Annotated in this window: 89 protein-coding genes and 2 pseudogenes (1 of these 91 running past the window's edge); 40 read left to right on the forward strand and 51 right to left on the reverse strand. The window is 71.8% G+C overall.

All coding sequences use genetic code 11. From position 1 onward, the window contains the following. Positions 1-315: 315 nt before the first annotated feature. From AB0G20_RS33390 to thyX, 3 genes are all read right to left on the reverse strand, one after another. Positions 316-2001: a ribonuclease J gene (locus tag AB0G20_RS33390; protein ID WP_361308924.1), complete on the reverse strand. Its 1686-nt coding sequence runs from the start codon at positions 1999-2001 to the stop codon at positions 316-318. A 154-nt stretch (positions 2002-2155) separates the two neighbouring features. Beyond that, on the reverse strand, positions 2156-3055 hold the full coding sequence (gene dapA / locus AB0G20_RS33395) for a 4-hydroxy-tetrahydrodipicolinate synthase (RefSeq protein ID WP_361308926.1): 900 nt from the start codon (positions 3053-3055) through the stop codon (positions 2156-2158). Between the two features lie 212 nt (positions 3056-3267). Beyond that, a complete protein-coding gene (gene thyX / locus AB0G20_RS33400) occupies positions 3268-4008 on the reverse strand; it encodes an FAD-dependent thymidylate synthase (protein WP_361308929.1) in 741 nt (246 codons plus the stop codon). A 176-nt stretch (positions 4009-4184) separates the two neighbouring features. Between thyX and AB0G20_RS33405 the strand changes: the two genes are divergently transcribed. Together AB0G20_RS33405 and AB0G20_RS33410 are read left to right on the forward strand one after the other, a co-directional pair. Further along, the gene (locus AB0G20_RS33405; RefSeq protein WP_361308932.1) at positions 4185-4424 is read left to right on the forward strand and encodes a hypothetical protein; all 240 of its coding nucleotides are present in this window, start codon (positions 4185-4187) and stop codon (positions 4422-4424) included. A gap of 112 nt (positions 4425-4536) precedes the next feature. Beyond that, positions 4537-5091, forward strand: coding sequence for a hypothetical protein (locus AB0G20_RS33410; protein WP_361308935.1), 555 nt, complete (start codon positions 4537-4539; stop codon positions 5089-5091). A gap of 72 nt (positions 5092-5163) precedes the next feature. Here AB0G20_RS33410 and AB0G20_RS33415 read toward each other — a convergent pair whose 3' ends face one another. The 5 genes from AB0G20_RS33415 to rpsO form a co-directional block, all read right to left on the reverse strand. Then, positions 5164-5619, reverse strand: coding sequence for a hypothetical protein (locus tag AB0G20_RS33415; RefSeq protein ID WP_361308937.1), 456 nt, complete (start codon positions 5617-5619; stop codon positions 5164-5166). 13 nt (positions 5620-5632) lie between these two features. After that, positions 5633-6385 (reverse strand): 4-hydroxy-tetrahydrodipicolinate reductase, encoded by a 753-nt coding sequence (gene dapB / locus AB0G20_RS33420; RefSeq protein WP_248511795.1) that lies wholly within the window; start codon positions 6383-6385, stop codon positions 5633-5635. Between the two features lie 28 nt (positions 6386-6413). After that, a complete protein-coding gene (locus AB0G20_RS33425; protein ID WP_361308940.1) occupies positions 6414-7793 on the reverse strand; it encodes a pitrilysin family protein in 1380 nt (459 codons plus the stop codon). Further along, a complete protein-coding gene (locus tag AB0G20_RS33430; protein WP_361308943.1) occupies positions 7790-10009 on the reverse strand; it encodes a polyribonucleotide nucleotidyltransferase in 2220 nt (739 codons plus the stop codon). The genes AB0G20_RS33425 and AB0G20_RS33430 overlap by 4 nt, the downstream gene beginning before the upstream one ends. 290 nt (positions 10010-10299) lie before the next feature. Then, complete coding sequence (gene rpsO / locus AB0G20_RS33435) at positions 10300-10587, reverse strand: 30S ribosomal protein S15 (RefSeq protein ID WP_003993372.1); 288 nt, start codon at positions 10585-10587, stop codon at positions 10300-10302. Between the two features lie 282 nt (positions 10588-10869). Between rpsO and AB0G20_RS33440 the strand changes: the two genes are divergently transcribed. The 7 genes from AB0G20_RS33440 to AB0G20_RS33470 all read left to right on the forward strand — a co-directional run bounded on the left by AB0G20_RS33440 (position 10870) and on the right by AB0G20_RS33470 (position 21621). After that, positions 10870-11166 (forward strand): DUF397 domain-containing protein, encoded by a 297-nt coding sequence (locus AB0G20_RS33440; protein WP_361308946.1) that lies wholly within the window; start codon positions 10870-10872, stop codon positions 11164-11166. 457 nt (positions 11167-11623) lie between these two features. Continuing rightward, complete coding sequence (locus AB0G20_RS33445) at positions 11624-15463, forward strand: SCO5717 family growth-regulating ATPase (RefSeq protein ID WP_361308949.1); 3840 nt, start codon at positions 11624-11626, stop codon at positions 15461-15463. A 296-nt stretch (positions 15464-15759) separates the two neighbouring features. Beyond that, entirely contained in the window at positions 15760-17613 is a 1854-nt protein-coding gene (locus tag AB0G20_RS33450; protein WP_361308951.1) for an ABC transporter substrate-binding protein, read from the forward strand. Between the two features lie 18 nt (positions 17614-17631). After that, on the forward strand, positions 17632-18678 hold the full coding sequence (locus AB0G20_RS33455; protein WP_361308954.1) for an ABC transporter permease: 1047 nt from the start codon (positions 17632-17634) through the stop codon (positions 18676-18678). Further along, positions 18675-19586: an ABC transporter permease gene (locus AB0G20_RS33460; RefSeq protein WP_184850580.1), complete on the forward strand. Its 912-nt coding sequence runs from the start codon at positions 18675-18677 to the stop codon at positions 19584-19586. Before AB0G20_RS33455 ends, AB0G20_RS33460 begins: the two co-directional genes overlap by 4 nt. Next, on the forward strand, positions 19583-20614 hold the full coding sequence (locus tag AB0G20_RS33465) for an ABC transporter ATP-binding protein (protein WP_361308957.1): 1032 nt from the start codon (positions 19583-19585) through the stop codon (positions 20612-20614). Before AB0G20_RS33460 ends, AB0G20_RS33465 begins: the two co-directional genes overlap by 4 nt. Beyond that, a complete protein-coding gene (locus AB0G20_RS33470; RefSeq protein ID WP_361308960.1) occupies positions 20611-21621 on the forward strand; it encodes an ABC transporter ATP-binding protein in 1011 nt (336 codons plus the stop codon). Before AB0G20_RS33465 ends, AB0G20_RS33470 begins: the two co-directional genes overlap by 4 nt. 57 nt (positions 21622-21678) lie before the next feature. Here AB0G20_RS33470 and AB0G20_RS33475 read toward each other — a convergent pair whose 3' ends face one another. From AB0G20_RS33475 to rimP, 9 genes are all read right to left on the reverse strand, one after another. Beyond that, positions 21679-22632, reverse strand: a complete 954-nt coding sequence (locus AB0G20_RS33475; RefSeq protein WP_361308962.1) for a bifunctional riboflavin kinase/FAD synthetase — start codon at positions 22630-22632, stop codon at positions 21679-21681. A gap of 170 nt (positions 22633-22802) precedes the next feature. Further along, a complete protein-coding gene (locus AB0G20_RS33480; RefSeq protein WP_361308964.1) occupies positions 22803-26207 on the reverse strand; it encodes a trypsin-like peptidase domain-containing protein in 3405 nt (1134 codons plus the stop codon). Positions 26208-26468: 261 nt separating this feature from the next. Beyond that, entirely contained in the window at positions 26469-27374 is a 906-nt protein-coding gene (gene truB, locus AB0G20_RS33485) for a tRNA pseudouridine(55) synthase TruB (protein WP_361308966.1), read from the reverse strand. Then, complete coding sequence (rbfA, locus tag AB0G20_RS33490) at positions 27371-27823, reverse strand: 30S ribosome-binding factor RbfA (protein ID WP_361308968.1); 453 nt, start codon at positions 27821-27823, stop codon at positions 27371-27373. Before rbfA ends, truB begins: the two co-directional genes overlap by 4 nt. Positions 27824-27867: 44 nt before the next feature. Further along, positions 27868-28161 carry a DUF503 domain-containing protein gene (locus AB0G20_RS33495; RefSeq protein WP_361308971.1) on the reverse strand — a complete coding sequence of 98 codons (294 nt, stop codon included), beginning with the start codon at positions 28159-28161 and terminating at the stop codon, positions 27868-27870. 153 nt (positions 28162-28314) lie between these two features. Next, positions 28315-31422: a translation initiation factor IF-2 gene (infB, locus tag AB0G20_RS33500; RefSeq protein ID WP_361308974.1), complete on the reverse strand. Its 3108-nt coding sequence runs from the start codon at positions 31420-31422 to the stop codon at positions 28315-28317. Positions 31423-31567: 145 nt separating this feature from the next. Then, positions 31568-31864, reverse strand: a complete 297-nt coding sequence (locus tag AB0G20_RS33505; RefSeq protein ID WP_248507041.1) for a YlxR family protein — start codon at positions 31862-31864, stop codon at positions 31568-31570. 102 nt (positions 31865-31966) lie between these two features. Continuing rightward, positions 31967-32965, reverse strand: coding sequence for a transcription termination factor NusA (nusA, locus tag AB0G20_RS33510; protein ID WP_142158923.1), 999 nt, complete (start codon positions 32963-32965; stop codon positions 31967-31969). Positions 32966-32967: 2 nt separating this feature from the next. Then, positions 32968-33465, reverse strand: coding sequence for a ribosome maturation factor RimP (gene rimP / locus AB0G20_RS33515; protein ID WP_361308977.1), 498 nt, complete (start codon positions 33463-33465; stop codon positions 32968-32970). 206 nt (positions 33466-33671) lie between these two features. Here rimP and AB0G20_RS33520 point away from each other — a divergent pair, with 206 nt between their 5' ends. From AB0G20_RS33520 to AB0G20_RS33530, 3 genes are read left to right on the forward strand one after another with little or no spacing between them, the layout of a single operon-like run. Then, positions 33672-34211: a hypothetical protein gene (locus AB0G20_RS33520; RefSeq protein ID WP_361308979.1), complete on the forward strand. Its 540-nt coding sequence runs from the start codon at positions 33672-33674 to the stop codon at positions 34209-34211. Further along, positions 34208-34672, forward strand: coding sequence for a ferritin-like domain-containing protein (locus AB0G20_RS33525; protein WP_361308981.1), 465 nt, complete (start codon positions 34208-34210; stop codon positions 34670-34672). Before AB0G20_RS33520 ends, AB0G20_RS33525 begins: the two co-directional genes overlap by 4 nt. A 48-nt stretch (positions 34673-34720) precedes the next feature. Then, the gene (locus AB0G20_RS33530) at positions 34721-35620 is read left to right on the forward strand and encodes an aminoglycoside phosphotransferase family protein (RefSeq protein WP_361308984.1); all 900 of its coding nucleotides are present in this window, start codon (positions 34721-34723) and stop codon (positions 35618-35620) included. Positions 35621-35737: 117 nt separating this feature from the next. Here the strand turns inward: AB0G20_RS33530 and AB0G20_RS33535 are convergent, their stop codons facing one another. From AB0G20_RS33535 to AB0G20_RS33565, 7 genes are all read right to left on the reverse strand, one after another. Beyond that, positions 35738-37438: a proline--tRNA ligase gene (locus tag AB0G20_RS33535; protein ID WP_361308987.1), complete on the reverse strand. Its 1701-nt coding sequence runs from the start codon at positions 37436-37438 to the stop codon at positions 35738-35740. A gap of 107 nt (positions 37439-37545) precedes the next feature. Then, positions 37546-38076 (reverse strand): GNAT family N-acetyltransferase, encoded by a 531-nt coding sequence (locus AB0G20_RS33540; RefSeq protein WP_361308989.1) that lies wholly within the window; start codon positions 38074-38076, stop codon positions 37546-37548. A gap of 118 nt (positions 38077-38194) precedes the next feature. Then, positions 38195-39043, reverse strand: coding sequence for a GNAT family N-acetyltransferase (locus tag AB0G20_RS33545; protein ID WP_361308992.1), 849 nt, complete (start codon positions 39041-39043; stop codon positions 38195-38197). Between the two features lie 182 nt (positions 39044-39225). Continuing rightward, positions 39226-40383, reverse strand: a complete 1158-nt coding sequence (gene ispG / locus AB0G20_RS33550) for a flavodoxin-dependent (E)-4-hydroxy-3-methylbut-2-enyl-diphosphate synthase (protein WP_030853172.1) — start codon at positions 40381-40383, stop codon at positions 39226-39228. Positions 40384-40551: 168 nt separating this feature from the next. Next, on the reverse strand, positions 40552-41844 hold the full coding sequence (locus tag AB0G20_RS33555; RefSeq protein ID WP_361309292.1) for a site-2 protease family protein: 1293 nt from the start codon (positions 41842-41844) through the stop codon (positions 40552-40554). A gap of 8 nt (positions 41845-41852) precedes the next feature. Then, on the reverse strand, positions 41853-43109 hold the full coding sequence (gene dxr / locus AB0G20_RS33560) for a 1-deoxy-D-xylulose-5-phosphate reductoisomerase (protein ID WP_361308996.1): 1257 nt from the start codon (positions 43107-43109) through the stop codon (positions 41853-41855). Positions 43110-43204: 95 nt separating this feature from the next. Continuing rightward, positions 43205-45145 carry an acyl-CoA dehydrogenase family protein gene (locus AB0G20_RS33565; RefSeq protein ID WP_361308999.1) on the reverse strand — a complete coding sequence of 647 codons (1941 nt, stop codon included), beginning with the start codon at positions 45143-45145 and terminating at the stop codon, positions 43205-43207. Positions 45146-45493: 348 nt separating this feature from the next. Here AB0G20_RS33565 and AB0G20_RS33570 point away from each other — a divergent pair, with 348 nt between their 5' ends. The 3 genes from AB0G20_RS33570 to AB0G20_RS33580 all read left to right on the forward strand — a co-directional run bounded on the left by AB0G20_RS33570 (position 45494) and on the right by AB0G20_RS33580 (position 49988). After that, complete coding sequence (locus AB0G20_RS33570; protein ID WP_361309002.1) at positions 45494-46507, forward strand: LacI family DNA-binding transcriptional regulator; 1014 nt, start codon at positions 45494-45496, stop codon at positions 46505-46507. Between the two features lie 140 nt (positions 46508-46647). Continuing rightward, positions 46648-48690 (forward strand): glycoside hydrolase family 31 protein, encoded by a 2043-nt coding sequence (locus AB0G20_RS33575; protein ID WP_361309004.1) that lies wholly within the window; start codon positions 46648-46650, stop codon positions 48688-48690. Positions 48691-48800: 110 nt separating this feature from the next. Beyond that, positions 48801-49988, forward strand: coding sequence for a sulfotransferase (locus AB0G20_RS33580; RefSeq protein WP_361309006.1), 1188 nt, complete (start codon positions 48801-48803; stop codon positions 49986-49988). Positions 49989-50019: 31 nt separating this feature from the next. Here AB0G20_RS33580 and AB0G20_RS33585 read toward each other — a convergent pair whose 3' ends face one another. From AB0G20_RS33585 to AB0G20_RS33615, 7 genes are all read right to left on the reverse strand, one after another. After that, positions 50020-50733, reverse strand: a complete 714-nt coding sequence (locus AB0G20_RS33585; RefSeq protein WP_361309009.1) for a hypothetical protein — start codon at positions 50731-50733, stop codon at positions 50020-50022. A gap of 34 nt (positions 50734-50767) precedes the next feature. Next, positions 50768-52957, reverse strand: a complete 2190-nt coding sequence (locus tag AB0G20_RS33590; RefSeq protein ID WP_361309012.1) for a glycoside hydrolase N-terminal domain-containing protein — start codon at positions 52955-52957, stop codon at positions 50768-50770. Continuing rightward, entirely contained in the window at positions 52954-54936 is a 1983-nt protein-coding gene (locus tag AB0G20_RS33595) for a beta-galactosidase (protein WP_361309015.1), read from the reverse strand. Before AB0G20_RS33595 ends, AB0G20_RS33590 begins: the two co-directional genes overlap by 4 nt. Then, complete coding sequence (locus tag AB0G20_RS33600; RefSeq protein ID WP_361309017.1) at positions 54936-57134, reverse strand: 1,4-beta-glucanase; 2199 nt, start codon at positions 57132-57134, stop codon at positions 54936-54938. The genes AB0G20_RS33595 and AB0G20_RS33600 overlap by 1 nt, the downstream gene beginning before the upstream one ends. A 127-nt stretch (positions 57135-57261) precedes the next feature. After that, positions 57262-58200: a carbohydrate ABC transporter permease gene (locus AB0G20_RS33605; protein WP_361309019.1), complete on the reverse strand. Its 939-nt coding sequence runs from the start codon at positions 58198-58200 to the stop codon at positions 57262-57264. A gap of 8 nt (positions 58201-58208) precedes the next feature. Beyond that, a complete protein-coding gene (locus tag AB0G20_RS33610; protein WP_361309021.1) occupies positions 58209-59246 on the reverse strand; it encodes an ABC transporter permease subunit in 1038 nt (345 codons plus the stop codon). Between the two features lie 26 nt (positions 59247-59272). Next, positions 59273-60955, reverse strand: coding sequence for an extracellular solute-binding protein (locus tag AB0G20_RS33615; protein ID WP_361309023.1), 1683 nt, complete (start codon positions 60953-60955; stop codon positions 59273-59275). Positions 60956-61277: 322 nt separating this feature from the next. On the opposite strand from AB0G20_RS33615, the gene AB0G20_RS33620 reads away from it, so the two are divergent. Continuing rightward, positions 61278-64115 (forward strand): glycoside hydrolase family 3 C-terminal domain-containing protein, encoded by a 2838-nt coding sequence (locus tag AB0G20_RS33620; RefSeq protein ID WP_361309025.1) that lies wholly within the window; start codon positions 61278-61280, stop codon positions 64113-64115. A 97-nt stretch (positions 64116-64212) separates the two neighbouring features. Here AB0G20_RS33620 and AB0G20_RS33625 read toward each other — a convergent pair whose 3' ends face one another. From AB0G20_RS33625 to AB0G20_RS33635, 3 genes are all read right to left on the reverse strand, one after another. Continuing rightward, the gene (locus AB0G20_RS33625; RefSeq protein ID WP_361309027.1) at positions 64213-65658 is read right to left on the reverse strand and encodes an aldehyde dehydrogenase family protein; all 1446 of its coding nucleotides are present in this window, start codon (positions 65656-65658) and stop codon (positions 64213-64215) included. 122 nt (positions 65659-65780) lie between these two features. Then, positions 65781-67454, reverse strand: a complete 1674-nt coding sequence (locus AB0G20_RS33630) for a PucR family transcriptional regulator (RefSeq protein ID WP_361309029.1) — start codon at positions 67452-67454, stop codon at positions 65781-65783. A 123-nt stretch (positions 67455-67577) separates the two neighbouring features. Then, complete coding sequence (locus AB0G20_RS33635; protein ID WP_361309031.1) at positions 67578-69710, reverse strand: ATP-binding protein; 2133 nt, start codon at positions 69708-69710, stop codon at positions 67578-67580. A 251-nt stretch (positions 69711-69961) separates the two neighbouring features. On the opposite strand from AB0G20_RS33635, the gene gabT reads away from it, so the two are divergent. Continuing rightward, positions 69962-71296 (forward strand): 4-aminobutyrate--2-oxoglutarate transaminase, encoded by a 1335-nt coding sequence (gabT, locus tag AB0G20_RS33640; protein WP_361309034.1) that lies wholly within the window; start codon positions 69962-69964, stop codon positions 71294-71296. 70 nt (positions 71297-71366) lie between these two features. On the opposite strand, the pseudogene AB0G20_RS33645 reads toward gabT, so the two are convergent. Further along, positions 71367-72642: pseudogene (locus AB0G20_RS33645) on the reverse strand (transposase). A 433-nt stretch (positions 72643-73075) separates the two neighbouring features. Between AB0G20_RS33645 and AB0G20_RS33650 the strand changes: the two are divergent. After that, a pseudogene (locus AB0G20_RS33650) lies at positions 73076-73291 on the forward strand (phosphoesterase); the annotation flags it as partial. 24 nt (positions 73292-73315) lie between these two features. Here the strand turns inward: AB0G20_RS33650 and AB0G20_RS33655 are convergent. Further along, positions 73316-74206 (reverse strand): NAD(P)-binding domain-containing protein, encoded by an 891-nt coding sequence (locus AB0G20_RS33655; RefSeq protein WP_361309036.1) that lies wholly within the window; start codon positions 74204-74206, stop codon positions 73316-73318. Positions 74207-74339: 133 nt separating this feature from the next. Here AB0G20_RS33655 and AB0G20_RS33660 point away from each other — a divergent pair, with 133 nt between their 5' ends. Further along, positions 74340-74669 carry a helix-turn-helix domain-containing protein gene (locus tag AB0G20_RS33660; protein WP_361309039.1) on the forward strand — a complete coding sequence of 110 codons (330 nt, stop codon included), beginning with the start codon at positions 74340-74342 and terminating at the stop codon, positions 74667-74669. A 241-nt stretch (positions 74670-74910) separates the two neighbouring features. On the opposite strand, the gene AB0G20_RS33665 is transcribed toward AB0G20_RS33660, so the two are convergent. Then, positions 74911-75051: a hypothetical protein gene (locus AB0G20_RS33665; RefSeq protein ID WP_361309041.1), complete on the reverse strand. Its 141-nt coding sequence runs from the start codon at positions 75049-75051 to the stop codon at positions 74911-74913. Between the two features lie 56 nt (positions 75052-75107). On the opposite strand from AB0G20_RS33665, the gene AB0G20_RS33670 reads away from it, so the two are divergent. Further along, positions 75108-75770, forward strand: a complete 663-nt coding sequence (locus AB0G20_RS33670) for a phosphatase PAP2 family protein (protein WP_361309044.1) — start codon at positions 75108-75110, stop codon at positions 75768-75770. 227 nt (positions 75771-75997) lie between these two features. Here the strand turns inward: AB0G20_RS33670 and AB0G20_RS33675 are convergent, their stop codons facing one another. The 7 genes from AB0G20_RS33675 to AB0G20_RS33705 form a co-directional block, all read right to left on the reverse strand. Further along, entirely contained in the window at positions 75998-76453 is a 456-nt protein-coding gene (locus tag AB0G20_RS33675; RefSeq protein WP_361309046.1) for a hypothetical protein, read from the reverse strand. Positions 76454-76594: 141 nt separating this feature from the next. Continuing rightward, positions 76595-78013 carry an FAD-dependent oxidoreductase gene (locus AB0G20_RS33680; RefSeq protein WP_361309049.1) on the reverse strand — a complete coding sequence of 473 codons (1419 nt, stop codon included), beginning with the start codon at positions 78011-78013 and terminating at the stop codon, positions 76595-76597. Between the two features lie 18 nt (positions 78014-78031). After that, a complete protein-coding gene (locus AB0G20_RS33685; protein WP_361309051.1) occupies positions 78032-78832 on the reverse strand; it encodes an ABC transporter permease in 801 nt (266 codons plus the stop codon). Then, complete coding sequence (locus AB0G20_RS33690; RefSeq protein ID WP_361309053.1) at positions 78833-79762, reverse strand: ABC transporter permease; 930 nt, start codon at positions 79760-79762, stop codon at positions 78833-78835. Then, positions 79762-80907 (reverse strand): ABC transporter ATP-binding protein, encoded by a 1146-nt coding sequence (locus AB0G20_RS33695; protein WP_361309055.1) that lies wholly within the window; start codon positions 80905-80907, stop codon positions 79762-79764. Before AB0G20_RS33695 ends, AB0G20_RS33690 begins: the two co-directional genes overlap by 1 nt. A 5-nt stretch (positions 80908-80912) precedes the next feature. Further along, positions 80913-82160, reverse strand: coding sequence for a spermidine/putrescine ABC transporter substrate-binding protein (locus AB0G20_RS33700; protein WP_361309058.1), 1248 nt, complete (start codon positions 82158-82160; stop codon positions 80913-80915). A 56-nt stretch (positions 82161-82216) separates the two neighbouring features. After that, positions 82217-83752, reverse strand: a complete 1536-nt coding sequence (locus tag AB0G20_RS33705; RefSeq protein WP_361309060.1) for a gamma-aminobutyraldehyde dehydrogenase — start codon at positions 83750-83752, stop codon at positions 82217-82219. A gap of 199 nt (positions 83753-83951) precedes the next feature. Here AB0G20_RS33705 and AB0G20_RS33710 point away from each other — a divergent pair, with 199 nt between their 5' ends. After that, entirely contained in the window at positions 83952-84527 is a 576-nt protein-coding gene (locus AB0G20_RS33710) for an NADAR family protein (RefSeq protein ID WP_361309062.1), read from the forward strand. Positions 84528-84578: 51 nt separating this feature from the next. Here AB0G20_RS33710 and AB0G20_RS33715 read toward each other — a convergent pair whose 3' ends face one another. Together AB0G20_RS33715 and AB0G20_RS33720 are read right to left on the reverse strand one after the other, a co-directional pair. Next, complete coding sequence (locus tag AB0G20_RS33715) at positions 84579-85043, reverse strand: DUF4190 domain-containing protein (protein ID WP_361309065.1); 465 nt, start codon at positions 85041-85043, stop codon at positions 84579-84581. 69 nt (positions 85044-85112) lie between these two features. Continuing rightward, a complete protein-coding gene (locus tag AB0G20_RS33720) occupies positions 85113-85742 on the reverse strand; it encodes a DUF4190 domain-containing protein (protein WP_361309068.1) in 630 nt (209 codons plus the stop codon). Positions 85743-85902: 160 nt separating this feature from the next. On the opposite strand from AB0G20_RS33720, the gene AB0G20_RS33725 reads away from it, so the two are divergent. Continuing rightward, complete coding sequence (locus tag AB0G20_RS33725) at positions 85903-87021, forward strand: adenosine deaminase (protein ID WP_361309294.1); 1119 nt, start codon at positions 85903-85905, stop codon at positions 87019-87021. After that, positions 87018-87743: a glycerophosphodiester phosphodiesterase gene (locus tag AB0G20_RS33730; protein ID WP_361309071.1), complete on the forward strand. Its 726-nt coding sequence runs from the start codon at positions 87018-87020 to the stop codon at positions 87741-87743. Before AB0G20_RS33725 ends, AB0G20_RS33730 begins: the two co-directional genes overlap by 4 nt. Here the strand turns inward: AB0G20_RS33730 and AB0G20_RS33735 are convergent. Next, positions 87688-89331, reverse strand: a complete 1644-nt coding sequence (locus AB0G20_RS33735) for a sigma-70 family RNA polymerase sigma factor (protein ID WP_361309074.1) — start codon at positions 89329-89331, stop codon at positions 87688-87690. The genes AB0G20_RS33730 and AB0G20_RS33735 overlap by 56 nt on opposite strands. Positions 89332-89492: 161 nt before the next feature. Further along, positions 89493-92417, reverse strand: a complete 2925-nt coding sequence (locus AB0G20_RS33740; protein ID WP_361309077.1) for an AAA family ATPase — start codon at positions 92415-92417, stop codon at positions 89493-89495. A gap of 291 nt (positions 92418-92708) precedes the next feature. Between AB0G20_RS33740 and AB0G20_RS33745 the strand changes: the two genes are divergently transcribed. The 3 genes from AB0G20_RS33745 to AB0G20_RS33755 all read left to right on the forward strand — a co-directional run bounded on the left by AB0G20_RS33745 (position 92709) and on the right by AB0G20_RS33755 (position 96198). Further along, positions 92709-93377 carry a response regulator transcription factor gene (locus tag AB0G20_RS33745; RefSeq protein ID WP_361309079.1) on the forward strand — a complete coding sequence of 223 codons (669 nt, stop codon included), beginning with the start codon at positions 92709-92711 and terminating at the stop codon, positions 93375-93377. A gap of 152 nt (positions 93378-93529) precedes the next feature. Then, positions 93530-94216 (forward strand): DUF4255 domain-containing protein, encoded by a 687-nt coding sequence (locus tag AB0G20_RS33750; RefSeq protein WP_361309082.1) that lies wholly within the window; start codon positions 93530-93532, stop codon positions 94214-94216. Beyond that, positions 94213-96198 carry an AAA family ATPase gene (locus tag AB0G20_RS33755; RefSeq protein WP_361309085.1) on the forward strand — a complete coding sequence of 662 codons (1986 nt, stop codon included), beginning with the start codon at positions 94213-94215 and terminating at the stop codon, positions 96196-96198. Before AB0G20_RS33750 ends, AB0G20_RS33755 begins: the two co-directional genes overlap by 4 nt. Before the next feature lie 13 nt (positions 96199-96211). Here AB0G20_RS33755 and AB0G20_RS33760 read toward each other — a convergent pair whose 3' ends face one another. Next, on the reverse strand, positions 96212-97633 hold the full coding sequence (locus AB0G20_RS33760; RefSeq protein WP_361309088.1) for an RICIN domain-containing protein: 1422 nt from the start codon (positions 97631-97633) through the stop codon (positions 96212-96214). A 153-nt stretch (positions 97634-97786) separates the two neighbouring features. Then, positions 97787-98398 carry a DUF4157 domain-containing protein gene (locus AB0G20_RS33765; RefSeq protein WP_361309090.1) on the reverse strand — a complete coding sequence of 204 codons (612 nt, stop codon included), beginning with the start codon at positions 98396-98398 and terminating at the stop codon, positions 97787-97789. A gap of 241 nt (positions 98399-98639) precedes the next feature. Between AB0G20_RS33765 and AB0G20_RS33770 the strand changes: the two genes are divergently transcribed. The 12 genes from AB0G20_RS33770 to AB0G20_RS33825 all read left to right on the forward strand — a co-directional run bounded on the left by AB0G20_RS33770 (position 98640) and on the right by AB0G20_RS33825 (position 112686). Beyond that, the gene (locus tag AB0G20_RS33770) at positions 98640-100229 is read left to right on the forward strand and encodes a phage tail sheath subtilisin-like domain-containing protein (RefSeq protein ID WP_361309092.1); all 1590 of its coding nucleotides are present in this window, start codon (positions 98640-98642) and stop codon (positions 100227-100229) included. Between the two features lie 61 nt (positions 100230-100290). Then, positions 100291-100734, forward strand: a complete 444-nt coding sequence (locus AB0G20_RS33775; protein ID WP_142159014.1) for a phage tail protein — start codon at positions 100291-100293, stop codon at positions 100732-100734. Beyond that, the gene (locus AB0G20_RS33780) at positions 100734-101228 is read left to right on the forward strand and encodes a hypothetical protein (RefSeq protein ID WP_361309096.1); all 495 of its coding nucleotides are present in this window, start codon (positions 100734-100736) and stop codon (positions 101226-101228) included. Before AB0G20_RS33775 ends, AB0G20_RS33780 begins: the two co-directional genes overlap by 1 nt. After that, positions 101225-101383 (forward strand): DUF6760 family protein, encoded by a 159-nt coding sequence (locus AB0G20_RS33785; protein WP_361309098.1) that lies wholly within the window; start codon positions 101225-101227, stop codon positions 101381-101383. Before AB0G20_RS33780 ends, AB0G20_RS33785 begins: the two co-directional genes overlap by 4 nt. 2838 nt (positions 101384-104221) lie before the next feature. Continuing rightward, positions 104222-104971 carry a hypothetical protein gene (locus AB0G20_RS33790; protein ID WP_361309100.1) on the forward strand — a complete coding sequence of 250 codons (750 nt, stop codon included), beginning with the start codon at positions 104222-104224 and terminating at the stop codon, positions 104969-104971. A gap of 56 nt (positions 104972-105027) precedes the next feature. Next, positions 105028-105450, forward strand: a complete 423-nt coding sequence (locus tag AB0G20_RS33795; protein WP_097221094.1) for a phage tail protein — start codon at positions 105028-105030, stop codon at positions 105448-105450. 28 nt (positions 105451-105478) lie between these two features. Further along, entirely contained in the window at positions 105479-106204 is a 726-nt protein-coding gene (locus tag AB0G20_RS33800) for a peptidase M23 (protein WP_361309102.1), read from the forward strand. Then, complete coding sequence (locus AB0G20_RS33805) at positions 106204-108111, forward strand: VgrG-related protein (protein WP_361309105.1); 1908 nt, start codon at positions 106204-106206, stop codon at positions 108109-108111. The genes AB0G20_RS33800 and AB0G20_RS33805 overlap by 1 nt, the downstream gene beginning before the upstream one ends. A gap of 49 nt (positions 108112-108160) precedes the next feature. Further along, on the forward strand, positions 108161-108601 hold the full coding sequence (locus tag AB0G20_RS33810) for a GPW/gp25 family protein (protein WP_361309107.1): 441 nt from the start codon (positions 108161-108163) through the stop codon (positions 108599-108601). Further along, positions 108601-110562: a putative baseplate assembly protein gene (locus AB0G20_RS33815; RefSeq protein WP_361309109.1), complete on the forward strand. Its 1962-nt coding sequence runs from the start codon at positions 108601-108603 to the stop codon at positions 110560-110562. Before AB0G20_RS33810 ends, AB0G20_RS33815 begins: the two co-directional genes overlap by 1 nt. 58 nt (positions 110563-110620) lie before the next feature. Then, a complete protein-coding gene (locus AB0G20_RS33820) occupies positions 110621-111181 on the forward strand; it encodes a phage tail protein (RefSeq protein WP_361309112.1) in 561 nt (186 codons plus the stop codon). Then, positions 111178-112686 (forward strand): zinc ribbon domain-containing protein, encoded by a 1509-nt coding sequence (locus tag AB0G20_RS33825; RefSeq protein ID WP_361309114.1) that lies wholly within the window; start codon positions 111178-111180, stop codon positions 112684-112686. Before AB0G20_RS33820 ends, AB0G20_RS33825 begins: the two co-directional genes overlap by 4 nt. Positions 112687-112746: 60 nt before the next feature. On the opposite strand, the gene AB0G20_RS33830 is transcribed toward AB0G20_RS33825, so the two are convergent. After that, positions 112747-114186, reverse strand: a complete 1440-nt coding sequence (locus AB0G20_RS33830; protein ID WP_361309115.1) for a gamma-aminobutyraldehyde dehydrogenase — start codon at positions 114184-114186, stop codon at positions 112747-112749. A 164-nt stretch (positions 114187-114350) separates the two neighbouring features. Here AB0G20_RS33830 and AB0G20_RS33835 point away from each other — a divergent pair, with 164 nt between their 5' ends. Next, positions 114351-114890, forward strand: coding sequence for an Lrp/AsnC family transcriptional regulator (locus AB0G20_RS33835; protein ID WP_361309118.1), 540 nt, complete (start codon positions 114351-114353; stop codon positions 114888-114890). A 61-nt stretch (positions 114891-114951) separates the two neighbouring features. Continuing rightward, positions 114952-115343: the 5' portion of an aspartate aminotransferase family protein gene (locus AB0G20_RS33840; protein ID WP_361309297.1), read on the forward strand. Its footprint extends 928 nt past the window's final position; 392 of the gene's 1320 nt are visible here — the first part of the coding sequence; its start codon is at positions 114952-114954; its stop codon lies off the right edge, out of view.

Genomic DNA, 115343 nt, shown 5'->3' on the forward strand with positions numbered 1-115343 from the left:
TCCTTTGTACTCACCCTCTCGGGCTTTCCTCCGGGCGCTTCCCTTCGGTCTTGCGTTTCCGACTCTATCAGATCTTTCCGATCCGATTTCCTCGGCGCTTTCCAGGTTCCCGCTTCCGCGTTTCCCTTTCCGGCGGTTCCGACTTTATCAGAAGTTTCTGAGTCGGATTTCCCTCCCCGGCCGGGCATGCTCCCCGTGCCTGAGTTGGCGCGGGTGCCCCGTCGGGAGGAGTTGTAAACCTACTGGAGCGGGGCGCCTCGATGCAAATCGAGGCGCCCCGCTCCCAGTTGGCGTGAGCTCAGGCCCGACGGACCGTCAGACCTCCACCACCACAGGCAGGATCATCGGGCGGCGCCGGTAGTTGTCCGAGACCCACTTGCCCAGCGTGCGGCGCACGAGCTGCTGGAGCTGGTGGGGTTCGACCACGCCGTCCTGGGCGGAGCGTTCGAGTACCTCCGTGATCCTGGGGGCCACGTCAGCGAACGCGGAGTCGTCGATGCCGGAGCCCCTGGCCTGGATGTGCGGGCCGCCGGTGATCTTCCCGGTGGAGGAGTCGATGACCAGGAAGACCGAGATGATGCCCTCGTCGCCGAGGATCCTGCGGTCCTTGAGGGCCGGCTCGCCCACATCGCCGACCGAGAGGCCGTCGACGTACACGTAACCCGCCTGGACCTTGCCGGAGATCTTCGCCTTGCCCTCGACGAGGTCGACCGCGACGCCGTCCTCGGCGATGACGATGCGGTCGTGCGGGACGCCGGTCAGGGCGCCCAGCTCGGCGTTGGCCCGCAGGTGGCGCCATTCACCGTGCACCGGCATCAGGTTCTTCGGGCGGCAGATGTTGTAGAAGTACAGCAGCTCGCCCGCGGAGGCGTGGCCGGAGACGTGGACCTTGGCGTTGCCCTTGTGGACCACGTTGGCGCCCCAGCGGGTGAGGCCGTTGATCACGCGGTAGACCGCGTTCTCGTTGCCGGGGATCAGGGACGACGCCAGGATCACCGTGTCGCCCTGGACGATGCGGATCTGGTGGTCGCGGTTGGCCATGCGGGACAGGGCCGCCATCGGCTCGCCCTGGGAACCCGTGCAGACCAGGACCACCTCGCTGTCCGGGAGGTCGTCGAGCGTCTTGACGTCCACGACCAGGCCCGGCGGGACCTTCAGATAGCCCAGGTCCCGCGCGATGCCCATGTTGCGGACCATGGAGCGGCCGACGAAGGCGACGCGGCGGCCGTACTCGTGCGCCGCGTCCAGGATCTGCTGGATGCGGTGCACGTGGCTGGCGAAGCTCGCGACGATGATGCGCTTGCGGGCGCCGGCGAAGACCTGACGCAGGACGTTGGAGATCTCCCGCTCGGGCGGGACGAACCCCGGCACCTCGGCGTTCGTCGAGTCCGAGAGGAGGAGGTCGATGCCCTCCTCGCTCAGGCGGGCGAATGCGTGGAGGTCCGTGAGACGGCTGTCCAGCGGGAGCTGGTCCATCTTGAAGTCGCCGGTGTGGACCACCATGCCCGCGGGGGTGCGGATGGCCACGGCCAGCGCGTCCGGGATGGAGTGGTTGACCGCGATGAACTCGCAGTCGAAGGGGCCGATGCGCTCGCGGTGCCCCTCCGCCACCTCGAGGGTGTAGGGGCGGATGCGGTGCTCCTGGAGCTTGGCCTCGATGAGGGCGAGGGTCAGCTTGGAGCCGATCAGCGGGATGTCCGGCTTCTCGCGCAGGAGGAAGGGGACGCCGCCGATGTGGTCCTCGTGCCCGTGCGTGAGCACGATGCCCTCGATGTCGTCGAGGCGGTCCCTGATGGACGAGAAGTCCGGCAGGATCAGGTCGATTCCGGGCTGCTCCTCCTCGGGGAAGAGCACGCCGCAGTCGACGATCAGCAGGCGGCCGCCGAACTCGAAGACCGTCATGTTTCGGCCGATTTCGCCGAGGCCGCCGAGCGGGGTGACGCGCAGGCCGCCCTCGGGGAGCGGCGGGGGCGTGCGGAGTTCAGGATGCGGATGGCTCAAAAGACTCTCCTCAACCACGCACGCCACGTACCGGTGGGGCACGTGGCGCGCATGACGTTCGTGCAGAAGCAGTTGTCTGTGTGGGGTGCGGGCACCGGTGGCCCGCTTATTCAGTTGTGAAGCAGTTGCGCGGGGGTCCGCGCGAAGTCTGATGTCAGAGCTGTACCCCGCCGGCGGCAAGATCGATCTTGAGTTGCTCGATCTCGTCGGGCGCGCACTCGACCATGGGGGCACGCAGGGGCCCGCCGGGCAGTCCCTGCAGGGCGAGCGCCGCCTTGGTCGTCATCACGCCCTGGGTGCGGAACATACCCGTGTAGACGGCGAGCAGCTTCTGGTGGATCTCGGTGGCCTTCTGGACATCGCCCGAGGTGTACGCCTCGACCAGGGCACGCAGCTCGGGGGTGACGACGTGGCCGACGACCGAGACGAAGCCGACCGCGCCGACCGAGAGCAGGGGCAGGTTCAGCATGTCGTCGCCGGAGTACCAGGCGAGGCCGGAGCGGGCGATGGCCCAGCTGGCGCGGCCGAGGTCGCCCTTGGCGTCCTTGTTGGCGACGATCCGCGGGTGCTCGGCGAGGCGGACGAGCGTCTCGGTGTTGATGGGGACGCCGCTGCGGCCGGGGATGTCGTAGAGCATCACCGGAAGGCCGGTGGTGTCGGCGACGGCCGTGAAGTGCCGGTAGAGGCCCTCCTGCGGGGGCTTGTTGTAGTACGGGGTCACGACGAGCAGGCCGTGTGCGCCGACGCGCTCCGCCGCCCTGGCGAGTTCCATGCTGTGGTGGGTGTCGTTCGTGCCGACTCCGGCCACCACGTGGGCGCGGTCTCCGACCGCCTCCAGGACCGCCCGTACGAGATCCGCTTTCTCCGCGTCGCTGGTGGTCGGGGACTCGCCGGTGGTGCCGTTGATGACCAGGCCGTCGTTGCCTGCGTCCACCAGGTGGGCGGCGAGCCGCTGCGCGCCGTCGAGGTCGAGTGCGCCGTCCGCCGTGAAGGGCGTGACCATGGCGGTGAGGACCCGCCCGAAGGGGGTCTGCGGAGTCGAGGTCGGAGCCATGGGTTACACGCTACTCGTTGCTCAGGACCGGGTCTGCCCACGGGGCAGGCGACAAGTCGTGACAAAGGTGGAGCCCGGCACTGCCTGCTCGGGGGTTCAAGCAGTGCCGGACCCGTTTGATCAGGCTAGATGAACTTCTCTAAATGCCGCAATACGGACACTTCGCACGGCTGAACCGTACATCTGTACCTGACCGGGGGGCTGGAGGCGCGTTACGGCGCCACGCGACCGTTCGCATTGAAGGCGGCGTAGGTGAGCGGCATGAGCCGGGACCACTCGGCCTCCATCTTCTCGCCGACCATCTCGATCTCGCGCTGCGGGAAGGACGGGACCTTCGCCAGCTCGTGCTGGGTGCGCAGGCCGAGGAAGTGCATCAGCGAGCGGGCGTTGCAGGTGGCGTACATCGAGGAATACAGGCCGACCGGGAGGACCGAACGGGCTACCTCGCGGGCGACGCCGGCGGCGAGCATCTCCTGGTAGGCGTCGTACGCCTGCTGGTACGAGTCCTCCATGACGCGGCCGACCAGCTCCTGCTGGGCCTGGGTGCCCTCGACGAAGACGTACTTGCCCGGGCGGCCCTCCTGGACCAGCTTGCGGGACTCGTCGGGGACGTAGAAGACGGGCTGGAGCTCGCGGTAGCGGCCGCTCTCCTCGTTGTACGACCAGCCGACGCGGTGCCGCATGAACTCGCGGAAGACGAAGATCGGGGCGCTGATGAGGAAGGTCATCGAGTTGTGCTCGAAGGGGCTGCCGTGCCGGTCCCGCATCAGGTAGTTGATCAGGCCCTTGGAACGCTCGGGGTCCTTCTTCAACTCGTCGAGGGACTGCTCGCCGAGGGTCGAGACGCGGGCGGCGAAGAGGACGTCCGCGTCGGACGCGGTGTGCTTGACCAGCTCGACAGTGACGTCGCTGCGGTAGCTGGGCTTGAGGTCGTCGGCGGGGGTGTCGGTCACGGTTGGCAGGGCCTTCCCATCTCGTCGTGTGGCGACGCCACTCTACGGCCCGGTGAAATCAGTCCGATCGGTGGCGTGCCGCAATGAAGTCGGTGAAACAGGGCACCTCTGAGGGAGTTCGTTCGTCTCTACTGACGACAGTGATCCGTTCCACCCCCGAAGGAGAAGCACCCCTGATGTTCGGTCGGCGTGAACCCGTACCGTTTGCCTTCGTCGCCGAGGCCGACAGGTTCCGCAGCAATGTCACTCCCCCACCGCGCGAGCGGTCGTCCGTCGGTCAGATGGCCGGCCGTTGGCTGCTGGGGCTCACCCTCGTGGCGGGGCTCGTGGGGTCCCTGGTCATCGGGACGCCCGCGCTGTCGCCCGACAAGACGGCTGATCAGCCTCAGCAGTCGCAGGCGTCCGAGAGGCGCTGAATCGCACCGCACCGGCGGTGACTCCATCCGGCCCCCCGCCAGTGGTGACCGGGGACACAGATCGGTAGCCTCACCGGGCACAGCCCACGCATGGATCGAGTGAGGACCAGCCGTGCCCCTGCCCTTCCTGACGGCCGACCGCGTTTTCGAGGCGGCGGACGACGTTCCGTTGCCCTACGACGACCGTGACCGCTGGCGGCGGCCGTACCGGCCCGGACCGTGGCGTGTCGGGGTCGCGGCGCTCGCGCTGCTGCTCGCCTCGTTCGTGTTGTTCGCGGCCGTCATCATCGCCGCGACGGCCGAACCGGCCTCGGCCGCGGTGGTGTTCGGTCTCGCGCTGCTCGTCATCGCCGCGGCGCTGCGACTGCTGCGCATGGGCGTGTGGGTCAGCGCGCGCGGACTGCGGCACGTGGATTTCCTCACGACGCGTACGGCGTCCTGGGAGCAGGTCGTCTCCGTGCGTACGGTGCAGCAGCCGGTGCGCTGGCTGGGACTGCCCCGGACCGTGCAGGGCCAGGCGCTGCTGCTGGGAAGCCAGGGCCGGGAGGCTACCGGTCCGACGCCGCTGATGACGACGCACGACACGGACTTCCTGGGCCGCGCGGAGGCCTTCGACCGGGCGGCGGACTCGGTCGAGGCGTGGGCGGAGGAGTACGGCCCGCGCTGACGTCCTCGATCTCATGCCGGCGGGGCCGGACCGTTCGCACGGTCCGGCCCCGCCGGCATGAGTGGGGGTGATTCAGGCGGCTTCGGGCTGCTTGCCGTCGTGCAGGGCGATCGCGTGCTGCATCGCCTTGCGGGCGCGTGGGGTGTCGCGGGCGTCGTGGTAGGCGACGGCCAGACGGAACCAGGTGCGCCAGTCGTCGGGGGCGTCCTCCGTCTCGGCCTTGCGCTTGGCGAAGACCTCGTCGGCGGAGTCGCGGTCGATGCGCCCGCTGGGGGTACGCCGCAGTTCGTCGACGGGCAGGCCGCCCTCGGCGTCGAGTTCGGCGGCGAGTTGGCCGGCCTTGCGGGCGAACTGGGTGTTCTTCCACAGGAACCACAGGCCGATGACCGGCAGGATCAGCACGGCGACACCGAAGGTGACGGTGAGGGGCGTGCCGGTCTCGATGAGCAGGACGCCGCGGCTGCCGACCAGGACGAAGTAGACGACCAGGACGGCGGCCGTGAGGGCGTAGGTGAGCTTCGCGCGCATGACGGTCAGAGACTCAGTTCAGGTCCAGGAAGTGTTCCAGGCCGAACGTCAGGCCCGGGGTGCTCACCACGCGGCGGGCGCCGAGCAGGATGCCCGGCATGAAGCTGCTGTGGTGGAGCGAGTCGTGCCGCACGGTCAGGGTCTCGCCCTCGGCGCCGAGCAGGACCTCCTGGTGGGCGAGCAGGCCGCGCAGCCGGACCGCGTGGACCGGGACACCGTCGACGTCGGCGCCGCGGGCACCGTCGAGGGCGGTGGCCGTGGCGTCGGGGGCCGGGGCGGTGCCGGCGGCGCGGCGGGCCTCGGCGATGAGCTGGGCGGTGCGCGTGGCGGTGCCGGAGGGGGCGTCCACCTTGTTCGGGTGGTGCAGCTCGACGACCTCGACGGACTCGAAGTAGGGGGCGGCGAGCTGCGCGAACTTCATCGTGAGGACGGCCCCGATGGAGAAGTTCGGCGCGATGAGCACGCCCGTCCCGGGGGAGGCGGACAGCCAGCCGTTCAGCTGCGCGAGGCGCTCGTCGGTCCAGCCGGTGGTGCCGACGACGGCGTGGATGCCGTGGCCGACCAGGAACTCGAGGTTGGCCATGACCGAGTCGGGCGTGGTCAGTTCGACCGCGACCTGGGCGCCGGATTCGGTGAGTGTCTCCAGCTTGTCGCCCCGGCCGAGGGCGGCGACCAGTTCCATGTCTTCGGCGGCTTCGACGGCTCGTACGGCTTCCGAGCCGATCCGGCCCTTGGCGCCGAGGACCGCCACGCGCAGCTTGCTCATCTCTTGTGCTTCCTTCACCAGGGGTTTGTCAGGCGACGGCGTCGTGCAGGCGGGCCGCCTGTTTGTCCTTCAGCGGGCCGATGGCCGACAGGGAGGGCCGCCGTCCCAGGATCTCGCGGGCGACCTCGCGGACGTCGTCCGGGGTGACCGACGCTATCCGGGACAGCATGTCGTCGACGGACATCTGCTCGCCCCAGCACAGCTCGCTCTTGCCGATACGGTTCATCAGCGCGCCGGTGTCCTCCAGGCCGAGGACCGTGGACCCCTGGAGCTGGCCGATCGCACGTCCTATCTCGTCGTCCGAGAGGCCGTGCTCGGCGACCTGGTCGAGCTCGTCGCGGCAGATCTTCAGCACGTCGTGCACCTGCGACGGGCGGCAGCCCGCGTAGACGCCGAACAGACCGCAGTCGGCGAAGCCGGAGGTGTACGAGTACACGCTGTAGGCCAGGCCGCGCTTCTCGCGGACCTCCTGGAAGAGGCGGGAGGACATGCCGCCGCCGAGGGCGGTGTTCAGCACGCCCAGGGCCCAGCGCCGCTCGTCCGTGCGGGACAGGCCCGGCATGCCGAGCACGATGTGCGCCTGCTCGGTCTTGCGGTCGGTCAGCTCGACGCGGCCCGCGGTGCGCAGGGCGCGCGTGCCGCTGCGCGGGGCGACCGGGTCGGCCGCGAGGTCCTTGAAGGCACCGGCCTTCTCGAAGGCGGCGCGGACCTGCCGGACGACCTTGGCGTGGTCGACGTTGCCGGCGCAGGCGACGACCAGGTGGGTCGGGTCGTAGTGCTTCTTGTAGAAGCGGCGGATGCGGTCGGCGGTGAGGGCGTTGACCGTGTCGACCGTGCCGAGGACCGGGCGGCCGAGGGGGTTGTCGCCGAACATCGTGTGCGCGAACAGGTCGTGCACGCAGTCGCCCGGGTCGTCCTCGGTCATGGCGATCTCTTCGAGGATGGCGCCCCGCTCGACGTTGACGTCCTCTTCGAGGATGAGGGAGCCCGTCAGCATGTCGCAGACGACGTCGATGGCCAGCGGCAGGTCGGTGTCGAGCACACGTGCGTAGTAGCACGTGTACTCCTTCGCCGTGAACGCGTTCATCTCGCCGCCGACCGCGTCGAGGGCGGAGGAGATGTCCAGGGCGGACCTGCGGCTGGTGCCCTTGAAGAGCAGGTGCTCCAGGTAGTGGGTGGCGCCGTTCAGCGCGGGGGTCTCGTCGCGGGAGCCGACGTGCGCCCAGATGCCGAAGGTGGCGGAGCGGACCGAGGGCAGGGTCTCGGTGACGATGCGCAAGCCACCGGGGAGGGTGGTCTTGCGGACCGTGCCGATGCCGTTCCGGCCCTCGATGAGGGTTTGGGTACGGGCGACGGCCCGCGCCTCCGAAGAGGTGCGGGCCGTCGCCTTGGAGCCGTGGGACGTCACTGCTCGGCGTCGTCCTTCTTGTCGTCGGAGCCTTCCTCGCCCTCGATCACGGGGATCAGGGAGAGCTTGCCGCGGGAGTCGATCTCGGCGATCTCGACCTGGACCTTGGCGCCCACACCGAGGACGTCCTCGACGTTCTCCACGCGCTTGCCGCCGGCCAGCTTGCGGATCTGCGAGATGTGCAGCAGACCGTCCTTGCCCGGGAGCAGCGACACGAACGCGCCGAAGGTGGTGGTCTTCACGACCGTACCCAGGTAGCGCTCGCCGACCTCCGGCATGGTCGGGTTGGCGATGCCGTTGATCGTGGTGCGGGCGGCCTCGGCGGACGGTCCGTCGACCGCGCCGATGTAGATCGTGCCGTCGTCCTCGATCGTGATGTCGGCGCCGGTGTCCTCCTGGATCTGGTTGATCATCTTGCCCTTGGGGCCGATGACCTCGCCGATCTTGTCCACGGGGATCTTAACGGTGATGATCCGCGGGGCGTTCGGGGACATCTCGTCCGGCGTGTCGATCGCTTCCATCATCACGTCGAGGATGTGGAGGCGGGCGTCACGGGCCTGCTTGAGGGCCGCGGCCAGGACGGAGGCCGGGATGCCGTCCAGCTTGGTGTCGAGCTGGAGGGCGGTCACGAACTCCTTCGTGCCGGCGACCTTGAAGTCCATGTCACCGAACGCGTCCTCCGCACCGAGGATGTCGGTGAGGGTGACGTAGTGCGTCTCGCCCTCGATCTCCTGGGAGATGAGGCCCATGGCGATACCGGCGACGGGGGCCTTCAGCGGCACACCGGCGTTCAGCAGCGACATGGTAGAGGCGCAGACCGAGCCCATGGACGTCGAGCCGTTGGAGCTCAGCGCCTCGGAGACCTGGCGGATCGCGTAGGGGAACTCCTCGCGCGTCGGCAGGACCGGCACGAGGGCGCGCTCGGCGAGGGCGCCGTGGCCGATCTCGCGGCGCTTCGGGGAGCCGACGCGGCCGGTCTCGCCGGTGGAGTACGGCGGGAAGTTGTAGTTGTGCATGTAGCGCTTGCGGGTCACCGGGGAGAGGGTGTCCAGCTGCTGCTCCATGCGGAGCATGTTCAGGGTGGTGACGCCCAGGATCTGGGTCTCGCCACGCTCGAACACGGCGGAGCCGTGGACCCGCGGGATGGCCTCGACCTCGGCGGCCAGGGTGCGGATGTCGGTGACACCGCGGCCGTCGATGCGCTTCTTCTCCTTGATGACGCGCTCACGGACCAGGGTCTTGGTCAGCGAGCGGTACGCGGCGGAGATCTCCTTCTCGCGGCCCTCGAACTCCGGGAGGAGCTTCTCGGCGGCGAGCGCCTTGACGCGGTCCAGCTCGGACTCGCGCTCCTGCTTGCCGGCGATGGTCAGCGCGGAGGCGAGCTCCGGCTTGACGGCGGCGGTGAGGGCCTCGAGAACGTCGTCCTGGTAGTCCAGGAAGATCGGGAACTCGCCGGTCGGCTTGGCGGCCTTGGAGGCGAGGTCCGACTGGGCCTTGCAGAGCACCTTGATGAAGGGCTTCGCGGCGTCCAGACCGGCCGCGACGACCTCCTCGGTCGGCGCCTCGGAGCCGCCCTCGACCAGCTTGATGGTCTTCTCGGTGGCCTCGGCCTCGACCATCATGATCGCGACGTCGCCGTCCTCCAGGACGCGGCCCGCGACGACCATGTCGAAGACGGCGTCCTCGAGCTCGGTGTGCGTCGGGAAGGCCACCCACTGGCCGCGGATCAGCGCGACGCGGACGCCGCCGATCGGGCCGGAGAAGGGCAGGCCGGCCAGCTGCGTGGACGCGGACGCGGCGTTGATCGCGACGACGTCGTACAGGTGGTCGGGGTTGAGCGCCATGATCGTGGCGACGACCTGGATCTCGTTGCGCAGGCCCTTCTTGAAGGACGGGCGCAGCGGGCGGTCGATCAGGCGGCAGGTGAGGATGGCGTCCTCGGAGGGACGGCCCTCACGGCGGAAGAAGCTGCCGGGGATCTTGCCGGCGGCGTACATCCGCTCCTCGACGTCCACCGTGAGGGGGAAGAAGTCGAGCTGGTCCTTGGGGTTCTTGGAGGCGGTGGTGGCCGACAGCACCATGGTGTCGTCGTCCAGGTACGCCACGGCGGAGCCGGCGGCCTGCTTGGCCAGGCGGCCCGTCTCGAAGCGGATGGTGCGGGTACCGAAGGCGCCATTGTCGATGACGGCCTCGGCGTAGTGGGTCTCGTTCTCCACTAGCGTTTTCTCCTCGTCCTCGTCTCCCACTGCCCGTGTGGCAGGGAGACGGTTGCGGAGAAGCGCGCCGTGCTGTGCGGGCCGGTCTTCGATCGAAGCACCCGGGGTTCGCTTCTCCCGGGGGCCACTACCGAGGACCGGCGGCGGCTAGGTGCGCCTCTCCTCGTCTTGTCGTGCTGTGTCGTCCATATTGCGTTGTGCTACCACACTACAAAGCAGTGGTGACACTCCGCACGTACAGCAAAGGGAGCGGTCCCCTTTCCTTCGGGAACCGCTCCCCTCACGGCGTCTTACTTGGCGCCCGCCGCACCGCGGCGGATGCCGAGGCGGTCGACCAGCGCGCGGAAGCGCTGGATGTCCTTCTTCGCCAGGTACTGGAGAAGGCGGCGACGCTGACCCACGAGGATCAGCAGACCACGGCGGGAGTGGTGGTCGTGCTTGTGGGTCTTGAGGTGCTCGGTCAGGTCCGAGATGCGGCGCGAGAGCATGGCGACCTGGACCTCGGGGGAGCCGGTGTCGCCCTCCTTCTGGCCGAACTCGGTGATGATCTGCTTCTTCGTAGCGGCGTCGAGCGGCACGCGTACTCCTCGTAGTCTGTGATGGCCACCGAGTGCCCCCGGTCTGTGTCTCGGGGGAGCTTCCATGACTCGGAAGGCGGGGATCCGCTGGGCGCGGCCTCCAGAGCGGTGAGCTCCGGGGGTGCGTACACAAACGGCCGTCGACCAGGGTACCAGGCGGCCGGGGGCCTCTTTGCCCTGGTCCCCGAACCTCCCGGCCGGAGCGGAGGGGGCCACTAGGGTGAGCAGATTCGGATCGTTGGTACGTCGGGAATTCGTACGTCGGGAAGGGGTCGCTGCGGCATGGCGGAGACGGCTGAGGAGATCAAGGCACGCAAGGAGCGGGAGCGGGACGAGCTCTACGCCCTCGACATCTCCGGTGTCGAGTGGCACAGCGCGCCGGGCACCGAGGGGCACGAGGAGCGGGTCGAGATCGCCTACCTGCCCGAGGGGGCCGTGGCGATGCGGTCGTCGCTCGACCCGGACACGGTGCTGCGCTACACGGAGGCGGAGTGGCGGGCGTTCGTGCTGGGGGCGCGGGACGGGGAGTTCGATCTTGAGCCGGGGGCGCACAGCGGGGGGCTCGAAGCCGGCCGGTAGGTGTCGTGGGTGGACGACGAGGGGTGAGCCGGTGAACGGCCGCCCCTCTTCGTATGTCTCCTGCGCCTCAAGGCGACTGCTTCCTCATGGCCCCAAGACGGCTGCGAGACAAGGTGGTTCACGGTTCTTCACGCTTATCGCCCTGTTTGTTCACCAAAGTGCGTGCCGTATACGTCACTTCCGAGCACCTTCTGGGCAGGTTGTGACGCGACGGACAGTTGCTCGGGGGTGGACGGGCCTGCCGGGGCGGGGCTTGTGGTGATTAGGCTGGGACGGGGCGCGCCGTCAGAACCCGTGGTAGGCGTCGGCGTCCCAGGGGGAAGGGCGGGGGAGCCTGTGGAGCGGACGACCTCGGACGACCTCGATACGCCTCAAACGACTTCGCACGACGTCGGACGACAAGCAAGGGTCGCCCCAGCACGGCATGAGGGTGCTCGACCACACCAGGAGGAACACTGTGAGCAGCGATCGGGACGGGATCCGCGGGGGCTGGGCGACACCCGGCGATGACCAGCCCGACGCGGAGTCCGCAGCGGAGATGACGGGCGAGTTCACCATCGACTACGCGCCGCCCGCCTGGTACACGCAGAACGCCTCGGGGAGCTCGGGGCAGGGGGCGGGGGCGTCCGAGGACTCCAGTGCTTCGGGGGCTCCTGGGAGTTCCGGGCCGGGGGCTTCTGGCACGCCCGCGAGGCCCGGAGCCAATGGGGCTACCGGGATGCCCGGTGGTTCCGGAGCTCCTGGGGCTAACGGGGCGCCCGGGATGCCGAAGGGGCCGGTGCCGCCGCTGCCCGGACTCACTCCGCCGCCGCATGCCAATCCTTCCGGTGGGCCTTCGTCCCTTCCGACGTCCCTGCCGGGGCAGGGCTCCGCACCGGCTCCGGCGCCCGGGGCGCCTTTCACTCCTCCCGCGCCTGCGCCCGCTCCGGGCGCTCCGTTCACGCCCCCCGCGCCCGCGCCGGGTACGCCCTTCACGCCGCCGGCGCCGCCCGCGCCTTCGTCGGGGGGCCCCTCGGCTGTGCCCAGGCTTCCGATGGGGAGTGGGTTCGAGCCGCAGGGGTCGCAGCCGGAGGGCCGGCCTCAGGGGCAGACCGAGGCGCCCGAGGGTGGCGCGGCCTCTCCTACGGCTGTGCCGAACATCCCCGTCGGCGGGTATCAGTCGCCGTGGACGCCGCCGGCTCCGCCGGAGGCACCGGCCGCTCACGAGGCTCCGGCGACTCCGGCCGCTGCTCCGGAGGCTCCGGCCACTCCCGAGGCTCCGGCCGCCGTCGCTTCCGGCGATGCCGCGGAGCCGGAGAGCGGCGATCTGGAGAGCGGCGCCACCATGCGTTTCTCCGCCGTCGCCCTGAAGCGGGAGATCGAGGAGCGTGCCGCTGCGGAGGCGGCTTCCGCGCCCGAGGCACCCGAAGCCACCGAGACGGAGGACGCCGACGGGGCCGGTGGCGGTGCTCGTGCCGATGACGCGGAGGACGACGGCCCCGGTGTCGAGGCTGACGACTCCGCTGCGGTTTCGGAGTACGCGCTGGACGCGGACGCCTTCACCGACGTGCCGCCGGTCGAGGAGGCCGAGCCGGAGGCCACCCGGCCGGAAGCCGAGGACGTGGCACCCGAGGTCCTAGACCCGCAGGTCGCAGCGCCCGAGGACACCGAGACCGAGGACACCAAGACCCAGGACGCCGGGCCGGAGGACGCCGCGCCCGAGGACGCCGAGTCCAAGGACACCGAGGCCGACGACGCCGAGGCTGGGCATCAACAGCCCGAGGACGCACAGCCCGAGGACGTCCGGCCTGACTCTGACGAGCCTGAAGACGCGGTGCCGGCCAGGGCCGAGCACGAGCGCGAGGAGTCGGTGGCGCCTGCCGCCGAGCCGGCCGACGCGCCTCCCGCCGACGGCGTGCCCGCGCAGAACGAGCCGGAGGGCGCCGTACCGGCCGTACCGGCCTCGCCCGATGCCCCGCAGAGCACACCGTCCGACTCCACTCCCCCGCCCCCGCAGGGCGTGCCGCCGCTGCCGCCGTCGTACCAGCCGGCCGCTCCGGCCCCGGCGAGCGAGTGGCCCGCCCCGCCGCAGCAGCCGCAGGCGCAGCCCTCGGACGCAACCGCGCCCGCTCAGCCGCAGCCGACGGCCGCCCACGGGCAGCCTCCGGTGCCGCCGCAGCCCTACGTGCCGGCACAGCAGCCGCCGTTCCAGCCGCAGGCGCCGCAGCCCGCGCCTGCAGCGTGGAACCAGCAGCCCGCACCGACGCCGCCCAACCAGCCGCCCGCCCAGCCCGTACCGCAGCCCGGCGGCTACGGCTTCCCGCACCCTGGAGCTCAGCCCCCGGCCGCGCCCACCCCCCAGGGCGGCTACGGCTTCCCCCACCCCGGCGCCCCGGCACCGGCCGCGCAGCCCCCGGCCCAGCAGCCGGACAGCCCGGCCGCGCCGCACGCGCAGGGCGGCTACGGCTTCCCGCAGCAGGGCGCCCCCGCCCCGGCGGCCCAGCAGCCTCCGGCCCAGCACCCCGGCACGCCGCCCGCCCCCGCGCCGACCCCGCAGGACGGCTACGGCTTCCCCCAGCCGGGCGCGCCCGCCCCCCAGGGCGGCTACGGCTTCCCGAACCCCGGCGTTCCCCACGCCCAAGGCGGCTACGGCTTCCCCCAGCCGCCCGCTCAGCAGCCCCAGCCCCAGCCCCAGCCCGGCGTACCCCCGCAGGCACAGCCGCAGCCCGGGGCCCAGCCTCCGCACGCCGGGCAGCACGAGCAGCAGCCGGGTCAGCCCGGGCAGCCGCACCCCGGTCAGCCCCAGCAGCCCGTGGACCCCCGTACCGGTGCCGCCTGGCCGCAGCCCATGCAGCACGACCAGCGGCAGCCGACCAACCCCGGGGCCGCGCCGCTCGGTTACACCGCCGCCGTGGAGCTGTCGTCCGACCGGCTGCTCAACAGCAAGAAGCAGAAGGCGAAGAGCAGCCGTCCGGCGGCCGGTGGCGGTCGGTTCAAGATCGGCGGCAAGAAGGAGGAGGCCGAGCGGCAGCGCAAGCTCGACCTGATCCGCACGCCCGTGCTGTCCTGCTACCGGATCGCGGTGATCAGCCTCAAGGGCGGTGTCGGCAAGACGACCACGACCACCGCGCTCGGCTCGACGCTCGCCACCGAGCGGCAGGACAAGATCCTCGCGATCGACGCCAACCCGGACGCGGGCACCCTCGGGCGCCGCGTGCGGCGGGAGACCGGGGCCACCATCCGTGACCTGGTCCAGGCGATCCCGTACCTCAACTCGTACATGGACATCCGGCGGTTCACGTCCCAGGCGCCCTCCGGCCTGGAGATCATCGCCAACGACGTCGACCCGGCCGTGTCCACGACCTTCAACGACGAGGACTACCGGCGCGCGATCGACGTGCTGGGCAAGCAGTACCCGGTGATCCTCACCGACTCCGGTACCGGTCTGCTCTACAGCGCCATGCGCGGTGTGCTGGACCTCGCCGACCAGCTCATCATCATCTCGACGCCGTCCGTGGACGGTGCGAGCAGTGCGAGCACGACGCTGGACTGGCTGTCCGCGCACGGGTACGCCGACCTCGTCTCGCGGTCCATCACCGTCATCTCCGGGGTCCGCGAGACCGGCAAGATGATCAAGGTCGAGGACATCGTGACGCACTTCGAGACGCGCTGCCGTGGCGTCGTCGTCGTGCCCTTCGACGAGCACCTCGCCGCCGGTGCCGAGGTCGACCTCGACATGATGCGGCCGAAGGTGCGGGAGGCGTACTTCAACCTCACGGCGATGGTCGCCGAGGACTTCATCCGCCACCAGCAGGCGCACGGCCTGTGGACGTCCGACGGCAACCCGCCGCCGGTCGCGGCCCCGCCGATGCCCGGCCAGGCCATGCCGGGTCAGCCCTACGCCCAGCCGGGCCAGCCTCCGTACCCCGGGCAGCAGCAGCCGGCACCCGGTCAGCAGGTCCCCGGCCAGCCGGGCCCGTACCCGCAGCAGCCGCAGCCGCAGCCCGACCAGCCGTACGCCCAGCCCGGACAGCCGTATCCGCAGCCCGGCCAGCCCTATGCCCAGCCGGGCCAGCCGCCGGCCCAGCCCGGTCAGCCGTACCCGCAGGCGGCCGGCCAGCCGTCCTACCTGCAGCCGGGACAGCCGGGGCAGCAGCCCGGCCAGCCGCCGGCCCAGCCCGGGCAGCCGTACCCCCAGCCGGGCCAGCCCCCGGCCGCTCCCCCGCAGCCGGGCTACGGCTACCCCCAGCCGGGGCAGCCCGGCTACCCGGCCCAGCCCGACGGGCAGACCCCGCCGCCCCCGCCTCCGACGCAGTAATCGCCTCACCCGATCGGCCCCTTTCGAGGGGCCGATCCCCGCCCGGCCCGCGCCGTTCCGACTCGGCGCGGGCCTCGGCGCGTTCAGGGGCGAATTCCGTTGCCAGGCCCTGGCCAGGAGCGCGTCAGTGGTCTCGACCAATGGGTGCGAAAAGCTCGCCAATTCGTTATTTCCGCAGGCCACAAGGGGTGAACGCGCCGTTGACGGGTGGAGACGGCCGCTGGTACACACACATCACGCATCTGACAGCTGATCAACCCGTCCTTCCCGTCCGAGTGATGACGCGAGGTCCGACCATGGGCACGAACGATCAGAAACGCAGCCTCCCGCGCGGCCTCAGGCTCATCGCCCTGGCCGGGGCGGCCGCGCTCACCCTCACCGCCGGTCTCGCGACGCCGCTCGATCCGGCGCCCCAGCAGGCCCGGGCGGCCGACGACGGCAAGAAGGTGCTGACCGTCGCGGTGGCGCAGAGCGTGGACTCGCTCAGCCCGTTCCTGGCGGTCCGGCTGCTCAGCACGAGCATCCACCGGCTCATGTACGAGTACCTGACCAACTACGACCCCAAGGACAACCACGCCATCGCGGGCCTGGCCACCAAGTGGGAGCCGTCGCCGGACAAGCTCACCTGGACCTACACGATCCGCGACAACTCCAAGTGGTCGGACGGGCAGCAGGCCACCGCCGAGGACGCGGCCTGGACGTTCAACAAGATGATGACCGACACCGGCGCAGCCACGGCGAACGGCAGCTACGTCGGGAACTTCCGGAAGGTGACGGCCCCGAGCCCCACCAAGCTGGTCATCGAGCTGAAGAAGCCGCAGGCCACGATGGCCGCGCTGGACGTGCCGATCGTGCCGAAGCACGTGTGGGAGAAGGTCTCGGACTTCTCCGAGTTCAACAACGACAAGAGCTTCCCCGTCGTGGGGAACGGACCGTTCGTACTGAGCGGCTACAAGGCCGACAGCTACGTCCGGCTCAAGGCCAACAAGAGCTTCTGGCGCGGGTCGCCGAAGTTCGACGAGCTGGTCTTCCGCTACTACAAGGACCAGGACGCGGCCGTCTCGGCGCTGCGCAAGGGCGAGGTGTCCTTCGTCGCCGGGTCCCCGTCCCTGACGCCCGCTCAGGCGGAGTCCCTGAAGGGCGCGGACGACATCCAGGTCAACGACGCCCCCGGCCGCCGCTTCTACGCCCTCGCCACCAACCCGGGCGCCAAGGCCAAGAACGGCAAGAAGTTCGGCGACGGCCACCCCTCCCTGCTGGACCAGCGAGTGCGCAACGCGCTGTTCCGGGCCGTCGACCGCGAGGCCATCATCGACAAGGTGTTCCGGGGCCACGCCGTCGAGGGCGAGGGCTACATCCCGCCGCGCTTCCAGGACTACTTCTGGAAGCCCTCAGCGAGTCAGAAGCTGGCGTACGACCCGGCCGAGGCGGCCCGGCTGCTCGACCGGGCGGGGTACAAGAAGAACGGCGACGGCAAACGGGTCGGCAAGGACGGCAAGCCGATCACCTACCGCGTGCTGTGCCACGCCACCGACCCGAACGACAAGGCGGTCGGCAAGTACCTCCAGGAGTGGTGGGGCAAGCTCGGCATCGGCGTCCAGCTCAACTGCCTGGACAACGTGACCGACCCGTGGCTGGCCGGCAAGTACGACCTGGCGTTCGACGGCTGGTCGGTCAACCCCGACCCGGACTTCGTGCTCTCCATCCACACCTGCGGGGCCCTTCCGGCGACCCCCGAGGAGACGGGCGCGACGGACAACTTCATCTGCGACAAGAAGTACGACGAGCTCTACGCCAAGCAGCTCACCGAGTACGACCCCGCCAAACGGGCGGACATCGTCAAGCAGATGGAGTCGCGGCTGTACGACCTCGGGTACATGAACGTCATGGCGTATCCGAACGCGGTCGAGGCCTTCCGGACGGACCAGATCAAGTCGATCACGACCATGCCGGCGAAGGCGGGCAACATCTACGGCCAGGACGGCTACTGGAGCTGGTGGTCGGCGGTCCCGGCGGACTCCGGCGGGTCGTCGGACAACGCGTCGTCGACAGGGGTCGTGGTCGCGATCGTCGCCGGTGTCGTCGTCCTCGCCGGGCTCGGCGGTTTCGCTGCCATGCGGCGGCGGGCCACCGCCGAGGAACGCGAATAGGGCGGCGAGCGGGTACTCATGACCGCTGACGCGACCCCCGCGCTGGTCGAGGACAGGCAACGGGCGGCCGGGCCGCGGGTACGCAAGAGCTCCGCGTACCCGCGGTACCTGGCGGGCAAGGTGGCCGGTGCCGCCGTATCGCTGCTGGCCGTGCTCGTGACCAGTTTCTTCCTCTTCCGGCTGATCCCCGGCGACCCGGTGAAGACCATGACGGGCGGCCGTCAGGTGTCGGCGGAGCAGTTGGCTGCCTACCGCGAGGAGTTCGGGCTGGACCTGCCGCTGTGGCGGCAGTTCACGGACTACTGCGGCAAGGCGCTCACGGGCGACTTCGGGACGTCGTACCAGTTCCGCGCCCCCGTCGTCGACAAGATCACCGAGGCGCTGCCGAACACCCTGCTGCTCACCGGGACCGCCTTCGTCCTCTACACGGCGCTGGGCGTCCTCCTCGGCACCCGGTCGGCGTGGCGGCACGGCAAGCTCGGCGACCGTCTCAACACGGGCCTCGCGCTGACGCTGTACTCCATCCCGTCCTTCTGGCTGGGGCTGCTGCTGATCATCGTGCTGTCGGTCGGCATCGGCCCGCTGCCCGGCATGTTCCCGACCGGCGGCATGGAGTCGGGCGGCGAGGAGGGCTTCGCGTACGTCCTCGACGTGGCGCACCATCTGGTGCTGCCGGTGGTGACGCTGGTGGCCGTGGAGTACGGGCAGACGCTGCTGGTCACACGGTCGGCGCTGCTGGACGAGATGGGCAGCGACTATCTGACGACCGCGCGGGCCAAGGGGCTGCGCGACGACCTCGTACGCCGCCGGCACGCCGTGCCGAACGCGCTGCTGCCGACCGTGACGCTGATCTTCATCAACCTCGGCCGGACGGTGGCGGGCGTGATCCTGGTGGAGACGGTGTTCTCCTGGCCGGGGCTCGGCGGGCTGTTCTACCAGGCGCTGAGCGTGCCCGATCTGCCGCTCGTGCAGGGGCTGTTCTTCGTGTTCGCCGCCGCGGTGATCCTGATGAACACCCTCGCCGACCTGGTCTATCCGCTGCTGGACCCCCGGGTGGCCCGATGACGACGACCGAGACCGCCCCTGGCCCGCGCGCCCTCGCCCGGCAGCGGCGCCGGGCCTCCGTCGCCCGCTTCTGGCGGCAGTACCGCTCCGAACGGGCCGGGTTGTACGGCCTGACCGCGCTCTCGCTGTGCGCGCTGCTGGCGCTGTTCGCACCGCTGTTCGTCGGCTCCGACGTGAGCAGTGTGACTCAGGCGCCGGGGCGTCCGATGCAGAGCCCGAGCGCCGAGTTCCCGCTCGGCACCGACCAGTTCGGGCGGGACCTGCTGGGCCTGGTGATCTGGGGCTCGCGGGTGTCGCTGCTGGTCGGGCTGCTGGCCGCCGTGCTGTCGGTCGCGATCGGCACTCTGATCGGGGTGACGGCGGGGCACTTCAAGGGCTGGTACGCGACGGTGATGATGCGGATCACCGACTGGTTCCTGGTCATGCCGACGCTGGTGCTGGCGATCGCCCTGGCGACCGTGATGTCCCGCTCGCTGACCACGACCGTCGTCGCGATCGGCGTGACCACCTGGCCGACCACGGCCCGGCTGGTGCGTGCGCAGACCCTCGCCGTGGAGACGCGGCCGTACATCGAGCGGGCGCAGGCGCTCGGCGGCGGCCACTGGCACATCATGTCCCGGCACGTCCTGCCCAATGTGATGCCGCTGGTGCTGGCCCAGACGACCCTGATCATCTCCTCGGCCATCCTCGCGGAGGCGACGCTCGCCTTCCTGGGCCTCGGCGACCCCACGGTGGTGTCGTGGGGCGGGCTGCTCCAGGACGCGCGCGAGGCGGGCGCGGTCAGTGCCGGGGACTGGTGGTACCTGGTGCCGCCGGGCATCGCCATCGCCGTGGTGGCGCTGGCGTTCACGTTGTGCGGGCGGGCCGTGGAGTCCGTCCTCAACCCCAGGCTGGGGGTGTCGCGTTGAGTCTGCTCGACGTCAGGAACCTGACCGTGACGTACGCGGGCGGGGCGGCCGCCGTGCGCGGGGTGGATCTGCGTCTGGAGGCGGGGCAGAAGCTCGGCGTCGCCGGGGAGTCCGGCTGCGGCAAGTCCACGCTGGCCCTGGCCCTGCTGCGGCTGCTGCCGGCGGGCGCGCGGACCACCGGGGAGGTGCTCCTCGACGGCGAGGACGTGCTGACCATGAAGTGGGGCCGCGTCCGCGCGGTCCGCTGGGCCGGGGCCTCCATCGTCTTCCAGGGCGCGATGCACTCCCTCAACGCCGTGCACCGCATCGGCGACCAGATCGCCGAGCCGATCCTGCTGCACAGGAAGGCGACCGCGGCCGGGGCGAAGAGGAAGACGGGCGAGCTGCTGGAGCAGGTCGGCCTGCCGGCGGCCCGCGCGGACGCCTACCCGCACGAACTGTCCGGCGGCCAGCGCCAGCGCGTCATGATCGCCATGGCCCTGGCCTGCGACCCGCGACTGATCATCGCTGACGAGCCGACGACCGCGCTCGACGTGATGATCCAGGCCCAGATCCTCCGGCTCATCGAGCAGCTCGTCGCGGACCAGGACCTCGGTCTGATCATGATCAGCCACGACCTGGCGGTCCTCGCCGACACCTGTGACCGGCTCGCGGTGATGTACGCGGGCCGGGTGGTCGAGGAGGGCCCCGCCCAGCAGGTGTACGAGGACGCCCGGCACCCGTACGCCCGGGCCCTGTCGGCCGCGTTCCCGCGCATCGGCGACCCGGCGTCCCGGTTCGCCCCGCAGGGGCTGGCGGGCGACCCCCCGGACCCGGCCGCGTTGCCGTCCGGGTGCACGTTCCATCCGCGCTGCCCGGTGGCGCTGCCGTCATGCGCCGAGGACGACCCGGTGCTGCGGGCGGCGGGGCCGGAGCGACGGGCTGCGTGTGTGCTGGTCGGGCCCCCGGAAGCGGGAGCGGAAGCCGGTGAAGAGCGGCCGGCCGGGGAACCGGGGGCCCTGGAGGAAGCGAGGCCCAGCACGCCATGACCACGTCCCCCACGGCCCCCGAGGTCACCACGGCCCCTCTGCTGAGCGCCCAGGGCCTCCACGTCACGTTCCCCGGCCGGCACGGCGGCCCCCGGGCCCGCGCGGTGGACGGCGTCGACCTCGACATCCGCCCCGGCGAGATCGTCGCGCTGGTCGGCGAGTCCGGCTGCGGCAAGACGACCCTGGCCCGCAGCCTGCTCGGTCTGGTCGAGCCGACGGCGGGCCGGGTCACCTTCGACGGCCGCCCGCTGGACTACTCCGGCCGGTCCCTCAAGGCCTACCGCAAACGCGTCCAGCTGGTCCTCCAGGACCCCAGCGGCTCGCTCAACCCCCGGCACACGGTGTACGACGCGGTCGCCGAGGGCCTGCGCATCCACGGCTACGGCGGCGACGAGCGCACGGCGGTCGCCGAGGCCCTGTCCCGGGCCGGCCTGCGCCCTCCGGAGCGCTTCTTCCTGCGCTACCCGCACGAACTGTCCGGTGGGCAGCGCCAGCGGGTCGTCATCGCCGGCGCGCTCGTCCTGGAACCCGAACTCCTCGTCGCCGACGAGCCGGTGGCGTCCCTCGACGCCTCGGTACGCGGCGAGATCCTCGCCCTGTTGCTACGGCTGCGCACCGAACTGGGCCTGTCCGCGCTGGTGGTCACGCACGACCTGGGCCTGGCGTGGAACATCGCGGACCGGGTCGCCGTGATGTACCTGGGCCGGATCGTGGAGACGGGCGCGGTGGAGCAGGTGCTGACGGCACCGCGGCATCCCTACACGCAGGCGCTGCTGTCCGTGCTCCCGGAGGCTCCCGGCGCCCCGGTGATCCTCACAGGCGAGCCCCCCGACCCGTCACGCGTCCCGCCCGGCTGCCGCTTCCACGCCCGTTGTCAGATCCTGGCCGGTGGTGAGGCGGAGGCAGCGGGGGTGGCGGACGCGTGCAGGGGCCAGGACTTGGCGGTGCTGAGCGGGGGCGGGGAATCGCAGGTCGCTTGTCACTGGGCGGTTTCGCAGCTCCCCTAGGGGCGCGGGGAACTGCGCGACAAGCCACCGCACACCCGCAGACGGCCCACGAGCGAACTACGCAGCCCCCTCGGCCGCCACCAACTCCCTGCACTTCTCGACGTCCTGCCCCATCTGAACCAACAGCGCATCCAACGTGTCGAACTTCGCCTGCCCCCGCACGAACGCCAGGAAGTCGACCCCGACATGCAGCCCGTACAGATCGAGCCCCACCCGGTCGATGGCGTACGCCTCCACCGTGCGCTCGGTCCCCTCGAACTGCGGGTTCGTCCCCACGGAGATCGCGGCCGGCATCACCTCACCCTGGGCGTGCAGCCAGCCGGCGTACACACCGTCGGCCGGGATGGCCGTGTGCGGCAGCGTCTCGACGTTGGCGGTCGGGAAGCCCAGTTCGCGCCCGCGCTGGGCACCCCGGACGACGACGCCCTCCACCCGGTGCGGACGCCCCAGGATCTCCGCCGCGCCCTCGACATCGCCCTCGGCGACCAGACGCCGGGTCAGCGTGGAGGAGAACGGCTCGCCGCCGCCCGCCTCACCGGTCACGTACAGGTCGACGACCTCGACCTCGAAGTCGTAGGTCTTGCCCTGCGTGGACAGGAACTCCACGTTGCCGGCGGCCTTGTGGCCGAAGCGGAAGTTGGGGCCCTCGACGACCGCCTTGGCGTGCAGCTTGTCGACCAGGACCTTGGCGACGAAGTCGGCCGGGGACAGCTTCGAGAACTCGGTCGTGAAGGGCAGGATGAGCACCGCGTCCACGCCCAGGCCGGCCATGAGTTCGGCGCGGCGGTGGTGCGGGGCGAGCAGCGGCGGGTGGCTGCCGGGGCGGACGACCTCACTGGGGTGCGGGTCGAAGGTGACGACGACGGCGGGCACGCCCAGCTCCCGGGCGCGGTCCACGGCATGCCGGATGATCAGCTGGTGTCCGCGGTGCACTCCGTCGTAGGAGCCGATGGTGACGACGCTGCGCCCCCAGTCCTGGGGGATGTCCTCCAAGCCACGCCAGCGCTGCACTGTGCCTGCTCCTTGTCGAAAGCTCGTCGAACCCGTGTCCGGTCGGTTGTTCGTAGTTGCCTCGTGCGCAGGTCTAAGGGTGCCATGCCGGGTGCCTCCTGCCCGCATCGGCATGGGGGCTGTGACAGGGCGCACGGCACCGCACTGCGGCCCGGCGCCCGGGGGGCCGGTCACGCGGGGACGCCCGCGTCCGCCAGGTTCTCGATCATCCGGTGGGAACTGGGCCCGACGAGCGCCGCCCACTCCTCGGGCGCGTCGGTCAGCCAGGCGGCCACGCGAGCGGCGAAGCCGGGCACGTGCCGGCCCAGGTCGACCAGGGCTCGGTCGAAGCGGGTGGCGCCCTCGGGGGTGCGGGCGAGGAGCAGTCCGATGCGGTGGACGAGGTCGCGCAGGTCGTCGCCGCCGTTGCGCGCGGCGGCGTGCAGCAGCGCGTCCAGGACGTCGGTGTCGTGCTCGCGGGCGAGGAGCGCGTCGCGCAGTTCACGGCGCAGCGGGCGTGAGGCGGGGATGCCGGGCGGGGTGAGGACGGCGGCGAGGGCGCAGCGCAGCCGCACCGGTCCGTCCTCCAGCAGGCCGGTGACCAGCGGCAGGAGCACGGGCCGGGCGGAGGGGCCCCGGTCGAGCCGCTGGTCCGCGTATGCGGCCACCTGCCCGGCGAGTTCCGGCCGCAGCCGGGCCGCCCGGCACACCAGCGCGGCGATCCGCCGGGCCAGGCCGGGCGGGGTGGCGTCGGCGAGTGCCCGCAGCGCCTCTTCCGCGTCCGGCCGCTCCAGCCGGGCCGCGAAGGCCCCGAGGACCGGCTCGGGGTCGGTCAGGAGGGCCCCGGCCAGTGCGTCCGGCGAGAACTGCGGGTCGCCCGCCGCGAAGTACTCCAGTGCCCGCGGGAGGTAGCGGGCCCGGGTGTGGGGGTCCTGGACGAGGAGGGCGAGTGCGCCGCCGTGCAGGGCGCGGTCGGCCGGGCGGGCGAGCAGGGTGAGGGCCGCGTAGCGCAGGAGGGCGCGGTCGCCTCCGGTGCTCACGTGCGGTGCGACGCGCAGTCCCTGCGCCACCGCGGCGCCGCGCCGCGGTGGCCGCTCGTCGCGTGCCCACCGGTCGACGGCCCGGCACACCGCCGACGGCTCCTCCTCGGCCAGCACGGCGAGCAGTTCGTCGGCCCGCCGGTGCGCGCGGTCGACGAGCACGTCCGTCAGCTCGTCCAGGGCACCGTGGCGGTGGGTGTGCAGCAGCGCCTGCGCGGCCGTGGCCACGGTCGCGTGCGGGGTGGCGGGCAGCGGCTGCTCGTCGTCGAACCAGCGGGCGAGCTGCGGTTGCACGGCGGTGGGGTCGGCGGCGAGGAGTCCGGCTACGGCGTCCAGGAAGCGGGGCCCGGCCTCGCACGGCGGACCGTCGGCGTGGACCAGCCGCCGCAGCAGTGCGCAACGCGCCTCCTCGGGCAGTCGTAGGCCGGTCCAGAAGGCGGGCCCGACCTCCTCCGGCACGGGCCGCTCCAGCCGCCGCCAGGCCACGATCCGGTCGGCGAGCAGGCGCAGCACCTCCACGTACGGCGCCGCGTCGGGTACGGACGACAAGGTCCCGGCGAGCAGCCGGGCGGCCCACCAGGACCGTGGATCGGTGTCCAGGGCGTTCACGAGGTCCGCCAGGCGGGAGGCCAGTCGGCCGGCGCCGTGCTGGCGGGCGAGGCACAGCAGGGCCTGGACGACCGGCCCGATGCGGTGGTGCGGCACGGGGTCGGGCTGCGCGTCCGCACCGCGGTGGACGAGGGCGTGCAGGGCCTCGTCGAGGTCGAGATGCGTGCCCTGGAGCCAGTCGGCGAGCCCCTCGTGCGCGAAGCGGTAGCCGGGTCCGGCGGGCACGAGCAGGCCCTCGGCGAGCACGGCCGACGCCCATCCCGAGCAGCCGCCGAGCCGTGCCGGGGCGGGCCCCGACGGGAACACCGTCTCGAACGCCTCCCGGTCCAGGTCCCCCGGCCCCGGGCCGAGGCTGCGCCGGGCGGCCTCGTGCACCTGCCCGGCGACTGTGGCGGCGAGCCGGCGTACGGCCGTGCCGTGCAGGCCGTTGCCGGCGGCCAGCCGGGTGGCGATGCGCAGGGACATCAGGTCCAGGTAGGCGGAGAAGACGTCGTTCCGGTCGACCGGGGCCCCTTCCGGGGGCGCGGAGACGGCCGCCCGGACCTCGGCGAGCAGACCGAGGACGAGGGGGTGCCGGGCGTCGGCCGGGAGGAGGGCGCGATCGGGGATGCCGTGGCTCCGGCGCGCCTTTCGGGCCTCGTCCTCGGTGAGGTCGCCGAGACGCACGCACGGCTCGGCGGCGAAGGAGGCGGTCTCCCAGTACTCCGCCCGGCACGCCACCACCAGCCGGGTTCCCGCTTCCCGCAGCCACCGCGTGGTTCCGTCCGCCCAGTCGGCCATCCGGCGGGCCAGGGCCGGTGGCATCTCCTCGGGGCCGTCGACCAGGAGCAGCAGGGGGCGGCCCAGGGAGCGGGCGAGGTGGGCGAGGCGCTCGGGCGTGATGTCGCCGAGGCCGGCGCGAGCGGAGGCGGCCGGCACGGCGGGGGCGGCACGATCGAGCGCCCGGCGTGCCGCGTCCGCCACCGACGCGTCGTCGTCCCGCAGTTCGCAGCCGCGCAGCCACAGCGTGGGCAGCCCGGCTCGCCGCCGCCGCGCGGCGAGCGCCGCGAGTTCCGTCGTACGACCGCTGCCCGGTGGCCCGACGAGGCCGAGCACGGTCGCCGGGCCTCCCGTGAACGCGGTGAACTCGGCTGCCACGGCCGTCCGTTCGACCGGGGGCGGGGCACCCGGGGCGTCGGGCGGGCCCTCCAGCGCCATCGAGGCGCCGGTCAGCTCCAGCACCCCGGCCAGATTGAGGTCCGCGCCGTACGCGGGGACGGTCGCCGCGTTCTCGGCGAGCAGCGCGGCCAGCGGCCCCGCCGCCCCGGGGGTCCGGGCTCGCAGCGGTACGGCGAACCCGACGTCGCGGTGGTCGGAGCTGAGCGCGGTGCCGAGGACTCCGACGACGGCGCCGGTCCCGGCGTCGAGCACGGGCCCGCCGGCCGCTCCGCCGCCCAGCCGCAGCGCGTCGCGCCCTGCCGTGCCGACCGCCAGCTCCAGCGCGTCGTCGAGGCGGTGGAAGCGGTCCGTGGCCGCGTACGTCACCGAGGCCGAGCCCAGCACTCGCGCCTCGCGCCAGCCGCCGGCGGCGATCCGCACATAGGCGCCGGTCCCGGCCCCGTCCCGCACGGTGACGGGCAGCGGCGGCACACCGAGTCCCTCGGTCCGTACGAGGGCCAGGTCCAGGGCGGGCAGCGGGGTGACCGCGTCGGCGGATACGACCCGGCGGCGGTCCCCGGCGCCGTGCAGGACGAGCCGGGGCAGGCCGTCGACGGCCTCGTGGCTGGTGATCAGCGTGCCGTGGTGGTCGGCCAGGAAGCCGGTGCCGCGCGGGCGGCCGGCCGGATCGTGGATACGGACGAGGGCGTCGTCCGGGATCGCCCCGTCCTCGTGCCCTGCTGTTCCGGGGAGGTCCGGAGAGCCTTGTGGGCTGTCGTCCGTCTCCCGGGACCGGTTCCGCGACGCCATCGTCGAGCCTCCCCGCCGTACACCCGTGCCCTTGTGTTCGACAGTAGGGGCGGGATGATCAGCGGGACAGATCGCTCTGCGAAAGCGCCCCCTTCCGCTCCCCCGGTTCACTCCGAGCGCCCGCACGGACGGGTGAAGGAACGGGGGTGGCTGGATAACCCTAGGGGTGGGGGAACCGAGGGGGGACCGTGGAGCGGCGGCAGTGGAGGTACCCCGTGGCCGCCGCTCCACGGGCGGACACCCGGTCCCCCGGTTCCTCCGTCAGGCGAAGACGGCCAGGCTCTTGGCCTTGCCCCGCTGCTCCTCGACGAGCGCGAGGAAGCGGCCCTCCGGGTCGAAGACGGCCACCGGGCCGGAGCCCGCGTACGTCTCGGGCATCTCCAGCCGTACGCCGTTGGTGAGCAGCTTGGCCCGCCGGGCGTCGACGTCCCAGCGGGGGAACGCGGCCGTGGCGGCCTCGGCGATCGGCATCACGGTCAGCTCCTTCTGGAGCTCATCCAGAGTGCGGGCCGCGTCCAGCTTGTAGGGGCCGACGCGGGTGCGGCGCAGGGCGGTGAGGTGGCCGCCGACGCCCAGACCGGCGCCCAGGTCGCGGGCCAGGGCCCGGATGTAGGTGCCGGAGGAGCAGACGACCGAGACGACCAGGTCGAGTACGGCCGTGCCGTCGTCGGCGACGGCGTCCCGGACGTCGTACACGCCGAAGGAGGAGACCGTGACGGGCCGGGCCGGGATCTCGAACTCCTCGCCCTCGCGGGCCCGCTTGTAGGACCGCACGCCGTTGATCTTGATGGCGCTGACCTTGGACGGCACCTGCATGATGTCGCCGGTCAGCTCGGCGATGCCGGCGTCTATGGCGTCGCGGGTGACCTTGGAGGCGTCCGTGGAGGAGGTGATCTCCCCCTCGGCGTCGTCCGTGAGGGTGTTCTGCCCGAGCCGGATGGTGCCCAGGTACTCCTTCTCGGTCAGCGCGAGGTGGCCGAGGAGCTTGGTGGCCTTCTCGACGCCGAGGACGAGGACGCCCGTCGCCATCGGGTCGAGGGTGCCGGCGTGCCCGACGCGTCGCGTTCTGGCGATACCGCGCATCTTGGCGACGACGTCGTGCGAAGTGAAGCCCGACGGCTTGTCGACGATGACAAGGCCGTCGGGCGTGGTGTGCTTCTGGGTCATTCGGCGCTGTCGTCCGTCTCGTCGTCCTCGTCGGGCTTACGGTACGGGTCCGCCTCGCCGGCGTACTTGGCGCCCGCGGACGCCTCGCGCACCTTCTCGTCGGACTGGCGCGCCTTGTCGAGGAGGTCCTCGATGGCACGGGCGTTGTCCGGGAGGGCGTCCATGACGAAGGCCAGGGTCGGCGTGAACTTCACACCGGCGGCCCGGCCCACCTCGGAGCGCAGGATGCCCTTGGCGCTCTCCAGGCCGGCGGCGGCCGCCGCGCGCTCCTCGTCGTCCCCGTACACCGTGTAGAAGACGGTCGCCTCCCTGAGGTCACCCGTGACCCGGGTGTCCGTGATGGTGACGTGCGAGCCGAGCCGCGGGTCCTTGATCCCGCGCTGCAGCTTCTGGGCCACCACCTCTCGGATGAGGTCCGCCAGCCTTTTAGCCCGCGCGTTGTCGGCCACTGGTCCGTCTCCCGTTCTTTCCTGTCCGGTTCGTTCTCGGTTCGTCAGTCGTCTTCGCCGTGGAAGCGCCGCCTGACGGACAGCAACTCCACCTCGGGGCGGCCGGCGACCAGCCGTTCGCACCGGTCGAGCACCTCGCTCAGGTGCCCCGCATCGCCGGACACCAACGCGAGGCCGATGGCAGCCCTGCGATGGAGGTCCATGTGGTCCACCTCGGCCGCACTCACCGCGTACTTGCGCTGGAGCTCGGCGACGATGGGGCGGACGACGGAGCGCTTCTCCTTCAGCGACCGTACGTCGCCGAGGAGCAGGTCGAAGGACAGAGTCCCCACGTACATGTGTGTCCGGATGACCCGCCGGTACGGGATCGATGGCCCTGCCATCCGCGTGGCAGGGACATCAGAACCGTACAACGAACGGCCGGGGCCGATCGACGGAAATTACTCTCCGTCGACCGGCCCCGGACCGGACCGTCTCGGAAACCCGAGGGCTCAGACGCGCGGCTTCTCGCGCATCTCGTACGTCGCGATGACGTCGTCGACCTTGATGTCGTTGAAGTTGCCGAGGTTGATACCGCCCTCGAACCCTTCGCGAATCTCGGTGACGTCGTCCTTGAAGCGACGCAGACCCTCGATGTTGAGGCTCTCCGCGACCACCTTGCCGTCGCGGATGAGGCGCGCCTTGGTGTTGCGCTTGACCTCGCCGGAGCGGATGAGAACACCCGCGATGTTGCCCAGCTTGGACGACTTGAAGACCTCGCGGATCTCCGCCGTACCGAGCTCGACCTCTTCGTACTCCGGCTTGAGCATGCCCTTGAGGGCCGCCTCGATCTCCTCGATCGCCTGGTAGATGACCGAGTAGTACCGGACGTCGACACCCTCGCGCTCGGCCATCTGCTGCGCACGCCCGGCGGCGCGCACGTTGAAGCCGATGACGATGGCGTCGGAGCCCATGGCCAGGTCGATGTCGGACTCCGTGACCGCACCGACACCGCGGTGCAGGACGCGAATGTCGACCTCTTCGCCGACGTCCAGCTGGAGCAGCGAGGACTCGAGGGCCTCGACGGATCCGGAAGCGTCACCCTTGATGATCAGGTTCAGCTGCTGGACCTCGCCGGCCTTGAGCACCTTGTCCAGGTCCTCGAGCGAGACACGACGCGTGCGCTTGGCGAACGCGGCGTTGCGCTCACGGGCGGCGCGCTTCTCGGCGATCTGACGGGCCGTACGGTCCTCGTCGACCACCAGGAAGTTGTCGCCCGCGCCCGGGACGTTGGTCAGGCCCAGGACCTGAACCGGCGTCGACGGACCGGCCTCGGCAACGCTGTTGCCGTTGTCGTCGTGCATCGCCCGGACTCGGCCGTACGCGTCGCCGACCACCATGGTGTCGCCGACCCGCAGCGTGCCGCGCTGGACGAGGACCGTCGACACGGCACCACGGCCGCGGTCGAGGCGGGACTCGATCGAGATGCCCTGCGCGTCCTGGTGCGGGTTGGCCCGCAGGTCGAGCGAGGCGTCGGCCGTGAGGACCACGGCCTCCAGCAGGGAGTCGATGTGCAGACCCTGCTTGGCGGAGATGTCGACGAACATGGTGTCGCCGCCGTACTCCTCGGCCACGAGGCCGTACTCGGTCAGCTGACCTCGCACCTTGGTCGGGTCCGCACCCTCGACGTCGATCTTGTTGACCGCGACGACGATCGGGACCTCGGCGGCCTTGGCGTGGTTGAGCGCCTCGACCGTCTGCGGCATGACGCCGTCGTTGGCCGCGACGACGAGGATCGCGATGTCCGTCGACCGCGCACCACGGGCACGCATGGCGGTGAACGCCTCGTGACCCGGGGTGTCGATGAAGGTGATCTTGCGCTCTTCGTCGTTGACCTCGGTCGCGACCTGGTAGGCACCGATGTGCTGGGTGATGCCGCCGGCCTCGCCCGCGATGACGTTCGTCTTGCGGATGGCGTCGAGGAGCCGGGTCTTACCGTGGTCGACGTGACCCATGACGGTGACGACCGGCGGGCGGACCATCAGGTCCTCCTCGTCGCCCTCGTCCTCGCCGAACTCGATGTCGAAGGACTCGAGCAGCTCACGGTCCTCCTCCTCGGGGCTGACGATCTGAACCGTGTAGTTCATCTCGTCGGCGAGGAGCTGCAGCGTCTCGTCGGAGACGGACTGCGTGGCCGTGACCATCTCGCCGAGGTTCATCATGACCGCGACGAGCGACGCCGGGTTGGCGTTGATCTTCTCCGCGAAGTCGGTGAGCGAGGCACCGCGCGACAGGCGAACGGTCTCGCCGTTGCCGCGAGGCAGCATCACACCGCCGACCGACGGGGCCTGCATGGCCTCGTACTCCTGGCGCCTCTGCCGCTTCGACTTGCGACCACGACGCGCCGGACCACCGGGACGACCGAAGGCACCCTGCGTGCCACCACGGCCACCGGGACCGCCGGGACGACCACCGAAGCCGGGACGGCCACCGCCGCCGGGACCACCGGGACGACCGGCGAAACCGCCGCCACCGCCACCGGGACCACCGGGACGACCGGCGAAACCGCCACCGCCGCCACCGGGACGACCGGCGAAGCCGCCGCCACCCGGGCGACCGCCGCCGCCACCGGGACGACCGCCGCCACCGGGACCGCGGCCGCCGGGGCCACCGCCGCCGGGACGCGGGCCGGCAGCAGGACGCTGCGGCATCATGCCGGGGTTGGGACGCGGGCCGCCGGGACCGCCGCCGGGACGGGGGCCGCCACCCTGCGGGCGGGGCATGCCGCCCGGGGTCGGACGCGCGCCGCCCGGAGCCTGCGGACGAGGACCGCCGCCGGCACCCTGCGGGCGGGGACCGCCCTGGCCCTGGCCCTGCGGACGCGGGGCGCCGCCGGGCGCACCGGGGCCGCCCGGACGCGGGGCACCGCCCGGACGGGGCGCCTGCGGGCGCGCCATGCCGGTGGAGCCACCAGAGGTGAACGGGTTGTTGCCCGGACGGGGACCCGCCGGACGGGCACCGGGACGCGGGGCGCCACCCTGGCGCGGAGCGCCGGGACGGTCGCCACGGTCACCGCGGCCCTGGCCGCCCTGGCCGGAACCACCCGGACGCGGAGCACCCGGACGCGGCGACTGGCCGGCCGGACGCGGGGCGCCCGGACGCGGTCCGGAGCCCTGGGACGAGGACGGCTGGGACGGCGCGGCGGGAGCCGACGGGGGTGCCGTGAACTCGGGCGTGGTCGGAGCCAGGGACGCCGGGGCGGGCCGCGGCGCGGGCTTCGGGCCCGGGGTGGGACGGGGGCCGGAAGAGGCCGGCGCGGCGGGAGCCGCGGGCTTCTCGGCGGCGGCCGGCTTGGGGGCCGGCGGGCGCGGGGCGGCCGGACGGGCAGCCTGCGCCGGAGAGGGGGCGCCCGGCTTTGCCGGGGCAGCCTTGCGGGCAGGGGCGGGCTTGCCGCCTCCGCTGCCCTGCTGGAGGGCGTCCGTCAGCTTGCGTACAACAGGCGCTTCGATCGTCGAAGACGCCGAACGGACGAATTCACCGAGTTCCTGGAGCTTGGCCATGACGACCTTGCTCTCGACACCGAACTCCTTGGCGAGTTCGTAGACCCGGACCTTAGCCACTTCGCTCCTTTGAGGTCCGGGTTGCGTCCGGACCGTCGCTAGTTCATGGGCGTACTCATCGCGTACTCATCGAGTGCTCATCGCAATCTCGACCTGCTTTCGACTCGCGAGGTACCTAGCCGCACGGGGTTCCGTACGGCACGTCTTACCGTGTTGCCTGCTCGGCAACTGTTGTCTGCTCGACGTATCGGCGCAACGCCTTTGTGTCGAGCGGTCCCGGGACGCGCAGTGCCCTCGGGAACGCCCGGCGGCGTACCGCCTGGTCGAGACAGACCGGTGCGGGGTGAACGTACGCACCCCGGCCGGGCAGCGTACCGCGTGGATCAGGAACACATGCGTCCTTGATCGCTACGATCCGCAACAGTTCGGCCTTGGCCGCTCGCTCCCGACACCCCACACAGGTGCGTTCAGGGCATGCGCGGGCGCGCGTCCGGCCAGACACCGTTAAGTCTACCTCCCCGTGCGCGCCTCACCCCTTTGGGGCAGGATTCGAACAGTTGGCGCGCATGAACCTGTCGTGATCTGAACGGCCCGCGGCTTGGATCTATTCCTCGGAGCTGTTCCCGGCCGGTTCCGTGTCCGGGCGGATGTCGATCCGCCAGCCGGTCAGCCGGGCCGCGAGGCGGGCGTTCTGCCCTTCCTTGCCGATGGCCAGGGACAGCTGGTAGTCGGGCACGGTCACCCGGGCCGACCGGGTCGCCATGTCCACGATCTCCACCTTGGAGACCCGAGCCGGCGAGAGGGCGTTCGCCACCATGTCGGCCGGGTCGTCCGACCAGTCCACGATGTCGATCTTCTCACCGTTCAGCTCGGCCATGACGTTGCGCACGCGCCCGCCCATGGGGCCGATGCAGGCGCCCTTGGCGTTCAGGCCGGAGCGGGTGGACCGTACGGCGATCTTCGTGCGGTGACCGGCCTCACGGGCGATCGCGGAGATCTCCACCGAACCGTCGGCGATCTCCGGCACCTCGAGGGCGAAGAGCTTCTTCACCAGATTGGGGTGCGTGCGCGACAGCGTCACCGACGGGCCGCGGACGCCCTTGGCGACCCGGACCACGTAGCTGCGCAGCCGCATGCCGTGCTGGTAGGTCTCCCCCGGCACCTGCTCCTGCACCGGCAGGATGGCCTCGAGCTTGCCGATGTCGACGAGCACGTTCTTCGGGTCGCGGCCCTGCTGGACCACGCCGGTGACGATGTCGCCCTCGCGGCCGGCGTACTCGCCGAGCGTCGCGTCGTCCTCGGCGTCGCGCAGCCGCTGCAGGATGACCTGCTTGGCCGTGGTGGCCGCGATACGGCCGAAACCGGACGGGGTGTCGTCGAACTCGCGGGCCTCCTGGCCCTCCTCGAGGTCGTCGGGGTCCTCCTTCGCCCACACGGTCACATGGCCGGTCTCCCGGTTGAGCTCCACGCGCGCGTGGCGGCGGCTTCCCTCGGTGCGGTGGTAGGCGATGAGGAGGGCCGACTCGATCGCCTCGACCAGCAGGGGGAAGGAGATCTCCTTCTCCCGAACCAAGCCCCGCAGGGCACTCATGTCGATGTCCACGGCTACGCCTCCTCTTCCTTCTTGTCCTTGCGGCTGAACTCGACCTGGACACGCGCCCGGACGATGTCGTCGAAGGCGAGTCTGCGAGCGGTGGCCTTGCGGCCCTTCACCCCGGGCACCTCGGTGTCGACACCCTCGTCGTCGACCTTCAGGATCCTGGCGACCAGCTCGCCGCCCTCGGCCAGCTGGAACTTCACCAGCCGGTCCGTGGCGCGGACGTAGTGCCGGTGTTCCGTGAGGGGGCGCTCCGCGCCCGGGGTGCCGACCTCGAGGGTGTACTCGCCCTCGCCCATCGCGTCCGTCTCGTCGAGCTTCGCCGAGAGCGCGCGGCTCACATCGGCGATCTGGTCCAGGTCGGCGCCCGTGTCCGAGTCGACGACGACGCGCAGCACACGCTTGCGTCCGACGGAGTCCAGTTCGATCTCTTCGAGATCGAGGCCCTGGGAGGTGACGAGCGGCTCCAGCAGTTCTCGCAGCCTCTCGCTCTGGGTGGTGCTCATCCGGGTGACTCCTCGGCCGCGTGTGCTGTTGTGGGTTGGGTCGCGTGTCTGGTCAAAGGGTATCCGGTCGCGGGGAGTGTTGCCGTCCACCCGGTCACGAACGGTGCCGCTGAGTGATGCCGGGCGGGGGCCCGGGTACCGTGATCACGGGCGTGCAGCCCTTGCAGTCGCTTCTTTCTGGAAACGAGCCCCCGAGGACGTCCGACGTGCCCTTCCCCTCTTCGCCGCGTGCCCGCTCGGGGCCGCGCAGAAGGAGTCTGCTCGCCGTCGCCCCGGCGGCCCTCGCCCTGACGGGCTGCACCGGGGACTCCGGCGGCCCGGCCGGTGACGGCCCGTCGGCCGCCGACCGGGCCGCACGCGCGCGTGCGGCCCGGGACAGTGAGGGGCTGGTGGAGCGGTACGACGCGGTGATCGCCGCCCGGCCGGGGCTCGCGGGGCGGCTTCGGCCCCTGCGCGAGGAGGTCGTACGGCACGCCCAGGCGTTCGGCGGTGGCCGGAAGGCATCCCCCTCGGCGTCCCCTTCCGTATCTCCTTCGGCGACCTCTTCGGCCTCGCCCTCCCCGTCCGTGGGCGTACCGGCGAACGACAGGGACGCCCTCGCCGGGCTCGCCGCGGCGGAGCGGGAGCTCGCCGACCGGCGGACCAAGGCGCTGAGCGGGATGCCGGGCGAGCTGGCGCGGCTGCTGGCGTCGGTCGCGGCGGCCGGGGCGGCGCACGTGTATCTGCTGACGGAGGGTGACGCGTGAGCGAGGAGAAGGACCGCGAGCTGCGGGCCCTGCAGGCGGCGCTGGCGGCCGAGCACGCGGCGGTGTACGGCTACGGCGTCGTCGGCGGAAGGATCGGCGACGGGCGGCGCACCGAGGCGATCACGGCGTACGACGCGCACCGGGTACGCAGGGATGCGCTGGTGCGCGAGGTGAAGGACCTGGGGGGCCGGCCGGTGGCCGCGTCCGCCGGTTACGCCCTGCCCTTCCAGGTGCCGGACGCGGCGGCGGCCGTGCGGCTCGCCGCCGAGCTGGAGGACCGGGTGGCCGGGGTGTACGCCGACCTGGTGCGCGCGGCGGGCGGTGGGCGGCGGGCCCTGGCCGCCGAGGCGCTGCGGGAGGCGGCGGTGCGGGCGGTGCGCTGGCGCGGCAAGAGCGTAGCCTTCCCTGGGCTCGCCGAGCGGGCCGGCACGGCCCCGCCCTCGGCGGCGCCGACGGCGTGACCCGCGCAGGGCACGCACCGCGGACAGCACGAAGGGAACGACTCGCGCATGGTTTTCGAACCGCCGAAGCGTCTGGTCAGGGCGCTCGGTGAGACGGCGCCGGACGGTGACGACTGGCTGGAGAAGCTGCCCGAGGCGGCGCAGCGGGCCGTCGCGCTACGCGAGTTGACCGTGGAGCGGGTGCAGGTGCCCGGCGGGCGCAGCAGCCTGGTCGTGCTGGTGCGGGCGGCCGACGGGACGCCCGCCGTGCTCAAGCTGGCGCCGGGCCGGGCCCGCCCGGAGGCGGAGCGGGCCGCGCTCGCGCACTGGGACGGGCGGGGTGCCGTGCAGCTGCTCGAACCCTTCTCGACGGAGGGGGTGCTGCTGTTGGAGCGGTTGCACCCGGACGTGTCGGTGCGGTCACTGCCGGAGGCGAAGGCGCTGCTGGAGGCGGCGGGGACGCTGCGGAGGCTGTGGGGTGAGCCGCCCGCCGACTTCCCCTTCGAGACCGTGGCCGAGCGGACCGGGCGGCAGGCCGAGGCGATGCGGGCACGGGCGCAGGCCGATCCCGACGTGGCCCCGCTGGTCGACCTGGCGCTCGCGGCGCGCGAGGAGCTGCTGGCCGCGCCGCCCGAACACCGGCTGCTGCACGGCACGTTCCGGCAGAGCAAGGTGCTCGGCGGGGAGCGGATGCCGTGGCTGGCCGTGGGGCCCGACCCGGTGGTCGGCGAGTGCGCCTTCGATCTGGCCCGGCTGGTCCGGGACCGGGTGGAGGACCTGATCGCCCAGCCGTCCGGCGCGGCCACGACCCGGCGCCGGGTGAAGCGGCTCGCGGAGTCCCTGGACGTGGACCAGGAGCGGCTGCGGGGCTGGACGCTGTTCCGGGCCGTGGAGTCGGGCGTGCGGGCGGGACGGGTCGGACGGCCGCGGGATGCGGAGCTGTTGCTGGAGTTCGCCGGGTGGCTGTAGGGCGCCGGGTCCGAGGGGCCGGGGGCCGCGACCCCAGACCGCCGGGCGGGCTCCTGCCTGCGGGCGCCGGGCGGGCCGGATCGGCCGGCCCGCCCGGCGCCCGGGGGCTTCCGTCTCTCAGGCGGTGAGGCGGGCGACGGCCTCCTCGACCGTCAGTTCCTCGCGCTCGCCGGTGCGGCGGTCCTTCAGTTCCACCACGCCGTCGGCCGCGCGCCGGCCGGCCACCAGGATCTGCGGTACGCCGATCAGCTCGGAGTCCGTGAACTTCACGCCCGGGGAGACGCCGGGGCGGTCGTCGACCAGGACGCGGACACCGGCCGCGGCCAGCTTCCCGGAGATGTCGAGGGCCAGTTCGGTCTGGAGAGCCTTGCCGGCGGCGACCACGTGGACGTCGGCCGGGGCGACCTCGGCGGGCCAGCACAGGCCCTTGTCGTCGGCGCTCTGCTCGGCGAGGGCGGCCACCGCGCGGGAGACGCCGATGCCGTAGGAGCCCATGGTGACGCGGACCGGCTTGCCGTTCTGGCCGAGGACGTCGAGCTTGAGGGCGTCGGCGTACTTGCGGCCCAGCTGGAAGATGTGGCCGATCTCGATGGCGCGGTCGAGGACGAGGCCCGTGCCGCACTTCGGGCAGGGGTCGCCCTCCTGCACGACCACGACGTCGACGTACTCGCCGACCTCGAAGTCACGGCCCACGACCACGTTCTTCGTGTGCGTGCCGGCCTTGTTGGCGCCGGTGATCCAGGACGTGCCCGGGGCCACGCGCGGGTCGGCGATGTACGTGACCTTCTCCAGGCCCCGCGGTCCGACGTAGCCGCGGACCAGGTCGGGACGGGCCGCGAAGTCCGTCTCGGTGACCAGCTCGACGGTGGCCGGGGCGAAGTGCGCCTCGACCTTGTCCATGTCGACCTCGCGGTCCCCGGGGACGCCGACGGCGACGATCTCGCCGTCGACCTTCACGAGGAGGTTCTTCAGCGTGGCCGAGGCGGGGACGCCGAGGGAGGCGGCGAGGGTCTCGATGGTCGGGGTGTCGGGGGTCGGGATGTCCTCGGCGGCCGGCACGTCCGAGCCGTCGACGGGCTTCAACTCGTACGTGATCGCCTCGGTGTTGGCGGCGAAGTCGCAGTTGGGGCAGTCGGCGAAGGTGTCCTCGCCGGCCTCGGCCGGGGCGAGGAACTCCTCGGACTTCGAGCCGCCCATCGCACCGGCCGTCGCGGCGCAGATGCGGTAGTCGAGGCCGAGACGCGCGAAGATCTTCTGGTAGGCCTCGCGGTGCAGGGCGTAGGACTTCGCGAGGCCCTCGTCCTCGGTGTCGAAGGAGTAGGAGTCCTTCATCAGGAACTCGCGGCCGCGCAGGATGCCGGCGCGGGGGCGGGCCTCGTCGCGGTACTTGTTCTGGATCTGGTAGAGGATGACCGGCAGGTCCTTGTAGGAGGACGCCTGGTCCTTCACCAGGAGGGTGAAGATCTCCTCGTGGGTGGGGCCGAGGAGGTAGTCGCCGCCCTTGCGGTCCTGCAGGCGGAACAGCTCGGGGCCGTACTCCTCCCAGCGGCCGGTGGCCTCGTAGGGCTCGCGCGGCAGGATCGCGGGGAGCAGGACCTCCTGGGCGCCGACGGCGTCCATCTCCTCACGGACGATCCGCTCGACGTTGGCCAGCACCTTCTTGCCGAGGGGCAGCCAGCTCCAGATGCCGGCGGCGGTGCGGCGGACGTAGCCGGCGCGGACGAGGAGCTTGTGGCTGAGGACCTCGGCGTCCGCCGGGTCGTCGCGCAACGTCTTCGCCAACAACTGGGACATGCGCTGGACCGGTACGTTCGCCATGGTTCCTCTGCTCCTGCTGCTGGGGGTCCCCCCGCTCGAGCGGAGCCGAGAGTGGGGGAAGGTGATGGCAGGAGGTTATCCGGGGGGTGCGCGGCGGTGGAAATCGGTTATCCGCGGCGCAGGGGCAGGGGGGCGCCCATCACGGCGTACGGCTTCGGCGCGCTGGGGAAGAGGACCTGCCGGGCGAGGTCCTGGTAGCCGAGGGAGCGGTAGAGGGCGCGGGCCGGGCTGTCGGTGTCGATCGCGGAGAGGATCGAGCGGGGTTCGGCGGCGGCGTCGGTGATCGTGGTGATCAGGGAGCGTCCGAGGCCGCGGTTCTGGTACGCGGGGTGGACGTGCAGTTCGGTGATCACGAAGGAGTCGTCGAGCCAGTGGTCGTGGCGCTGGGCGCGGAGGTAGGGCTCCACGACGGTGGACCACCAGTGGGTGCGGTCGTTGGGCATGCCGTAGACGAACCCGACGAGGGTGCCGTCGGCTGTCGCGCCGAGCGCGCGGGCCCCGGGGTACGTCATGTGACGCAGGACGATCTGGCGGCGTACGGCGACTTCGTCGGGGCCGAGGCCGAAGGCAACGGCTTGGATGGCCAGGGCCTCGTCCACGTGGGCGGAGAGGTCGAGTGGGCCGATCACCAGGTCCATGGCGGGGAGCCTACAGGGGGGTTCCCGTTCATGGCCGGGTGCGGGACGGATGTGGCTGAGCGCGCCCACGCGGCGGAGCCGCACATCGAATACAGCCCCGCGCCCCTTTGGGGCGCTTTCAGAACAGCACGCTCATGAAGGCGCCGACTTCCTGGAAGCCCACGCGTCGATAGGCCCTGCGGGCCGCTGTGTTGAAGTCGTTGACGTACAGGCTGACCACGGGGGCGACGTCGGCCAGGGCGTAGCGCAGTACGGCGGCCATGCCGGGGGCCGCCAGGCCGGTGCCCCGGTATTCGGGGGCCACCCACACGCCCTGGATCTGGCAGGCGCGGTCCGTCGCGGCGCCGATCTCGGCCTTGAAGACGACCTTGCCGTCCGCGTCGAAGCGGGCGAAGGCGCGGCCGGAGCCGACGAGTTCGGCGACGCGGGCCTGGTAGAGCAGGCCGCCGTCGCCGGCCAGCGGGGAGATGCCGACCTCCTCGGTGAACATCGCCACACACGCCGGCATGATCGTCTCCATCTCGTCCTTGCGGACGCGGCGGACGTAAGGGTCCGGGGTGATGTCGGCCGGGAGGCGGTCGGCGACCATGAGCGGCTGGTGGCGGCGGACCTCGCGGGCCGGGCCCCACTGGGGTTCCAGCAGCCGCCACAGGTCGGAGGTGGCGCCGGAGGGACCGACGATGGAGGAGCAACGGCGGCCGGCCCGGCGCGCACGGTCGGCGAAGGCGCGCACAGCGCGCGGACCGGCGCAGATCGGGACCAGGTTGGCACCGGCGTAGCAGAGGGACGTGAGTATCCCGTCCTCGTACCATCCCCACATCTCGCCGCCGAGCCGCCACGGGTCGAGTCCGGCGATCTGCACGCGGGACGTCACGAAGGCGTTCGCGACCGGCTCGCGGTCGAGGACGGCGAGCGCGGCGTCCAGGTCGCTCGGTTCGAGAACCCGTGAGGTCGTCTGGGTCAACACGTGCGGGGGCCTCACACACTGGGGGCGGCTGGTCCCCGCACTATAGCCGCGCTGCTTGGGCGGGGCGCCTCGGAGCTCGGGGTTCCTGTGGTCGGGCGGCTGCGGGGAGTCCCGTGGCTCGTCGCGCGGTTCCCCGCGCCCCCGAGAAGAGGGGCGCGGGCCCACTGGCGAGTCCGGAAGGCTCAGCCCGCGACCGCAACCGACGGCTCGCCCGAGGTCACGCCGTCCTTCTCCATCTGCTCGGCCAGCTTCATGGCCTCTTCGATGAGGGTCTCCACGATCTTGGACTCGGGGACGGTCTTGATGACCTCGCCCTTGACGAAGATCTGGCCCTTGCCGTTGCCGGAGGCGACGCCGAGGTCGGCCTCGCGGGCCTCGCCGGGGCCGTTCACCACGCAGCCCATGACGGCGACGCGGAGCGGGACCTCCATGCCGGTGAGGCCGGCGGTGACCTCTTCGGCCAGCTTGTAGACGTCGACCTGGGCGCGGCCGCAGGACGGGCAGGAGACGATCTCCAGGCCGCGCTCCTTGAGGTTCAGGGACTCCAGGATCTGGATGCCGACCTTGACCTCCTCGGCGGGGGGCGCCGAGAGCGAGACGCGGATCGTGTCGCCGATGCCCTGGGAGAGCAGGGCGCCGAAGGCGACGGCCGACTTGATCGTGCCCTGGAAGGCCGGGCCGGCCTCCGTGACGCCGAGGTGCAGCGGGTAGTCGCACTGGGCGGCGAGCTGCTTGTAGGCCTCGATCATGACGACCGGGTCGTTGTGCTTGACGGAGATCTTGATGTCGCGGAAGTCGTGCTCCTCGAAGAGGGACGCCTCCCACAGGGCCGACTCCACGAGGGCCTCGGGGGTCGCCTTGCCGTACTTCTGGAGGAGGCGCCGGTCGAGGGAGCCGGCGTTGACACCGATGCGGATCGGGGTGCCGTGGTCCCGGGCCGCCTTGGCGATCTCCTTGACCTTGTCGTCGAACTGCTTGATGTTGCCGGGGTTGACCCGGACCGCCGCACAGCCGGCCTCGATGGCCGCGAACACGTACTTCGGCTGGAAGTGGATGTCCGCGATGACCGGGATCTGCGACTTGCGGGCGATGGTCGCGAGGGCGTCGGCGTCGTCCTGCGTGGGGCAGGCGACACGGACGATCTGGCAGCCGGAGGCGGTGAGTTCGGCGATCTGCTGGAGGGTCGCGCCGATGTCCGACGTGCGCGTCGTGGTCATCGACTGCACCGAGACAGGGGCGTCTCCGCCGACGGCCACGGATCCGACCTGGATCTGGCGGCTCTTCCGGCGCTCGGCGAGCTTGGTCGGAACGGACGGCATGCCGAGAGAAATCGCAGTCATCTGCTGTGCAACCCCAAGTCGTGGATCAAGGTCCGGTCCCGTGAGCAGCGGGCTCCGAGCTTCGAGATTACGGCACATGCCTCGGCGCGAGCACATCCCACCCGCCGAGCCACTCAACGGGAGGCGGCCCGGCGGAAAGCATGCCGGGCCGCCACGAACGCCGTATGACTAGGAGATTCTCACCGGGTTAACCACGTCCGCGATCAGGACCAGGATGGTGAAGCAGATGAAGATCCCGGCGACGACGTAGGCGACCGGCATGAGCTTCGCCACGTCGAAGGGGCCCGGGTCCGGCCGACGCAGCAGTTTGGCCGTGTTGCGGCGCAGCGACTCCCACAGGGCGCCCGCGATGTGGCCGCCGTCGAGCGGCAGCAGCGGGAGCATGTTGAACAGGAACAGGGAGAGGTTGAAGCCCGCGACCAGCATGAGGGCCATGGCCAGCTGCTGGGTGGGCGGGATGTCGAGCGTGAAGATCTCACCGCCGACCCGGGCCGCGCCGACCACGCCCATCGGGGAGTCGGCCTCGCGCTCGGCGCCGTCGAAGGCCGCGTTCCACAGGGCCGGGACCTTGCCGGGGAGGGCGGCGAGGGAGTCGACGGCCTCGCCGATCCGGTCGCCCATCCAGGTCACGGAGTCCCCGAAGTCCTGCTTGACCACGCCCGTGGCGGCGCTGAAGCCGAGGAAGCCCGCCTGGACGTACTGGCCCTCGACGATCTGGCCGCCCGCGTCCTTCTTGGCGACCTGGTTGGTGGCGATCTTCGCGTGCAGGGTGACGTCCTGGCCCTTGCGCTCGACGACGATCGGCACCTCCTTGCCGGGGGTGGCGCGGATCAGGTCGGACAGCTTGTTCCAGTCTTCGGTCTTCACCCCGTCGAAGGAGACGATCTTGTCGCCCGCCTTGAGGCCCGCCGCGGCGGCGGGGGCGGCCGGGTCGCCCTTCTGGCACTTGTCGCGGTTCTCGTTCTGCGCGATGACGCACTGGGAGACCGAGCTGACCGTGGTGGTCTGCTGGGTGATGCCGAAGCCCATCAGGACGGTCAGGAACAGCGCCACCGCGAGGACCAGGTTCATGAAGGGGCCCGCGAACATCACGATCACGCGCTTCCAGGGGGCGCGCGTGTAGAACATGCGGTTCTCGTCGCCCGGCTTGAGCTCCTCGTAGGCGGCGGTGCGGGCGTCCTCGATCATGCCGCGCCACGGGGAGGTGGAGCGGGCTTCCATCCGGCCGTCGGGGCCGGGCGGGAACATGCCGATCATGCGGATGTAGCCGCCGAACGGGATGGCCTTGATGCCGTACTCCGTCTCGCCCCTGTTGCGCGAGAAGAGCGTGGGGCCGAAGCCGACCATGTACTGCGGCACGCGGATGCCGAAGAGCTTGGCGGTGGACAGGTGCCCCAGCTCGTGCCACGCGATCGAGAACAGCAGGCCGACCCCGAAGAGGACTATGCCGAGGATGAACATCAGGGTCGTCATGCACGGGCCTCCGCCGTCTGTGCCGCCAGTTGCCGGGCCCGGGTCCGCGCCCAGGTCTCCGCTTCGAGGACGTCCGACACGGTGAGTGAGGTTCCCGTACGCGGGGTGCCGTGCTCCTCGACGACCCGGGTGACGGTGTCCATGATCCCGTTGAAGGGCAGTGCGCCCTGGCGGAACGCCTCCACGCACTCCTCGTTGGCCGCATTGAACACCGCCGGGGCGGTGCCCGCGAGCTCGCCCACGTGCCGGGCGAGGTTCACCGACGGGAAGGCCTCGTTGTCGAGCGGGAAGAACTCCCAGGTCGAGGCCTTGCTCCAGTCGAAGGTGGGCGCCGCGTCGGGGACGCGCTCGGGCCAGCCGAGGCCGATGGCGATGGGCCCGCGCATGTCGGGCGGGGTCGCCTGGGCCAGTGTCGATCCATCCGTGAACTCAACCATCGAGTGGACATACGACTGGGGATGCACGACGACCTCAATGCGGTCGAAGGGAATGTCGTAGAGAAGGTGTGCCTCGATGACCTCCAGGCCCTTGTTGACGAGGGTCGCGGAGTTGATCGTGATGACCGGGCCCATGGCCCAGGTGGGGTGGGCGAGGGCATCCTCGACGGTGACGCTCGCGAGCTCGGCCTTCGTACGGCCGCGGAAGGGGCCGCCGGAGGCGGTGACGACCAGCTTGCGGACGTCGGCCCGGGTGCCCGCGGCCAGGGCCTGGAAGAGGGCGGCGTGCTCGGAGTCGACCGGGATGATCTGCCCGGGCTTGGCGAGGGCCTTGACCAGCGGGCCGCCCACGATGAGCGACTCCTTGTTGGCGAGCGCGAGGGTGCGGCCCGCCTCCAGGGCGGCCAGGGTCGGGGCGAGTCCGATGGAGCCGGTGATGCCGTTCAGGACGGTGTGGCAGTCGGACGCCGCCAGCTGTGTGGCCGCGTCCGGGCCGGTGAGGAGCTCGGGGAGCGGCTCGCTCGTGCCGTACTGCGCGGTGAGCGCCTCGCGCAGGGCCGGTACGACGTCCTCGCGGGCCACGGCGACCGTCCGCACCCGCAGCCGGTACGCCTGCTCGGCGAGGAGGGCGACCCGGCCGCCGTTGGCCGAGAGGCCGGTGACCCGGAAGCGGTCGGGGTTGCGCAGCACGAGGTCGATGGCCTGGGTGCCGATGGAGCCGGTGGAGCCGAGGATCACCACGTCCTTCGGGCCGTCGCCCGCTACGGGGTCGTAGACGAGGTGCGGGTCGGCGAGGGGGGCTGGACTGTCGCTCATTCCTCCATTGTTGCCGTAAGGCCGGTGTGTGAGGACAGCGCATCCCCTCCACAGGGGCGCGCGCCGCATCGGCTCGCGCCCCCGAGGGGGCCGGGTCAGCGGATCGGCCGGTGGACGTTCTCCTTCTGACTCGGTCCCGGTGTCGCGTCCGCGATCCAGGGGCCGTCGTCCGACGGGTCGACGATGCCCTGCTCCAGCCACTCGTACGTGCCGGACAGGACGCCCTTGACGACCTTGCGGTCGAGGTCGTCGGTGTTGGCCCACAGCCGGTTGAAGAGCTCTTCGATCCGGATACGGGCCTGGCGGCAGAAGACGTCGGCGAGCTGGTAGGCCTCGCGGCCGTGGTCGCCCTGGCTCCGCAGCAGTTCGGCCCGGACGCAGGACGCGCTCATGGCGAACAGTTCGGCGCCGATGTCGACGATCCGGCCGAGGAAGCCCTGCTTGGACTCCATGCGGCCCTGCCAGCGGGACATGGCGTAGAACGTGGAGCGGGCGAGCTTGCGCGCGGTGCGCTCGACGTAGCGCAGGTGGCCGGAGAGGTCCACCTCGCGTTTGAACTCGCCGTAGGACGTGGGGAGCTGGCCCGGCCCCGCGACCAGCTTGGGGAGCCACTTGGCGTAGAAGGCGCCCGCGTTCGCGCCCGCCTTCGCCTTGTCGCCGAGGGACTTCTCGGGATCGATGAGGTCGCCGGCGACCGAGAGGTGGGCGTCGACGGCCTCGCGCGCGATGAGCAGGTGCATGATCTCGGTGGAGCCCTCGAAGATGCGGTTGATGCGCAGGTCGCGCAGGAGCTGCTCGGCCGGCACGGCGCGCTCGCCGCGGGCCCGGAGGGACTCGGCGGTCTCGAAGCCGCGTCCGCCGCGGATCTGGACGAGTTCGTCGGCCATCGTCCAGGCCATCTCGGAGGCGTAGAGCTTGGCGAGGGCGCCTTCGATGCGGATGTCGTTGCGGTCCTCGTCGGCCATCTGCGACGCGAGGTCCGTCACGGCCTCCAGGGCGAAGGTCGTGGCCGCGATGAAGGAGATCTTGGAGCCGACCGCCTCGTGGTGCGCGACGGGCTTGCCCCACTGCTCACGGGCCGCGGACCACTCCCGGGCGATCTTCAGGCACCACTTGCCGGCCGCGACACAGGAGGCCGGCAGGGAGAGCCGCCCGGTGTTGAGGGTGGTCAGGGCGATCTTCAGGCCCTGTCCCTCCGCGCCGACGCGGTTGGCGGCGGGGACGCGGACCTGGTGGAAGCGGGTGACGCCGTTCTCGATGCCGCGCAGGCCCATGAAGGCGTTGCGGTTCTCGACGGTGACGCCCGGCGAGTTCGTCTCCACGACGAACGCGGTGATGCCGCCGCGGTGGCCCTCGCTCCTGGGGACCCGGGCCATGACGACCAGCAGGTCGGCGACGACGCCGTTGGTGGTCCACAGCTTCACGCCGTCGAGAACGTAGTCGTCGCCGTCCGGGATCGCGGTGGTGGCGAGGCGGGCCGGGTCGGAGCCGACGTCGGGTTCGGTGAGCAGGAAGGCGCTGATGTCCGTGCGGGCGCAGCGCGGCAGGAAGCGCTCGCGCTGCTCCTGGGTGCCGAACAGCTTCAGGGGCTGCGGCACACCGATCGACTGGTGCGCGGAGAGCAGCACGCCGATCGCGGGGCTGGCGGAGCCGGCCAGGGAGAGCGCTTTGTTGTAGTACACCTGCCCGAGGCCGAGTCCGCCGTACTTGGTGTCGATCTTCATGCCGAAGGCGCCGAGCTCCTTCAGCCCGTCGATCACCTCGTCGGGGATCCGGGCCTCGCGCTCGATGAGGGCCCCGTCGATCTTCGTCTCGACGAAGTCGCGGAGCTTGGCGAGGAACTCCTCGCCGCGCTGGGCCACCTCGTCGTCCGGGAGGGGGTGGGGGTGGATGAGGTCGAGCCGGAAGCGGCCGAGGAACAGCTCCTTGGCGAAGCTGGGCTTGCGCCAGTGCTGTTCCCGGGCGGCCTCCGCCACCTCACGGGCCTCCCGCTCGGTGACGGCGGGACGGGATGAAGGGGTGGTGGAAGCGGACATGAGGGGCACCTCGCCGCAACTAGGGAGATTGAGGACTGTTTCGTTACCGACCAGTGCTACTGGATCGTTGGTACCCGAATCCGGACGCTCCCACCAGTCCTCGCGCGTCCGTTCAGCCGAAGGGGGCGGAGCGGGCCCGGCACTTGTCGCGCGTCTGACGACGGTGTTGCATCGAGGTGTCGTCCCGTGGACGGCTCCCGCACTGAGAGCGCTCCGGGAAATCGGTATCGAAGCGCTTCGACAACCTATGGACACCCACTCCTGCTGGGGCTACTGTCGAACCACCCTCACCCACCCGTATCAGCAACGCGCATCGTCGAAGCGCTTCACAAGAGCTTGGAGAGCTGGATGGTCACCCTCGCCGAGGTCGCCCAGCACGCCGGAGTCTCGGCGAGCACGGTGAGCTATGTCCTCAGCGGCAAGCGGTCCATCTCCGCGAACACCCGGCAGCGGGTCGAACGGAGCATCCGCGAGCTCGGGTACCACCCGAACGCCGGGGCCCGCGCCCTGGCCAGCAGCAAGTCGAACATCATCGCGCTGATGGTGCCGCTGCGCACGGACATGTACGTGCCCGTGATGATGGAGATCGCCATCGCCGTGGCGACCTCCGCGCGCGCGTACGGGTACGACGTGCTGCTGCTCACCGGCGAGGAGGGCCCCGACGCGGTGCGCCGCGTGGCGGGCAGCGGGCTCGCCGACGGGATGATCCTGATGGACGTCGAACTCGACGACGAGCGCCTGCCGCTGCTGCGGGCGACGGACCAGCCGTCCGTGCTGATCGGGCTGCCCGCCGACACGTCGGGGCTGACCTGCGTCGATCTGGACTTCCGGGCGACGGGCGCGCTCTGCGTGGAGCACTTGGCCAAGCAGGGGCACCAGGACATCGCTGTCATCGGGGAGGCCCCGGCCGTCTACGAGCGGCACACGGGCTTCGCCGAACGCACCCTGGACGGACTCCGGTCCCGTTCCCGGGAGCTGGGCGTGCGGCTGCTGCACCGGCCGTGCGAGGGCGGGTACGACGCGATGGCGGTGACGCTCGCCCGGATCCTGGACGAACGTCCGGACACCTCGGGCCTCATCGTGCAGAACGAGTCGGCGATCGAGCCGCTGCTCGCGCTGCTGCGGCAGCAGGGCCGTGCCGTGCCGGAGGACGTGTCGGTGGTCGCGATCTGCCCCGACCAGGTCGCGATGCAGGCCTCGGTGCGCCTCACGTCGGTCGCCATCCCCGCCCAGGAGATGGGCCGGCACGCCGTGGACCACCTGGTCGCCAAGCTCGAGGGGCGCGGCAGCGACGAGGTCGTGCTGATCGCGCCCGAGCTGACCGTACGGGGCAGCACGGGACCGGCGCCGAGCCGGTCGTAGGCCTCCGCATTCCTCGCCCTTCACCCCGACCTCCGAACTCCCCCGCACTCCGCCCTCGCCGGAGGGCTGCGCCCTCCTCCCAGGGCACCCCCATGTCTGCACACCTCTGTCCGCACTCCTCCAGGAGCACAGGAGCACGCGTGAATCAGCCTGCTGAAACCCAGCCCCAGGTGAGCCTGGCGCAGTCCTCCCCGACCGTCGGCACGTTCCGCGAGCGGGACGGTGCGCTGGAGTGGAGCGGCCGCCAGGAGACCCTCCGGATCGAGCCGTGGGGCCCGGACGCGGTCCGGGTGCGTGCCCGGCTCGGCGGCCCGGTCCTCGAGGGACTCCCGGGCGCCCTGCTCGACGAGGCTCCCGCGACAACGGCCTCGGTGAAGATCGAGGACGGCGCAGGACTGCTGACCGTCGGTGCGCTCACCGTCGAGGTGAGCGCCGAGGGTCTGATCCGCTTCCTGCGGACGGAGGACTCCGCCGAGATCCTCGCCGAGGACCGCGCCCACTTCTGGTGGCCGGGCTCCCGCCTCTACACGGCCGTCGGCAACGGCCACCACCGCCTGGAGCAGCGCTTCGCAGCCTACGACGGCGAGAAGCTGTACGGCCTCGGCCAGCACCAGCACGGGCGCCTGGACCAGAAGGGCTTGGTGCTGGACCTGATCCAGCGCAACGCCGAGGTCGGGATCCCCGTGCTCACCTCCAGCCGCGGCTACACCCTGCTGTGGAACAACCCGGCGATCGGGCGCGTGGAGCTGGCGCACAACGGAACGCGGTGGGTCGCCGACTCGGCCCGGCAGATCGACTACTGGATCACCGCGGGCGACCCGGCCGGCGGCCAGCGCCGCTACAGCGCGGTGACCGGCCGCAGCCCGATGCTGCCGGAGTGGGCGGCGGGCTTCTGGCAGTGCAAGCTGCGCTATCGCACCCAGGACGAACTGATGGAGGTGGCCCGGGAGTACAAGCGGCGGGGGCTGCCCATCTCGGCGATCGTCTGCGACTTCTTCCACTGGACGCACCTCGGCGAGTGGAAGTTCGACCCGAAGGAGTGGCCGGACCCGGGGGCCATGGTGCGCGAGCTGGAGGAGCTCGGCATCAAGCTGGTGGTGAGCGTCTGGCCGTCGGTCTCGCCGCTGAGCGAGAACCACCCGGTCATGGAGCAGCGCGGCTATTTCATCGGCACCCAGTACGGCCCGATGGCACACGCCGACTGGCCCGACAAGGAGGTCGCCTCCACGGTCCAGGTGGCCTTCTACGACGCCACCAACCCGGATGCCCGCGAGTTCGTGTGGTCGAAGGTGAAGGAGAACTACCTCGACCCGTACGGCATCACGGCGTTCTGGCTGGACGCCTGCGAGCCGGAGCTGAAGCCGGGCTTCCAGGAGAACCTGCGCTACTGGGCGGGCCCGGGCCTGGAGGTCGGCAACGCCTACCCGGCGGAGAACGCCCGCACGTTCTACGAGGGTCTGGCGGCCACCGGCGAGGAGGAGATCGTCACCCTCAACCGCTCGGCGTGGGCGGGCAGTCAGCGCTACGGAGCCGCGCTGTGGTCCGGTGACATCGGCACGGACTTCCCGACCCTGCGCCGCCAGATCGCGGCCGGCCTCAACACGGCCCTGTCGGGCATCCCGTGGTGGAACACCGACATCGGCGGCTTCCACGGCGGCGACCCGGACGACCCGGCGTACCAGGAGGTGATGGTCCGCTGGTTCCAGTTCGGCGCGCTGTCCCCGCTGATGCGGCTGCACGGCTTCCGCGACCCGGGCATGCCGCTGGGCCCGGAGATGACCGGCGGCCCGAACGAGGTGTGGTCGTACGGCGAGGAGGCCGGGGCGATCCTGGAGCGGTACCTGCGGCTGCGCGAGCGGCTGAAGCCGTATGTGCTGGACGTGATGCGGGCGGCCCACGAGGAGGGCCTGCCGGTGATGCGGCCGCTGTTCCTGGAGTTCCCGGACGACCAGGCGGCCTGGTCGGTCGACGACTCCTACCTGTTCGGCCCGGACCTGCTGGTCGCGCCGGTGCTGACGGCCGGCGCCACCGCCCGTACGGCGTACCTGCCGGCGGGGGCGTCCTGGACGGACGCGTGGACGGGTGAGACCTACGAGGGCGGCCGGACCGTGACGGTCGACGCCCCGCTGGACCGCATCCCGCTGTTCCTGCGGGACGGGGCACGGCTGCCTGTAGCGGAGTAGCCGTGCCGAAGGGGATGGCCGGATCGATGGAGGTCTTCCGGCCATCCCCTTTCACTTGTTCGGCCAACTTCCGTCCAGCGCAGGCAAGTTCCAGGAGGTAGGTTTCCCGCGTGTCCTCGACTCCGCTCGCCCTCACCCTGGCCAACCTGGCGCTGCGGCCCGCCTTCGGCTCCCGCAGGGACCCGGGCCGGATCTTCGACCGCATCGTGGTGGAGGCCGGGGAGGCGCCGGGAGACCGGCAGTTCGTCGACGACTTCCGCGCCCTGCTGGGCTGGTGGGCCAAGGCCGAGCACCTCACCCCGGTCGGCTGGCAGGCCGCGCAGAGCCACGTGCGGCGGCACCTCGCCAACCGCGCGCGGGTGCGGCGGCTGATCGCCGAGCACCCGGAGATCGAGCAGGAGCCCATCGAGAAGCCGGTGTTCGTCGTGGGGCTGCCCCGCACCGCGACCACCGTCACGCACTCCGTGCTGGCCGTCTCCGACGAGCACCGATGCCCGCTGCTGTGGGAACTGCTCGCGCCCGACCTGGAGTTGCCGCCCCGGCAGCGCCGCAAGGCCGTCACGGCCGGACGCCGGATGGTGCAGGGCACGGACCTGTTCGCGCCGCGCTTCCGCGACATCCACGCGATGGCCGCCGAGGGCCCGGAGGAGTGCACGTTCGCGCTGCCGCACGCCCTGATGCCGTTCTCCCAGGCCCGTATCCCCGAGTACCGGGAGTGGCACTGCGCGCGGGACTTCACGGCCGACTACCGGCATCTCAAGCAGGTCTACCAGGTGCTCCAGTACGGCCGTCCGCGGCGGCGCTGGATGCTGAAGTCCCCTATGCACCTGGAGAACCTGGACGCGCTGCGCACGGTCTTCCCGGACGCGACGATCGTGTGGTGCCACCGCGACCCGGTCACCGTCGTGGCGTCCTTCTGCTCCCTGATCGAGCACGGCATGGCCGTCAGCACCCGCCCCGTCGACCTCACCGGCATCGGTGCCACTTGGCTCGACCTGCTGAGCCGGGCCATGAACCGCGGTCTCGCGGCCCGGGCCGCCATCCCCGCGCAGCAGCTGGTGGACGTCCCGTACTCCTGGCTCGGCTCCGAGCCCGCGACCGGCGCCCCGAAGCTCTACGCCGCCGTCGGCGCCCGGTGGACCGAGGCCGACGCGGCCCGGCTCCCCGCGGCCGTCGCCCGCCCCAAGGGCGCCCGCAGGCACACCTACGACCTGTCCCGCTACGGCCTGACCCGCGACGCGGTCGATTCGGCCTTCGCCGGATACAACGCGCTGCGGGCCGAGGTCGACCGCGCCTGACGGCACGCCCGGCCCCGGCCCCCGCGACGGATCAGCTGCTGCTGACCGTCAGGTTGTTGGTGGTGAAGTTGAGCCCGCCGGACGACGAGGTGACCTCGTAGCCGAACTGGACGTCACCGATGGTCTCGTTGCCCATCCAGCGCTTCGTGTCCTTGATCCACTTCAGGATCGGCAGGATGTTCACGGTGCCGGAGCTGGAGTTGGAGGTGCGGATGAACGAGAACACCTCGTTGGCGCCGTTGGTGCCCTTGAAGACGTTCCAGGAGTGGCCGCCGAGGCTGACGCTGCCCTGCGAGGACCCGATCGGGCCGACGGGCCCGGTCTTGTTGACCCAGAGCATGATCTCGTAGTCGTGGTCCGTGTCCCAGATGTCGTACGACGTGTTGTACGCGCCGGACGACGGGACGCTGACGTTGTAGCTGCTGGAGAGCGAGCCCAGCGAGGTGATCGACTTGTTGATCGCCTTCGTCTGGTTCGGGTAGGACTTGATGCCGCCGGTGTTGGGGTGGTTGGCCCAGACGCCCCAGTTGGTACCGGAGTTGGCCCAGATGCACTGGCTGCCGGCGCCGCCGCCCCAGATGTTGTTGTAGAGCGTGTAGCCGTTCAGGTTGGTCTGGCCCCACTGGTCGCAGGAGTTCCAGACGGCGGCGGAGGCGGGGGCGGAGGCGAGTCCGACGGTGGCGCCGAGCGCCAGGGCGGGAGCCAGCAGGGCCTTGGTGACCCTGCTCAGCGTGCGTGATGCCATGGTGTCCCTTCCATGGGTGGGGGGGTGGGGGGAACTACCACGCCCTCAAGGTGAGGACGTGGTCTTCTCCGGCGACCAGGTGGAGGGATTCCGGGCCGGAGGAAGTCCGCAGTTCGACGCGGTGGGTGCGACCGGGCCTGATGACGACGGTGGCGCCGTCCCGCGTCCAGGTGAGGTCGAGCTCGGCCCCGAACCGGGTGCGCACCCCGCGCAGGGCGCCCTCGGGGTACGTCGCCGGCAGCGCGGGCAGCAGGACCAGCCGGTCGGGGGTCGACTGGACGAGCATCTCGATCAGCACGGCGGGCAGGGTGTGCGCGGCGTCGGCGTTGTAGACGTCGCGGGCGGGGTAGTGGGCGCTCATCAGGGAGGCGTGGAAGAAGTCGCCGTCCAGGACCTGGCCGAGGGCGTGGGCGACGCGGTCTGCGTCCCGGAGCCGGGCCGCGACGAGGGCGTGGTGCAGATGGCCGTGCGCGGAGTCGTTCTCGGCGCCGCGCAGTTCGAGGGCGTGGTGCGCGGCTGCCGCGAGCTCGGGGGTGTCGTAGGGGGTGATCTCGTCGAGCGGCCAGACGCCGTAGAGGTGGCTGAGGTGGCGGTGGTCGTAGGAGTCCGTGAGGCCGGGCCAGGCCCATTCGGCCAGGGCTCCGTCCTCGTTGACGCGGTGCGGCGGGAGCCGGTCGGCGAGGGCGTTCCAGCGGTCGGCGTCGGGGCCGGGGTGGTAGGCGGCGGCCGTGCGCAGGGCGTGGCGGGCCGCGGAGAGGTCCATGGCGGCGTTGATCGTGCCCCAGCTCGCGTTGGAGGGGCGGTTCTCGGGTGAGTAGGACGGGACGACGACCAGGTGTCCGTTCTCGTCCGTCCTGGTGAGGAAGTCCTCGTAGAACAGGGCGGCTTCGGCGAGTGCGGCGGCGGTGCGCGGGTCGCGGGTGCCGTGGGTCTCGTCGTGGTCGACGAGCGGCTTGAGCAGCCAGTCGGCGCCGGCGGTCCACAGGTGCAGCGGGTACTCGCGGTTGTAGTGGTACGAGTGGCCGGACTCGCCGTCGGTGTGGGCCGGGGCGACGACACCCCGGGTGCCGAAGATCGCGCGGGCGTTGTCGCGCCAGTCGGGGAGCTGGCGGTGGACCAGGTTCGCGTGGGCCTCGGTGACCTCGGGGAGGGCGGCGGCAGCGGCCGAGGCGGTCTGGAGGTTGAGGTTGGCGTCGTTGGTGAACGCGCCCGACCAGGCGGTGTTCCAGTCGCCGGTCCACAGTCCGGTCAGGCGGGGCGGGAAGAGGCCGGCGGCGGACAGCAGGTGGTAGCGGCCGGCTGCGAAGAGGCGCTCCGGCAGGGCGGCGCTGCGCGGCTGCTTGAGCAGCTCCGAGCCCGGCAGGGCCCGTTCGGCGGGGTCGGCGGCGAGATCGAGGGTGACGCGCTCGTAGGCGGTGCGGTGCAGGGCGGCATGGCGGTCGAGGAGCTCGTCGTAGTCGGCGGGCAGGTCGCGCAGGGCACGGCCCTCGGCGAGCACGTCGACCTCGCCGGTGTGCCGCCGCACCCGGGTGAGGAGCAGCACGGACCGGGCGCCCTCGACGTGCACGCCCGGCGGCACGAGGGTGGTCGTGCCCCCGGTGACGGTGATCTGGGTGACGCCGGTGCAGGCCCGGTCACTGTCCGGGTAGCGGGCGCGCAGGCTGAGCAGGGCGCCCTCGGGGGTGAGGACGGCCCCGTGGCCGATGCCCAGTCCGGCGGGGGCGCCGGGCAGCCGGGGGTCGAGGTCGATGTCCAGGGTGAGGCCGGGTCCGCCGACGTGCTGGACGATCACGTCGTCGGCTCGGGAGACGAAGACGCGGCTGGTCCAGCCGGCGCAGGCGGCCCGCACGACGCCGGTCGTGAAGTCGACGTCCCGGCGGTAGTCGTGGCCGCTGTCCTCGGGCCGGCCCAGCCGGACCTGGAAGGCGGGGTGGAAGGGCTGTACCCACTGGAGCGGGCGGCCGTCCGTGAAGTCCTCGGCGGCGGTGGTGTCGCCCGCCAGGAGACGGTCCTGGAGACCCGGCAGGTCGCCGGCGAGCTGCGGGGGGCGCGGGTCCCGGCCGCCCGGCCGCACCAGGGTGTGATGCGTGACGACGACCCGATCGGCGTGCGGGTCGCCGAACACCAGGGCGCCGTGCCGGCCGTTGCCGCTGAGGAAGGCGTCCTCCCAGCGGGCGGCCGGCTGCGGCTCCCAGGTGCCGTGGACGGGGGCGGAGCCGGTCATGGCCGCAGCACCGCCGCCTCGTAGCGGCCGAGGGTGACGCGGTCGGTGACGTCCGTCCCGGTCAGCAGGTCGCGGTGGGTGCCGGGCACCTCGACGGTCACCGGCTCGCGGCCGTGGTTGAGCACGAACAGCACCTCGCCCCGGCGTACGGCCTCGACCTGCTCGGGAAGGCCGTCGAGCACCGGCCGGACCCCCACGCCGGTGGCGATGGAGGCCAGCAGGCCGCGCAGCGCCTCGGGCTCCGGGAGCGTGGAGACGTACCAGGCCCGGCCCTTGCGCAGGACGGCGGGCAGTCCGTCGAGTTCACCGCCCTTGTACGGGACGGTCTCCTCGGCGGTGCCGTCTGCCTCCAGTTCCTCGGACCACAGCGTGCCGCGGAAGCCCTCGCAGGCGACGGTCTCCCCCTCGTCCAGCGGCCACCACTCGTGCAGCGTGCGGATGCCGAACAGCGCGCGCAGCCGGGCGTCCATGCCGCCGGGGCGGACCCGGTCGTCCTCGTCGGCGACGCCGGTCTGGAAGCCGCAGACGAGGGTGCCGCCCTGCCGCACGTAGGCGAGGAGGTTGTCGATCGCCGCGTCGGTGAGGGCGTACAGCTGCGGCACGACGACCAGCGAGTACGGCGTGAGGTCGTGCTCGGGGTGGGCGAAGTCGGTGGTGAGGTGCGCCTGCCACAGGGCCCGGTGCCAGGCGCGCAGGACGTCCGGGTACTCCACCCGGCTGGACAGGCGGCCGTCCTGGGCGCCGGCCCACCAGGCGTGCCAGTCGTGCAGGACGGCGACGTTCGCGCTGAGGTGCCGGCCGGTCACCTCGGGCGCGATCCGCTCCAGGTCGGCGCCGAGCCGCTTGACCTCCTGGTACGTGCGGCCCTCCGCTCCGGCGTGGCTGACCATGCCGGAGTGGAACTTCTCCGCGCCCTGCCGGGACTGCCGCCACTGGAAGTAGCACACGGCGTCGGCTCCGCGGGCCACGGCCTGGAGGGACCACAGCCGGTTGAGGCCGCGCGGCTTGGGGTGGTTCACGCCCCGCCAGTTGACCGGCCCGGCAGCCTGCTCCATCAGCATCCACGGCCCGCGCGCCTGGGAGCGGGTCATGTCCTGGACCAGGGCGCCGTTCTGGGCGCCGAGGGGGTCGCGCGGGTCGGGGTAGAGGTCGACGGAGACGACGTCCTCCTCCTCGGCCCAGCGCCAGGCGTCCTGCCCGACCCACAGCGGCATGAAGTTGCTGGTGACCGGCAGGTGCGGGGTGTGCCGACGGACGATGTCCCGTTCGGCGGCGTAACACTCCAGGAGCATGTCGGAGGTGAAGCGGCGGAAGTCCAGGACCTGGCCGGGGTTGCGCATGTAGTGCGGCAGGCGGGGCGGCAGGATGCCGTCCCAGGTGTCGTAGCCCTGGCTCCAGAAGGCGGTGCCCCAGGCATCGTTGAGGGCCCCGAGGGTGCCGTACTTCTGCCGCAGCCAGCGGCGGAAGGCGGCCGCGGCCTGGTCGCCGTAGTCGAAGGTGCAGTACTCGTTGTTGATGTGCCACATGGTGAGGGCCGGGTGGCCGCCGTAGCGGGCGGCGAGGTCCTCGGTGATGGCGGCGGCGTAGCGCCGGTAGGTGGCGCTGGAGTGCGAGAAGTGCTGCCGGCCGCCCCACCACTCGGTGCGGCCGTCCTCGGTGACCGGCAGGGTGTCGGGGTGCAGCCGGCCCATCCAGGGCGGGGGCGAGGAGGTCGGGGTGGCGAGGACGACGCCGATGCCGTTCTCGTGCATCAGGTCCATCAGCCCGTCCAGCCAGCCGAACTCCCGCGCGCCCGGCTCCGGTTCGAGCTTCGACCAGGAGAAGACGCCGAGGGTGACCGAGTTGACGCCGGCGTCCTTCATCAGCCGGACGTCCTCGTGCCAGGTCTCCTCGGGCCACTGCTCCGGGTTGTAGTCCCCGCCGAAGAGGAGACGGCCCCGGGTGGCATCGCTCAGGTCGGGCTGTTTCCTCCCGGTCATCAGGCGGGCTCCCCGTACTGCACGCCCCGTCCGTTGGTGGCGATGTAGACCCGGCCGTAGACGCGCGGGTCGCCGGTGATCGCGGCCCCGATCCAGCCCCACTGGTGCCGGTCGTCGTTGATCCGCGTCCAGGTCTTCGCCTCGTCGTCGGAGCGGTACACGGCGGTGATGCTCTCCGTGGAGCCGACCATGTAGATCGCCGGGTAGGACGCGCCCGAGGCGGCCTTGCCGAAGCCGACGGTGTGCGAGGCCCAGCAGCTGGAGACCTTGGTGAAGGTCGCGCCGCCGTCGGTCGAGCGGTACAGCCCGTTCGACTTGAGGCTCAGCCACAGGTCACCGGAGCGCCCGGGCACCGCGGCCAGCTGGAACTCGCCGTCGCCCGAACTCAGGCCGGTGGCCCGCGCGGTGAAGGTCCGGCCGCCGTCGGTGCTGGCGTGCACGGTGCCGGTGGTGGTGTCGAAGGCGTAGAAGCGCGCCGGGTCCACGGGGTCCGCCACCGGGGCGGCTCCCTTGGGGAAGGAGGCGACCTCGGACCAGGTGGCGCCGTTGTCCGCCGAGCGGTAGCCCGGGTTGGCCGTGCCGAAGGACCACAGGAGCACGCTGCCGTCGGCGTTGGTGGCGATCGGCCCCGGCGCGGACTTGGCCACGGAGGGCTGGGCCTTGAAGGGGGCCCAGGTCCGGCCGCCGTCGTTCGAGAAGGCACCGTTGCCGTTGTCCCCCCAGCCGGCCCGGACCACGTACGACGGCTTCGCGGCGGCCAGCGACAGGCCCGTCGCCGAGCCGAACACGGGGTTCGACGCCATGCCGCGCGACGGCGATGCCGTGAGCCGCTCGTGGTACATCACGCCGATGTCCCCGGAGCCGCTGAGCAGGTGGGCCTCACCGCTCGGAGGCGAGATCAGCTGGCGTACCGACGCCTCCTCCACACCGCGGATCTGCGGGGCCCAGCGCTTGAGGTCGCGGGTGCCGTAGAGGGTCGCGCCGGTGCCGTAGACGATGTGCCCGGAGTCGTACGGGTCTAGGCCCAGGGCCTGGATCCACCAGCCGAACTTGGGCTTTTCGTCACCCCACTTGAGGTAGGGGGTCTCGGAGACGTCGAGGACGGCCCTGTCCTTCAGGGACGTCCAGGTGCGGCCGCCGTCGGTGGAACGGAAGACGGTGTCGATGTCGGCCCAGCGGTTGTTCGTCGAGACGACGAGCGTGCCGGGCCGGCGGGCGTCGACGGCGACACCGCCGTAGCCGAAGGTGTCGGCGGAGCCGTCGGCCGTCGTGCCGCCGGGCTTCACCGGCGTGACCTCGCTCCACTTCCCGCTGCTGATGCGCAGCTTGTGCACGCTGCCGTCGGACTGCCCGTTGGGGCCGGGGGCGTTGGCGTACGTCACGTACAGCTCGCGGGTGTGCCGGTCGTACGCGGCCCGGATCGGGACCTTGGCGGCGGTGCCGGCCGGCTGCCCCGGGACGGCCTCCCAGGTGACGCCGTCGGCGGTGCGGTAGAGGTTCGGGGAGGTGCCGTCGGAGTCGCCCCAGCCGGCGTAGACGCTGCGGCCGGCGGCGACGAGGAGCGTGATGCCCTGGCCGGTGGCGCTCGGCGCGGCCGGGAAACTCACGGCCTGCCAACTGGCGCCCCGGTCGGTGGATTTGAGCAGTCCGTCGTGCCGGGTGCCGAGCCACAGGGTGTCGCTGTCCCGGGGATCGACCAGCAGCCGCTCACCGCAGCCGCGCCCGTCCTCGTTGGCCCCGAGCTTCACGGTGAGGTCGGTGCGCTTCCAGGTGGCCCCGCGGTCCTCGGACCGCAGCACGGCCCCGTTGCCCGCCCAGGACTGGGCGTACGTGCCGAGGGAGAGGTACACCCGGTTCGGATGCGCCGGGTCGACGGCCATGGCCTCCACGCCCAGCAGGTTCCAGTCGTCCCAGCCGAGGTGGTCGGTCAGCGGGATCCAGCGGTCCCTCCGATCGTCCCACCGGTAGGCACCGCCGATGTCGGTGCGGAGGTAGGCGAGCCCGCGTACGGAGGGGTGGAACAGCACCCCTGTGATGAATCCGGTGCCGCCCTGGACGGCATTGCGCCAGCGGTACCCGCCCTTCGTGGGGGTGGCGGCGGCTTGTGCGCGCCCCTGGGTCAGCGGCAGGGAGACGGCCGCGGCGGCGACCGCGGTCCCGGCGAGAACGGCACGTCTGGTGAGGCTGGACGCATGCATGACACATACCTCGTCGTTCTGAAAGGGGGGAGGAAGCGCCCCGGAAGGGGCGCGGGGAACTGCGCGACCGGCCACGAGCGGCCCGCGGTCGCCGAACAACCGGAGCACCCCACCGAGTGGGCGCCACTCAGCCCTTGACGGCCCCGGTGAGCATGCCCTTCTTGAAGTGCCTCTGGACGAACGGCGAGATCACGGCCACCGGCAGCAACGCCATCACCATCACGGCCATCTGGATCGCCAGCGCGGAGATCTGCCCGGTCTTGATCGCCTGACTCACCCCGACCGGCGCTTCCTGCTTCTGCACCAGTTGGATCATGACGTTCTGCAGCGGCATCATGTTCTGGTCACTGAGATAGATCGACGCGTTGAACCAGGCACTCCAGTACCCCACCGCGTAGAACAGCGTGATCACCGCGATGACGGCCCGCGAGAGCGGAATGACGATCTGCCAGAGGATCCGCCAGTCTCCCGCCCCGTCGATGCGCGCACTGTCGATGAGCTCCGGCGAGATGCCCATGAAGAACGCGCGCAGCACGAGGATGTTGAAGACACTCACCGCGCTCGGCAGGATCAGCGCGAGATACGTGTCGGTCAGACCCAGGGACTGCACCAGCAGATACGTGGGGATGAGCCCGGCCCCGAAGAACATCGTCGCGAGCAGCGTCATCAGCAGCCAGCGGTGACCCAGCGACCCGCTGCGGGACAGGCCGTAGGCGGCCAGCACCGACACCGTCATGGAGAACACCGTGCCGGCCAGCGTGACGCCCACGCTGACGATGGCGGCCCGGGTCACCTGCCCGCCGCTCAGCAGTTCCTGGTAGGCGATGAAGGTGATGTCCTTCGGGATCACCACGAGCCCGCCGGCCGCGTTGATTGTCTGCTTCGAGGACAGGCTGGTGACGATGACGATCCACAGCGGGAACAGGACGGCGAGGCAGGCGGCGGCCAGGACGATGCCCTTGCCCGCGACCCCGGCCTTGCTGGGCTCCTCCTCCCAGACGGGCCTCGGCGGAGCCTCCCACCAGCGGGGTTCGCGCGCCGCCTCCTGGATGGCGGCCTTGTCCATGACGGCGGTCACTTCTTGTACACCCCCTGCTCGCCCATGAAGTGGGCCACCTTGTTCGCGGCGAGGACGAGCGCCACACTCACCAGGCCCTTGATCAGCCCTGCGGCGGCCGCGTAGCTGAAGTCCTGGTTACGGACGCCGTTCCACCAGACGTAGGTATCGAGGACCTCCGCCGCCCCTGGTCCCACCGCGTCGCGTTGCAGCAGGATCTGCTCGAAGCCGACGGTGAGCGCGTCACCGACGCGCAGCACCAGCAGCAGGGCGATCACGGGCCGCAGCGCGGGCAGCGTGACATGCCACATCCGGCGCCAGCGTCCGGCCCCGTCCATGGCCGCCGCCTCGTACAGGTCGGGGCTCACGGAGGCGAGTGCGGCGAGGAAGACGATGACGCCCCAGCCCGCGTCCTTCCAGACGCCCTCCGCCGTCACCAGGAACTTGAAGATCCCCGGGTCGGTCATGAGGTCGAAGCCCTCGTAGCCGTGCTGGCGCAGGGTCTGCGCGATGATGCCCGCCCCGCCGAAGATCTGCTGGAAGACGGTGATCACCAGCACCCAGGAGAAGAAGTGCGGCAGGTAGAGGATCGCCTGCGACACCGCCCGGATCCGGGGCCTGATCACGCTGTTGATGAGCAGCGCGAGCACGATCGGGATGGGGAAGAACAGCACCAACTGGAGGCCGAACAGCACGAGCGTGTTCCGTACGGCGTCCCAGAACGCCGAGTCCGCGAAGATCCGCTCGAACTGCTCGATGCCGACCCAGGGGCTCTCCAGCATCGCGACGAAGCCGTTGTCGCTGACGTAGGGGTCGTACTCCTGGAAGGCGACGACGTTGCCCAGGATCGGTATGTAGTTGAAGACCAGGACCAGCGCGACGGCCGGCAGGGTCATCAGGATCAGCGTGCGGTCGCGGCGGAACCGCAGCCGGAGGCTCAGCTTGCCGGAGAGTTTCCTCTTCCCCGGCCGCTCACCCTCGGCGTTCGCTGCCCGGGAAGCCGTATCGGTGGTCTCCGCCTCGGCCCTGCTGCGAGGCACCGTGCTGTTGGACACGGATTTCTCCTTGCCTCAGCGCCGGGTCACTGTGCCGAACCGTCGGTGTCGTGCAGCTTCTGGTACCAGTCCCGCAGCTTGTCTCCGCCCTGCTTCTTCCACTCGGAGACGGCCTGCTGCACATCACTGATCTTCTTGCGGCCGCGGACGACGTCGTCCTCCAACTGCTCGAAGTCGTTGGAGAGGTTGGTGTAGCGGGCGGGCTCGGTGATCTGCATGCCCCAGAAGGTGGACTTCTTGGTGAAGGCACCCATCCGCTGCTGCCACTCCACCTGCTCCTTCGCGATGTCCGGCAGGTCCGGGTGCGCGATGGTCGGGGCGGGGCTGGCGAGCATCACGTAGGCGTTGATGACCTCCTGGTTGCCCTTGTCGTTCTTGGTGGGCACCCCGTCCTTGACGGTGTAGTGCGTGCCCTCCACCCCGTAGTTGGTGAGCATGTACTCCTTGGTGCCGTACGGGGCGGCGGTGACGTTGGCGGCGGCCAGGATGTCCTCGATGACGGCCTTGGAGGCCTTCTTGTTGACGAAGGCGAAGATGCCCGCGGGCGAGCCGGCCCACAGCGTGGGGTCGCCGCCGTCGGCGCCGAAGATGTCCATGCCGGAGATGCGGAAGTCGGTCTTCCGGCCCGCCTGCTCGGCCATCTTGCCCCACCAGTCCGAGATGTTCTGGTTGTAGATCAGCACCTGGCCGGCGGTGAAACGGTCACCCGCGAGGCCCTGGACCGCCTTGGCGTCGGGGTGGACCACGCCCGCCGCGTAGAGCTTGCGCGTCCACTCCAGGGCCTCGAGGTACTCCTCGGTCTCGACCCGGTAGACCATCTTGCCGTCGGCCAGGTTCCAGCCGAGCGGCTTCTCGCTGCCGGAGAGCACCCCGAAGATGTTGAAGGCGGTCCACTTCAGGTCGTCGCAGGCCCACACCTTGGCCTTGGGGCGGGTGATCTCCTTGGCGAGGGCGAGGAACTCGTCCGGGGACTTCGGGAGATCGTAGCCCTCCTTGTCGAAGATGTCCTTGCGGTAGAAGGGCACGATGCCGGTGACCGCGGGGGCCGGCTGGGGCAGGCCGCGCAGCTTGCCGCCGAAGATGGAGTACTGCCAGGCGCCGCTCGGGATGGCCGCGAGGTTGGGGTACTTCTTGATCGCGTCCCCGGACAGGTATGGCCCGAGGTCGGCGAACTTGCTGATGATGGCGCTGGGTATCTTGCCGCCCATGTTCCAGCTGGGTATGACCACGACGTCCGGCACGTCGCTGGAGGCCAGCACCGCGCCCAGCTTCTCGTCGTAGGTGTTGCCGTCCTGGTTCTGCCAGGCGATGTCGACGCCGATCAGGTCGTTCATCGCCTTGTAGTAGGCGTTGTCACCCTTCGGCGGCGTGCCCCAGAACGGCGACATGATCTTGACCGAGCTGCCCTTGCCGAGCTTCTTCGGCACCGCGGTCTTGAGGTCGGCCAGGTCGAGCTTGCTGGTGAAGCCCATCGCCGAGCCGTTCTTGGACGGGATGTCCGGCGAGACCACGTTGCTCGCGACGTAGGCCGGCAGCAGCTTCTTGGCGCTCTTGCCCGACGTGGTGCCGTCCCGCGAACCACTGTCCGATCCGCCGCACGCGGCGAGCAGCGGCATCCCACCCGCCACCGCTGCGGTGGCGACCGCCGTGGAGGCGAGGAAACTTCTCCGGCTCGGTCCGGAGGAGGCGGGGGCGGCGTTCGGCGTCATTGCGTCAACCCTTCATGGCGCACCAGGACACCCGGCGGAGGGCCGTCGGCTGCGGTGTCTCGAGTGGAACTGGCTGAGCCGAAGCGAGCTTTCGACCCCAAGGGACTCTCAGTCGAAGCGCTTCGATGTTGCTGTGAGGTTAAGTGAACACCCCAGGGCGCACAAGGGTCGTTCCCAAACTTCCTCCGCAGTATGGGAGGGGACCTTTCCTCATGCACTGCTTGAAGTGGCAGCGCTGATCCCTTGACACTCGGCCCGTCGGCATCCCAGCATCGAAGCGCTTCGAAAGCACCGCACCGATCCATCGCAAGGGGATCCACACGTGACCGCACACACGCCACCCACCGAACCGTTCCGTGATCCGCAGCTGCCGTTCGCGAAGCGCGTCGACGATCTGCTGGGTCGGCTCACCCTCGATGAGAGGCTGTCGTTCCTGCACCAGTTCGCGCCCGCGGTCGAGCGGCTCGGTGTCGCCGCCTTCCGCACCGGCCAGGAGGCCCTGCACGGCGTGGCGTGGATGGGCCCGGCGACGGTGTTCCCGCAGGCGGTCGGCCTCGGCGCCACCTGGAACCCGGAGCTGGTGCGGCGCGTCGGCGACGCGGTGTCCAAGGAGGTCCGCGCGATGCGCGCCAAGGACGACCGGCTCGGCCTCAACGTCTGGGCGCCGACGGTCAACCTGCTGCGCCACCCCCTGTGGGGCCGCAACGAGGAGGGCTACTCGGAGGATCCGAAGCTCACCTCGGCCATCGCCACGGCCTACACGCACGGTCTGCGCGGCGACCACCCCACCTATTGGCGCACTGCGCCCGTGCTGAAGCACTGGCTGGCCCACAACAACGAGACGGACCGCTCCACGACGTCGAGCTCGGTGCGCCCGCGCGTGCTGCACGAGTACGACCTGCGGGCCTTCCGCGAGACCGTGGAGGCGGGTGCGGTGGCCGGGGTGATGCCGGCGTACAACCTGGTCAACGGCCGTCCCAACCACGTCTCCCCGTATCTGTCCGAGCACCTGCGGACCTGGACCGACGAGGACCTGCTGGTCTGCTCGGACGCGGGCGCGCCGAGCAACCTGGTCGACTCCGAGCACTACTTCGACACCCACGAGGAGGCCACCGCCGCCTCCCTCGTCGCGGGGGTCGACAGCTTCACCGACCACGGCACGGACTCCTCCCAGATGATCGGGCGGCTGCGCGGCGCCCTGGAACGCGGTCTGCTGACCGAGGCCGACCTCGACACGGCCGTACGCCGTCAGCTCTCCGTCCGCTTCCGGCTCGGCGAGTTCGACCCGCAGTACGACCCGCACTACGCGACCGGCGAGTTCGACACCCCGGCGCACCGCGCCCTCGCCCGGGAGGCCGCCGGGCAGGCGATCGTGCTGCTCAAGAACGACGGGGTGCTGCCGCTCGCCCCCGGCACCCGGATCGCCCTGGTCGGGCCGCTCGCCGACGAGTGCAAGCTCGACTGGTACAGCGGCACGCTCATCCACCGCTCGACCCCGCTGGAGGGCCTGTACGAGCGGTTCGGCGCGGAGCGGGTGGAGTTCGCGGAGGGCGTGGACCGGGTCCGGCTGAAGACCTCCGCGGGTGCGTTCCTGCACGTGCCGGTGGCCGAGGGGGCCGCCGACGAGGTGCGCGGCGCCGAGGGCGCGCTCGACCCGGCGCTGCTCGCGGGCCGCACCGACCTGCCCCCGCTCACCACCGACGCGACCGGCACCGAGCTGGCGCTGGCCGACTGGGGCGAGGGCGTGCTGACCCTGCGCGCGCCCGACGGCCGCTACCTCTCGGTCGCCGACGACGGCCGCGTCCGCGCCTCCGCCGACCAGCCGGGCGGCTGGGTCGTCCAGGAGACGTTCCGCCTGGAACCGCATGGGAACGGGCACCTCCTGAAGCACCTGGGGACGGGTCGCCACGTGTGTGTCTCCGCCGACGGCGTGAAGGTTGCCGACGACGATCCCGAGGTCTTCGAACTGGTCGTCGCCGAGCGCGGCGAGGAGGCGGTGGCGCGTGCCGCCGCGGCGGCCGACGTGGTCGTGGTGGTCGCGGGCAACGACCCGCACATCAACGGCCGCGAGACCGAGGACCGTACGACCCTGCGCCTGCCCGAACAGCAGGAGCGGCTGCTGCGGGCGGCCCGCGCGGCGAACCCGGCCACGGTGCTGGCGCTGGTCTCCGCCTACCCGTACGCCGTCGACCCCGCCGAGCTCCCGGCGGTGCTGTGGACCGCGCACGGCGGTCAGGCGGCCGGCACCGCCCTGGCCCGCGTCCTGGCCGGCGACGTCTCCCCCGCCGGCCGCCTCCCGCAGACCTGGTACGCCGACGACGCCGACCTGCCGGGTCTCCTCGACTACGACGTGATCGGCACCCGCCAGACGTACCTGTACTTCGAGGGGACGCCCCTGTTCCCCTTCGGGCACGGCCTGTCGTACGCGTCGTTCTCCTACGGCGGCCTGACGGCCCGGGTCGAGGACGGGACGGTGCGCGTCTCCTTCTCCGTCACCAACACCGGTGACGTCACGGCCGACGAGGTGGCCCAGCTCTACACCCGGGCCGTCGACGCGTCGGTGCCGCGTCCGCGCCGCGAACTGCTGGACCACCGCCGCATCACCCTCGGCCCGGGGGCGACGGCCGAGCTGGACTTCGAAGTCCCGCTGAGCGCGTTCGGGTTCTGGGACGTCGCCCAGGACCGGTGGCGCGTGGAGCCGGGCGCGTACGAGCTGCTGGCCGGGGCGTCCAGCGAGGACGTCCGGCTGCGGACGGCGGTCACGCTCGACGGCGAGCCGACGCTGCCCCGCGCGGTCCTCGCGAACGGCCTGGCCGCGGCCGGGTTCGACGAGCAGAGCGGCATCGAGATCGTCGACCGGACGAAGGTCGCGGGCGACGCGGTGACACCGGCGGGCACGGTGACCGGCGAACTGGTCTACCGCGCCTGTGACTTCGGGCGGGGCATCGCCGAGGTGACGGTGGAGGTGGCCGGCCAGGGCGCGGTCGAGCTGTCCCTCGACGGCGGCCCGGCACTCGCGGTGCTGTCGCCCGCCACACCGACCTCGGGCCCGTACGACTACGTCTCGCTGAGCGCGTCCGTCGTCGCCGCGGGCGTCCACGACGTGCACCTCAGGCTGCGCGGCCCACTGCGGCTCGCGCACGTCGGCTTCTCCGGTTGAGGGTCCGGAGCAGGCCGGCGTAAAGAAGAGGCCCGGCACCGGAAGGCATCGGTGCCGGGCCTCTTCGCAGAGACTATATGAAAATGGTTCCCATGAGCTAGAGGGTGATGCCGGTCAGCACCAGCACACGCTCGTACGTGTAGTCCTCCATGGCGAACCGCACGCCCTCGCGGCCCACGCCGGACTGCTTGACGCCGCCGTACGGCATCTGGTCGGCACGGTAGGACGGCACGTCGCCGATGACCACGCCGCCGACCTCGAGGGTGCGGTGGGCGCGGAACGCGGTCTGCAGGTCGTGGGTGAACACGCCCGCCTGGAGGCCGTACTTGGAGTCGTTGACGGCGGCGAAGGCCGCGGCCTCGCCGTCCGCCTTCTGCACGGTGAGGACCGGCCCGAAGACCTCCTCGCAGGAGATCGTGACATCCGCCGGCACGTCGGCCAGGACGGTCGGCGCGTAGGAGGCGCCGTCCCGCTTGCCGCCGGTGAGCAGCGCGGCACCGGCGTCGACCGCCTCCTGGACCCAGGCCTCGACGCGCCGGGCGGCGTCCTCGCTGACCAGCGGGCCGACGTCGGTCTTGTCGTCGCTCGGGTCGCCGGTGACCTGGGCCTCGACGGCGGCGACGATGCGCGGCAGCAGCCGGTCGTACACCGAGGCGTCGGCGATGACCCGCTGGACGGAGATGCAGGACTGGCCGCCCTGGTAGTTGGAGAAGGTGGCGATGCGGTTCGCCGCCCGGTCCAGGTCCTCGTCGCTCGCCCAGTCGGCGAGGACGACGGCCGCGCCGTTGCCGCCCAGCTCCAGGGTGCAGTGCTTGCGCGGCACCGAGTCCATGATCGCGTAGCCGACCTTCTCGGAGCCCGTGAAGGAGATGACGGGCAGGCGCTCGTCCTGCACGAGGGCGGGCATCTTGTCGTTGGCGACGGGCAGGATGCTCCAGGAGCCCGCCGGCAGCTCGGTCTCGGCCAGCAGGTCGCCGATGATCAGGCCGGACAGCGGGGTCGCCGGGGCCGGCTTCAGGATGATGGGGGCGCCGGCGGCGATCGCCGGGGCGATCTTGTGGGCGCACAGGTTCAGCGGGAAGTTGAAGGGCGCGATGCCGAGCACGACGCCCTTCGGGAAGCGGCGGGTGAGGGCGAGCCGGCCCTGGCCGCCGAGGTCGGTGTCGAGTCGCTGGGCCTCGCCGCCGTTGAACCGCCGGGCCTCCTCGGCCGCGAACCGGAACACGGACACTGCTCGTCCGACCTCGCCGCGCGCCCACTTCAGGGGCTTGCCGTTCTCGGCGGAGATCAGCTGCGCGATCTCCTCGGTGCGCTCGACCAGGCGCTTGCTGACGTGGTCGAGGGCGGCGGCCCGCACGTGGGCGGGGGTGGCGGCGAACTCGTCCAGAACGGCGTGCGCGGCGGCCACGGCCTCCTCGACCTGCGCGTCCGTCGGCACGCTCACCGTGCCGACGAGCCGGCCGTCCCACGGGGAGGTGACGTCGAAGGTGTCCTCGCCGGTGGCCTGGCGGCCGGCGAGCCAGAAGGCGTGGGTGGAAGTCATGTGGGTTCCGGCCCTTCGGCGTTGGGAGTGATCCTGTACTACGGGACCAACCGTAGGCGCGAGGTGGCCGAAGGGCGTTTGTCCGAGCCGTAGCAGTGAGGGACGCGGACACTCCGGTTTGGCTACTCGGTGGTGGCCGCCTTCAGGGCCAGCCACAGCTCCATCCGGACGTCCGGGTCGTCCAGGGAGCGGCCGAGGATCTCCTCGACCCGGCGCATGCGGTAGCGCAGGGTGTGCCGGTGGACGCCGAGCTCGGCCGCCGCCGCGTCCCACTGGCCGTGCTTGGACAGCCAGGCGCGCAGGGAGGCGACGAGGTCGCCGCGGCCCGTGGCGTCGTGCTCGTACAGCGGCCGCAGCATGCCGTCGGCGAAGGCCCGCACCGCGTCGTCCGCGAGCAGCGGCAGCACCGATCCGGCCGCCATCCGCTCGTGCTCCACGAGGACCCGCCCGCGCCGCCGCGCCACCGACAGCGCCTGCTCGGCCTGCTTGTACGCGGCGGAAGCGGCGATGGGCCCGGCCGGCGCCGACAGGCCCACGACCATTTCGGCCTCCTCGCCGCCCGGCACCTTCTCGCGTATGCCGGCCCGGGACGTCTCCAGGGCGGCCGCGTACTCCCCGCAGGCCGCCGCGGCGGCGCCGCCGTCCGCGGCCAGCACCACCAGCCGCTCCCCCTCCGGCACCACCAGCACGGCCTCGCCGGCCCGGGCCGCCGCGGACTCGATGACGTCGGCGAGCGCCGCGAGGGGGTCGCCGCCGGTCTCGGCCGCGGCGAGCGCGGCGGCCGAGGTCCGCTCGACGGGGGGAGCGCCCTTGCGCGCCTCGGCACGGGCCAGCGCGGCCGACGCCGACACCGGCACCCGCTCCGCGACCATCATCCGGAACGGCGCGTCCAGCAGCTCGCCGTACAGGTCCCCGGCGACCGCGCGCGCATGGTCCGGCTCCCCGGCCAGCAGCATCCGCAGCACCGCCGCACCGACCCGCTGCTCGGCCGCCTGGAGGGACCGGGAGCGTTCCGTGGTCAGGGTCAGCAGCGCGATGGCCGAGTGGACGGCGTAGCGCTCGGCGGTGCCCGGGGCGGCGGCGGTGCCCACGGCGAGGGCCGCCCGGGGGCGCCGGCCGGTGCCGATGGTGTGCAGCTCGACCCGGTCCTCGTTCTCCGGCCCGCCGACGACGGAGGAGGCGGGCGCGGGGCGGTCCCGCAGCTTCTGCACGTCACCGGTGAGCCGCGCGGCGCGCCGCCCCGCCCACTCCGGTGCCGTGGCGACGACGGCGCCCGAGGCGTCGTACAGCGCCGCCCATCCGTCGACCTGCGAGGCCAGCGCCGCCAGCAGACCATCCGGGCCGCCGGTCTGGGCCTGCCGGGTCAGCTCGCGCTGGGCGGCGAACCCGGCGGTGACGGCCCGGTACTGGTCGGCGGCGATCGCGGCGGACACGGCCTTGCTGATGGCGAGGAACGGGGTGCGGCGCGGCACCTCCAGGAGCGGCAGGCCCTCCTGTTCGGCCGCGTCGACGAGTGCCTTGGGGGTCTCCTCGTAGTTGACGCCGACGGCGAAGCCGAGCCCGACCACTCCGGCTCCGGCCAGCCGCCGGACGTAGCGGCGCATGGCCTCCGGGTCCTCGGCGTCGAGCTTGAGCGCGGTGATCAGCAGCAGCTCCCCGCCCTCCATGTAGGGCACGGGGTCGGCGAGCTCGCTGACGTGGGCCCAGCGGACCGGCACGTCGAGGCGGTCCTCGCCCGCCCGCACGGCCAGTTTCAGCGCGGAGTGGTGGACGAGCGAGGCGAGCGTCGGGGGCATGAGGCCTTCTGCGTCAGGGCTGTGTGATCTCTGTGGTCATTTGGCCGCCGCGTATGAACGACCTGTGACGATTCTGCCTCACCGTACGGTGCCCGCGTACCCGCACGGGTGGGCAGGTCAGGGTCAGCTCCGCAGATCCACGAGCAGCGGGGGCGCGTGCTCGCCCTTGACGTCGGTCAGCGACAGCACGGCGTGACCCGCCGGCACGCCGTGCGCCAGCTCGGAGGCGGACCAGCGCTCCCGCTCGACCTGGCGCACGGTCACCGCCCGCGCGGTCGGGGCCTTGCCGGTGATCACCCGGCGCAGCATGTGCACGGCCTTGCCCGCCGGGGTCTCCGCGATGATCTGCCGGTCGGTGACGTCGCGGGCCTCGGTCCACTCCTTGCCCCACACCTCGGCGAAGTCCTGCCCGTCCCACGGCGTGAGCCCCGACAGCGCCATGCGGCATCCGGTGGCCCCGAGCAGCGGCCCGCGCAGCGGCCGGGCCACGTCGTCCAGCGTCCGCAGGGTGAGCACGACTCCGGCGTTGCCGGACCGCAGCCGCTGGATGCCCCGCACGGCCTCGGGCGTCACCACCCCGGTCGCGTCGTCCAGCAGCAGGCAGGCGAACAGCGACCGGTCCTCGCGTACGGCGACACTCGCCGTGAACTGGGCGAGCACGAGGCGGGCCAGCATCTTGGAGGCGTCGGCGTGCCCGCGCTGGGGCAGGTCGATGCGCACTCGCACCGGGTGGTCGAGGGCCTTGAGCGTGAAGGGCCGGGACTGTCCGGAGGTGTCGAAGAACCCGGCGAAGGCGGGCCGGTCCAGCAGCGCGACACGATCGCCGAGCACCCCGCCGACGTCCCCGGGCTGCCCCATCTGCCGCTCCCGGGCGTCGAGCTCCCGCAGCAGCGACTCCTGCCCGGCCTCCTGAAGCCCCTGCCGCAGCGCGGCGAACGGCCCCGGCGCCCCGTCCAGCAGCTGCCGCAGCTCGGGCACGGAGGGGAAGCGCCCGTGCACGGCCCGGAACGGCCCGAGCAGCTGGGCGAGGACGGTGGTGGACCGGCGGCTGTCGCTGCCGGGATGCGGGTCGGCGAGATCCCCGACGAGCGCCTCGGCCAGCACGGCCGCGGCCTCGTCCGGGTCGGTGGCGCCCCCGTACAGATCGAGGTCGTATTCGGATTCCTGGTTCCCGATCCGTACGACGACGTCGTACGCGTCGGCCGGTCCCAGCCCCGCACCGGCCGCCCCGACGACGACCACGGCGGCGCGCCCGGCGAGGGCGTGCAGGCAGAGCGATTCGGCGAGGGGCCGGACGACGGTCCCGGTCTTCCCGGAGCCGGCGGGACCGACGGCCACGAGCGAGGTGCCGAGCAGGTCGGGTCCGAGGGCCAGCCCTGTGCCGCGGTAGGCGTACGGGTTGCGGGCGTCGTCCACGGTGGTCCCGAGCCGCACCTGTCCGGTGACGAGGTCGTGCCGGGCGAGCCGGGCGGGCAGGTCGCGCTCCCCGGAGGGATGGAGGCACGCGGCGGCACCGTCCTTGAGCACGGCGCCGCTGAAGGTGGCGAGGCTGTGCCGCCCGGTGCGTACGCCCTGCCAGGCACGGAGGATCCGGGCATGGTCGACGTCCCGCATCAGCCCGGAGCGGGCCTCGGCGGCGAGCCGCTCGGCCGCGTCGGCGGCCCCGGCGGTGCGCAGCTCGTTCCACTGGGCCGGGTCGTCCTCGGGGGTCGTGCGGATCTCCTGGGCCTCCGGCCGGCGGAAGCGGGGGGTGACGAAACGGCGCCACACCTCGCCCCAGCGGCCGAGCCGGGCCGCCCCGATCATGATCGCCAGGGCGACGAGCAGCTCGTACCCCTGGTAGACGATGAACGTCCCGGTCTCCCCGAGATCGCTGTCTCCGCCCCGCCAGGCGTCGGGGACGATCAGGTCGAACGGCACCCACCACCAGGTGCCGAGATACCCGTTCTGCAGCAGCGACCAGATCAGCCACCCCACCAGGAAGGCGATCAGCGCCCCGCTCAGCAGCTGCCGGGTGGGGATCTCCTCGGGCTCCTCCGCGGGCCGCGGCCGGTGCCCGAACCGCCACACGCCCGGCGCGGCGTCGGGGCGTGGCGCCCGCAGCCAGGTGAGGAAGGCCGAGCCGTCCGGCAGCGGCGGCATCGCCGGTGCCCGGGGCGGCCGGGGAGGCATCGCGGGCACCTCCGGTGGCCCCGCCGGGCGCGGCACGGGACTCGCATGCGTACCCCGCGCGTCCTGCGTCCCGTCGCTGTCCATCGCCCTTGCCCCCTGACCAGCCGCTCCGTCCACCATCAGCGAGCCAATCTAACGCCCTCTCCTGGGGAGTTCACCGCTTACGCGGCCGGGTCGTGGGCACCAGCCCACGAGACCGCCATGTCCACCCCGGACAATGCGCCCCACCGACAACGCCCACATGGAGCATGCCCACCCCCCTTCCCCCGCCCTAGCCTGCGAGAAAAGAAGCCAAGCGTCCGTACAGACCATCCGCACCACCCCAGGAGCCCCGCATGACCGCACTTCCGCAGGAGCGCCGCGTCGTCACCGCCATTCCCGGTCCGAAGTCGCAGGAGCTGCAGGCCCGCCGTACCGCCGCGGTCGCGCAGGGCGTGGGGTCCGTGCTGCCCGTGTTCACGGCGCGGGCGGGCGGCGGGATCATCGAGGACGTCGACGGCAACCGGCTCATCGACTTCGGGTCGGGTATCGCCGTGACGTCGGTGGGCGCCTCCGCCGAGGCCGTCGTACGGCGGGCGTCGGCGCAGCTCGCCGACTTCACCCACACCTGTTTCATGGTCACGCCCTACGAGGGGTACGTCGAGGTCGCCGAGGCGCTCGCCGAGCTGACCCCCGGTGACCACGCCAAGAAGAGCGCCCTGTTCAACTCCGGCGCCGAGGCCGTCGAGAACGCCGTGAAGATCGCCCGGGCGTACACGAAGCGGCAGGCCGTCGTCGTGTTCGACCACGGCTACCACGGGCGCACCAACCTGACGATGGCGCTGACCTCGAAGAACATGCCGTACAAGCAGGGCTTCGGCCCGTTCGCGCCCGAGGTGTACCGGGTGCCGGTGGCGTACGGCTACCGCTGGCCGACGGGTGCCGAGAACGCCGGCCCCGAGGCCGCCGCGCAGGCCATCGACCAGATCAGCAAGCAGGTCGGTGCGGAGAACGTCGCCGCCGTCATCATCGAGCCGGTGCTCGGCGAGGGCGGTTTCATCGAGCCGGCCAAGGGCTTCCTGCCGGCGATCCGCAAGTTCGCCTCCGACCACGGCATCGTCTTCGTCGCCGACGAGATCCAGTCCGGCTTCTGCCGTACGGGCCAGTGGTTCGCGTGTGAGGACGAGGGCATCGTCCCGGACCTCATCACGACGGCGAAGGGCATCGCCGGCGGTCTGCCCCTCGCGGCCGTCACCGGGCGGGCCGAGATCATGGACGCCGCGCACGCCGGCGGCCTGGGCGGCACCTACGGCGGCAACCCCGTCGCCTGCGCGGGTGCGCTCGGCTCGATCGAGACGATGAAGGAGCTCGACCTCAACGCCAAGGCGAAGAACATCGAGGCGCTCATGAAGGCCCGCCTCACCGCCATGGCGGAGAAGTTCGACATCATCGGCGACGTCCGTGGCCGCGGCGCCATGATCGCCATCGAGCTGGTCAAGGACCGCGCCACCAAGGAGCCCAACCCGGAGGCGACCGCCGCACTGGCCAAGGCGTGCCACGCCGAGGGCCTGCTGGTCCTGACCTGCGGCACCTACGGCAACGTGCTCCGCTTCCTGCCCCCGCTGGTGATCGGCGAGGACCTGCTGAACGAGGGCCTCGACATCATCGAGCAGGCTTTCGCGCGTATCTGACGCCAGGGGCGGTGGGCGAGCGGCAGAGCGTTTGAATCCTCCCCTCCCTGAAGGGGAGGGGATTCCTGGCTCAGGCTGCCTCCTGGAGCAGCGCTCCAGGAGGTCTTGCGCCATCGGCACCAGCCGGGTTGAGACCAGCCCGGTGAAGCATCACGCGTGCGGAGTTCTTGTCCCGTGGGGACACGGCTCCGCATGCGGTGCAGGTGTAGGTGCGCTCACCCAGCGGCAGTGCGTGCTTGGCTCTCGCAACACAGCTGGCGCAGTCCATCGTTGGTGTGCGCGGGGTGGACCAGGCGGACGTCCCGCCCGTGCTTGCGGCCCATCTCGACCAGGGCCTTCTTGGTGGCGCCGATGGCGGCGTCCGCGGCCTTGCGGGCCATCGTGGTCTTCGCGAGGAACTTCGGACGGAAGTCCTCCACAGCGACAGCGTCGTGGTCGCGGACCACCTTCTTGGCCCACTTGCGCCCGGTGTCCTGGCGCTGCCTGGCGACCTTCTTGTACGCCTTCGCCCGCAGCGTCCGCGCCTCGCGGTAGCCCCTCGACGCCGGCTGTCCCTTCTTCGGCCTGCGACGGGCCATCATCCGGTCGTACCGGGTCAGCCTCTTCTGGGCCTTCCTGCCGTGCTCGGCATGCTGCAGATCGTGCGCATCGGATGTGGTGGTCGCGGTCTCCTTCACGCCCCAGTCGACACCCAGTACGCGACCGGTGGGAGGCAGCGGCACCACTTTGGCGGGCACGACGAAGGAGCCGTACCAGTGCCCGAGGCTGTCCTGATACACGCGTACCGAGGACGGCTCAGCGGGCATTTCCCGCGACCACACCACGGTCACCACGATGCCCCCGGCCAGGTGCAACCGGCCGTCCCTCAGGCGGAACCCGCGCTGGGTGTAGTTCAGGGTGGGCAGCGCCTCGCGCTTCTTCTTGTGCTTCGGCATACCGGCTCCCTGCCGTAGGGGCAGGCGCTCCCTGATGTCTTTGTGTGCCTTGGCGCGGGAGCGGCCGAAGTCGCGGATGACCTGCTGCTGAACAACCGACGAGCCGTGACGCAGCCACGGAATCGTCCTGCGCCCTTCGGTCAGCATCTTGTCGAGCTGCGCCGGACCGCACGTGGCGTGTTGCCCTGTGGCCCTGTTGTGAAGGTGGATGGCCCTGGACTTGGCGACGCACTCGTTCCACACCCAACGGCACCGGCCCCACTCCGCCAACAGAGCCGTGCGGGCAGTTGACGCCACGCGCAGTCGGTAGGTGTAGCGGACATGGCCGCCCTCCGCACTACGACCCACGCTACGCCCCCTCACGGTCCTCGGCGCTAGGCCGCTGCATCCCGGCCCACCCGAGAGGACCATATGTGCGACCACCACACACACATGCCGAGATCACACAGGCGCCACCCCTACCAGCGATCACCGGCACGCACGTTCGCATTGATGTGGATGCCAACAGTGATACGGGCGTTCTACGCCCTCAACCGACTCTGGTGGCTGCGGCGCGGCAGCGGTCCAGATGGGGGGCGACGACGGTCCGGTAGCGGGGCGCGTGGGTGCGGTGGACGATCTGGCAGAGCGTCCTCGCACGGCCCAGGCCCGAGTCGAACCCCTACACCACATCTCAGGACGCCACACACCCGCACCTGGCGCGACGGGAGACCTCGAGATGAACAACGGGGTCGAACCCGCCGGGTCATCCTCGCGGGAAACAAGTGAAGAAGGTGTGCGAGGTGGATGGCAGGAGGCCCTCCGGCCTACCCTCTGCCCATTCCCTGTCGTAGGTTCTACTCAGATGAGAGATACACCCCGCCCACAGGGGACTGTGGGCGACATCAGGCCGGGGCCTCCCCAGCTTCGACCTGGTCGTGCCCTCGCGCACACAACCGGAGCCTGAGGCTCTGGATCTCCTCACCGATCGGACAGTCGCCCGCCCCAAACCCCCCGGGGCGCGCGACGTTCCGGTCCGGACGGCCGCCCCGGAACCACCCCCCCTGTTCCGGGGCGGCCGACCTCCCTCTCCGAGCCTTTTGCCTCAAGTCCGCGGTGGTGCCTTCCTGAGCACCTCGGTCAGGGCCGAGATGCTGTGCTCCCCGTGCCCCGCCTCCGCCGCCCGCCGCACCAGGTCGTGCAGGGGAGCGAGCCAGGCGGTGTCGACGTTCGTCTCCTCGCCCAGGTCGTCTTCATGGGCCGCGCCCGCGAGGAAGAGGTTCACGGAGCTCGCGGCGTCGCTGTAGTCACCGCTGTCGATCTCCGCGGCGTAGATCGGCAGTAGCGTTTTGATCATGTCCAGCCACTTGCCGGCGAATCGCACCGTCGTGTCGGCCCGCAGTCCGCGCGCCTGGACGGCGGCGGCCCCCTGGAAGAAGCCGACGAGCGCGGGCAGCAGCATCGCGCCCACCGCCATCTCGTACAGCGCGGCGAGATCGGGCTCGTCCCCGAGACGGACGGTGTCGCCGCCCAGCACCCTCAGGGTGGTCTCGTACTCCTCGAAGACGGCCCTGTCGCCGCTGTAGTAGAGGAGGGTGTCCGGCGCTCCCACGGCCGACGGCACATTCTTGACCGCCCCGGCGAGCAGGCGGGCACCGTGCGCGGCGGCCCACGCGGCTGTCTCGCGTGCGCCGGCCGGGGAGCCGCTGTTCAGGGTGACCAGGGCCCGTCCCCGTAACGCCCCGGCGGCCGGCTCCAGCGCCGTGCGGGTGGCTTCGAAGGTGGTCAGGCAGGTGACGACCAGCCCACTCGCGGCGACCGCGTCCTCCACCGCCTCGGCGTGGACCGCGCCTTGGGCCACGAGCGGCGCCGCCCTGCCCGGTGTGCGGTTCCAGACGGTTGTCGGGTGCCCGCCGACCACGAACGCCTCGGCCAGTGCCCGGCCCATCGAGCCGAGCCCGATGACGCTCACGGGTGTGCGGTTGTCCCCAGCCATGCTTCTCTCCAGTCCGTATCCGGCCGCCGGCCGTCGTTTCCGTACGAGAATCCATGCTGGGTGGTCGCGGTACATTCCCTCAAGTACCTACATTTTCCTCGGGTACTGACATTCTTGTTCGCGGGAGGGCCGAATGACGAAGCGCACGTATACGTGCGGACTGGATGCCGCCATCGCCGTCATGGGAGGAAAGTGGAAGGGCCTGATTCTGTTCTCGCTCGGTGAAGGGCCCTTACGCTTCGGCGAGTTGAGGAGGACAGTGGCCGGAATCAGTGAACGCATGCTGATCCTTCAGCTCCGGGAGATGGAGAACAGCGGTCTGATACACCGCGAGGTACACCATCAGGTTCCACCGAAGGTGGAGTACTCGCTGACCGAATTCGGCCGTTCCCTCAACAACGCGCTGGCGCCGCTCGGTGAATGGGGCGAGGAAAATCTGGGGCGGATCGAAGCCATTCCGTGAGTCGGAGTCAGGCGGGATTTCCGGCGGCCGGTGCCGGTTCCGGGCGCTGGATCCCTCGCGGCCGGTACCCGAGGGCAAGGCCGGGTTCGCGCCCGGACCGGTGCCGTCGGGGCGGGGCCGAAGCCGAAGCCCTGTCCGGGCTGCCAGCGGCGCAGGGCGGCGGTGAGCTGGAACGCCGCCCAAGAGCGGGCCTCTTCGGAGCGGTGGGTGGCCTGCCGGGCGCAGAGCCACAGCGGGTGGATCACGTCGCACCTCCCCGGGGCCCCGTGAGCAGCCGCTTCTGCCGCTGCTCCTGTGCCGCGCGCGGCTCCTCGGAGGCCTGCCCGGCGAAGAGCCAGGGGCAGTGGTCGAAGAGGCTGTCGTCGTGGGACGGCTGGTTCACGTGGTCCTCCGCAGGGGCCGCGAGTCGGCGTCTGTGCTCGTGCCAAGCTGTGCCCCATGCCGATCTCCGCGAACCAGGACCGCGCCACCCTCCCGGGCTGCGTCGCCCTCCTGCTCGCCCTTCCGGCCCTCCTCTTCGCTCTGGTCACCTGGCAGGTCGCCGCCGACGGCCCGCTCGTCCGGCTCGACGAGCGCCTCAGCCGTCTCCTCGTGAACCCGGACCGCTACTCCGAACTCCTCGCCGATCTGGGCAATGTCCAGTTCGCCGTCCCGGTCCTCGCCGCCGCGCTCGGGTACGTCGCCGTACGCGACCGGCGCGCCGGCACGGACCGCTGGTGGCTGCCCGTCGCCGCCGCGGTCCTGCTCATGGCCCTGGTCCCGGCGCTGGTCGTCCCGCTCAAGGAGCTCACCGACCGCCCGGGCACCCCGGCCGTCCCGCCCGGCACCGGCTACTACCCCTCGGGCCACACCGCCACCGCCGCCGTCGCCTACGGCTCCGCGACCCTGCTGCTGCTCCCCCGGCTCGGTACGGACCTCGCCCGGCGCGCGCTGATCACCCTCTGCGCCGCCCTGGTCCTCGGCGCGAGCTACGGCCTCGTCCGCCGCGGCTACCACTGGCCGTTGGACGTGGTGGGCAGTTGGTGCCTGTGCGCGGTGCTGCTCGCGTCGCTGTGGCTGTTCCTCCGGCGGACGACGGCGCCGGACCGACCGCAGCGGTAGGCCCCTAGGGCCTGTCGTTTGGATCAGGCCGCAGACGCGGGGCCTGGCACGCGCCTCTGCCGCGTTGTCGTCGGTTGCCGACTCCCCCACGCTCGGCTGCGCTCGCGCGGGAGGGACCCCCATCGCGTCGACGCCCTCCTCCGCCTTGCAGAGACACGCACCAGACCCCGCTCACCGGCGTCGAACAGCACCGTCGCCTCCCTGCGACCTGATCCAAACGACAGACCCTAACCGTCGTTCTCCGTCGCCAGCCCCGCCGCCGCCTCGTGCATCGCCAGTTCCAGCAGGGCCGGGTCCGTCAGCATGCCCGAACCGTCCGGGGGGACCAGCCAGCGGACGCCTCCCGGTGAGGAGCGGCCCGGGTACGGCACGACGATCCAGGTGCCTGCGCCCGCCGTACGGATGCCGGTGCCGAGCCAGCGGGCCGCGGTGCCCGGCGGCACGAAGAACCCCATGCGGGCGTCACCGAAGTCGACGAGCACGGGGCCCGGCCGGTCGAGGACGCGGGTGAGCACGTCGAGCGTGGCGTAGCCGAGTTCGCCGGGCAGGATGAGCACGTCCCAGGCGCTGCCCGCGGGCAGCAGCGCGATCCCGAGCGGGCTGCGCTCCCACTCCCGGCGGCAGGCCTCGGGGTCGGGTGCGACGGATGCGAGCCACTCGACCGCCGTCTTCGCACCGGTCATCGGAAAGACCCCCTTCTCTCTCGCGGATCTCACGGACGCGCGGGGCGTCCGGAGGGCATCACGAGGGAGAAGGGGGTGTCCCCCCGGTCATTACGCGGGTTCCGGAACCTCGTTGGAGTGAACCGGATCACACCCGGTCGGTCAGCTGTCGAACCCCAGCCCCAGGCGGTCCATCGTGCGCAGCCACAGGTTGCGGCGGCCGCCCTGGGCGTCCGCGCGCGCCAGGGACCACTTGGTGAGGGCGATGCCCGTCCAGGCGAAGGGCTCGGGCGGGAACGGCAGCGGCTTCCTGCGAACCATCTCCAGCTCGGTGAGCTCGGTGCGCTCCCCCGCCAGCAGGTCCAGCATCACCTCGGCGCCGAAGCGGGTGGCGCCGACCCCGAGGCCGGTGTACCCGGCCGCGTAGGCGACCTTGCTCTGGTGGGCGGTGCCGAAGAACGCCGAGAAGCGGGAGCAGGTGTCGATCGCGCCGCCCCAGGCGTGGCTGAAGCGGACGCCCTCCAGCTGCGGGAAGCAGGTGAAGAAGTGCCCGGCGAGCTTGGCATAGGTCTCCGGGCGGTCGTCGTACTCGGCGCGGACGCGGCCGCCGTAGGGGTAGATCGCGTCGTAGCCGCCCCAGAGGATACGGTTGTCGGCGGACAGGCGGAAGTAGTGGAACTGGTTGGCGCTGTCGCCGAGTCCTTGGCGGTTCTTCCAGCCGATCGAGTCGAGCTGCCCGGCGGTGAGCGGCTCGGTCATCAGGGCGTAGTCGTAGACCGGGACGGTGTACGAGCGGACGCGTCTGACCAGGTTCGGGAAGATGTTGGTGCCGAGGGCGACCCGGCGGGCCCGGATCCGGCCGTAGGGCGTGCGTACGGCCATGCCCGCGCCGTACGGCTTCAGGGTCAGGGCGGGGGTGTGCTCGTAGACGCGCACACCCATCTCCACGCACGCCCGCTTCAGACCCCAGGCGAGTTTCGCGGGATTCAGCATGGCGACGCCCCTGCGGTCCCACAGGCCCGCCTGGAAGGTGGGTGAGTTCACCTGCTCCCGTACGGCGTCGGCGTCCAGGTACTCGACACCGTCGGCCAGGCCCCGGCGGGCCGTCTCCTCGTGCCACTCGCGCAGTTCGCGCGCCTGGTACGGCTCGGTGGCGACGTCGATCTCGCCGGTGCGTTCGAAGTCGCAGTCGATGGAGTGCCGGGCGACGGCGGCCTCGATGGCGTCGAGGTTGCGGTCGCCCAGCTCCTGGAGCGTGTGGATCTCGTCGGGCCAGCGGGTGAGGCCGTTGGGCAGGCCGTGGGTGAGGGAGGCGGCGCAGAATCCGCCGTTGCGGCCGGAGGCGGCCCAGCCCACCTCGCGGCCCTCCACCAGCACCACGTCCCGCTGCGGGTCGCGTTCCTTGGCGATCAGCGCCGTCCACAGTCCGCTGTAGCCGCCGCCGACGACCAGCAGGTCGCAGGTCTCGGAGGTGGTGAGGGCGGGTTCGGGACGGGGCCGGCCGGGGTCGTCCAGCCAGTACGGGACCGGCTGGGCGTCGGAGAGCGAACTGATCCACTGATTCATGGCGCTCGGGGCCATGATTTCAACTCCCTACGGTTATGCCTTCTGCCTGTTGCGGCGGTTTCCGGCAAGCATGGAAACCAGGACGAACAGTACGGCGACGATAAACATCGTCGTGCCGATGACATTGATCTGAACGGGCGTTCCGCGCTGCGCCGAGCCCCAGACGAACATGGGGAAGGTGACGGTCGAACCGGCGTTGAAATTGGTGATGATGAAGTCGTCGAAGGAGAGCGCGAAGGCGAGCAGCGCACCCGCCGCGATGCCGGGCGCCGCGATCGGCAGCGTGACCCTCACGAAGGTCTGGAACGGGCCCGCGTACAGGTCCCGTGCCGCCTCCTCCAGCTTTGGATCCATCGACATCACACGCGCCTTGACGGCCGTGACCACGAAACTCAGGCAGAACATGATGTGGGCGATGAGAATCGTCCAGAAGCCCAGCTGGGCGCCCATGTTGAGGAACAGGGTGAGCAGCGAGGCGGCCATGACGACCTCGGGCATCGCCATCGGCAGGAAGATCAGCGAGTTCACGGCGCCGCGGGCGCGGAACCGGTAGCGGACCAGAGCGAAGGCGATCAGGGTGCCGAGGAGCGTGGCGCCGAGCGTCGCCCAGAACGCGATCTGGAGGCTGAGGGACAGTGACCCGCACAGCCCGGAGACTCCGCACGGGTCCTTCCAGGCGTCCAGGGAGAACTGCTGCCATTCGTAGTTGAAGCGCCCCTTCGGTTTGTTGAAGGAGAACACCGTCACGATGACGTTCGGCAGGAGCAGATAGCCGAGGGTCAGCAGTCCCGCCAGGACGACGAGATTTCTCTTGAGCCAGTTGACGAAGGGCATTTAGACCAGATCCTCCGTCCCGGACCTGCGGATGTAGAGGGTGACCATGAGCAGAATGGCCGCCATGAGAATGAAGGAGAGCGCCGCGGCCGTCGGATAGTCGAGGACTCGCAGGAACTGCGTCTGGATGACGTTTCCGACCATGCGGGTGTCGGTGGAGCCGAGCAGATCGGCGTTCACGTAGTCACCGGCCGCCGGAATGAAGGTCAGCAGCGTGCCGGAGACGACACCCGGCATCGACAGCGGGAAGGTGACCTTGCGGAACGTCGTCGAGGGGCGGGCGTACAGATCACCGGCGGCCTCGTGGAGCCGTCCGTCGATCCGCTCCAGCGAGGTGTAGAGCGGCAGGATCATGAACGGCAGGAAGTTGTACGTCAGACCGCAGACCACCGCGAGCGGCGTGGCCAGGACACGGTCGCCGGCGGTCCAGCCGAGCCAGCTGGTGACGTCCAGGACGTGCAGCGTGTTGAGCGCGCCGACGACCGGGCCGCCGTCCGCGAGGATCGTCTTCCAGGCGAGGGTGCGGATCAGGAAGCTGGTGAAGAACGGCGCGATCACCAGGATCATGATCAGGTTGCGCCAGCGGCCCGCCCGGAAGGCGATCAGATACGCCAGCGGATAGCCGAGCAGCAGGCACAGGATCGTCGCCGTGCCCGCGTAGAGCACCGAGCGGACGAACTGCGGCCAGTACGCGGAGAGCGCGTCCCAGTAGGTGGCGAAGTGCCAGGTGACCTTGTAGCCCTGCTCCAGGGAGCCCGTCTGCACGGACGTGGAGGCCTGATAGATCATCGGCAGCGCGAAGAAGACGACCAGCCAGAGGATGCCGGGCAGCAGCAGCCAGTACGGCGTCCAGCGGCCCCTGCGCTTCGGGGGCTTCGGCTCGGGCGCTTGCGGGGCGAGGGGCGGTGGCGCCTCGGTGAGTGTCGACATCAGACCGCCTCTTCCACTCCGGCGTCGGCGTCCTGCGCGGCGTCCAGGCCGAAGGTGTGGGCCGGCTTCCAGTGCAGGACGACCTCGGCGCCGGGCACCAGGCGGGGGTCGCGGTCGATGTTCTGGGCGTAGACCTCGAAGTCGGAGCAGACCGGGCTGTCGACGACGTACTGCGTGGAGACGCCGATGAAGCTGGAGTCGGCGATCCGGCCCGTGATGCGGTTGCGGCCCTCGGGTATCTCGCCGGCGGCGTCCGCGTGGGTGAGGGAGATCTTCTCCGGGCGGACACCGACCAGCACCTTGCCGCCGGTGGCCGCCTCAGCGGAACAGCGCGCCTCGGGCAGGACGAGCTTGCCGCCGCCCGCCTTCAGCACGATCTCCTCGCCGCTCCTGGAGTCGACCTCGGCCTCGATGAAGTTGGAGGTGCCGAGGAAGTTCGCGACGAACGTGGTGCGCGGGTTCTCGTAGAGGTCGGTGGGCGCGCCCAGTTGCTCGACGCGGCCCGCGTTCATCACGGCGACCGTGTCGGCCATCGTCATGGCCTCCTCCTGGTCGTGCGTGACGTGAATGAAGGTGATGCCGACCTCGGTCTGGATGCGCTTGAGCTCCAGCTGCATCTGGCGGCGCAGCTTGAGGTCGAGGGCGCCGAGCGGCTCGTCGAGCAGCAGCACCTTGGGGTGGTTGATCAGCGCGCGGGCCACGGCGACGCGCTGCTGCTGGCCGCCGGAGAGCTGGTGCGGCTTCTTGCGGGCCTGCTCGCCGAGCTGGACCAGGTCGAGCATCTCCTCGACCTGCTTCTTCACCGACTTCAGGCCGCGCCGACGCAGGCCGAAGGCGACGTTCTCGAAGATGTCGAGGTGCGGGAAGAGGGCGTACGACTGGAAGACGGTGTTCACCGGCCGCTTGTACGGCGGCAGGGCCGTCACGTCCTGGTCGCCCAGGAAGACGGTGCCGGCGGAAGGTTCCTCCAGGCCGGCGATCATGCGCAGGGTGGTGGTCTTGCCGCAGCCGGAGGCGCCGAGCAGGGCGAAGAAGGAGCCCTGCGGCACGGTCAGGTCGAGCGGGTGCACGGCGGTGAAGGCGCCGTAGGTCTTGGCTATGCCCGTGAGGCGCACGTCGCCGCTGGGGTCTGTCTTGTTCGTCATGGTGGTCACGCCCCCGTCAGCTTCGCGAACTTCGCTTCGAACTCGGTCTCTTCCTTCGAGCTCAGCGAGCGGAAGGCATGGGACTTGGCGGCCATGGCCTTGTCGGGAAGGATCAGCGGGTTGTTCGCCGCGTCCTCGTCGATCTTCTCCAGCTCGGCCTTCACGCCGTCGACGGGGCACACGTAGTTGATGTACGCGGCGAGTTCGGCGGCCGCCTTCGGCTCGTAGTAGAAGTCGATGAGCCGCTCGGCGTTGGTCTTGTGGCGGGCCTTGTTGGGGATCAGCAGGTTGTCGGTCGACGTGACATAGCCGCTGTCCGGGATGAGGAAGTCGATGTCGGGGCTGTCCGCCTTGAGCTGGACGACGTCACCGGCCCAGGCGACGCAGGCGGCGAAGTCGCCGCTGGTCAGGTCCGAGGTGTAGTCGTTGCCGGTGAAGCGGCGGATCTGGCCCTTGTCGACGGCCTTCTGCAGGCGGGCGATGGCCGCGTCGTAGTCGTCGGCGGTGAAGTCGGCCGGGTCCTTGCCCATGTCGAGCAGCGTCATGCCGATGCTGTCACGCATCTCCGACAGGAAGCCGACCCGTCCCTTGAGCTTGGGGTTGTCGAGCAGGTCGGATATCGACTTCACCTCGACTCCGTCGAGGGCCTTCTTGTTGTACGCGATGACGGTCGAGATGCCCTGCCAGACGTACGAGTACGCACGGCCCGGGTCCCAGTCGGGGCTGCGGAACTGGGCCGACAGGTTGGCGTAGGCGTGCGGCAGGTTGCTCGGGTCGAGCTTCTGCGCCCAGCCGAGGCGGATGAGGCGGGCGGCCAGCCAGTCGGTGAGGACGATCAGGTCACGGCCGGTGTCCTGGCCCGCGGCGAGCTGCGGCTTGATCTTGCCGAAGAACTCGTTGTTGTCGTTGATGTCCTCGGTGTACTTGACCTTGATGCCGGTCCGTTTCGCGAACTGGTCCAGCGTCGGGTGGTGCTTGCCGCTGTCGTCGACGTCCATGTACTCGGTCCAGTTGGAGAAGTTCACCGTCTTCTCCTTGGCCGAGTGGTCCTCGGCCGAGACGCCGCCCTTCGACTGGCCGGCGGCGGGGATGCCACAGGCGCTCAGCGTGCCGAGTCCGCCGGCCGCGAGCGCCCCGCCCGCCGAGGCGCGCAGCAGGGACCGCCGGGTGAGGGAGGCCCTGCCGTTGGTGAAACTGCGCCTCATGGCGGCCCTTTGGGCCGCGGACAGGCGGTCGGGCTCGTACTGCTCCATGCGCGTGGTGCCCTTTCGGAGGGTTGACGGCCGTTGGTCAGGCGGCCTGCAAACGGCTATCGATCCCCGAACACGGTGCGGTGCCAGTCCTTCGCGGCCACCGCGGTGTTGTCGAACATGACGTGCTTGATCTGGGTGTACTCCTCGAACGAGTACGCGGACATGTCCTTGCCGTAGCCGGAGGACTTGTAGCCGCCGTGCGGCATCTCGCTGATGATCGGGATGTGGTCGTTGATCCACACGCAGCCGGCCTTGATCTCGCGGGTGGCTCGGTTCGCGCGGTACACGTCCCGGCTCCACGCGGAGGCGGCGAGACCGTACGGGGTGTCGTTGGCGAGCGCGAGGCCCTCGTCGTCGGTGTCGAAGGGCAGCACGACCAGGACCGGCCCGAAGATCTCCGACTGGACGACCTCGCTGTCCTGGGCAGCGTCGGCGATGAGCGTGGGCCGGTAGTAGGCGCCCTTGGCGAGCTCGCCCTCGGGTGCCTCGCCGCCGGTCACCACGCGTGCGTAGGCCCGCGCCCGGTCGACGAAACCGGCGACCCGGTCCCGCTGCGCGTGCGAGATCAGCGGGCCGAGGTCGGTGCCGGCGGCGAAGGGGTCGCCGAGCCGGACCGTCTCCATGAGCGCCGCGGTCCGTTCCACGAAGGCCTCGTACAGCGGCCGTTGCACGTACGCGCGCGTGGCGGCCGTGCAGTCCTGCCCGGTGTTGATGAGGGAGCCCGCGACCGCGCCGTGGGCGGCGGCCTCCAGGTCGGCGTCGTCGAAGACCACGAAGGGCGCCTTGCCGCCGAGCTCCAGGTGGAGGCGCTTGACGGTGGCGGTGGCGACCTCGGCGACGCGCTTGCCGACGGCGGTGGAGCCGGTGAAGGACGTCATGGCCACGTCCGGGTGGCCGACGAGGTGCTCCCCGGCCTCCCTGCCGGTGCCGGTGACGATGTTGATCACACCGTCCGGGATCCCGGCGTCGGTGGCCGCCTGGGCGAAGAGCAGCGAGGTCAGCGGGGTGAGCTCGGCGGGCTTCAGCACGATGGTGTTGCCCGCGGCGATCGCCGGGAGGATCTTCCAGGCGGCCATCTGCAGGGGGTAGTTCCAGGGCGCGATCGAGCCGACGACCCCGATGGGCTCGCGACGGATGTACGACGTGTGGTCGCCGGAGTACTCACCGGCCGACTGCCCCTGCAGATGCCGTGCGGCACCGGCGAAGAAGGAGGCGTTGTCGATGGTCCCCGGGACGTCGAACTCGCGGGTCAGCTTCAGCGGCTTGCCGCACTGGAGCGACTCGGCGCGGGCGAAGTCCTCGGCCCGGTCGGCGAGGACCGCGGCGAACCGGTGCAGGGCGTCGGACCGCTCGCCGGGGGTGGCTCCCGCCCAGCCGGGGAAGGCCGCACGGGCGGCGGCCACGGCCCGGTCGACGTCGGCCGTGCCCGCCAGCTCGTAGGTGAGGACCTCCTCGCCCGATGCCGGGTCGACGACCGCGTGCGTGCGGCCGGAGGTGCCCCTGGTCAGACGCCCCGCGATGAACTGCGCGCCCTCCGCGAAGCGCTCCTCGGCCGGAAATCGGTCCGGGGTGGCATTGCCCGGGTTGTGCATGTCGCTCTCCTCCGTGTCCCCTGGTGGGGCCGGCGTGGCTCAGGCTCGATTTGAGTGCCGATCCTGACAGAGGTATGCCACTCCAACAAGTGATTCCGTTGTTGATTTTTGGTTACGCGACGGAATCTGTCGACCAGGTGTCGAGTTCGCCGCGAAAAGGCAGGACGCTGTGTCCGTGGTGCGTGCCAGACTCGCGTGCATGGAGAAGATCACGGGGGCGGTCGGCTCGCAGGAGGCCCTGATCAGGGCGGTCCGCGAAGGGGCCAGGGTGAAGTATCTGCACTTCTGGGGGCACCGGCCGCGGCCCGACGGCCGGATCGGTCCGAGCTGTCTGAGCCAGTGGTGGCAGGCGCCGTTCACGGTGGACGGCGTGGCGTACGCGACGGCCGAGCACTGGATGATGGCGGGCAAGGCCCGGCTGTTCGAGGACGCGGCGGCGGAGCGTGCCGTGCTGGCCGCGGAGCATCCCGCCGAGGCGAAGAAGGCGGGGCGGCTGGTGCGGGGGTTCGACGAGGCGCTCTGGCGGCGGGAGCGGTTCGGGATCGTCGTGGAGGGCAGCGTCCACAAGTTCGGCGCGCATCCCGAGCTGCGGGCGTATCTGCTGGGCACGGGCGAGCGGGTGCTGGTCGAGGCGAGCCCCGTGGACCGGGTGTGGGGCATCGGGCTGGCCGCGGACGACGAGGCGGCGGCCGATCCGGAGCGGTGGCGGGGGCCGAATCTGCTGGGGTTCGCGCTGATGGAGGCGCGGGCGCGGCTCCGGACCACCGGGGCATGAGTGAGGGGCCGGTCCTCGGGACCGGCCCCTCATGAGCCCTCGGAGCTCCGCTCAGGCCGCCGCGCCGAGCCCGCCCATGATGCTGGCGAACAGCAGGAAGCCCAACAGCGGCAGGATCACGGTGGCGATGATGCCGCAGACCAGGCCCGCGGTCGCCGCGCCCTTGTTCGTGGCCTCACCGCGGGTGGCCTTGCCGCGGCCGATGGCGCCGAAGATGATCGCGAGAATGCCCAGGATCACGCCGAAGAACCACATGATGAACGTCACGCTGCAGACCACGCCGATGATGCCCAGCACCAGTCCCGCGGTTCCCATGCCGTTGCTGGGCTGCGCGGGCATCCCGTAGCCGGGCGCCTGCGGGTAGCCCACGGGCGGCGCGGCCGGGTAGCCGGGGCTGCCCTGGGGGTAGCCGTAGCCCGGGCCGGGCTGCTGCGGATAGCCGTATCCCGGGGCCGGCTGCTGCGGCGGCTGGGCCGGCGGGCCGAAACCACCCGGGGGCGGGTTGGTGTTGGACATGGACGTACTCCCCTCCGTTGTCAGACCAGGGCATCGTAGTGGCCAAGTAGGCCGTGAAGACGCCCTGTTTCAGCGGTGGGAGGGGGCGGTGGCCACCGGGCCGAGGGTGCCGTAGTACGGGTCGTCGTCGTAGTCGTCGCTGTTGATCGCGGCCGTGATGCCGACGGCGATCAGGACGATCACCGTGATGCCGAGGATGATCCCGATGATGCCCATGATCAGACCGGCCTGGGCCTGACCGTGGTTGGTGGCCACTCCGGCCTCGGCGCGCTTGCGGCCCTTGATGCCGAAGACGACGGCGAGGATGCCGGTGACCAGGGAGACCACGCCGTAGAGGCAGAAGAGGGTGCAGGAGACGATGCCGAGCACCATCGCGGCGATGCCCAGGCCGTTCTGGGGGGCCGGGGGCATGCCTGGCCAGCCGTAGCCGGACTGGGGGTAGCCCGGGTAGCCGTAGCCGCCGGGCGCTCCCGGGCCGGTGGGAGCCACGGGCGGGGGCGGGACAGCGCCGGTGCCGGTGCCGGACGGGTCGTACTGGGGCGTGCCGGCGGGTGGGGTGAAGCCCGGCATCGAGGTGACCGTGGCCTGGTCGTGCACGGACGGCGGCTGCGGCGTCTGGTTCTTGTCGAGCGAGGGCGTGCTCTCCGGAGGCGCCCACGGGTCGTGGCTGCCTCCGCCGGGCTGCGTCGCGTCCGTCATCGTGCGTCCCCCCTGGGTCGATCGTGCCGTCATGCTACGGGGCCGTTCGGCGCGTGCCACAGTGCGGGTGCGTGGGGGCTGGTCGCGCAGGTCCCCGCGCCCCTGAAGGAAGGGCGCTGCACCTCACGCCTACGATGAATTCCGAGTCATCGATCAGCCGATCACCCGCGCCCCGCCCGCCTCACGCCGGCAGCGGCGCCGTTCCGGGGAGGAACCCTTGACCGAGCATCTTGTCGACCCCCGCGCCCCACGCGACCTGAAGGCCTTCATCGCCGGACTGCCCAAGGCCGAACTGCATGTGCACCACGTGGGATCCGCCTCCCCCCGGATCGTCTCCGAACTGGCCGCGCGGCACCCCGACTCGAAGGTGCCGACCGACCCCGAGGCGCTGGCCGACTACTTCACGTTCACCGACTTCGCGCACTTCATCGACGTGTACCTGTCGGTCGTCGACCTGATCCGCACCCCGGAGGACGTCCGGCTGCTGACGTACGAGGTGGCCCGGGACCTGGCCCGGCAGCAGGTGCGGTACGCCGAGCTGACCATCACGCCCTTCTCGTCCACCCGCCGCGGCATCGACGAGCGCGCCTTCATGGACGCGATCGAGGACGCCCGCAAGGCCGCCGAGGCCGAGTTCGGGACCGTGCTGCGCTGGTGCTTCGACATCCCCGGGGAGGCGGGCCTGGAGGCCGCCGAGGAGACGACCCGGCTCGCCACCGACGACCGGCTGCGTCCGGAGGGCCTGGTCTCCTTCGGTCTCGGCGGGCCCGAAGTCGGCGTGGAGCGGCCGCAGTTCAAGCCGTACTTCGACCGGGCGATCGCCGCCGGACTGCACTCCGTACCGCACGCGGGCGAGACGACCGGCCCGCAGACGGTGTGGGACGCACTGACCCACCTGCGGGCCGAGCGCATCGGGCACGGCACCAGCTCCGCGCAGGACCCGAAGCTGCTCGCGCACCTCGCCGAGCACCGGATCCCGCTGGAGGTGTGCCCGACCTCGAACATCGCCACCCGCGCGGTCCGCACCCTCGACGAGCACCCGATCAAGGAGTTCGTGCGGGCCGGGGTCGTCGTCACCATCAACTCCGACGACCCGCCGATGTTCGGCACCGACCTCGACAACGAGTACGCGGTCGCCGCCCGGCTGCTCGACCTCGACGAGCGTGGCCTTGCCGACCTGGCGAAGAACGCCGTCGAGGCGTCCTTCCTGGACGCGGCGGGCAAGGCCCGGATCGCGGACGAGATCGACACGTACACCGCGCAGTGGCTCACCCGGTGACGCCCGTCCCGGTCGCCGTGGCCCACCGGGGCGATCCCTACCGCGTCCGCGAGAACACCGTCGCCTCGCTGCGTTCCGCCCTGCGCCGGGGCGCGGACGCGGTGGAGATCGACGTACGGCTCACCCGGGACGGCGTGCCGGTGCTGCTGCACGACGCGACGCTGAAGCGGCTCTGGGAGCACGAACGGCCGTTGCTCGCGCTGTCCTTCGAGGAAGTGCGCGGGCTGACCGGCGGCGGGGTGCCGGCCCTGGCCGAGGCGCTGACCGCGACCGACGGGCACCGGGTGATGATCGACCTGCCCGGGTCGCCCGACGTGCGGGCGGTGCGCCGGGTCATGGGCGTCGTGGAGGAGGCGGGGGCGGCGGACCGCGTCTACTACTGCGCGGGCGCCGACGCCATGCTCGCCGTGCGCGCGGCGGATCCGGCCGCCGAGATCGCCCTCACCTGGACGACGCTGGCCCCGCCCCGGCCCGTCCTGCTGGAGGCGATCCGCCCGCGCTGGCTCAACTACCGCTTCTCCCTGGTGGACCGCCCTCTCGCCGAGCGCGTGCACCGCGACGGCCACCTGCTGTCCGTCTGGACCCCCGACACACGCCGCTCCATGCGGCGACTGCTCCAGGCGGGCGTGGACTCGATCACGACGAACCGCGTCGACGTGCTGTGCGCTACACGCGCGAGCGCTGCGGCACCGTCGCCGGATCGGCCGGGGTCGCCCGCGTGACGTACTGCGGCACCGGCGCGCTGTCCGTGCCGGTGTCGCGGACGAGCCCGTAGCGGATGGCGCCCTGGGCGGGGCCCTCGTTGACGTCCTTGTCCACGGCGTCCCGGTTCGACGGGAAGACGGCGAGGCCGTAGTCGCAGCCCCGTTCGTTCTGGGTGAGGGTGACGGTGCCGTCGAGGTAGAAGTACTCGTTCTGCCACATCTGCTGGGTGCCGGGCGGGAGGACCGCGTAGCCGATGTCCGGGCCGCCCATGCCGGTGGCGTAGCCGTTCGGGACGCCGGGCAGCGGGTCGTCCATGCGGCGCGAGCCGCCGGAGGCCACGTGGAACAGCTTGCCCTTCAGGCCGGTCCAGGTCGGCATGACCACCGCGCCGGGCCGGGCGTGCGGCGAGATCTGCCAGCGGACCAGGACATAGCCCTGACCGCTCAGCGTCACGCTGTCGCCGCGGTGCTGCATGACGGCCTTCGGGCCGCCGGTGCTGGTGATGCCGGACTCGGAGCGTCGAGGCAGGGCGGCGGGCCGGGCGTTCGGGTCCGGGGCGCGGTCGACGGCGTCGACGACCGTGCCGTACAGGTCGGCCTTCCTCTTCGCCGACGGGGAGGGCGTGGGGGTGGGGCTGGGGCTGGGCGTGGCGGAGGGCGGCGGTTCGGACGTGGCCGTCGCCGTGGGGGTGACCGCGGCCCTGGGAGGCGGGGCGTCCGGCGGCTGGGTGACGACGTAGGCGCCGCCCGCGGCGATCGTCGCGCCCGCCGTCATCGCGACGGCCGGCTTGGTGAGCGCGCCGAGCAGCTTGGCGGACCAGCCTGCCGAGGTGGCGGCCGCCGCGGTCTTGCCGCCGAAGGCGAGCGACAGGGTGAAGCCGACGGGCAGCGGGACGAGGGCGATGCCGACCAGGAGGCGTTCGGCCGGGACGACGGCCTCGCGGGTGTCGCCGCAGTAGCCGCAGCCGCGGATGTGCCGGGCCAGCCGCTTGCGCCACACCGAGTCGGGCCGCCCGTTCCACCGGCCGGTCAGTTCCCGGAGGTCCGGGCAGGCGCCGTCCAGGGCGCGGACGATGCCGCGCGAGGTCTCCAGGCGCTCCTTCATCCGCTGGACGCGCACGGCGGCGTGCTGGCGGGTGATGCCCACGGCGGCGGCCAGTTCGCGCCGGGTCAGTTCGCCCGCGACCTCCAGCCACCACAGCGACAGCAACTGCCGGTCCTCGTCGTCGAGCCACCGCACCGCCTCGGCGACCTCGCGCCGCTGGCCTTCCAGCTGGAGCCGCAGCACGGTCAGTTCGGCGAAGTCGGAGGCCGCCGCCTCCTCCAGCCGGTCCGGGGTCCTGTGCCGGGCCCGGTCGCGGATCTGCCGCATGGCGATCGCCACCAGCCAGGACCGGAAGCTGTCCGGGTCGCGCAGTGAGCCGAGGTGGCCGACCGCCCGCAGCATGGTCTCCTGCACCACGTCGTCGACGTCGGCGTGCCCGTTCAGGGCCCGGCCCACGATGTTGTAGACCAGCGGCAGCCAGCCCGCGACCAGCTCGTCCAGCGCCCGCCGGTCGCCGGCCTGCGCCGCCGTGATGACGGCGCGCCAGTGCTGACTGTCCACGGTGGCCTCTCGACGCCTGGGTTCACTGATGTTCCGCACGCACCCTCTCAGCCGGTCCCGGGGTCCTCGCCATGTCGGGGATCACAGTGGAGACGGCGTGAAGGGCAGGCGATAACACTTTCTACTCCCGGCACCTTTTGATCATCTTCGGGAGGAAGGCGTCAGTCTCCGCTCAGTGCCTGCCCGAGCTCGGCCCGCCGCCGGATGCCCAGCTTCTTGTACGTGCTGGTCAGATGGGTCTCCACGGTGCGCCGGGCGAGGTGGAGGAGGCCGGCGATCTCCGTGTTCGTGCGGCCGTCGGCTGCCAGGCGGGCGATGCGCAGCTCGCTTCCGGTGAGGGAGCCGGACCCGGTGCGGGCGGTGGCGGCGCGGCGGGCCCCGCCTTCGCGCAGGGCCTCCTCCGCGAGCGTCCGCAGCCGGACCGCGCCCAGGCGTTCGGCGCGTTGGGCCGCTGTCCGCAGGCATTCCCGGGCCCGGGCGCGTTCCCCGGCGGCGGTCAGCTGCCGCCCCTGCGCGAGGAGCGCGGCCACCAGCTCCCCCTGCGCGGCGGCCGGCGCGTCCGTGAGGAGATCTACGGCCTCCTCGGCCAGGCGCAGACCCCGGCGGCCGCCGGTGACCTTGCCGAGCACCCTGAGGGCGCGGCCCACCGTGCGGGGCGTGTTCCACACCCGGGCCAGGCGCAGCTCCTCCTCGGCCAGCGCGAGCGCCTCCCGGGGGCTGCCGAGGGCGAGCCGGCACTCGGCGGCGGCGGAACGCCACGGCGTGACGACCGGGCTGACGACGTCGCGGGCGGTCTGGCGGCGGCCGCACTCCAGGAAGTCGTGCAGCGCCCCGGCCGTGTCGCCCGCGGCGGCCCGCTGCACGCCCCGCGCGTACAGGAACCGGTTCAGCTCCCAGCTGTCGGGCGCCTCGCGCAGGTCGAAACCGTCCGCCAGACGCCTGGCCTCCTGCGCGCGGCCGGTCTCCACGAGGGCGATCAGCGTGGTGGCGTGCACGTTGGAGGGCCCGTGGGCGGGCGCGGGCCGTTCGGCGGGCAGCAGCGTGTACTCGCCGCGCGCGGCGGCGACGTCGGCCCGGGTGTTGAGCAGGGCCGCGTGCATCGGGTGCAGCAGGTCGGGGCGCTGGCCGGCCAGTCCGCGGTCCACGAGGCGGTCGGCCTCGTCGAGTTCGTCGGCCCACTGGGCGACGGCGGCGGCCGTCCCCAGCAGGAACGGCTCGGTCAGCGGGTGGGCGGGCTCGGCGAGCAGGGCCCGCACCTGCCGCATCGCGTCGTCCGCCGAGGTCAGTGCGGCCGTGGCCGCGTACCGCACGAGCAGGGCCCGGGCCGCGGGGCCGACGAGTTCCGGTGAGTGCTCGGCGGTGTCGGCGAGGCAGCGGTACACGTCCTGGCGGACCGTCTGGTCCTGGTCGGACAGCAGGGCGGACGCGGTCTGCAGGGTGGCTCCCAGGTCGGGGTGCCCGGAGAGCTGGCCGTCCACCGTGCGCAGCACCTCCACGGCGGCCCGGGTCCGGCCGCGTCCGGCCAGTGCGGTGCCGAGGGCCACGGCGGCACGCACCCGGTCCTGCGGCGTGCCGTGCAGCCGCAGCGCCTCGGTGAGCCGGGTCATCCCGGCCGAGAGCTCCCGGCCCGCGCACTCCAGGGAACCCAGCTCGGTCAGGATCCGCTGCCGGTGGTCCTCGGCAAGCGGCTCCTCCAGGGCCCTGCGCAGGAACACGACGGCCTGGTCGGAGCGGCCGTCGCGCAGGGCGAGGGCGGTGGCGTCGCGCAGCACGGCCGGGGCCCAGGGGGCACCCACGGGGCCGGACAGCAGCAGTTGCCGGGCCACCGCCTGAGTGGGGGCGCCGCGGTGCAGCATCGCCTCGGCGGCGGCCCGGTGCACCGCGCGCCGCCGGGCGTCGGGAACGCCCGTCAGTACGGCGTCCCGCAGCAGCGGATGGGCGTAGCGGGGATGGCCGTCCGGGCCGGGGCGCAGGACGCCGAGCCCGGTCATCGCCGTGAGCCAGCCCGCCACCCGGGCCGGATCGGCCCCGGCGACCTCGGCGAGCAGCCCGGCCAGGGACCAGGACCCCCCGGGGTCGCCAGCGGCCGGTTCCGCCCCGCTGTCGCCCTCTTCGAGCACGGCGAGCACCCGGGCGACCTCGGCCGTGGCGGGCCCTGCGCTGTCCAGCCACCAGTGCACGGCGGCCGGGTAGGAGCCGGGGTAGAGGGCGGCGGAGGTTGCGGGGACGGGTGGGTAGGGGGTGGGCGTGAGTCGGTCGGTGGCGGGGCCGGGGGCACTGAGGTGGTCAGCCGGCTGACGGGAGGGGGTGCCCACCGCGTCCGCCGGGGCGTGCCCGGCAACCCGGTCCGCTGCCGCCGGCTGCGGAACCACGGCCCCGAGGTCGTCCAGGAGCGCTCGCAGGAGCAGCGGGCTGCCCGCGCCGGCCCGGGCGCAGGCCTCGATCCACTCGGCGGGCGCGTCCGGGTGCTCCGCGCGCACCAGCCGCGTCGCCGAGTCCGCGGCGAGAGGGGCCAGTGTGTGGGTGTCGACGAGGGCGGGCGAGAGGGTGTGGGTGAAGCCGGGGGCGGGCGGGTCGATGTCGTACTGGCTGCGCTCGGTGACGGCCAGCAGGACCGGCAGGGGTAATCGGCCCACGTGCCGGGCCGCCTCGACGAGCCAGCGGTACGAGGGCCCGTCGGCCAGGTGGACGTCGTCCACGGCGAGCAGCATCGGGGACTCAGCGGCGTGCGCGTGCAGGATCCGCCAGAGCTGGGCGGCCTGCTCGCGTTCGTCTCCGGCCGGGTCGGGCGTCTCCAACCCGGCGACCGGATCCAGCAGTTGGCGCACCGCGGCGAAGGGCCCGGCCGCGAGACCCGGGGCGCAGCGCGAGCGCAGTACCCGCATGCCCTGGGCGGCGGCGTCCTCGGCGGCGGCTTCCAGGACGCTGGTCCGGCCGGTGCCGGTCGCGCCGCGCAGCAGCACGAGGCTGCCCGTTCCGGACCGTGCCCGGGCGATTCCGGCGGCCAGCAGGGCGGCGGCTTCGCGGTGTTCGCCGGGCAGGTCGGGCCGTAACCTGCCAGGCTGCTCGCGCTGCGGATCGGGCATTCCTGCCTCCTTGGTCGGACGTGGCGTCTTCCCCCGTCGAGGACGGCCTCTACGCGGGGCCGGTGCCGTGACAAGAACCACGGCGGCGGAATCCGGCCCCGGCGCAACCGAACGGGCCGTCACGATCCGCCTCGTGCACGGCGGATCGTGGTCCCGGGCGTTCCCCGATCTCGTGGTCCCCCTCGTGGTCCTCCACGATTGCGCCCGGCCCACCCGCCACAGAAGGCTGATGAGCGCACATCAGCCACCGGCCCCACAAAGCCGGCGCGCACGCGGACATAGGGGAAACGGTTGCTCAGCTCATCGCGGACCACACGCCCCGGCGCGGCCGACCCCGCGGTCCGGATACCCGTGGTGGTGCATGCCGCGGACCCGATCTCACGCGAGGGGGCGGTCAGCCAGCTGCGCCGGTTCCCGGAGATCGACCTGCGGGAGGAGACGGGGTCCGGCCCCGGCACGGTGGCCCTGCTCATCGACGACGTGCTCGACGACTCTGCGCTGACCCGGCTGCGCCGGCTGGTGCGCAGCGAGGGCGCGCGGGCGGTGCTGGTCGTGGGTGCCCTGCGGGAGACGGAGCTGCTCGACGTGATCGAGTGCGGGGTCGGTGCCATCGTGTGGCGGCGGGAGGCCACCGCGACCCGGCTGGTGCAGGCCGTGCTCGCGGCCGCCCGCGGCGACGGCGACCTGCCCGCCGACCTGCTCGGCCGGCTCATCAACCAGGTGGGCACCCTGCACCGCGGCGCCGCGGGCCGTACCGGAGCTCCGGCATCGGGGATGACACCGCGTGAAGTGGACGTGCTGCGCCTGGTCGCCGAGGGGTTCGACACCGGTGAGATCGCCAGCAAGCTGTCCTACTCCGAACGCACCGTCAAGAACGTGATGCACGGGCTGACCACCCGGCTGCACCTGCGCAACCGGGCGCACGCCGTGGCGCATGCCCTGCGGGAAGGCTACATCTGACCGAACGGGCATCCGAAATCGCCCCCGTGGGCAGCGTTTTCTGCCCCGCCGCCGTCCCCGGCGTCCCTGCGGGCCCGGGCACCACGGAGGGCAGGATCGACGAGGGCGGCAGGTGACACGCGGGCGAGCAGGGCGGAAGCGGGAGCACAGCGGTGATCCACGAAGTGGACGAGGTCCTCAAGGGCCTGCTCAGCGGTGGCGCGCTGGCCGGCTCCGGCATCGACATCGCCCTCGACGCCCCGACGCGCGACTGGGCCGCCCGCCGCAACGCCCCCACCATCAACGCGTATCTCTACGACATCCGTGAGGACGTCAACCGCCGCCAGCGGGGGCAGCTCCCGGTCCGGGACGACCGGGACGTCATCGTCAAGCGCCGTCAGCCGCCGCGCTGGTTCCGCCTGTCGTACCTGGTGACGGCATGGACGAAGCAACCCCAGGACGAGCACCGGCTGCTGTCCGCCGTGCTGGCCACGCTGATCCCGCGCGAGCTGCTGCCGCCCTCCGAACTCCCGGGTTCGCTCGCCGCGTTGGGCATGACCATCCCGGTGTCGGTGGCCGGCATCCAGACCGAGTCGCGCTCCCTCGCCGAGATCTGGTCCGCCCTCGGCGGCGAACTCAAGCCGTCCCTGGACCTCGTGGTCACCGCGCCCTTCCCGGCCTACCCCGAGTACGACGCCGGGCCGCCCGTCACCGAGGGCGCCGCCGTACGGATGGGTGCCCTGGACGGCACGCCCGGCACGGAGGAACGCGCGCACAGTCCCCGGCAGGTCGCGGCGGCCGAGGAGGCCCGCAGGAGGGCGCGGCGGATCGCGGGCCGGGGACGGAAACCGGCGACATGAGCACCCGGACCTCCGAGGAGGCTCCCGCCACCGCGCTCCTCGCCCGCCTCACCGGGCTGCGGAACCAGGCCGCCCTGCTGGTGGAGCACCGGTCGGCCGGCGACCCCACGGCCGGTGACCCGCTGCGCGGCCTGTACCTGTCGGACGAGGCCGTACGGCATCTGCTGCGCCCGGCCGAGCCGTTGCCGCTCACCTGCCCCGACCCGGACGGGCCGCCCGGTGACCGGCTGGCCGAGCTGTCCGCCCGGCTCGGTCTGACGGAGCTCGACAGCGCGCTGCTCCTCATCGCCCTCGCCCCGGACCTGGACCGCGGTTTCGAGCCGCTGTACGGCTACCTCAACGACGACGTCAGCAGGCGGCGGGCCACCGTGGCCCTCGCCCTCGACCTGTGCGGCGTCCCCGTCCACCTGGCCGAGGCGCGGGCGCGGCTGCGTCCCACGGCCCCGTTGTCCGCGCTCGGGCTGCTCACCGTGGAGGAGCCCGAGCGGCCCTTCCTCAGCCGCTCGCTGCGGGTACCGGACCGGCTCGTGGCGCATCTGCTCGGCGACGACACCCCTGACGCGGCACTCGCCGGGCACCTTCACCCGCTGCCGCACGCCGTCCCCGGCGACGACGAGGAGTTCACCCGCTTCACCGGCCTGCTGGCCGCCCGCCTGACCACCGGAGTGCCCCTCACCGCGTACGTCCGGGAGCGCCGCGAGGGCGACGGACTGCCCGGCGTCACCACCGCCCTGCGGGCTGCGGGCCTCACGGCCGTACGGTTCTCGGGGCCCGAGGACCGGGTCCCCGATCTGCTGCGCGAGGCGCGGCTGAGCGGCCTCGCGGTCGTCGTCACCGGGCTGCCGGACCAACCGGGCCCGCTGTTGAAGCAGTTGGCCGCCGCGGACGACGTTCCCGTGCTGATCACCGGGACGCGCCCGTACGACCCCCAGTGGTGCGACGGGGACCCGCTGGTCCTGGACGCTCCCCCGCGCCGTGCGGGTGCGGTGCACGCCTGGGCGGCCGCCCTCGGCGGGGAACCGGACTTCGACCTGGCCGCGACCGTCGCCCCGTACCGCCTCGCCGGTGACCACATCGCCCGTGCCGCCCGCGCGGCCCTGGACCTCGCCGCGTTCGAGGGTGCTCCGCTCTCCCCCGGCCACCTGCGTCTCGCCGCCCGCCGGCAGTCCGCCTCCGGCCTGGAGCAGCACGCCCGGCGGATCCGGCCCGCCGTCGACTGGCGGGACCTCGTCCTGCCCGAAGGGCCCCTGGCGCAGCTGCGGGAACTCTCCTTGCGCGCCCGCCACCGGGAGCGGGTCCTCGGCGACTGGCGGCTCAGCGCGGGCGGCGGCCGGGGCCGCGGGGTCCTCGGCCTGTTCGCGGGCGACTCCGGCACCGGCAAGACGCTCTCGGCGGAGGTGGTGGCGGCCGATCTCGGCCTCGACCTGTACGTCGTCCAGCTGTCGTCCGTGGTCGACAAGTACGTCGGCGAGACCGAGAAGAACCTCGAACGCATCTTCACCGAGGCCGACCGGACCGACGCGGTGCTCCTCTTCGACGAGGCCGACGCCGTCTTCGGCAAGCGGTCCGAGGTGAAGGGCGCGCACGACCGGTACGCCAACCTGGAGAGCTCCTACCTGCTCCAGCGGCTGGAGTCCTTCGACGGCATCGCGCTGCTCACCACCAACCTGCGCGCCAACATCGACGAGGCGTTCACCCGGCGCCTGGACCTGGTGGTCGACTTCCCGTTCCCGGACGCCGGGCAGCGCCTCGCGCTGTGGCGGCACAGCCTGTCGCACGTGCCCGGCGGGGACGGCATCGAACCGGGCCCGGTGGCCGAGGACTTCGAGCTGGCGGGCGGCTCCATCCGCAGCGCCGTGGTGACCGCCGCGTACCTGGCCGCAGGGCGCGGGGACAAGGTCACGGCGGGCGACCTCCTGGAGGGCGCCCGCCGTGAGTACCGCAAGGCCGGCCGCCTGGTGCCGGGGGAAGGCACCTGGTAGCGGCCCCGCGGCGTCAGCTCTCCGACGGCTTCACGATGTCCCATTCCTGGTCGTCCGTGTTGGAGCAGTCGAAGAGGGTCAGGTTGGTGCCGTCGCCCCCGGTGCTGTAGCCGGCCACGTCCAGGCACTTGTTGTTGCTGGCGAAGTTGCGGATCCAGTAGGAGCCGCTCGGCTGCTTGTCGAGCCACCACAGCTGGTTGTCGCGGGTCGTGCCGTCACAGGTGTACTCGGTGATCGGAGACCGCACGGGGGCTGCCCCGTAGTAGGGCAGGTCCACGCACAGCTGGTCCTTGACGTTGCGGATCTGGAAGAGCGCCTGCCCGCCCGGCCCCTTGTCCGGGTACCTCACCTCGAGATTCCACCGCTGGTTGCTCTGCGGGGACTCGTTGCACGCGTACTGCTGCACCCGTCCGTCGATCTTGCCCTTGTCGGTGCCCGGCAGGCTCGCGCACTTCCTGGTGGTGGGGTTGCGCAGCAGGATGTTCTCCGCCGGCACCACGGGCTTGGGGGGCTTCTTGGTCTGCTTGGGGGCGCCCCCGCCTCCGCCGCCGCCGTTGCCGCCGCCGTCGCCGCCCTCCGGCTGCTGCGGGGTCGGTGACGGTGGCGGCGGGGCCGAGGTGAGGGCCGGGGTGGGTGTCGGCGAGGGCGCGAGCGTGCTGCCCGCTTCCACGGCCGCCCCGGGATTGGCCTTGCTGGCCACCGCGGGCTTGTAGGTGATCCACAGCATGAGGAAGGTGAACGCGAGGGCGAACAGGATCCCGAAGCAGGTCGCCAGCCAGCGCGGCAGGAACCCGCGCTGGACGAACGTCCCCTCCACGGGCAGCGGTTCGGCGCCCGAGCGCTGCACCGTGAGGGTGTAGGGCCGCTGCTCCTTCGACCCGAACCAGATGATGTTCTTCGGCTTGAGCGTGGCCTTGACGAAGGCGGCCCGGCCCGGCTCGATCTGGACGTTGCCCGGGGTGAGGTCGTACGACAGCTCGTCGCCGTTGTCGCTGCCGCTGAGGGACGCGGTGAGTCTGGTGTTGCCCACGTTGTCGACCGCCAGCCGGGGCCGCCCCCGCAAGCGCCCCTTGACCGTGGGCGGCACCAGCTCCGCCCGCACCTCCGTGAACGGGGTGATGGTCAGGTTCCCCTCGGGGACGGTCGTCGCCTCGGGGTGTTCGGTCGGCGTGATGCGCACCGCGTACGGGTTCGGCCCCGCCGTGGCGTCGGGCGTCCGCGGCGGCGCGAACGTCAGCTCCACCGTGCCGGTCGTGCCGGGGTAGAGGCGCAGGGCCGCCGGTTCGACCGTCGTCCAGGGGGCGACGGGCCCGACCGGTTCGAAGCGGTACTCGTCGACGACGTCGCCGGTGTTGCGCAGGCGCAGTCGCACGCGCGTCACGCTGCCCGGGTCGACGGTCGCGGACGCGGGTTCCAGGGAAGTCCACAGGCTCACTGTCGCGACGCTAGCCGGGCCCCGACGGGGCGTCAGGAAGCGTGAGGGCACGATGACATGACCGAACGGGCCACGCTGCGGGGCCGTCCGGTCCGGGCGTCTGCGGCCCGGTCCGCCGTCTTTGCGACGCCGCGGAGATCCATCAGAAGCCCCCTAGAGGGCATCGGAGCCGCCGTCGCCGCTCTCGTCCGGTGTCCGCCGGACGGCGGGCACCGGCCCGTTCATCACCCGCCGGGCGTTCTCCACCGCGTGCCGTTCACCCGAGTCGTTCTCCTTGGACACCCGCACTCCGGCGCCGTTGTCCGTGCCGGGGACGGGACCGGCCATCTGGTCCTGGTAGTGGGTGAGTTCGTGCGCCCAGTCCTCCTTGGTCAGCGGCGCGCCCTCGACGACATGGGCGCCGGAGGTGTACGCCTTCGCGCCCAGCTCCGCCGCAGACTCCTGGGCGAGGGGCCCCTTGTGCACGCGTACGCCGCTGAAGTCGGCGCCGCCGAACCGGGCTTCCATCTCGGTCCGCAGCCCGGAGTCCAGGTGCTCTCCCGGGGTGTTCAGGACGTCGTGGACCAGGGCGCGGCGCTGCACGGAGGGCGTGTGCCCGCAGTTCCCGTCGTGCTCGTGCCGCTCCTCCTCGACGGCACGGGTCACGGCCGCGTTGCCGGCCATGCGTTGCAGGGCCAGCATCCGGTGGGCCGGCGCGCCGGGCGCGTCCGCGCGGCGCTCGTCCCGGTCGGCGGCCCGCCCGCCCCGTGTTCCGTGTGCGTGCACGGCGTTCCCCTCGATGATCTACGGCTGACCCGTCAGCTGTACCCGCCCGGGCGGCGGCACGAGAGGGCCGGGAGGGCAGCTGCGGGGGCAGAGCCGCCGTGCCGGGGTCCGGGGGCGCCTTCGGCTGCCCTCGCGGGCAACGGCATTGCCCCCGCTCCGGCACCGAAGGCCGTTTCGGCGGCGGTCGGGCGCGCGTGAGGGTGGGAGGTGTTCGTGTCTCGTACCCCGAGGAGAGCAGAGCATGCCGTCCTACCTGTCGCCCGGCGTCTACGTCGAGGAGGTGGCCAGCGGCTCGCGCCCGATCGAGGGGGTGGGGACGTCGGTGGCGGCCTTCGTGGGGCTCGCGCCGACCGGTCCCCTGAACGAGCCGACACTGGTGACCAACTGGACGCAGTACGTGGCGGCCTTCGGTGAGTTCACCGACGGGTACTACCTCGCGCACTCCGTCTACGGCTTCTTCAACAACGGCGGTTCCGCCGCGTACGTCGTCCGCGTGGGCGGCTCACCCGAGGGCGCTCCCGCCGACGCGGAGCAGGGCCCCGCGGCCGTCACCGGCCGCTCGAACGCCCCGGCCGCACTGCCCGCCGGCGAGCCGAAGCAGCTCGGCACGTTCACCGTCACCGCCGTGGCGCAGGGCGATCTGAGCGTCGAGGTCGCCGACCCCGAGGGCGAGGGCCCCGCCGAGCGGTTCAAGCTGATCGTCAAGGACGACGGCAAGCCGGTCGAGACGTTCGACGTGACCGCCAAGAAGGGCGGCCGCAACTACGTCGTCACGCAGGTCAAGGAGCGCTCCAAGCTCATCACCGTCACCGAGGCCGCGCCGGCCGCGCAGCTGGCCCGCCCGGACAACCAGACGGTGGCCCTGGCGGCCCCGGCTCCCGCGCCGACCGCCGCCCCCGCCGAGCCCGCGGACACCTCGCAGCCGGGCCCGGCCCAGTACCTCGGCGACTCCGCCGACCGCACGGGCTTCGGCGGCCTGGAGGCCGTGGACGAGATCTCCATGGTCGCCGTGCCCGACCTGATGGCCGCCTACCAGCGCGGCGCGATCGACCTGGAGGCCGTCAAGGCGGTCCAGCTCGGGCTGATCGCGCACTGCGAGCTGATGGGCGACCGGGTCGCCGTCATCGACCCGCCGCCGGGCCTCAACGCCCGCCAGATCCGCGTCTGGCGCCAGGAGACCGCCGGCTACGACTCCAAGTACGCGGCCCTGTACTACCCCTGGATCAAGACCTTCGACCCGGCCGGCGGCCACGCGCGGCTGGTTCCGCCGAGCGGCCATGTCGCCGGCATCTGGGCCCGCAGCGACGCCGAGCGCGGGGTGCACAAGGCGCCCGCCAACGAGGTCGTTCGCGGCGCGGTGGACCTGGAGACCCAGATCACCCGCGGCGAGCAGGACCTGCTCAACCCCATCGGGGTCAACTGCATCCGCGCCTTCCCGGGCCGCGGCATCCGCGTCTGGGGCGCCCGCACCCTCTCCTCCGACCCGGCCTGGCGCTACCTGAACATCCGCCGGTACTTCAACTACCTGGAGGAGTCGATCCTGATCGGCACCCAGTGGGTGGTGTTCGAGCCGAACGACCACAACCTGTGGGCCCGGATCCGCCGCAACATCTCGGCGTTCCTGGTCAACGAGTGGCGCAGCGGAGCGCTCTTCGGGCAGCGGCCCGAGGAGGCGTACTACGTCAAGTGCGACGAGGAGACCAACCCGCCCGAGTCGGTCGACGTCGGCCGGGTCGTCTGCGAGATCGGCATCGCCCCGGTCAAGCCCGCCGAGTTCGTGATCTTCCGCCTGGCCCAGTTCTCCAGCGGCAACGGGGAGCTGGAGGAGTGACCCGCCCCGGCCCCCGCCCCCGTACCCCCCTCACGACCTCTGTCACAAGGACATCCCACACATGAGTCTCCAGCCGGGTGACGCCCTCACCTCACACAACTTCGGCCTCCAGATCGACGGTGTGATGGTCGAGTACCTCGCCGAGGTCAGCGGCCTCACCCTCGAACAGGACGTCATCACCTACCAGCAGAACACCGCGCAGGGCAGGTCCGAGGTGGCCCTGCTGCCGGGCGTGCAGAAGAACGGGCAGTGCACCGTCGTGCGCGGCATGACCCAGTCGGCGTCGTTCACCCAGTGGATCAACGATTCCATCGCCGGGCGGATGGCCACGGCCCGCAAGAACGCCTCGATCATCATGATGGACTTCGAGGACAACCCGGTGAAGCGGTACAACCTCCGCAACGCCTGGTGCAGCAAGATCGACACGAGCACGGTGAAGGCCGGCGAGGCTGCCGCCCTCACGGAGACCGTCACCATCGTGTTCGAAGAACTGGTCATCGAGTAATGCGGCGTACGGCTGCGAGGGCGGGCGGGGCCGCGCCGGAGGCGCCGGGCGCTGCGGAGCCCGGGCCGGAGCCGGCCCGGGACTCCGCCGCCCCCGCGCAGGCTCCGCTCCTCCAACAGGACCACCTGCGCACCGAGTTCCCCTTCCAGCTGCCGCGCGGCTACGTCGACGACGCGGGCACCGTGCACCGGGACGGCGTCATGCGCCTGTCGACGGCGAGGGACGAACTGGTCCCGCTGCGGGACGTCCGCGTCCAGGAGAACCCGGCGTACCTGTCGGTGGTCCTGCTGGGCCGGGTCATCACCCGGCTCGGCACGCTGCCGATGGTCCACGACGGGATCGTGGAGAACATGTTCGCCTCCGACCTGGCGTTCCTGCAGGACTTCTACCGCCAGATCAACGCGGAGGGCCACACCCGCGCGGCCGTGCAGTGCCCCCACTGCACGGAGCCCTTCGAGGTGGAACTCGGCGGGAGCCGCCTGGGGGAATCGTGACGTACGCGACCGACCGGCTGCACGAGGAGATCGCGTACGTCGCCTACCACTTCCACTGGGGCATGGACGAGATCCTGGACCTGGAACACCACGACCGCCGCCGGTTCACGAACGAGATCGCGTCTTTGGTGACGCGTGCCGGGGCGGAGGGCTGAGGGATGGGATTCCTGGGGCGGTTGCGGGGGTGGGGACACGAGGCCGATGCCTCCGGCCCTGGCGGCGAGGTGGCTGCGGGTGCCGTGCCGTCCGCCGGTGGGCCGGATGCCGAGGCACGGTCCGATGCCGGTACGGGCGGGCCGGGCATCGCCTCGCGGGCGGATGCCGGGCCTGTGGTGACCGCCTCCTGGTCGGGGCTGCCGCCGATACAGCGTGCGCTGAATCCTGGGCAGCGGTCCGGGGTCGCGGACGCGGGGTTCGGCGGACGGTTGTCGACATGGCAGAACCCGTCGTTCATGGGCATGGCGTCCCACGCGGTCCTGGACGGGCAGTCGAGCGCCGTACTCGGTGACGTACCGCGCCCGACGGCCGGCCGTCCGGTCTCGGGCCTCGAACGCCGCGCGGGTGCACTGCCGTTGGCGGGTCCGGAGCCGTTGCCGCAGCGCCCACCGGCGGTGCCGCTGCGGGCGCTTCCGCCTATGGGGGCGGGGGTGGTCGGGGGGCCTGAGGTGGCTGGTAGCCCTGGGGTTGGTGGTAGGTCTGAGGTTGCCGGTAGGCCTGAAGTCGGCGGCAGGCCTGAGGTAGCCGGCAGTCGTGAGGGAACTGGCAGGCCTGGGGCTGCCGGTAGATCTGAGGCGGCCGGTAGGCCTGGGGTCGCCGGTAGGCCTGGGGTAGTCGGTAGGCGTGAGGGAGCTGGCAGGCCTAGGGCCGCCGGTAGGCCTGAAGTCGGCGGCAGGCCTGGGGTAGCCGGTAGGCCTGAAGTGGCCGGCAGGCCTGAGGTAGGCGGCGGATCTGAGGTTGCCGGTATGCCTGGGGTCCCGGCTTCCGGTGCCGTGGTGGACGCAACTCCGAGTGCTCGTCGGGGCGTTGGGAATCGACCTGTCGTGCAGCGGACGCCCAGCCGCGCGCCGTCCGCGTCCGCGGGCTCCTCGCCGGGCGCGGTGAGGACGGTGAGGCCCGTGGCCGCTTCCTCCGGCCGTGGCGCTGCCCCGGTGACCGGGGTGGGCCCGACGCCGGCCCTCACGAGCAGGCCGCCGTCGGCCGCGCCGCCCTCCCCCGCTGCCCGTCCCACACGCCAGGGCAGCGGGACGGGCGTGGGAACGTCGACCCCTACGGGCCCGCCCACGCCCGCCACAGCACAGCGCACTCCCTCGGCTGCGCGGCCGGGGCGACGGACAGGTGGCCCGACCACTCCCGTGCCGTCGGCCCGAACTGCTTCTCCGCCGCCCGCATCCGGTCTCCGAGTGACGCCCGTGCCGACGAATCAGCTGTCCCGGCCGGGGTCGTTGACGAAGACGTCGGCAACTCCGGTACAACGACGGACGCTTCCGGCAGCGCCTGGAGCTGTCAGGCCCTCCAAGGGCGGCACAGCGGGTGCCACTCCGACGACAACCGGCAGCGGTCAGGCACACGTCCCCACCACCTCGGAGGCCGCACCGCCCGAACCGCACGCGATCCCCCCGATGCCGGGCAGCCGACCTTCTGCCCCCGCGCCAGGGCTGAGCAGCACCAGCGCGTCCGAGGACGTGCAGGTCCAGCGAACCGCCCCGGCCCCCGGCAGCAGTGCGGCAGCGGAGCCCAGCACCCCGACGAGGTCTGCAAGCGCACCACCCGACTCCCAACTCCCGTTGCAGCACACGGCCTTCCAGCCCGACAGCAACACGGCAGCACCGTCAGGCACTCAGATCCCGGTGCAGCGCATGCCCCGCCCAGCGGCATCGCCCAGCTCCCGTGACGTCTCGGTGCAGCGGTCGGCCCTCCCTCCCCCGGGCGTGTCCGAGGACGTACAGGTCCAGCGAACGGCCCCGGCGCCCGGCACCCGTGCGGCAGCGGAGCCCAGCACCCCGACGAGGTCCGCAAGCGCACCACCCGACTCCCAACTCCCGGTGCAGCACACAGCCTTCCAGCCCGACAGCAACACGGCAGCACCGTCGGGCACTCAGGTCCCGGTACAGCGCATGCCCGCAGTCCGGCGTGACGCGGTGCGCGGCCACGACCGGAGTGCACCCGGGCACGGCGAAGTGCCGTCCGCTGCTGCCACCCCGGCCGCCCCCAGCCGTACGGCGGCCGCCCCGAGGAGCGACACGAACACCGACAACGGCCCGGCCGCCACGGGAGCGCCCGCACAGCCGCCCCTCACCCCGACCACGCCCTCAGCCCCGGCCGGACCACAACGCCCCACGGGACGGCCAACCCAGCCACCCTCCGGCCCGGCCACCCCGCGAGACCCGGCAGGACCACGACGCCCCGCGGAAAGCTCCACCCAGCCACCCACCAGCCCGGCCACCCCGCCAGGCCCGGCCGAAGCGCGACGCCCCGCCCCCGGCAACCCCGCGAGCACCCCGTCGCCCCCTGCCAGGTCTGCGCGCGCAACCTCCGACGGTCCCAGGGCACCGCTCCCGGCCGTCCAGCGCCGCCCGGCCGACTCCGGCCGGGCGCCACATCCCCCGGCCGTCAGCAGCGGTACGACACCGCAGCCCGGCGAGCAGTCCAACACCCCCGCGACCCGTGCCGTCGGGTCATCTCATGCCCAGGGCACCCAATCGAACGCCGGCTCCACGTCGCCCACCACCGCGCCGACGCCAGGCAATCGAAGCCGCACGGCTTCGCCCGGCGCAGAACCGGCATCCCACTCCCAAAGCACCCCCTCCACCACCACCCCCACACCACCCCCCTCCCCCTCGGCACCGGCACCGGCCAAGCACCCCCACGCTCAGCCGCCGCCGGTCGCAGACGTACAGCGGACGACGCTGCCCACGCACTCCCCCGCACCCACCCCCCACAGCCCCACAAGCCCGTCCGCCGGCACCACCCCGGCACCCGGCCCCACGCAGGCCGTGCCCACCCCCAGCCCCGCATCCAGCAGGCCCGCCACCCAGCCGGCGACAGTCAAGCCCGCCAAGCCGGCGCCCCCGACCGCCACACCCCCCGTCCAGCGAAGCGTCACCCCCCGCCCCCCTCGCCTCGGCCTCGGCGCCCCCCTCACCGCACGCCCCACCCCCGCATCGCCCCCCTCCCCATCGCACCACCGTGACGCCACCCCGACCGCCCCCCGCCGCTCCCCCCTGGGCGCCCCCGTACCCACCACGCCGACCCACACGACCCCGCTGCTCAGCCCCACCCAGCCCACGCCACCCCAGCCCTCCGTACAACGCACCCCAGCCCCACAGCCCACTTCCACGCCCACCCACCCGCACACCCCCACCCCCCAACCACCCCTCCCCGTCGTCCAGCACCTCTTCCGCAAGAAGCCCAAGACGGCACCCCAGGCCACGCCCCCCTCAGCCACAGGAGCCCTCGCCGCAGCCGCCGCAGCCACGGTCGCGACCACCCTCACCAACCAAGCCGCAGCACCCGCCACGGGCCACTCCGACCCCCCACCCCCCTACACACCCCCGGCCGGCCCACCGCCCCCGCCGCCCGCCTACACGGAAGTCCCCGCCGGGACCTTCGACCCCCGTGAGCTGACCGACTTCCAGCTGGACGAACTCGTGCACCGCATCATCGGCCGCATCACCCGCCTGATCCGCACAGAACTACGCCTGGACCGCGAACGCATCGGCCGGCTCCGCGACCCCCGCCACTGACCGGCCCCCATCCGCCCCGGAACGACCGCCCCGGACGACAGAAAGGCCCACCCGCGATGTCCCGCCAGGATCCGGGCTCCACCATCTGGTTCACCCTCAGCATCGACGGCGAGAGCCTCGGCTACTTCAACGGATGCGAAGGGCTGTCCTCGCAGGTGGAGATCGAGCAGCGCCAGGAAGGCGGCAACAACGGCTTCGTCTGGCAGCTGCCGACCCGCGTGTCGTTCTCGACGATCCGGCTGACCCGGCCGCTCACCCCGGACACCACGAAGGTCGCCAAGTGGATCTCGTCGCTGCAGACGGGCATCAAGCGGCCCACCGCGCAGATCGCGGCGCTGCGCGCCGACGGGTCGGAGGTCGCCCGGTGGGGGCTCATCGACGTGCTGCCGGTCAGCTGGACCGGCCCCACCCTCGACCCGGCCAACCCGGCGGTGGCGACCGAGGTTCTGGAGATCACCCACCACGGGTTCACGGACTGAGACGAACTGAGGGGAGGACCGGGACATCATGGCCAAGGGCAGCAAGAGGGGCGCGGGCAAGAGCCTCATCCGCGCCACGCTCGCCATTCACGAACCGCCGAAGGGCAAGAGCAGGACACCGGGCGGGATCATCAAGACGTTCGACTTCGACTTCAACCCGGCGCAGTTGTCGCTGAGCCGCCGTGCCCAGTGGAAGGCGACCCCCGCGCAGACCGAACGGGTCGGCCCGCTCCCGGAGTTCATGGGGGCGGAACCGCGTGAGATGGCCGTCGAGATCTTCCTGGACTCCTCCGACGAGCCGACCAGCAACTCCGTGATGAAGAAGGTCGACTCGCTGCTCGCCTGCTGCGAGGTGACGACCAAGAGCATCGCCGCCAAGCAGCCGTCGCCGCCGTGGGTCGTCTTCCAGTGGGGCTCGTTCTCGACGGCCCGGTTCACGGCGTACGTCAGCTCCGTGTCGGCCGACTACACGCTGTTCTCGACGACCGGCGTGCCCATCCGCGCCACCTGCCGGGTGCAGCTGCACGAGATCCCGATGAAGACCAAGGGACAGAACCCGACCTCGGGCGCGCTCACCGCGCAGCGCGTGCACCGGGTCGTGGCGGGCGACTCGCTCCAGTCGCTGGCCTGGCGGGAGTACGGCAACGCGGCCGCCTGGCGCTCCATCGCCGAGGCCAACGGCATCGACGACCCGTCGCGGCTGCCGACCGGCATCGAACTCGTGCTGCCGGCCACCGAGGAGGTGCGTTCCTGATGGTGCAGTCCTCGTTCGTCAGCGTCGTCGACGTGAAGATCGGCGGCTCCCCGCTGCCGCCCGAGTTCGTCCCGGACCTGGTGGAGAGCTACGTCGACCAGGGGGTCGGCGTCCCGGCCGCGTTCCGGCTGACGTTCCGCGACCCGTACCGGCTGCTGCTGGGCCAGCTGGGCATCACCTTCGGCACCGAGGTGGTGTTCGCGCCGGTGGCCGACGGCGAGGGCGCCGCCGATCCGCTGCTGACCGGTGAGGTCACCGGCCTGGAGGCCGACTACGACGGCACCGGCAGCTACACCGTCGTCCGCGGCTACGACTTCGGGCACCGCCTGCTGCGCCAGCGCCGGGTGGCCGCGTACCGCAACCAGAGCGCCTCGGACATCGCCCGCAAGCTCGCCGGCCAGGACGGTGTGCCGATCGGGCGGATCGAGTCGACGAAGACGGTGTACGAGTTCATCAGCCAGTCCAACGTCACCGACTGGGACTTCCTCGCGCGGCTCGCCGACGAGAACGAGATGGTCATGTCCGTGGACGCGGACGGCAGGTTCCAGTTCGTGAAGCCCAAGTCGGCCTCCGGCGCGCCCTCCCCGAACACCGACGGCGACAAGAGCCCGTTCGTCCTCCAGGGCGGGCACGACATCCTGCGGCTGCGGGCCGCCGTCACCGCCGCCGACCAGGTGGCCAAGGTCGAGTCGCGCGGCTGGGACGTGACCACCAAGAAGAAGCTGACCGCCACCGCACCCGCGACCGGCAATCCCGGCATCACCATCGGCACCACCCCGGGCGCGGCGGCCGGGAAGTTCAAGGCCGCGAGGCTCGTGGAGACGGGCACGCCCTACGACAAGCAGAGCGAGGTGAAGTTCGCCGCCGACGCCCTCGCCGACGACGTCACCGGCTCGTTCGCCGAGCTGGAGGTCGTCGCGCGCGGAAACCCCAAGCTTCGCCCGGGGGTTCCGGTCGCGCTGGCGGACGTCGGTGTGCCCTTCGAGGGCAAGTACACCGTCACCTCGGTGCGGCACGACTTCGGCGACGGCAGGCACTACGAGGCGTGGGTGACGGTCAGCGGACGCCAGTGGCGCTCGCTGTACGGGCTGGCCTCGGGCGGGACGCCCGCCGCGCCCCGGCTGCCCGGCGTGGCCAACGCGCTCGTCACCGACGTGAACGACCCGCTCAAGCAGGGGCGGGTGCGGCTGCAGTTCCCGTGGCTGGACGACACGTACGTCAGCGACTGGACGCGGACCGTTCAGCTGGGCGGTCTGGGCGGCGGCGGGGTGTTCCCGATGGACGTCAACGACGAGGTGCTGGTCGCGTTCGACCGCGGTGCCCTGGACCATCCGTTCGTGATCGGCGGGCTCTACAACGGGCGGGACAAGCCCACCACGGTCGGTGACGTGCCGCTGCACGACACCGTCCGCAAGAAGGCGAGCCGGCACACCGTCTCCGACCGGGACGGCAACCGGATGGACCTGCTCAGCCAGAAGACCGGCGGCCGCAAGCAGGGCGTCCGGCTGGTCTCCGGCGACAAGCAGCTGACCATCAACCTGGACCGGACGAAGACCGAGATCACGGTGGACAGCAAGGGCTCGGTGACGATCAAGGGCAGCCGGTCGGTGTCGGTCGAGGCCGGCGGCGATCTCTCGCTGAGCGCCCGGCGCAGTCTGACCATCAAGAGCGGCGGTCCGCTCACCATCCAGGGCGGCGGTGTGGTCAACATGCGGGCCGCGGGCGCGATCGCGGTGAACGCGGCCGGTGCCCTGAACCTGGACGCCACGGGCATCGCCAGCCTCACCGGCAAGGCCACCGTGCAGATCAACTCGCTCGTCAACACGACGATCAAGTCGCCGACCACGTTGATCGGTTCGAAGACGTTCGGGGTCACCACCATCCCCGTTCCGATGCCGATCCCGTGACCGGCGCCGGAAGACCAGGAACGACGAGGAAAGACAGGGTGTGCTTCTGATGGCCGAGCAGTTCGTCGGCTCCGGCTGGTCGTTCCCGCTGCGCATCGGGCCGACCGGCGGGATCGCCCTGGTCAGCGGGGAGCGGGAGATCGAGGAGGCGATCCGGCTGGTGCTGTCGACCGCGCCGGGCGAGCGGCCGATGCGGCCGGACTTCGGCTGCGCGATCCACGATCTGGTGTTCGCGCCGGTCAACGAGCAGACCGCGGGCCGCATCCAGCACGAGGTGCACGTCAGCCTGGACCGCTGGGAGCCGCGCATCGAGGTCGAGGACGTCGACGTCACCGCCGGCGGAGACCAGAGCGTGCTCTTCATCGACGTCCGCTACTCGATCCGCGGCACCAACAACCCGCGCAGCCTGGTCTTCCCGTTCTACGTCATTCCGTCCCACGAGGAGCCCGACGCCCCCGGCGCGGGCCCCGCCCCCGAAAGCGACCGCTGATGGCCCTGCCCTCCCCCAACCTCGACGACCGCCGCTTCCAGCAGTTCGTCGACGACGCCAAGCGCTACATCCAGCAGCGCGCCCCGGAGTGGACCGACCACAACGTCTCCGACCCTGGCGTCACCCTCGTCGAGACGGTCGCCCACATGGCCGACCAGATCGTCTACCGGCTGAACCGGGTGCCGGAGAAGAACCATCTGGCGTTCCTGGACCTGGTCGGGATCACCCTGTTCCCGCCGTCCGCGGCCCGCACGGACGTGACGTTCTGGCTGTCGGCGCCGCAGGAGGAGCCGGTGCGGGTGCCGGTCGGCACGGAGGTCGCCACGCTGCGCACCGAGAGCGAGGAGGCGGTCGTCTTCGCGACCGAGCGCGAACTTGCGTTGGTGCCCTGCGCGTTGCGCCATCTGCTGGTGCAGCACCGGGGCGAGCCGGTCGTCGACCGGACGCACGACCTCGCCGGGGAGGACAAGGACCTGCTGTGCTTCGCCGAGTCGCCCAGCCCCGGTGACGCCATGCTCCTCGGCCTGACCGCGGCGGTGCCGCACTGCGCGGTCGCCCTGGACCTGGACAGCCGGGTGGACGGCGTCGGCGTGGACCCGCGCCAGCCGCCGCTGGTGTGGGAGGCGTGGACCGCGGACGGCTGGCAGCCCTGCGAGGTGGACCGGGACGGCACCGGCGGCCTCAACCGGCCGGGCGAGGTCGTCCTGCACGTCCCCGGCGGGCATGTGCTGTCCCGCAACGCCGGCCAGGAGGCGGGCTGGCTGCGCTGCCGGGTCACCGACCCCCTGCCGGACCAGCCCTTCTACACCACCTCGCCCACCGTGCGGGCCGCCGAGGCGTTCACGATCGGCGGCACCACCGGCGCCGTGCACGCGGAGACGGTCCACGACGAGGCGCTCGGCGAGTCCACCGGGCTGCCGGGGCAGCGGCTGCGGCTGGCGCACGCGCCGGTGGTCGGCGACGACCCGCCGGTGCTGCTGCAGACCGCCGAGCACGACGGCTGGGCGGACTGGCGGGTCGTCCCGAACTTCGCGTCCTCCGGGCCGCGGGACCGGCACATCACCCTCGACGCCACGACCGGGGAGATCGCCTTCGGCCCGGCCGTGCGCGAACCCGACGGCTCCCTGCGGCAGTACGGGAGGGTCGCCCCCAAGGGTGCCCCCGTGCGGGCCCGCCGCTACCGCACGGGCGGTGGCCGCGCGGGCAACGTGGCGCGCGGTGCCGTGCGGATCCTGCGCACCTCCATCCCGTACGTCTCCGAGGTCGTCAACCGCGAGGCCGCGCGCGGCGGTGTGGACGGGGAGACGGTGCAGGAGGCCAAGGTCCGGGCGCCGATCACGCTGCGCGCCCAGGAGCGGGCGGTGACGCTGCGCGACTACGAGGAGCTGGCCCGCCGCGCCGCACCGGAGACGGCGCGCATCACGTGCCTGGAGGGCAAGGAGGGCGAGCACGGGGCGTACGCGGTACGGGTCCTGGTGGTCCCGCAGGCCGTGCCGGACCCGGGCGGCCGGCTGCGCTTCGAGCAACTGGTGCCCGGCGACGCTTTGTTGGACCGCATCACCCGCCATCTCGACGAACGGCGCCTGATCGGCACCCGGTTGGCGGTGGGACCGCCGTACTACCAGGGCGTCACGGTCGTGGCCACGGTGCACGCGTTCCGGGGTGTCGACACCGACCGGGTGCGCCGGCAGGCGCACGACGCCCTGTACCGGCACCTCGATCCGCTGACCGGCGGTGCGGACGGCACGGGCTGGCCGTTCGGGCGGCCCGTCCAGGCCGGGGAGGTGTTCGCGGTGCTGCAGCGCGTACCGGGTGTCGAACTGGTCGACGAGGTGATCCTGCACCCCGCCGACCCGCTCACGGGCAAGCGCGGCGAGCCGACGGACCGGATCGATCTGTCGGCGCCCTCGCTGGTGTTCTCGTTCGACCACCGCGTCCGGGTGATCGGAGACGGGTCCTGATGAGCCGGATTCCGATGGTCCGGATCCCGATGGGCCGGATCCCGGAGGGAAGCAGCGTATGAGGGGCTCCATCGACGGTCTCGGATCGTCCGCGCCGATCGGCGTGATGCTGCCGGCCGTGTTCGCCGACGACGACCTGGCCCAGCGGTTCGTGGGCGGGCTCGACGATGTGGTCGCCCCGATCCTGAGCGTGCTGGACTGTCTCGACACCTACTTCCGCCCGTCCCTGGCGCCGCTCGACTTCACCCAGTGGCTGGGCAGTTGGGTGGGCGCGGAGACCGAGGGCGACGAACCCGAGCCGCTGCTGCGGGCCGCCGTGGCCGCCGCCGCGTATCTGCACCGCATCCGCGGCACCCGGCGCGGTCTGTCCGAGGCGGTCCGGTTGGCGTTCGGCGTCGAGCCCGAGATCACGGAGAGCGGCGGCGCGTCGTGGGACGCCCGCCCCCTGGGCCCGTTCCCCGGCGACCCGCGCCCCCGCCTTCACGTCCACCTGCGGCTGCCCGCCCCCACCTCCGCGGACCGGCACCGCCTGGACACCCTCGTGTCCGCCGCCCGCCCCGCCCACATGCCGTACACCGTCCAGGTGACCGCAACCCCCGAAAGGACCCCGCACTCATGACGACCCCCCAGAACTGCGCCGACTGCGGCACCCGTGCGCAACCGGGCCAGTCGTTCTGCGACGCCTGCGGGTCGGTCCTGAGCTGGACGGACCGCCCGGCCGAGGGGCCCGGGCCCGGCGGCGCCGCCGGGCCTTCCCGGGCGTCCGAGCCGGCCGCGGGTCCCGGAGCCCCGGCGCCGGTTCGCTCCGCCGCGGCAGCCCGTGGCGAGAGTGCCGACACGTCCTCCGCGACACCCTCGAACGGCCGGGCCGCTTCCGGCGCCGACTCCCGCGGGACCCCTTCCCCGGCCTCCGCGCACGAGCCCGGCTGGGACGCCTTCGCCAGCCCGGACGGCGGAACGGGCCTGGCCCGCACCTCCCGGGACCGGCTGACCACGGACAGGGCGACCCAGCCCGGCACCGCCCCGGCCACTCCCACGACCACCACCGACGAAGCCCCCGGCCCGTCCCGACCCGCCCCGCACCACACGGCACCCCGGCCCGAGACCCCCGACGCGCACACGAACCCACCGCACACCCCCGCACAACCGGCCCTGGACGAGACCGCTCCCACCCAGCCCGTCCCCCCGGCCACCACGCACCCCACCCCCGCAGACACGCACGGCATGACGGACCGGGCCCGCCGGCTCCTCGTCCCGGTCACCGACGCCGAACCCCGTCCGGCCGCCGAACCCTCGGTCGCCCCGGTCCTGCCCGGCCGCCCCGCCCCGCAGCGCCCCGAGGCCGTCCGGGCCCCCGGTGAGGAACACGGCATCGACGGCGGCGCCCCCTGTCCCTGGTGTGCCACGCGCAACCGCCCCGAGCGGCACTTCTGCGCGCGGTGCGCGATGCCCATGGCCGGTGACGGGCCCGCCCCGGCCCGGCTCCCCTGGTGGCGGCGGCTCGGCCCCTTCGGCAGCCGGGAAACGCCCTGGGCGGGCGACCGCCCCCGGCTGCGCCGCACCTTCGACCGCGTCCTGTCCTGGCTGGGCATCGCGATCGTCCTGTCCCTGCTGATCGCGCTGACGGTCAACATCCCGGCGGGCATCCAGGCCACCCGTGACCACTTCGCCAAGCGCGCCCCGGTCTCCCCGGACCGCTACAGCGCCTCGCGCTCCTACCCCGGCCACAAGCCGGACCTGGTCTTCGACAAGCTCAACGACACCTGGTGGGGCCCGGGCGTGTCCCAGACGGGTCGGGGCCAGTACATAGAGGCCCGTTTCGACCAGCCCACCCGGCTGCTGGACCTGATCATCACGCCGGGCACGTCCACGCGCTCCGACCAGCTCTCCAAGTCGGCGCTGCCGCACCGCATCACGGCCACGATCACCGGCAAGGACGGCCGGACCACGACCCGCCGGCTGACGCTCGACCAGGGGGCCGGCCCGCAGCGGCGCGCCTTCCGCGTCGGCGAGGTCAGCGCCGTCCGCTTCACCATCGAGTCCGCCTACGGCATCTCGGCGGAAAAGCAGGTCGCCATCGCGGAGATCGAGTTCTTCGGTCCGTCCAGCGCGAACAACGCCTGAGCACGCGACGGCCCCGGACGGATCCAGCCGTCCGGGGCCGCTCGGCGGTGTCGGTCCCGCCTACGCGTCCAGCGACGTCATCACGTGCTTGATCCGCGTGTAGTCGTCGAAGCCGTACCCCGACAGGTCCTTGCCGTAGCCGGACTTCTTGAAGCCGCCGTGCGGCATCTCGGCGACCAGTGGGATGTGCGTGTTGATCCACACACAGCCGAAGTCGAGCTTCTTGGACATCCGCATGGCACGGCCGTGGTCCTTGGTCCACACGGACGAGGCCAGCGCGTACTCGACGCCGTTGGCCCACTCCACGGCCTGCTGCTCGTCGGAGAACGACTGCACGGTGATGACCGGGCCGAAGACCTCCTTCTGGATGATCTCGTCGGTCTGCTTCAGGCCCGAGACGACGGTCGGCGCGTAGAAGTAGCCCTTGTCGCCGACGCGCTTGCCGCCGGCCTCCACGCGCGCGTGCGCGGGCAGCCGGTCGATGAAGCCCTCGACCTGCTTGAGCTGGTTGGGGTTGTTGAGCGGGCCGAACAGCACGTCCTCGTCGTCCGGCTGCCCGGTCTTCGTCTCGGAGGCGGCCTTGGCCAGCGCGGAGACGAACTCGTCGTGGATGGACTCGTGGACGAGCACGCGCGTGGCGGCGGTGCAGTCCTGGCCGGCGTTGAAGTAACCGGCGACCGAGATGTCCTCGACGGCCTTAGGGATATCGGTGTCCTCGAAGACCACGACCGGGGCCTTGCCGCCCAGCTCCAGGTGGACGCGCTTGACGTCCTTGGAGGCGGACTCCGCGACCTGGATGCCGGCCCGTACGGAACCGGTGATGGAGGCCATCGCCGGGGTCTCGTGCTCGACCATCAGACGGCCGGTCTCGCGGTCGCCGCAGATGACGTTGAAGACGCCCTTGGGGACGATCGAGCCGATGATCTCGGCGATGAGGACCGTCGAGGCCGGGGTGGTGTCGGACGGCTTCAGCACGACGGTGTTGCCCGCCGCGATCGCCGGGGCGAACTTCCACACCGCCATCATCATCGGGTAGTTCCACGGCGCGACCTGCGCGCAGACGCCGACCGGCTCCCGGCGCACGATGGAGGTCAGGCCCTCCATGTACTCACCGGCCGAACGGCCCTCGAGCATCCGCGCCGCGCCCGCGAAGAAGCGGATCTGGTCGACCATCGGCGGGATCTCCTCGGAGCGGGTCAGCCCGATGGGCTTGCCCGTGTTCTCCACCTCCGCCGCGATCAGTTCCTCGGCACGCTCCTCGAAGGCGTCCGCGATCTTCAGCAGGGCCTTCTGGCGCTCGGCGGGCGTGGTGTCGCGCCAGCCGGGAAAGGCCTCGGCGGCCGCCGCCATCGCGGCGTCCACGTCCGCCTGCCCGGACAGCGGAGCGGTCGCGTACGCCTCGCCCGTCGCGGGATTGACCACCTCGGTGGTCCGTCCGTCGGCGGCGTCCCGGAACTCACCGCCGATGTAGTTGCGCAGACGACGCAGCTCGGTGCTCACTGCCGGCCCTCCAGTTCGGATGTCCAGTACTTGAGACACCCACCCTAGTCGGCCGACCCACGTTTTCAACACCCCCACTCCCTTCGTTCGTGCGGAATTCGCAGGAGCGGGCTATCGAAACAACGGATTTCATCGATCGAGGCTTGCGGAAGTGTCGAGACCTCGTGCACAGTGACCTCGTGGCCAGTCGAAGCGCAGACCAGAAGGGGTCGCGGGAGCACCGCGAGCCCTCCCGCGAGTCCAGGAACGGCAGCTCGCCGCAGCTGGACGCCGTCTCCCTCGCCATCATCGAGCAGCTCCAGGAGGACGGCCGCCGGCCGTACGCCGCCATCGGCAAGGCCGTGGGCCTGTCGGAGGCGGCCGTGCGCCAGCGCGTCCAGAAGCTGCTCGACCAGGGCGTGATGCAGATCGTCGCCGTCACGGACCCGCTCACCGTGGGCTTCCGCAGACAGGCGATGGTCGGCGTCAACGTCGAGGGCGACGTGGAGTCGGTCGCGGACGCGCTGTCGGAGATGTCCGAATGCGAGTACGTGGTGATGACCGCAGGTTCCTTCGACCTGATGGTGGAGATCGTCTGCGAGGACGACGACCACCTCCTGGAGGTCATCAACAAACGCATACGGGCGGTGCCCGGAGTGCGCTCCACCGAGAGCTTCGTCTACCTCAAGCTCAAGAAGCAGACCTACATGTGGGGAACCCGATAATCGTGAGGACCCGATAGCCGTGAGCAAGGACCTCTCCCAGACCGCGTACGACCACCTGTGGATGCACTTCACGCGCATGTCGTCGTACGAGAAGTCCCCCGTTCCCACCATCGTCCGGGGCGAGGGCACGTACATCTACGACGACAAGGGCAAGCGCTACCTGGACGGCCTCGCCGGCCTCTTCGTGGTGCAGGCCGGGCACGGCCGGGTCGAGCTCGCCGAGACCGCCTTCAAGCAGGCGCAGGAGCTCGCGTTCTTCCCGGTGTGGTCCTACGCCCACCCCAAGGCCGTCGAGCTGGCCGAGCGCCTCGCGCACCACGCCCCGGGTGACCTGAACAAGGTCTTCTTCACCACCGGCGGCGGTGAGGCGGTCGAGACCGCCTGGAAGCTCGCCAAGCAGTACTTCAAACTGGTCGGCAAGCCCACCAAGCACAAGGTCATCTCGCGGGCGGT

The sequence above is a fragment of the Streptomyces sp. NPDC024017 genome, from assembly GCF_040638895.1.
Classification (GTDB): domain Bacteria; phylum Actinomycetota; class Actinomycetes; order Streptomycetales; family Streptomycetaceae; genus Streptomyces.

What these genes read in the sequence shown, in the direction of transcription:
- dapA (WP_361308926.1), bottom strand. Translation starts at nt 3,055, where the DNA reads ATGGCTCCGACCTCGACTCCGCAGACCCCCTTCGGGCGGGTCCTCACC.
- AB0G20_RS33405 (WP_361308932.1), top strand. Translation starts at nt 4,185, where the DNA reads ATGTTCGGTCGGCGTGAACCCGTACCGTTTGCCTTCGTCGCCGAGGCC.
- AB0G20_RS33415 (WP_361308937.1), bottom strand. Translation starts at nt 5,619, where the DNA reads ATGCGCGCGAAGCTCACCTACGCCCTCACGGCCGCCGTCCTGGTCGTC.
- dapB (WP_248511795.1), bottom strand. Translation starts at nt 6,385, where the DNA reads ATGAGCAAGCTGCGCGTGGCGGTCCTCGGCGCCAAGGGCCGGATCGGC.
- AB0G20_RS33440 (WP_361308946.1), top strand. Translation starts at nt 10,870, where the DNA reads ATGGCGGAGACGGCTGAGGAGATCAAGGCACGCAAGGAGCGGGAGCGG.
- AB0G20_RS33450 (WP_361308951.1), top strand. Translation starts at nt 15,760, where the DNA reads ATGGGCACGAACGATCAGAAACGCAGCCTCCCGCGCGGCCTCAGGCTC.
- AB0G20_RS33455 (WP_361308954.1), top strand. Translation starts at nt 17,632, where the DNA reads ATGACCGCTGACGCGACCCCCGCGCTGGTCGAGGACAGGCAACGGGCG.
- AB0G20_RS33460 (WP_184850580.1), top strand. Translation starts at nt 18,675, where the DNA reads ATGACGACGACCGAGACCGCCCCTGGCCCGCGCGCCCTCGCCCGGCAG.
- AB0G20_RS33470 (WP_361308960.1), top strand. Translation starts at nt 20,611, where the DNA reads ATGACCACGTCCCCCACGGCCCCCGAGGTCACCACGGCCCCTCTGCTG.
- AB0G20_RS33480 (WP_361308964.1), bottom strand. Translation starts at nt 26,207, where the DNA reads ATGGCGTCGCGGAACCGGTCCCGGGAGACGGACGACAGCCCACAAGGC.
- truB (WP_361308966.1), bottom strand. Translation starts at nt 27,374, where the DNA reads ATGACCCAGAAGCACACCACGCCCGACGGCCTTGTCATCGTCGACAAG.
- AB0G20_RS33495 (WP_361308971.1), bottom strand. Translation starts at nt 28,161, where the DNA reads ATGTACGTGGGGACTCTGTCCTTCGACCTGCTCCTCGGCGACGTACGG.
- rimP (WP_361308977.1), bottom strand. Translation starts at nt 33,465, where the DNA reads ATGAGCACCACCCAGAGCGAGAGGCTGCGAGAACTGCTGGAGCCGCTC.
- AB0G20_RS33530 (WP_361308984.1), top strand. Translation starts at nt 34,721, where the DNA reads ATGGTTTTCGAACCGCCGAAGCGTCTGGTCAGGGCGCTCGGTGAGACG.
- AB0G20_RS33535 (WP_361308987.1), bottom strand. Translation starts at nt 37,438, where the DNA reads ATGGCGAACGTACCGGTCCAGCGCATGTCCCAGTTGTTGGCGAAGACG.
- AB0G20_RS33540 (WP_361308989.1), bottom strand. Translation starts at nt 38,076, where the DNA reads ATGGACCTGGTGATCGGCCCACTCGACCTCTCCGCCCACGTGGACGAG.
- ispG (WP_030853172.1), bottom strand. Translation starts at nt 40,383, where the DNA reads ATGACTGCGATTTCTCTCGGCATGCCGTCCGTTCCGACCAAGCTCGCC.
- AB0G20_RS33555 (WP_361309292.1), bottom strand. Translation starts at nt 41,844, where the DNA reads ATGTTCATCCTCGGCATAGTCCTCTTCGGGGTCGGCCTGCTGTTCTCG.
- dxr (WP_361308996.1), bottom strand. Translation starts at nt 43,109, where the DNA reads ATGAGCGACAGTCCAGCCCCCCTCGCCGACCCGCACCTCGTCTACGAC.
- AB0G20_RS33565 (WP_361308999.1), bottom strand. Translation starts at nt 45,145, where the DNA reads ATGTCCGCTTCCACCACCCCTTCATCCCGTCCCGCCGTCACCGAGCGG.
- AB0G20_RS33570 (WP_361309002.1), top strand. Translation starts at nt 45,494, where the DNA reads ATGGTCACCCTCGCCGAGGTCGCCCAGCACGCCGGAGTCTCGGCGAGC.
- AB0G20_RS33585 (WP_361309009.1), bottom strand. Translation starts at nt 50,733, where the DNA reads ATGGCATCACGCACGCTGAGCAGGGTCACCAAGGCCCTGCTGGCTCCC.
- AB0G20_RS33590 (WP_361309012.1), bottom strand. Translation starts at nt 52,957, where the DNA reads ATGACCGGCTCCGCCCCCGTCCACGGCACCTGGGAGCCGCAGCCGGCC.
- AB0G20_RS33595 (WP_361309015.1), bottom strand. Translation starts at nt 54,936, where the DNA reads ATGACCGGGAGGAAACAGCCCGACCTGAGCGATGCCACCCGGGGCCGT.
- AB0G20_RS33600 (WP_361309017.1), bottom strand. Translation starts at nt 57,134, where the DNA reads ATGCATGCGTCCAGCCTCACCAGACGTGCCGTTCTCGCCGGGACCGCG.
- AB0G20_RS33605 (WP_361309019.1), bottom strand. Translation starts at nt 58,200, where the DNA reads ATGGACAAGGCCGCCATCCAGGAGGCGGCGCGCGAACCCCGCTGGTGG.
- AB0G20_RS33615 (WP_361309023.1), bottom strand. Translation starts at nt 60,955, where the DNA reads ATGACGCCGAACGCCGCCCCCGCCTCCTCCGGACCGAGCCGGAGAAGT.
- AB0G20_RS33625 (WP_361309027.1), bottom strand. Translation starts at nt 65,658, where the DNA reads ATGACTTCCACCCACGCCTTCTGGCTCGCCGGCCGCCAGGCCACCGGC.
- AB0G20_RS33630 (WP_361309029.1), bottom strand. Translation starts at nt 67,454, where the DNA reads ATGCCCCCGACGCTCGCCTCGCTCGTCCACCACTCCGCGCTGAAACTG.
- AB0G20_RS33635 (WP_361309031.1), bottom strand. Translation starts at nt 69,710, where the DNA reads ATGGACAGCGACGGGACGCAGGACGCGCGGGGTACGCATGCGAGTCCC.
- gabT (WP_361309034.1), top strand. Translation starts at nt 69,962, where the DNA reads ATGACCGCACTTCCGCAGGAGCGCCGCGTCGTCACCGCCATTCCCGGT.
- AB0G20_RS33655 (WP_361309036.1), bottom strand. Translation starts at nt 74,206, where the DNA reads ATGGCTGGGGACAACCGCACACCCGTGAGCGTCATCGGGCTCGGCTCG.
- AB0G20_RS33660 (WP_361309039.1), top strand. Translation starts at nt 74,340, where the DNA reads ATGACGAAGCGCACGTATACGTGCGGACTGGATGCCGCCATCGCCGTC.
- AB0G20_RS33670 (WP_361309044.1), top strand. Translation starts at nt 75,108, where the DNA reads ATGCCGATCTCCGCGAACCAGGACCGCGCCACCCTCCCGGGCTGCGTC.
- AB0G20_RS33675 (WP_361309046.1), bottom strand. Translation starts at nt 76,453, where the DNA reads ATGACCGGTGCGAAGACGGCGGTCGAGTGGCTCGCATCCGTCGCACCC.
- AB0G20_RS33680 (WP_361309049.1), bottom strand. Translation starts at nt 78,013, where the DNA reads ATGGCCCCGAGCGCCATGAATCAGTGGATCAGTTCGCTCTCCGACGCC.
- AB0G20_RS33685 (WP_361309051.1), bottom strand. Translation starts at nt 78,832, where the DNA reads ATGCCCTTCGTCAACTGGCTCAAGAGAAATCTCGTCGTCCTGGCGGGA.
- AB0G20_RS33690 (WP_361309053.1), bottom strand. Translation starts at nt 79,762, where the DNA reads ATGTCGACACTCACCGAGGCGCCACCGCCCCTCGCCCCGCAAGCGCCC.
- AB0G20_RS33695 (WP_361309055.1), bottom strand. Translation starts at nt 80,907, where the DNA reads ATGACGAACAAGACAGACCCCAGCGGCGACGTGCGCCTCACGGGCATA.
- AB0G20_RS33700 (WP_361309058.1), bottom strand. Translation starts at nt 82,160, where the DNA reads ATGGAGCAGTACGAGCCCGACCGCCTGTCCGCGGCCCAAAGGGCCGCC.
- AB0G20_RS33705 (WP_361309060.1), bottom strand. Translation starts at nt 83,752, where the DNA reads ATGCACAACCCGGGCAATGCCACCCCGGACCGATTTCCGGCCGAGGAG.
- AB0G20_RS33710 (WP_361309062.1), top strand. Translation starts at nt 83,952, where the DNA reads ATGGAGAAGATCACGGGGGCGGTCGGCTCGCAGGAGGCCCTGATCAGG.
- AB0G20_RS33715 (WP_361309065.1), bottom strand. Translation starts at nt 85,043, where the DNA reads ATGTCCAACACCAACCCGCCCCCGGGTGGTTTCGGCCCGCCGGCCCAG.
- AB0G20_RS33720 (WP_361309068.1), bottom strand. Translation starts at nt 85,742, where the DNA reads ATGACGGACGCGACGCAGCCCGGCGGAGGCAGCCACGACCCGTGGGCG.
- AB0G20_RS33740 (WP_361309077.1), bottom strand. Translation starts at nt 92,417, where the DNA reads ATGCCCGATCCGCAGCGCGAGCAGCCTGGCAGGTTACGGCCCGACCTG.
- AB0G20_RS33755 (WP_361309085.1), top strand. Translation starts at nt 94,213, where the DNA reads ATGAGCACCCGGACCTCCGAGGAGGCTCCCGCCACCGCGCTCCTCGCC.
- AB0G20_RS33770 (WP_361309092.1), top strand. Translation starts at nt 98,640, where the DNA reads ATGCCGTCCTACCTGTCGCCCGGCGTCTACGTCGAGGAGGTGGCCAGC.
- AB0G20_RS33775 (WP_142159014.1), top strand. Translation starts at nt 100,291, where the DNA reads ATGAGTCTCCAGCCGGGTGACGCCCTCACCTCACACAACTTCGGCCTC.
- AB0G20_RS33780 (WP_361309096.1), top strand. Translation starts at nt 100,734, where the DNA reads ATGCGGCGTACGGCTGCGAGGGCGGGCGGGGCCGCGCCGGAGGCGCCG.
- AB0G20_RS33795 (WP_097221094.1), top strand. Translation starts at nt 105,028, where the DNA reads ATGTCCCGCCAGGATCCGGGCTCCACCATCTGGTTCACCCTCAGCATC.
- AB0G20_RS33800 (WP_361309102.1), top strand. Translation starts at nt 105,479, where the DNA reads ATGGCCAAGGGCAGCAAGAGGGGCGCGGGCAAGAGCCTCATCCGCGCC.
- AB0G20_RS33805 (WP_361309105.1), top strand. Translation starts at nt 106,204, where the DNA reads ATGGTGCAGTCCTCGTTCGTCAGCGTCGTCGACGTGAAGATCGGCGGC.
- AB0G20_RS33810 (WP_361309107.1), top strand. Translation starts at nt 108,161, where the DNA reads ATGGCCGAGCAGTTCGTCGGCTCCGGCTGGTCGTTCCCGCTGCGCATC.
- AB0G20_RS33815 (WP_361309109.1), top strand. Translation starts at nt 108,601, where the DNA reads ATGGCCCTGCCCTCCCCCAACCTCGACGACCGCCGCTTCCAGCAGTTC.
- AB0G20_RS33820 (WP_361309112.1), top strand. Translation starts at nt 110,621, where the DNA reads ATGAGGGGCTCCATCGACGGTCTCGGATCGTCCGCGCCGATCGGCGTG.
- AB0G20_RS33825 (WP_361309114.1), top strand. Translation starts at nt 111,178, where the DNA reads ATGACGACCCCCCAGAACTGCGCCGACTGCGGCACCCGTGCGCAACCG.